The sequence below is a fragment of the Klebsiella sp. SWET4 genome (genome assembly GCF_024296565.1).
Lineage (GTDB): Bacteria > Pseudomonadota > Gammaproteobacteria > Enterobacterales > Enterobacteriaceae > Klebsiella > Klebsiella variicola.
On the sequence record NZ_JANCOB010000001.1, the window covers coordinates 221,859 to 335,482 of the forward strand.

At 58.5% G+C, this 113,624-nt stretch carries 110 protein-coding genes and 1 other annotated feature (1 of these 111 only partly in view); of the genes, 54 read left to right on the plus strand and 56 right to left on the minus strand.

The window, feature by feature from the left end:
• From NKJ21_RS01255 to NKJ21_RS01280, 6 genes are all read left to right on the plus strand, one after another.
• Window positions 1–268: the end of an aspartate aminotransferase family protein gene (locus tag NKJ21_RS01255; protein WP_016160729.1), read on the plus strand. The gene continues 1,061 nt to the left of window position 1, outside the view; only the last 268 of its 1,329 coding nucleotides appear in the window; its start codon lies beyond the left edge, outside the window; it ends in the stop codon at window positions 266–268.
• Window positions 265–819, plus strand: coding sequence for a carboxymuconolactone decarboxylase family protein (locus NKJ21_RS01260; protein ID WP_023297420.1), 555 nt, complete (start codon window positions 265–267; stop codon window positions 817–819). The genes NKJ21_RS01255 and NKJ21_RS01260 overlap by 4 nt, the downstream gene beginning before the upstream one ends.
• A 127-nt stretch (window positions 820–946) precedes the next feature.
• A complete protein-coding gene (gene glnH, locus NKJ21_RS01265) occupies window positions 947–1,699 on the plus strand; it encodes a glutamine ABC transporter substrate-binding protein GlnH (protein ID WP_008807644.1) in 753 nt (250 codons plus the stop codon).
• A 51-nt stretch (window positions 1,700–1,750) separates the two neighbouring features.
• The gene (gene glnP / locus NKJ21_RS01270) at window positions 1,751–2,407 is read left to right on the plus strand and encodes a glutamine ABC transporter permease GlnP (RefSeq protein WP_012542106.1); all 657 of its coding nucleotides are present in this window, start codon (window positions 1,751–1,753) and stop codon (window positions 2,405–2,407) included.
• A gap of 2 nt (window positions 2,408–2,409) precedes the next feature.
• The gene (glnQ, locus tag NKJ21_RS01275) at window positions 2,410–3,132 is read left to right on the plus strand and encodes a glutamine ABC transporter ATP-binding protein GlnQ (RefSeq protein ID WP_012542105.1); all 723 of its coding nucleotides are present in this window, start codon (window positions 2,410–2,412) and stop codon (window positions 3,130–3,132) included.
• Window positions 3,133–3,153: 21 nt separating this feature from the next.
• A complete protein-coding gene (locus NKJ21_RS01280; RefSeq protein WP_239270278.1) occupies window positions 3,154–4,170 on the plus strand; it encodes a C45 family peptidase in 1,017 nt (338 codons plus the stop codon).
• Here NKJ21_RS01280 and NKJ21_RS01285 read toward each other — a convergent pair.
• Complete coding sequence (locus NKJ21_RS01285) at window positions 4,167–5,357, minus strand: MFS transporter (protein ID WP_110233910.1); 1,191 nt, start codon at window positions 5,355–5,357, stop codon at window positions 4,167–4,169. The genes NKJ21_RS01280 and NKJ21_RS01285 overlap by 4 nt on opposite strands.
• Window positions 5,358–5,532: 175 nt before the next feature.
• On the opposite strand from NKJ21_RS01285, the gene NKJ21_RS01290 reads away from it, so the two are divergent.
• Window positions 5,533–6,414 carry a LysR family transcriptional regulator gene (locus tag NKJ21_RS01290; protein WP_022065501.1) on the plus strand — a complete coding sequence of 294 codons (882 nt, stop codon included), beginning with the start codon at window positions 5,533–5,535 and terminating at the stop codon, window positions 6,412–6,414.
• A gap of 9 nt (window positions 6,415–6,423) precedes the next feature.
• Here NKJ21_RS01290 and NKJ21_RS01295 read toward each other — a convergent pair whose 3' ends face one another.
• Window positions 6,424–7,476 carry an SDR family oxidoreductase gene (locus tag NKJ21_RS01295; protein ID WP_060875909.1) on the minus strand — a complete coding sequence of 351 codons (1,053 nt, stop codon included), beginning with the start codon at window positions 7,474–7,476 and terminating at the stop codon, window positions 6,424–6,426.
• A 97-nt stretch (window positions 7,477–7,573) separates the two neighbouring features.
• On the opposite strand from NKJ21_RS01295, the gene NKJ21_RS01300 reads away from it, so the two are divergent.
• Both NKJ21_RS01300 and NKJ21_RS01305 read left to right on the plus strand, forming a co-directional pair.
• Window positions 7,574–8,461: a LysR family transcriptional regulator gene (locus NKJ21_RS01300; protein ID WP_239270282.1), complete on the plus strand. Its 888-nt coding sequence runs from the start codon at window positions 7,574–7,576 to the stop codon at window positions 8,459–8,461.
• A gap of 105 nt (window positions 8,462–8,566) precedes the next feature.
• Window positions 8,567–8,878, plus strand: coding sequence for a hypothetical protein (locus NKJ21_RS01305; RefSeq protein WP_012968478.1), 312 nt, complete (start codon window positions 8,567–8,569; stop codon window positions 8,876–8,878).
• Between the two features lie 121 nt (window positions 8,879–8,999).
• Here the strand turns inward: NKJ21_RS01305 and NKJ21_RS01310 are convergent, their stop codons facing one another.
• The gene (locus tag NKJ21_RS01310) at window positions 9,000–9,482 is read right to left on the minus strand and encodes a glutathione peroxidase (RefSeq protein ID WP_012542099.1); all 483 of its coding nucleotides are present in this window, start codon (window positions 9,480–9,482) and stop codon (window positions 9,000–9,002) included.
• Between the two features lie 158 nt (window positions 9,483–9,640).
• On the opposite strand from NKJ21_RS01310, the gene NKJ21_RS01315 reads away from it, so the two are divergent.
• On the plus strand, window positions 9,641–10,204 hold the full coding sequence (locus NKJ21_RS01315) for a hypothetical protein (protein WP_008807634.1): 564 nt from the start codon (window positions 9,641–9,643) through the stop codon (window positions 10,202–10,204).
• Window positions 10,205–10,249: 45 nt separating this feature from the next.
• Here the strand turns inward: NKJ21_RS01315 and NKJ21_RS01320 are convergent, their stop codons facing one another.
• Together NKJ21_RS01320 and yeaG are read right to left on the minus strand one after the other, a co-directional pair.
• Window positions 10,250–11,533 (minus strand): YeaH/YhbH family protein, encoded by a 1,284-nt coding sequence (locus NKJ21_RS01320; protein WP_012968476.1) that lies wholly within the window; start codon window positions 11,531–11,533, stop codon window positions 10,250–10,252.
• An 85-nt stretch (window positions 11,534–11,618) separates the two neighbouring features.
• Window positions 11,619–13,553: a protein kinase YeaG gene (yeaG, locus tag NKJ21_RS01325; RefSeq protein ID WP_008807632.1), complete on the minus strand. Its 1,935-nt coding sequence runs from the start codon at window positions 13,551–13,553 to the stop codon at window positions 11,619–11,621.
• 416 nt (window positions 13,554–13,969) lie between these two features.
• On the opposite strand from yeaG, the gene NKJ21_RS01330 reads away from it, so the two are divergent.
• Both NKJ21_RS01330 and NKJ21_RS01335 read left to right on the plus strand, forming a co-directional pair.
• Complete coding sequence (locus tag NKJ21_RS01330; RefSeq protein ID WP_008807631.1) at window positions 13,970–14,716, plus strand: MipA/OmpV family protein; 747 nt, start codon at window positions 13,970–13,972, stop codon at window positions 14,714–14,716.
• Window positions 14,717–14,777: 61 nt separating this feature from the next.
• A complete protein-coding gene (locus NKJ21_RS01335) occupies window positions 14,778–15,662 on the plus strand; it encodes an aldo/keto reductase (protein WP_032739614.1) in 885 nt (294 codons plus the stop codon).
• Between the two features lie 55 nt (window positions 15,663–15,717).
• Here NKJ21_RS01335 and NKJ21_RS01340 read toward each other — a convergent pair whose 3' ends face one another.
• Window positions 15,718–16,602, minus strand: coding sequence for a D-hexose-6-phosphate mutarotase (locus tag NKJ21_RS01340; protein ID WP_008807629.1), 885 nt, complete (start codon window positions 16,600–16,602; stop codon window positions 15,718–15,720).
• Window positions 16,603–16,676: 74 nt separating this feature from the next.
• Window positions 16,677–17,672, minus strand: coding sequence for a glyceraldehyde-3-phosphate dehydrogenase (gapA, locus tag NKJ21_RS01345; protein WP_008807628.1), 996 nt, complete (start codon window positions 17,670–17,672; stop codon window positions 16,677–16,679).
• A 337-nt stretch (window positions 17,673–18,009) separates the two neighbouring features.
• Between gapA and msrB the strand changes: the two genes are divergently transcribed.
• Together msrB and NKJ21_RS01355 are read left to right on the plus strand one after the other, a co-directional pair.
• Window positions 18,010–18,423, plus strand: a complete 414-nt coding sequence (msrB, locus tag NKJ21_RS01350) for a peptide-methionine (R)-S-oxide reductase MsrB (RefSeq protein WP_239270284.1) — start codon at window positions 18,010–18,012, stop codon at window positions 18,421–18,423.
• Window positions 18,424–18,466: 43 nt separating this feature from the next.
• Window positions 18,467–18,745, plus strand: a complete 279-nt coding sequence (locus NKJ21_RS01355; RefSeq protein ID WP_012542095.1) for a YeaC family protein — start codon at window positions 18,467–18,469, stop codon at window positions 18,743–18,745.
• 96 nt (window positions 18,746–18,841) lie between these two features.
• Here the strand turns inward: NKJ21_RS01355 and yajD are convergent, their stop codons facing one another.
• From yajD to sppA, 5 genes are all read right to left on the minus strand, one after another.
• The gene (yajD, locus tag NKJ21_RS01360) at window positions 18,842–19,186 is read right to left on the minus strand and encodes an HNH nuclease YajD (protein ID WP_002901254.1); all 345 of its coding nucleotides are present in this window, start codon (window positions 19,184–19,186) and stop codon (window positions 18,842–18,844) included.
• A gap of 147 nt (window positions 19,187–19,333) precedes the next feature.
• A complete protein-coding gene (locus tag NKJ21_RS01365; RefSeq protein WP_111460284.1) occupies window positions 19,334–20,587 on the minus strand; it encodes a glycoside hydrolase family 18 protein in 1,254 nt (417 codons plus the stop codon).
• Between the two features lie 170 nt (window positions 20,588–20,757).
• Window positions 20,758–21,399, minus strand: coding sequence for a bifunctional nicotinamidase/pyrazinamidase (pncA, locus tag NKJ21_RS01370; protein ID WP_012968473.1), 642 nt, complete (start codon window positions 21,397–21,399; stop codon window positions 20,758–20,760).
• Window positions 21,400–21,408: 9 nt separating this feature from the next.
• Entirely contained in the window at window positions 21,409–22,428 is a 1,020-nt protein-coding gene (ansA, locus tag NKJ21_RS01375) for an asparaginase (protein ID WP_008807624.1), read from the minus strand.
• Window positions 22,429–22,566: 138 nt separating this feature from the next.
• Entirely contained in the window at window positions 22,567–24,420 is a 1,854-nt protein-coding gene (gene sppA, locus NKJ21_RS01380; RefSeq protein WP_008807623.1) for a signal peptide peptidase SppA, read from the minus strand.
• A 165-nt stretch (window positions 24,421–24,585) separates the two neighbouring features.
• On the opposite strand from sppA, the gene NKJ21_RS01385 reads away from it, so the two are divergent.
• The gene (locus tag NKJ21_RS01385; RefSeq protein WP_008807622.1) at window positions 24,586–25,137 is read left to right on the plus strand and encodes an NAD(P)H nitroreductase; all 552 of its coding nucleotides are present in this window, start codon (window positions 24,586–24,588) and stop codon (window positions 25,135–25,137) included.
• An 863-nt stretch (window positions 25,138–26,000) separates the two neighbouring features.
• On the opposite strand, the gene phoC is transcribed toward NKJ21_RS01385, so the two are convergent.
• Window positions 26,001–26,747: an acid phosphatase PhoC gene (gene phoC, locus NKJ21_RS01390; protein ID WP_008807621.1), complete on the minus strand. Its 747-nt coding sequence runs from the start codon at window positions 26,745–26,747 to the stop codon at window positions 26,001–26,003.
• A 225-nt stretch (window positions 26,748–26,972) separates the two neighbouring features.
• On the opposite strand from phoC, the gene selD reads away from it, so the two are divergent.
• From selD to NKJ21_RS01405, 3 genes are all read left to right on the plus strand, one after another.
• Window positions 26,973–28,016 (plus strand): selenide, water dikinase SelD, encoded by a 1,044-nt coding sequence (gene selD, locus NKJ21_RS01395; RefSeq protein ID WP_008807620.1) that lies wholly within the window; start codon window positions 26,973–26,975, stop codon window positions 28,014–28,016.
• Window positions 28,017–28,020: 4 nt separating this feature from the next.
• Window positions 28,021–29,967 carry a DNA topoisomerase III gene (locus NKJ21_RS01400; protein WP_070612319.1) on the plus strand — a complete coding sequence of 649 codons (1,947 nt, stop codon included), beginning with the start codon at window positions 28,021–28,023 and terminating at the stop codon, window positions 29,965–29,967.
• A gap of 170 nt (window positions 29,968–30,137) precedes the next feature.
• Window positions 30,138–31,118 (plus strand): NAD(P)H-quinone oxidoreductase, encoded by a 981-nt coding sequence (locus NKJ21_RS01405; RefSeq protein WP_070612320.1) that lies wholly within the window; start codon window positions 30,138–30,140, stop codon window positions 31,116–31,118.
• Window positions 31,119–31,160: 42 nt separating this feature from the next.
• Here NKJ21_RS01405 and gdhA read toward each other — a convergent pair whose 3' ends face one another.
• Window positions 31,161–32,504, minus strand: a complete 1,344-nt coding sequence (gene gdhA / locus NKJ21_RS01410) for an NADP-specific glutamate dehydrogenase (protein ID WP_008807617.1) — start codon at window positions 32,502–32,504, stop codon at window positions 31,161–31,163.
• 182 nt (window positions 32,505–32,686) lie between these two features.
• Window positions 32,687–33,097 (minus strand): pyrimidine (deoxy)nucleoside triphosphate diphosphatase, encoded by a 411-nt coding sequence (locus NKJ21_RS01415; protein WP_038422809.1) that lies wholly within the window; start codon window positions 33,095–33,097, stop codon window positions 32,687–32,689.
• A gap of 86 nt (window positions 33,098–33,183) precedes the next feature.
• Between NKJ21_RS01415 and NKJ21_RS01420 the strand changes: the two genes are divergently transcribed.
• On the plus strand, window positions 33,184–33,798 hold the full coding sequence (locus tag NKJ21_RS01420; RefSeq protein ID WP_049140114.1) for a CDP-alcohol phosphatidyltransferase family protein: 615 nt from the start codon (window positions 33,184–33,186) through the stop codon (window positions 33,796–33,798).
• 49 nt (window positions 33,799–33,847) lie between these two features.
• On the opposite strand, the gene NKJ21_RS01425 is transcribed toward NKJ21_RS01420, so the two are convergent.
• The 8 genes from NKJ21_RS01425 to xthA form a co-directional block, all read right to left on the minus strand.
• Window positions 33,848–35,155: a sulfurtransferase gene (locus NKJ21_RS01425; protein WP_023297431.1), complete on the minus strand. Its 1,308-nt coding sequence runs from the start codon at window positions 35,153–35,155 to the stop codon at window positions 33,848–33,850.
• A 93-nt stretch (window positions 35,156–35,248) separates the two neighbouring features.
• Window positions 35,249–35,881, minus strand: a complete 633-nt coding sequence (locus tag NKJ21_RS01430) for an ATP-binding cassette domain-containing protein (RefSeq protein ID WP_023297432.1) — start codon at window positions 35,879–35,881, stop codon at window positions 35,249–35,251.
• A complete protein-coding gene (locus NKJ21_RS01435) occupies window positions 35,881–37,416 on the minus strand; it encodes an ABC transporter permease subunit (protein WP_012968468.1) in 1,536 nt (511 codons plus the stop codon). Before NKJ21_RS01435 ends, NKJ21_RS01430 begins: the two co-directional genes overlap by 1 nt.
• On the minus strand, window positions 37,389–38,567 hold the full coding sequence (locus NKJ21_RS01440; protein ID WP_016160752.1) for an ABC transporter substrate-binding protein: 1,179 nt from the start codon (window positions 38,565–38,567) through the stop codon (window positions 37,389–37,391). Before NKJ21_RS01440 ends, NKJ21_RS01435 begins: the two co-directional genes overlap by 28 nt.
• 2 nt (window positions 38,568–38,569) lie before the next feature.
• Complete coding sequence (locus NKJ21_RS01445; protein ID WP_012542084.1) at window positions 38,570–39,130, minus strand: carboxymuconolactone decarboxylase family protein; 561 nt, start codon at window positions 39,128–39,130, stop codon at window positions 38,570–38,572.
• A complete protein-coding gene (locus NKJ21_RS01450; RefSeq protein WP_254732659.1) occupies window positions 39,127–39,837 on the minus strand; it encodes a TVP38/TMEM64 family protein in 711 nt (236 codons plus the stop codon). The genes NKJ21_RS01445 and NKJ21_RS01450 overlap by 4 nt, the downstream gene beginning before the upstream one ends.
• Window positions 39,824–40,480, minus strand: coding sequence for a TVP38/TMEM64 family protein (locus NKJ21_RS01455; protein ID WP_012542082.1), 657 nt, complete (start codon window positions 40,478–40,480; stop codon window positions 39,824–39,826). Before NKJ21_RS01455 ends, NKJ21_RS01450 begins: the two co-directional genes overlap by 14 nt.
• A 213-nt stretch (window positions 40,481–40,693) precedes the next feature.
• Window positions 40,694–41,500 (minus strand): exodeoxyribonuclease III, encoded by an 807-nt coding sequence (gene xthA, locus NKJ21_RS01460; protein ID WP_012968464.1) that lies wholly within the window; start codon window positions 41,498–41,500, stop codon window positions 40,694–40,696.
• Between the two features lie 438 nt (window positions 41,501–41,938).
• Here xthA and NKJ21_RS01465 point away from each other — a divergent pair, with 438 nt between their 5' ends.
• From NKJ21_RS01465 to spy, 6 genes are all read left to right on the plus strand, one after another.
• Window positions 41,939–43,159: an aspartate aminotransferase family protein gene (locus tag NKJ21_RS01465; RefSeq protein WP_032754078.1), complete on the plus strand. Its 1,221-nt coding sequence runs from the start codon at window positions 41,939–41,941 to the stop codon at window positions 43,157–43,159.
• Window positions 43,156–44,190 (plus strand): arginine N-succinyltransferase, encoded by a 1,035-nt coding sequence (gene astA, locus NKJ21_RS01470; RefSeq protein ID WP_239270286.1) that lies wholly within the window; start codon window positions 43,156–43,158, stop codon window positions 44,188–44,190. Before NKJ21_RS01465 ends, astA begins: the two co-directional genes overlap by 4 nt.
• The gene (gene astD, locus NKJ21_RS01475; protein WP_032739633.1) at window positions 44,187–45,665 is read left to right on the plus strand and encodes a succinylglutamate-semialdehyde dehydrogenase; all 1,479 of its coding nucleotides are present in this window, start codon (window positions 44,187–44,189) and stop codon (window positions 45,663–45,665) included. The genes astA and astD overlap by 4 nt, the downstream gene beginning before the upstream one ends.
• A complete protein-coding gene (astB, locus tag NKJ21_RS01480; protein WP_117128385.1) occupies window positions 45,662–46,987 on the plus strand; it encodes an N-succinylarginine dihydrolase in 1,326 nt (441 codons plus the stop codon). Before astD ends, astB begins: the two co-directional genes overlap by 4 nt.
• A gap of 9 nt (window positions 46,988–46,996) precedes the next feature.
• Complete coding sequence (gene astE, locus NKJ21_RS01485) at window positions 46,997–47,962, plus strand: succinylglutamate desuccinylase (RefSeq protein WP_022065123.1); 966 nt, start codon at window positions 46,997–46,999, stop codon at window positions 47,960–47,962.
• Window positions 47,963–48,305: 343 nt separating this feature from the next.
• Entirely contained in the window at window positions 48,306–48,791 is a 486-nt protein-coding gene (gene spy, locus NKJ21_RS01490; protein ID WP_008807744.1) for an ATP-independent periplasmic protein-refolding chaperone Spy, read from the plus strand.
• Between the two features lie 88 nt (window positions 48,792–48,879).
• Here spy and cho read toward each other — a convergent pair whose 3' ends face one another.
• Entirely contained in the window at window positions 48,880–49,743 is an 864-nt protein-coding gene (gene cho, locus NKJ21_RS01495) for an excinuclease Cho (protein ID WP_032730128.1), read from the minus strand.
• Between the two features lie 98 nt (window positions 49,744–49,841).
• Window positions 49,842–50,669 (minus strand): ammonia-dependent NAD(+) synthetase, encoded by an 828-nt coding sequence (nadE, locus tag NKJ21_RS01500; protein WP_008807746.1) that lies wholly within the window; start codon window positions 50,667–50,669, stop codon window positions 49,842–49,844.
• Window positions 50,670–50,951: 282 nt separating this feature from the next.
• Between nadE and osmE the strand changes: the two genes are divergently transcribed.
• The 8 genes from osmE to chbG all read left to right on the plus strand — a co-directional run bounded on the left by osmE (window position 50,952) and on the right by chbG (window position 56,876).
• Window positions 50,952–51,290 (plus strand): osmotically-inducible lipoprotein OsmE, encoded by a 339-nt coding sequence (gene osmE, locus NKJ21_RS01505; RefSeq protein ID WP_008807747.1) that lies wholly within the window; start codon window positions 50,952–50,954, stop codon window positions 51,288–51,290.
• A gap of 278 nt (window positions 51,291–51,568) precedes the next feature.
• On the plus strand, window positions 51,569–51,889 hold the full coding sequence (gene chbB / locus NKJ21_RS01510) for a PTS N,N'-diacetylchitobiose transporter subunit IIB (protein WP_002901547.1): 321 nt from the start codon (window positions 51,569–51,571) through the stop codon (window positions 51,887–51,889).
• Window positions 51,890–51,908: 19 nt separating this feature from the next.
• Entirely contained in the window at window positions 51,909–52,025 is a 117-nt protein-coding gene (locus tag NKJ21_RS01515; RefSeq protein WP_012542074.1) for a hypothetical protein, read from the plus strand.
• Between the two features lie 11 nt (window positions 52,026–52,036).
• On the plus strand, window positions 52,037–53,395 hold the full coding sequence (gene chbC, locus NKJ21_RS01520; protein ID WP_008807749.1) for a PTS N,N'-diacetylchitobiose transporter subunit IIC: 1,359 nt from the start codon (window positions 52,037–52,039) through the stop codon (window positions 53,393–53,395).
• A 53-nt stretch (window positions 53,396–53,448) separates the two neighbouring features.
• A complete protein-coding gene (chbA, locus tag NKJ21_RS01525; protein ID WP_004140356.1) occupies window positions 53,449–53,796 on the plus strand; it encodes a PTS N,N'-diacetylchitobiose transporter subunit IIA in 348 nt (115 codons plus the stop codon).
• Between the two features lie 27 nt (window positions 53,797–53,823).
• Complete coding sequence (chbR, locus tag NKJ21_RS01530) at window positions 53,824–54,648, plus strand: transcriptional regulator ChbR (RefSeq protein ID WP_012968458.1); 825 nt, start codon at window positions 53,824–53,826, stop codon at window positions 54,646–54,648.
• Window positions 54,649–54,758: 110 nt separating this feature from the next.
• Complete coding sequence (locus NKJ21_RS01535; RefSeq protein WP_032739635.1) at window positions 54,759–56,105, plus strand: 6-phospho-beta-glucosidase; 1,347 nt, start codon at window positions 54,759–54,761, stop codon at window positions 56,103–56,105.
• Between the two features lie 12 nt (window positions 56,106–56,117).
• Complete coding sequence (gene chbG, locus NKJ21_RS01540; RefSeq protein WP_012542072.1) at window positions 56,118–56,876, plus strand: chitin disaccharide deacetylase; 759 nt, start codon at window positions 56,118–56,120, stop codon at window positions 56,874–56,876.
• A 57-nt stretch (window positions 56,877–56,933) separates the two neighbouring features.
• Here chbG and katE read toward each other — a convergent pair whose 3' ends face one another.
• Window positions 56,934–59,192: a catalase HPII gene (gene katE, locus NKJ21_RS01545; RefSeq protein ID WP_023322420.1), complete on the minus strand. Its 2,259-nt coding sequence runs from the start codon at window positions 59,190–59,192 to the stop codon at window positions 56,934–56,936.
• A gap of 205 nt (window positions 59,193–59,397) precedes the next feature.
• On the opposite strand from katE, the gene cedA reads away from it, so the two are divergent.
• A complete protein-coding gene (gene cedA, locus NKJ21_RS01550; RefSeq protein ID WP_004151919.1) occupies window positions 59,398–59,637 on the plus strand; it encodes a cell division activator CedA in 240 nt (79 codons plus the stop codon).
• A gap of 57 nt (window positions 59,638–59,694) precedes the next feature.
• Here the strand turns inward: cedA and NKJ21_RS01555 are convergent, their stop codons facing one another.
• The 4 genes from NKJ21_RS01555 to hxpB all read right to left on the minus strand — a co-directional run bounded on the left by NKJ21_RS01555 (window position 59,695) and on the right by hxpB (window position 63,483).
• On the minus strand, window positions 59,695–61,086 hold the full coding sequence (locus tag NKJ21_RS01555) for an L-cystine transporter (protein WP_008807755.1): 1,392 nt from the start codon (window positions 61,084–61,086) through the stop codon (window positions 59,695–59,697).
• A gap of 135 nt (window positions 61,087–61,221) precedes the next feature.
• Window positions 61,222–61,812, minus strand: coding sequence for a metal-dependent hydrolase (locus NKJ21_RS01560; protein WP_002901611.1), 591 nt, complete (start codon window positions 61,810–61,812; stop codon window positions 61,222–61,224).
• A gap of 91 nt (window positions 61,813–61,903) precedes the next feature.
• Complete coding sequence (kduD, locus tag NKJ21_RS01565) at window positions 61,904–62,665, minus strand: 2-dehydro-3-deoxy-D-gluconate 5-dehydrogenase KduD (RefSeq protein ID WP_032730134.1); 762 nt, start codon at window positions 62,663–62,665, stop codon at window positions 61,904–61,906.
• 149 nt (window positions 62,666–62,814) lie between these two features.
• A complete protein-coding gene (hxpB, locus tag NKJ21_RS01570) occupies window positions 62,815–63,483 on the minus strand; it encodes a hexitol phosphatase HxpB (protein ID WP_012968454.1) in 669 nt (222 codons plus the stop codon).
• Window positions 63,484–63,671: 188 nt separating this feature from the next.
• Between hxpB and NKJ21_RS01575 the strand changes: the two genes are divergently transcribed.
• On the plus strand, window positions 63,672–64,208 hold the full coding sequence (locus tag NKJ21_RS01575) for a YniB family protein (protein ID WP_008807758.1): 537 nt from the start codon (window positions 63,672–63,674) through the stop codon (window positions 64,206–64,208).
• Between the two features lie 29 nt (window positions 64,209–64,237).
• On the opposite strand, the gene yciA is transcribed toward NKJ21_RS01575, so the two are convergent.
• The 5 genes from yciA to NKJ21_RS01600 all read right to left on the minus strand — a co-directional run bounded on the left by yciA (window position 64,238) and on the right by NKJ21_RS01600 (window position 68,967).
• Window positions 64,238–64,636 (minus strand): acyl-CoA thioester hydrolase YciA, encoded by a 399-nt coding sequence (yciA, locus tag NKJ21_RS01580; RefSeq protein ID WP_008807759.1) that lies wholly within the window; start codon window positions 64,634–64,636, stop codon window positions 64,238–64,240.
• A 99-nt stretch (window positions 64,637–64,735) separates the two neighbouring features.
• Window positions 64,736–66,919: a TonB-dependent siderophore receptor gene (locus tag NKJ21_RS01585; protein WP_032755624.1), complete on the minus strand. Its 2,184-nt coding sequence runs from the start codon at window positions 66,917–66,919 to the stop codon at window positions 64,736–64,738.
• A 271-nt stretch (window positions 66,920–67,190) separates the two neighbouring features.
• On the minus strand, window positions 67,191–67,730 hold the full coding sequence (locus NKJ21_RS01590) for a septation protein A (protein ID WP_008807761.1): 540 nt from the start codon (window positions 67,728–67,730) through the stop codon (window positions 67,191–67,193).
• 54 nt (window positions 67,731–67,784) lie between these two features.
• Window positions 67,785–68,528, minus strand: a complete 744-nt coding sequence (locus NKJ21_RS01595; protein ID WP_032754086.1) for a YciC family protein — start codon at window positions 68,526–68,528, stop codon at window positions 67,785–67,787.
• A gap of 25 nt (window positions 68,529–68,553) precedes the next feature.
• Window positions 68,554–68,967 (minus strand): YkgJ family cysteine cluster protein, encoded by a 414-nt coding sequence (locus NKJ21_RS01600; RefSeq protein ID WP_032754088.1) that lies wholly within the window; start codon window positions 68,965–68,967, stop codon window positions 68,554–68,556.
• Window positions 68,968–69,235: 268 nt separating this feature from the next.
• Between NKJ21_RS01600 and ompW the strand changes: the two genes are divergently transcribed.
• Entirely contained in the window at window positions 69,236–69,874 is a 639-nt protein-coding gene (gene ompW / locus NKJ21_RS01605) for an outer membrane protein OmpW (protein ID WP_012542066.1), read from the plus strand.
• 84 nt (window positions 69,875–69,958) lie between these two features.
• On the opposite strand, the gene ybiX is transcribed toward ompW, so the two are convergent.
• The 3 genes from ybiX to NKJ21_RS01620 all read right to left on the minus strand — a co-directional run bounded on the left by ybiX (window position 69,959) and on the right by NKJ21_RS01620 (window position 74,622).
• Window positions 69,959–70,636, minus strand: a complete 678-nt coding sequence (ybiX, locus tag NKJ21_RS01610) for a PKHD-type hydroxylase YbiX (protein ID WP_008807765.1) — start codon at window positions 70,634–70,636, stop codon at window positions 69,959–69,961.
• Window positions 70,637–70,684: 48 nt separating this feature from the next.
• Entirely contained in the window at window positions 70,685–72,970 is a 2,286-nt protein-coding gene (locus NKJ21_RS01615) for a catecholate siderophore receptor Fiu (protein WP_032754093.1), read from the minus strand.
• Window positions 72,971–73,674: 704 nt separating this feature from the next.
• The gene (locus tag NKJ21_RS01620; protein ID WP_032735352.1) at window positions 73,675–74,622 is read right to left on the minus strand and encodes a zinc-binding alcohol dehydrogenase family protein; all 948 of its coding nucleotides are present in this window, start codon (window positions 74,620–74,622) and stop codon (window positions 73,675–73,677) included.
• A 74-nt stretch (window positions 74,623–74,696) separates the two neighbouring features.
• Between NKJ21_RS01620 and NKJ21_RS01625 the strand changes: the two genes are divergently transcribed.
• Entirely contained in the window at window positions 74,697–75,155 is a 459-nt protein-coding gene (locus NKJ21_RS01625) for a MarR family winged helix-turn-helix transcriptional regulator (RefSeq protein WP_032735353.1), read from the plus strand.
• Between the two features lie 43 nt (window positions 75,156–75,198).
• Here NKJ21_RS01625 and NKJ21_RS01630 read toward each other — a convergent pair whose 3' ends face one another.
• Window positions 75,199–76,107 carry a LysR family transcriptional regulator gene (locus NKJ21_RS01630; RefSeq protein ID WP_008807770.1) on the minus strand — a complete coding sequence of 303 codons (909 nt, stop codon included), beginning with the start codon at window positions 76,105–76,107 and terminating at the stop codon, window positions 75,199–75,201.
• A 128-nt stretch (window positions 76,108–76,235) separates the two neighbouring features.
• Between NKJ21_RS01630 and NKJ21_RS01635 the strand changes: the two genes are divergently transcribed.
• From NKJ21_RS01635 to NKJ21_RS01645, 3 genes are read left to right on the plus strand one after another with little or no spacing between them, the layout of a single operon-like run.
• Window positions 76,236–77,546 (plus strand): MFS transporter, encoded by a 1,311-nt coding sequence (locus tag NKJ21_RS01635; RefSeq protein WP_032735354.1) that lies wholly within the window; start codon window positions 76,236–76,238, stop codon window positions 77,544–77,546.
• A gap of 14 nt (window positions 77,547–77,560) precedes the next feature.
• Entirely contained in the window at window positions 77,561–78,649 is a 1,089-nt protein-coding gene (locus tag NKJ21_RS01640) for a tartrate dehydrogenase (RefSeq protein ID WP_254732661.1), read from the plus strand.
• Window positions 78,650–78,651: 2 nt separating this feature from the next.
• Window positions 78,652–79,911: a glycerate kinase gene (locus NKJ21_RS01645; RefSeq protein ID WP_022065857.1), complete on the plus strand. Its 1,260-nt coding sequence runs from the start codon at window positions 78,652–78,654 to the stop codon at window positions 79,909–79,911.
• A gap of 218 nt (window positions 79,912–80,129) precedes the next feature.
• Here the strand turns inward: NKJ21_RS01645 and trpA are convergent, their stop codons facing one another.
• Genes trpA through NKJ21_RS01670 form a run of 5 tightly spaced genes read right to left on the minus strand, consistent with a single transcriptional unit; the run spans window position 80,130 to window position 86,661 of the window.
• Complete coding sequence (gene trpA, locus NKJ21_RS01650) at window positions 80,130–80,939, minus strand: tryptophan synthase subunit alpha (protein WP_002901728.1); 810 nt, start codon at window positions 80,937–80,939, stop codon at window positions 80,130–80,132.
• Window positions 80,939–82,132 (minus strand): tryptophan synthase subunit beta, encoded by a 1,194-nt coding sequence (gene trpB / locus NKJ21_RS01655; RefSeq protein ID WP_012968449.1) that lies wholly within the window; start codon window positions 82,130–82,132, stop codon window positions 80,939–80,941. Before trpB ends, trpA begins: the two co-directional genes overlap by 1 nt.
• 9 nt (window positions 82,133–82,141) lie before the next feature.
• Complete coding sequence (gene trpCF / locus NKJ21_RS01660; RefSeq protein ID WP_008807775.1) at window positions 82,142–83,500, minus strand: bifunctional indole-3-glycerol-phosphate synthase TrpC/phosphoribosylanthranilate isomerase TrpF; 1,359 nt, start codon at window positions 83,498–83,500, stop codon at window positions 82,142–82,144.
• Between the two features lie 3 nt (window positions 83,501–83,503).
• Complete coding sequence (gene trpD / locus NKJ21_RS01665) at window positions 83,504–85,099, minus strand: bifunctional anthranilate synthase glutamate amidotransferase component TrpG/anthranilate phosphoribosyltransferase TrpD (protein WP_004148109.1); 1,596 nt, start codon at window positions 85,097–85,099, stop codon at window positions 83,504–83,506.
• Window positions 85,099–86,661 (minus strand): anthranilate synthase component 1, encoded by a 1,563-nt coding sequence (locus tag NKJ21_RS01670; RefSeq protein ID WP_012542057.1) that lies wholly within the window; start codon window positions 86,659–86,661, stop codon window positions 85,099–85,101. Before NKJ21_RS01670 ends, trpD begins: the two co-directional genes overlap by 1 nt.
• A gap of 34 nt (window positions 86,662–86,695) precedes the next feature.
• Window positions 86,696–86,791 (minus strand) — a sequence feature (Trp leader region).
• A 159-nt stretch (window positions 86,792–86,950) separates the two neighbouring features.
• Here NKJ21_RS01670 and rnm point away from each other — a divergent pair.
• Window positions 86,951–87,814, plus strand: coding sequence for an RNase AM (rnm, locus tag NKJ21_RS01675; RefSeq protein WP_046881571.1), 864 nt, complete (start codon window positions 86,951–86,953; stop codon window positions 87,812–87,814).
• A gap of 16 nt (window positions 87,815–87,830) precedes the next feature.
• Window positions 87,831–88,451 (plus strand): L-threonylcarbamoyladenylate synthase, encoded by a 621-nt coding sequence (locus tag NKJ21_RS01680; RefSeq protein WP_008807778.1) that lies wholly within the window; start codon window positions 87,831–87,833, stop codon window positions 88,449–88,451.
• A gap of 21 nt (window positions 88,452–88,472) precedes the next feature.
• On the opposite strand, the gene NKJ21_RS01685 is transcribed toward NKJ21_RS01680, so the two are convergent.
• Window positions 88,473–89,381, minus strand: a complete 909-nt coding sequence (locus NKJ21_RS01685) for a DMT family transporter (RefSeq protein ID WP_032739660.1) — start codon at window positions 89,379–89,381, stop codon at window positions 88,473–88,475.
• A 111-nt stretch (window positions 89,382–89,492) separates the two neighbouring features.
• On the opposite strand from NKJ21_RS01685, the gene gcvA reads away from it, so the two are divergent.
• Window positions 89,493–90,392 carry a transcriptional regulator GcvA gene (gcvA, locus tag NKJ21_RS01690; protein WP_032739985.1) on the plus strand — a complete coding sequence of 300 codons (900 nt, stop codon included), beginning with the start codon at window positions 89,493–89,495 and terminating at the stop codon, window positions 90,390–90,392.
• A gap of 280 nt (window positions 90,393–90,672) precedes the next feature.
• Window positions 90,673–91,575: a 23S rRNA pseudouridine(2605) synthase RluB gene (rluB, locus tag NKJ21_RS01695; protein ID WP_008807781.1), complete on the plus strand. Its 903-nt coding sequence runs from the start codon at window positions 90,673–90,675 to the stop codon at window positions 91,573–91,575.
• A gap of 60 nt (window positions 91,576–91,635) precedes the next feature.
• Here the strand turns inward: rluB and cobO are convergent, their stop codons facing one another.
• Window positions 91,636–92,226 carry a cob(I)yrinic acid a,c-diamide adenosyltransferase gene (gene cobO, locus NKJ21_RS01700; RefSeq protein WP_002901749.1) on the minus strand — a complete coding sequence of 197 codons (591 nt, stop codon included), beginning with the start codon at window positions 92,224–92,226 and terminating at the stop codon, window positions 91,636–91,638.
• Window positions 92,223–92,984, minus strand: coding sequence for a YciK family oxidoreductase (locus tag NKJ21_RS01705; protein ID WP_012542052.1), 762 nt, complete (start codon window positions 92,982–92,984; stop codon window positions 92,223–92,225). Before NKJ21_RS01705 ends, cobO begins: the two co-directional genes overlap by 4 nt.
• A 255-nt stretch (window positions 92,985–93,239) precedes the next feature.
• Between NKJ21_RS01705 and sohB the strand changes: the two genes are divergently transcribed.
• Window positions 93,240–94,286, plus strand: coding sequence for a protease SohB (sohB, locus tag NKJ21_RS01710; protein WP_008807783.1), 1,047 nt, complete (start codon window positions 93,240–93,242; stop codon window positions 94,284–94,286).
• Window positions 94,287–94,333: 47 nt separating this feature from the next.
• Here the strand turns inward: sohB and NKJ21_RS01715 are convergent, their stop codons facing one another.
• Window positions 94,334–94,585 (minus strand): YciN family protein, encoded by a 252-nt coding sequence (locus NKJ21_RS01715; protein WP_002901761.1) that lies wholly within the window; start codon window positions 94,583–94,585, stop codon window positions 94,334–94,336.
• A gap of 406 nt (window positions 94,586–94,991) precedes the next feature.
• On the opposite strand from NKJ21_RS01715, the gene topA reads away from it, so the two are divergent.
• The 4 genes from topA (at window position 94,992) to acnA (ending at window position 102,382) form a co-directional block, all read left to right on the plus strand.
• Window positions 94,992–97,589 (plus strand): type I DNA topoisomerase, encoded by a 2,598-nt coding sequence (gene topA, locus NKJ21_RS01720; RefSeq protein ID WP_254732663.1) that lies wholly within the window; start codon window positions 94,992–94,994, stop codon window positions 97,587–97,589.
• A gap of 341 nt (window positions 97,590–97,930) precedes the next feature.
• Window positions 97,931–98,905: an HTH-type transcriptional regulator CysB gene (gene cysB, locus NKJ21_RS01725; RefSeq protein WP_080783007.1), complete on the plus strand. Its 975-nt coding sequence runs from the start codon at window positions 97,931–97,933 to the stop codon at window positions 98,903–98,905.
• A 246-nt stretch (window positions 98,906–99,151) separates the two neighbouring features.
• Complete coding sequence (locus NKJ21_RS01730) at window positions 99,152–99,319, plus strand: YmiA family putative membrane protein (protein ID WP_002901776.1); 168 nt, start codon at window positions 99,152–99,154, stop codon at window positions 99,317–99,319.
• 390 nt (window positions 99,320–99,709) lie between these two features.
• A complete protein-coding gene (acnA, locus tag NKJ21_RS01735) occupies window positions 99,710–102,382 on the plus strand; it encodes an aconitate hydratase AcnA (protein ID WP_032739666.1) in 2,673 nt (890 codons plus the stop codon).
• A 46-nt stretch (window positions 102,383–102,428) separates the two neighbouring features.
• Here the strand turns inward: acnA and ribA are convergent, their stop codons facing one another.
• On the minus strand, window positions 102,429–103,031 hold the full coding sequence (ribA, locus tag NKJ21_RS01740) for a GTP cyclohydrolase II (RefSeq protein WP_008807788.1): 603 nt from the start codon (window positions 103,029–103,031) through the stop codon (window positions 102,429–102,431).
• 163 nt (window positions 103,032–103,194) lie between these two features.
• On the opposite strand from ribA, the gene pgpB reads away from it, so the two are divergent.
• The 5 genes from pgpB (at window position 103,195) to yciH (ending at window position 106,838) form a co-directional block, all read left to right on the plus strand.
• Window positions 103,195–103,962 (plus strand): phosphatidylglycerophosphatase B, encoded by a 768-nt coding sequence (gene pgpB, locus NKJ21_RS01745; protein ID WP_008807789.1) that lies wholly within the window; start codon window positions 103,195–103,197, stop codon window positions 103,960–103,962.
• A 136-nt stretch (window positions 103,963–104,098) separates the two neighbouring features.
• The gene (locus NKJ21_RS01750; RefSeq protein ID WP_012542047.1) at window positions 104,099–104,407 is read left to right on the plus strand and encodes a LapA family protein; all 309 of its coding nucleotides are present in this window, start codon (window positions 104,099–104,101) and stop codon (window positions 104,405–104,407) included.
• A 6-nt stretch (window positions 104,408–104,413) separates the two neighbouring features.
• A complete protein-coding gene (lapB, locus tag NKJ21_RS01755; RefSeq protein ID WP_008807790.1) occupies window positions 104,414–105,583 on the plus strand; it encodes a lipopolysaccharide assembly protein LapB in 1,170 nt (389 codons plus the stop codon).
• Between the two features lie 191 nt (window positions 105,584–105,774).
• Entirely contained in the window at window positions 105,775–106,512 is a 738-nt protein-coding gene (gene pyrF, locus NKJ21_RS01760; protein ID WP_239270289.1) for an orotidine-5'-phosphate decarboxylase, read from the plus strand.
• Window positions 106,512–106,838 carry a stress response translation initiation inhibitor YciH gene (gene yciH / locus NKJ21_RS01765; RefSeq protein ID WP_008807792.1) on the plus strand — a complete coding sequence of 109 codons (327 nt, stop codon included), beginning with the start codon at window positions 106,512–106,514 and terminating at the stop codon, window positions 106,836–106,838. The genes pyrF and yciH overlap by 1 nt, the downstream gene beginning before the upstream one ends.
• 129 nt (window positions 106,839–106,967) lie before the next feature.
• Here the strand turns inward: yciH and osmB are convergent, their stop codons facing one another.
• The 7 genes from osmB to NKJ21_RS01800 form a co-directional block, all read right to left on the minus strand.
• Window positions 106,968–107,186 (minus strand): osmotically-inducible lipoprotein OsmB, encoded by a 219-nt coding sequence (gene osmB / locus NKJ21_RS01770; protein ID WP_002901783.1) that lies wholly within the window; start codon window positions 107,184–107,186, stop codon window positions 106,968–106,970.
• A 273-nt stretch (window positions 107,187–107,459) separates the two neighbouring features.
• Entirely contained in the window at window positions 107,460–108,209 is a 750-nt protein-coding gene (locus tag NKJ21_RS01775; protein ID WP_008807793.1) for a DNA-binding transcriptional regulator YciT, read from the minus strand.
• 71 nt (window positions 108,210–108,280) lie between these two features.
• Entirely contained in the window at window positions 108,281–108,460 is a 180-nt protein-coding gene (locus NKJ21_RS01780; RefSeq protein ID WP_012542045.1) for a hypothetical protein, read from the minus strand.
• A 158-nt stretch (window positions 108,461–108,618) separates the two neighbouring features.
• Window positions 108,619–110,553 (minus strand): exoribonuclease II, encoded by a 1,935-nt coding sequence (locus NKJ21_RS01785; protein ID WP_254732665.1) that lies wholly within the window; start codon window positions 110,551–110,553, stop codon window positions 108,619–108,621.
• A gap of 81 nt (window positions 110,554–110,634) precedes the next feature.
• The gene (locus tag NKJ21_RS01790; RefSeq protein WP_012542042.1) at window positions 110,635–111,792 is read right to left on the minus strand and encodes a carboxymuconolactone decarboxylase family protein; all 1,158 of its coding nucleotides are present in this window, start codon (window positions 111,790–111,792) and stop codon (window positions 110,635–110,637) included.
• Window positions 111,793–111,982: 190 nt separating this feature from the next.
• Window positions 111,983–112,771, minus strand: coding sequence for an enoyl-ACP reductase FabI (gene fabI, locus NKJ21_RS01795; RefSeq protein ID WP_008807797.1), 789 nt, complete (start codon window positions 112,769–112,771; stop codon window positions 111,983–111,985).
• 199 nt (window positions 112,772–112,970) lie between these two features.
• Window positions 112,971–113,513 (minus strand): HutD family protein, encoded by a 543-nt coding sequence (locus tag NKJ21_RS01800; protein ID WP_032754131.1) that lies wholly within the window; start codon window positions 113,511–113,513, stop codon window positions 112,971–112,973.
• Between the last annotated feature and the right edge of the window lie 111 nt (window positions 113,514–113,624).

Here is a 113,624-nt window from a genome sequence, read left to right on the forward strand (position 1 = left end):
GCGCGGACGCGGCCTGTTTGCCGGCGTCGAGCTGGTGCGCGATAAAGACAACAAAACCCCGTTCGATCCTGCCCTGAAGCTGCATGCTGCGATCAAAGCAAATTGTATGGCGCGTGGGTTGATGGTCTACCCCATGGGCGGCACGATCGATGGTCAGTATGGCGATCACATCCTGATCGCGCCGCCGTTTATCATCACCCCGGCGCAGATCGACTTTGTGGTCGATACGCTGAACAGCGTGATCCGCGAAGAGACGGGAAAATTATGATCAATCGTTTACCGCCCCTGGCGGAACAGGAATGGGACGAGCAGCAACGTCAGTTAGCGGAAGAGATCATCAATGGGCCGCGCGGCGCCTTACTGCCGCCTTTTGAGCCGCTGTTACGTAGTCCCGAGCTGATGGCGCATGCCCAGCGTATGGGGGAGTATTTACGTTATCGCAGCGCGCTGGGTCAGCGTCTTTCTGAACTGGCGATTTTGCTGACAGCACGGCACTGGTCACAGCCGGTAGAGTGGGCGATCCATGCGCCAATAGCACGTGAGAAGGGCATCTCTGCCGCGGCGGTGCGGGCGATTAAGCAACGGCGCCCGCCAGACGATCTCCGGCCCGATGAGCAGGTGATCTATGACTTCTGTCAGCAACTGCATCAGCAGCAAAAGGTGAGTGATAGCACCTGGCAACAAGCCGTTGATTTATGGGGTGAGAAGGGCGTGGTGGATCTGATTGGGATAAACGGTTATTACAGTTTTCTCTCCATGGTGATGAACAGCGCCCAGACGCCCGTACCGGATACCACCGACTCTCTATTTTCTGAATAAGTTAGCCTTTTCATTCGGGCGCATAATAATGCGCTCTGCATATCAAGTGTTGTTATTGGTTCTTCCGGCGATATATATCGCAGGCTGATATTCGTTGCATGCCATTTCATTGACGCTGAGGGTAATTATGACTGGACTATTTAATAAATTAAAACTGACGCTGGCTTTGGTTATTTGTTCAGCCAGTTTTGTGACAGCAGCCCAGGACAAAATAACGGTGGGCGTGGATACCGCCTTTGTCCCTTTTGAATTTAAACAAGGTGATAAATATGTCGGCTTTGATATCGATTTGTGGGACGCTATCGCAAAGAAAATGCATATCAGCTACGAATTAAGGCCGATGGATTTCGGCGGCCTCATCCCCGGACTGCAGTCGCGTAATCTGGACGTGGCGATGGCCGGAATAACCATTACCGATGCGCGTAAACAGGTCGTGGATTTCAGTGATGGGTATTATAATGCCGACCTGTTAATAGCCGTGAAAAGTACTGATAATTCCATTGCCAAATTCAGTGATTTGACCGGGAAAAAAGTTGGCCTTAAGCAGGGGACGGCGGCGGCCAGCTTTATGAAAAGCAAATATAAAGCGAATTATATCGAGTTCCCGAACATCGATAACGCCTACCTTGATCTGCAGGCCGGCAATCTCGATGCCGTCGTTCACGATTCGCCAAATGTCCTTTACTACGTGAAGACGGCGGGTAATGGCAAGGTCAAATCCACCGGGGAGACGGACAGCATTCTGCCACAGCAATATGGCTTTGCGATGCAGAAAAACAGCAGCCTGACGCCAAAAGTGAACCAGGCTCTGCAGGCCCTGCGTGCCGATGGCACCTACGACAAGATTTACGTTAAGTGGTTTGCTAAACAGCCGAAATAACCCTGCCAGGTCGGAGCGATCCGACCTCATTTCTTCTTGACGGGTAGAATGATGAATTTTGACAGTCGCTATATTTGGGATGCTTTACCGCTGCTGATGCAGGGCTTGCAGCTGACGCTGATTATCTCTTTGTCCGGTTTGTTAGGTGGGTTAATCATTGGCTTGCTGGCGGGAACCTGCCGCGCATTAGGCGGAACAATATCAAAAACGGTATCGCTGGTGTTTGTGGAATTAATCCGTGGAACGCCGATCATGGTGCAGGTGATGTTTATCTACTTCGCCCTGCCGATGGTGTTGCCAGTGCGTATTGACCCGGTTCCTGCCGCAATTATTACCATTGTGATTAACTCCGGCGCTTATATAGCGGAGATCACCCGGGGCGCGATTCTGTCGATCAATAAAGGTTTTAAAGAAGCCAGCCTGGCGATGGGGTTATCGCCACGCAGCACCCTATTACATGTCATTATGCCGCTGGCTTTTCGGCGAATGATCCCGGCATTAGGCAATCAGTGGATTATCAGTATAAAAGATACCTCGCTCTTTATTGTGATTGGCGTGGCAGAATTAACCCGCCAGGGACAAGAGATTATTGCCGGTAACTTTCGGGCGCTGGAGGTGTGGACGGCGGTGGCGATGATTTATCTGTTTTTGACATTGTGCCTGAGCTTCCTGCTGAAACAACTTGAGAAAAGGATCCATATTTTATGAGCATGGTTGAATTTAGCGCGGTGGCGAAAAACTTCGGCGCCACTCAGGTGCTGCACGATATCAATTTAAAGATTGAAGCGGGCGAGGTGGTGGTGATCATTGGCCCGTCCGGCTCGGGAAAATCGACCCTGTTGCGCTGCATTAACAAGCTGGAGGAGATCTCTTCGGGAACGCTGCTGGTGGCGGGCATGCATATTACGGATCCGCACGCGAATGAGTGTGATATTCGCCGCGAAGCCGGTATGGTGTTTCAACAGTTTCATTTATTTCCGCATCTGACCGCCCTTGAGAATGTCATGTTTGGTCCGGTTCGCGTGCGTAAGCAGAGTAAGGCCGCGGCGCGGGAGCAGGCGCTGGCGTTGCTGGACCGCGTGGGTCTGCGCGAACGCGCTAACCACTATCCGGCAGAGCTCTCGGGGGGACAGCAGCAGCGCGTGGCGATAGCTCGTGCCCTGGCGGTAAAACCCAAAATGATGTTATTTGATGAGCCAACATCCGCCCTCGATCCCGAACTGCGGCATGAGGTGTTAAAGGTCATGCGCTCGCTGGCCGAAGAGGGCATGACGATGGTGATTGTGACCCATGAGATTGGCTTTGCCAGAGAGGTGGCTTCCCGGTTGATCTTTATTGATGGCGGCACCATTGCCGAAGATGGTTCACCTGAGGTGCTGCTCACTGCCAGCAGCAATCCGCGTCTGCAAGAGTTTTTGCAACACGTATCCTGAACATAAGTGAATGATGACAATATGAAAACAATCGCAATCCGTGGTTCCGCCTATGCGGTCGGTCAGCAGCTTGGCGCGTTTGGTCGTGAGGCCTGGCATACTAAAATCAGGCAAACAGCGCTGTGGCAAACTGTAACCGCCATGAAAACGGCGGAACAAACCCAGCGCATGCGCGCAGCCGTCCAGGCTCAGTGGCCGCAGATCTGGCAGGAGCTGGAGGGCATGGCGGAGGGGCTGCAGGCGCCGGTGGATGAGGTGTTTGCCTGGAACTGTCGCGGCGATCTGGTGCGTTCGACGTCGGATGGCTGCACTACCCTGGCGGGGATAAGCGCTGAGGGCGAGTTAATTATTGCGCACAACGAAGACGGTTTCCCGCAGCTGCGCGGTGACTGCGCCATCGTCCACGTGACACCGGATGTGGGCCTCGCCTTCACCAGCTTCGCCTACCCCGGCTCCCTGTGCGGGCACACCTTCGCGGTGAATGAGAAAGGGATAGTCAATACGGTCAACAATATTCGTGCTGTGCATCGTCCGGAGGGGATGCCGCGCCAGATACTGGCCCGCGCATCGCTGAATGCCACCACGTTAGATGAGGCCATTACCCTGCTGACCGCGACACCGCGCGCGGGCGCGTTTCACCACACGCTGGGTCAAATGGGCGATAGCCGTCTGTTTAGCGTGGAAGCTACCGGCTCCGGCAGCTCAGTGCGCGAGCTGACCGCCACCTTTGGGCATGCCAACCATCTGATCCATCCCCAGCTTGCGACCATTGAACAGATCGTGACCGGGAGCTCCGGCTCACGCCAGCAGCGCCTGGACGTGTGGCTGGCGACGAACCCGTCGCTGGATGGGGTAACAGCGAAAGCGATGCTCTCCGACCAGCAGGATCCGCTGTTACCGATTTACCGGCTGTCTGCGGAAGATCCGGATGACGAAAATACGCTGGCGACGGCCATTTTTACCCTGAGCGCGACCCGGGTCGCATGGCAGGTCTTCACCCTGGATCGTGAAAACGCGGTTTTGCAGGGCAGCCTTTAGCCGGCTGAGGGCGTTTTCAGCAGGGCGATCAGCAGCGTACTGCACGCCATGATCCCCGCCGCCAGCCACACCATGCCTGACAAGCCCGCAGTGGCGATCAGCTGGCCGCCGACAAGCGCCCCGGTGCCGATGGCGGCATTAAAAATAGCCACGTAAATGGCTGACGCCGGCTGGGCGACCGCGCCTGCGCTGCGCAGCAGCCAGGTCTGTAAGCCGACGAACACGATCGCGATACCGGCGCCCCACAGGGCTAACAGCAGCCCGCTAAAACAGAAAGGCAGGGGCGCAAGCCGTCCGGTGCCGAGGAGCGCCAGCGCGCCTCCGCTCAGCAGCAGTGAAGCAAAAATCAGCCCCTTCAGATGACGGTCGATAAGCTTACCCGCGATAACGTTACCCACCAGCCCGGAAACCCCTGACAACAGCAGCAGGCCGGAGAGGGCGGTCGCCGGTACTCCCTGAAGTGTTATCAGCAGCGGTTCAACGTAGGTGAAGGCGGCAAAGTGAGCGGTAATGATGCAGGCCGTGGCGCCATACAGGCCGCAGAGCAGCGGATTACGGAAGATATCGCGATAAACACCCAGCCTGACGGGGATGGACGCGGCCAGCGCGGGCAGCGTCGAGCATAGCACTGCCGCTGCGGCCAGTGACAGCAGGGCCACCGCCAAAAACGCGTGTCGCCAGCCCGCCAGGGTGGCGATAAAGCTCGCCAGCGGTACCCCCACTACGCTTGCCGCCGACACGCCGCCAAAAATGATTGCCGTAGCCAGCCCCAGCCGGTGCGGCGGGACCAGCTGCGCGGCGACGATGCCAATTAAGGCCCAGAAGGCGCCATGCGCCAGGGCGCCAATCATGCGGGCGCTCATCAGGGCGAACATGGAATAAGACCGGGTCGCGGCGAGGCAGGAAAGCGCCAGGGTCAGCATCAGCCCGACCAGCAGCGCCTTGCGTGAAATACGCGCCGGCATCGCGCCGGAAAGCAGGGCCACCAGGGCGCCCACCCAGCCGTAGGCGGTGACGGCAAGCCCCATACCGGATTCCGTCTGGTGAAAATCCGCCGCCAGGGCGCTGAGCATGCCCACCGGCGCCAGTTCGCTGGTGACGATCGAAAAGGCGCAGATCCCGAGCGCAATGACGGCTATCCAGACGCGCGCCGGGGTTGGGTTAAGGGGTAAAGCAATCTCTTTCATGTCAGGCGTATCCTAAGAAGAGGGAAGTCGCGCATGGTGCACGGACGTTCAGGTGAGGAGAGAACCGGCGATCGGATAGCCTGTTTGTCTCCGCGAGTGGCGTGCAGTATCATCCCTGCGAAAACGATAAAAAAGAGCAGAAAACGGAGAACCGTTTTCCATAATTGGAAAGTAGATGACAGCAGAGTTTAACTGGGATGATGCGCGCATCTTCCTCGCCATCGCCCGGGCGGGAACGCTAAGCGGCGCCGCCGACAAGATGAACATGGGGATTGCCACGGTGTCCCGCAGGCTGGATCGGCTGGAACAGTCGCTGAAAGTCCCGCTTTTCAGCCGCCATCAGAGCGGCTATCGCCTGACCGACGATGGCGAAGCCCTGCTCGCGCGGGCGGAGGCGCTGGAATACGCAGGCCTGGCGTTCGGCGAGGCGGCGCAACTGCAGGGGCATGTCGCCGGGGTTGTCCGCCTGGCTACCTCGGACAACCTGGCCACGCACTTTATTCTGCCCTCCCTGAAAGGGCTCCTGGACCACTATCCTGACCTGCGGGTGGAGGTGCTGAGCGGCGTGCAGCCGGTGAACCTGCATCGTCGGGATGCCGATCTGGCGATCCGCATGGTCAAGCCTGACGCCGGGCATTTGACCTTAAAGCGGCTGGGGACGGTGGGGTTTGGCGTCTATGGCGCCGCCAGCTATCTGGCCGGCGCGGACGGCCTGTCGCTGAGCGAGTCGGACTTTGTGGGATGGCCGGAGACTCACCAGCACCTGCCGGCCGCCCAATGGATCACGCGCACCCTGCGAGGGCGACCGTGTAAAGTCGAAGCCAATACGCTCGTGGCCCAGGTTTCCGCGGTATCAGCGGGACTTGGGCTGGGCGTCCTGCCGCACTTTATGGCGCGGGCCAACGGGCTGCAGTGCCTGCAGCCGGAGATCGGTGCGGATCAGACACTTTGGCTGGTGATGCATTCCGACCTGGCCGGGTCCAGACGCGTGCGGGTTATCGCCGACCATCTCATCACCCTCTTTGCGGACCATCAAGACCGGCTGGCGTTGCCCTGACGCTAACGCTCAGGGGATCACCCGCGCCGTTCTCAGCTGCGAAAACAGGCTGAAAAACATCTCGTCTGTGGCCTGCATCCGCTGGAAGCCAGCCCGGCGCAGTTTACTGCCATCGCCAAACATATCGTACTGCCAGCCGAACACGAAATCGGCAAACTGACCGTCGCTCAGGCGCAGAATGTCCGTTTCCACCAGCCGCTCTGCGGCCAGCTCGCGCCAGACGGCACGGTAGTCATTGAATAACTGATGAAATGAGAGCCTGACGGGTGGGGCGCATTCCAGTTCAAACCACTGCGCGATGCGCGGCCACAGCTCGCACCAGCGCCAGATATCACCATTATTGACGTTGAAGGCCTCGTTTTCCCCCGCCGGTGAGGTGGCGGCCCACAGCGTGGCCTCCGCCAGCAGATCGGCGTCAGTATGATCGACAATGCTGTGCCAGGTGGTTAACGTGCCGGGAAAGCGCAGCGGTAAACCCAGGGCTTTGCAAAGTGATGCGTACAGCGCGATGCTCAACGCAAGATTCATGGCATTACCCGGCACCGGGCTGCCCACCACGCCGGGCCTGATAGCGCTCCAGTGCCAGGTTTTGCCTTGTTGAAAGTGGCGGAGCCACGCAAGTTGAGCGGCGTTAAATTCAGCCCCGGGTACGCCGGGGTCGCTTTCCCGCGCCGGGGTTTTAAAGGGGCCAAGATGGGCGCCATACACTTTATACCCCTGCATCAGGCTGACCGCCTGCAGCGGGGCGTTTTGTTCGACGTGGCTGACCAGATTACGCAGCATGCTAACGTTCGGCTCCACCATCTCGCTCCAGTTTCCGGCATTCATCCAGGCACTGTAAAAAATGTGGGTCACGGTGGACAGCGGCTGGAGCGCTTGCGCACTGTGCCGGGCATCGCGTAAATCGACGTGAATCATCGGGATCGCCCCCGGTTGCGACAGGGCGCGGTGGCTGAGGCCGATAACCTCCCATCCACGATGTAACAGGGTGTTGACCAGCTGGCGGCCAACGATGCCGCTGCTGCCAGCGACCAGTGCGACCTGAGAGGATGTCTTGTTCATGGTGTTTCTCCTGGGAAGGTGACCGACACAGTGTGCTAGATTATTTTTTTGCCACCTATCCCATGAAACGGATGACACTTATCAGCAGAATCATGAAATGAATAATAAGCTCACCGCCATCGCCACCTTTCTGCGCGTTGCCGAAGCCGGCTCATTTTCCGCAGCCGCCCGGCAGCTCGGGATGAAGCAATCTGCCGTCAGTCAGCAGATCGCCGCGCTCGAACAGGAGCTTGGCGTGGTGTTACTCCATCGTACGACGCGGGCCATGATGCTTACCGAGCAGGGGGAGCATTACCGGCGTGATATGCAGCGGGTGCTGAACGCCATGCAGGAGGCGGAAAGGCGGCTCAACCCGGGGGAGCCTCAGTTTCAGGGACGAGTGCATGTCCAGCTGCCAAGCGGTCTCGGCAGTCTTCTGCTGCCGCATCTGCTGGCGCTGCAGAAACAGTATCCTGAACTGCACCTGATGCTGTCGCTCGACGATCGGATCGCCGATCTGATTACCGAAGGGGTGGATGTGGCGCTGCGTCTCGGCCATGAGCCGCCGCCATCCCATGCTGCGCGGGTTCTGGCGCGGATTGAAACGGCGCTCTTTGCGGCACCAGGTCATTATGCCGTCCAGTCCGTGGACGACCTGGCGGCTTGTCCACACGTTCGGTTTAGCGGCCTCCCGCTTGATGCTCCGCTGCGGATAATTTCCGCAGACGAGACGAGAGACGTGCAGGTGAAGACCGTTTTTCGGGCCAACACCAGCGATGCGCTGTTGCAGGCGCTGGAATCCGGTATCGGCATCGGAGGGATGCAGCGACCGCTGGCGGCCAGGGCCCTCAGGGCTGGAAGGCTGGTGCCGATCCTGGCTGACTGGCGATTACCGGACCGTTTCCTGTATGCCGTCTATCCCGATGCCCGTTTTATTCCGCCGCGGGTCAGAAGCGTGATCGCCTTGATTGAGGCGCGACTGCCTGAGCTCGCTGTGGGGAGCTGAGGGTAAGGCGCTCCCCCATTCAGAACCGTGCGCGGTATCGTGCCGCTCCCCTGCAGGTGGTTTCTGATGTTAAGGTGAGACGTTTATCACCACAGGAGAACGCAAATGATTGTCAGGACCTGGCACGGCTGTGTGCCATTGCAACATGCCGAGGGGTTTGCCCGCCACCTTGAGCAGACCGGCGTGGATCACGCCCGGGGTATCCCCGGTAACAGAGGCGCGCTGGTGCGCCAGGAAAACCAGGGCGAATGGGCGCATTTTTTTCTCGCCACCTACTGGCAGGATCTTGCGGCGGTCAAAGCCTTCGCAGGCGAAGATTATCACGTCGCGGTCACCTATCCGGACGATGACGCATTCGAACTCCTCTCCGACCCCTACGTGTTTCAGCATGAAGTTGAGGCCGTGTCGCCACTGTAGGCTGATGACCGGGCAGGGGGAAGATCGGCCAGCAACAGACGGTTGCTGGCCGCGTGAGAGCGACGTCTACCTTGTATGGGCAGCCAGCCGCCGCTGGGTGAACGTGGCATGACGGCAACACTCAGCGCGTGAGGGCCGCGACAATGGAGGCTTCCATTTTCTCCGGCGTCGTCAACGGCGCAAAACGCGTGAGGGGTGTGCCGTCGCGAGCGATGAGGAACTTGGTGAAATTCCACTTGATCCGTCCGCCGAGCACGCCGGGCAACGCTTGTTTCAGATAACGAAACAGCGGGTGTGCGGCGGGGCCGTTGACGTCCACTTTCTCAAACATCGGGAAGCTCACGCCGTAGTTAACGTGACAGGTCTGCTCGATTTCATCCGCACCACCGGGTTCCTGCTTACCAAACTGGTTGCACGGGAAACCAAGCACTACCAGCCCCTGAGCCGCGTACTTTTTGTAGAGCGCTTCCAGGCCAGCGTATTGCGGTGTGAAGCCACAATGGCTGGCCGTATTCACCACCAGAACCACCTTGCCAGCATAGTCAGACATTGAGAGGGGCTGGCCGCGCAGGCGGGTAGCCGTCAATTGATAAAAAGGGGTCATAGCAGGCTCCTGAGAGTAGAAACAGTTCAACGCTGACGATCGCGCGAATGTTTGAAGCAGATTAGGCAGTTATGATACACAGGGTTAGGGATTTGTACCTGGAGTGTTAAAAAAACGCCAGATGTCATAGAGAAAATCGCGAACAGGAACGGCTGAAAATGATGAAATATGTCTTATCGCTGGTGGTGGTGGCGATACTCGCAGGATGTACCAGCACGCCAAACTTGCCGCCTCGGGATACCATTGTGGCGATGAAACCCACAGAGTCCGGTATTGTCGCCAGCTCAGCGAAATACAGTTACCGCTTTGTCCGTGACGGTGTGCCTCAGGAATATCAGCGTTATAAGACCTTTTATGAACGCTTTCATCAACAGGCTTCCGGCGTGCGGGTTAACTTTGTCGTGGAACAACATGAGGTGACGGCGGAATATCTGGTGGTGATGGATCAGCGCAAACTGGATGCCGGGCAGCATAGCGAGCTGGTGAATCAGTATCATGCGGTGCAAATTGATAACGATCGCCTCGGGGTGTTGTTTAAAGCGACAGGATTTTGGACTGCATCGGACGCGTCAGATCTGGCCGCCGCCTACCAGTTAGCGCACCCCGTTGTGGTATCAATCAATGATAAGACCAAAACGATTAGCTCGCTTGGCGCCGTCGCCATGGCCCCGTTGTTTCCATTTTACATGATGTATGGATGTGCCATCGGGCCTTGTGTCTGAGGAAAACAGCCAGCAAGTCACTCGACTCACTGGCTGAGTATTTAATTAAGCTTCACTTTTAGATGACTGCTTGTGAAACAGTTCGCGGAATACCGGGTAGATATCTTCCTGGTCGCGGATATGCTGCATGGCGAAATTATCAAAGGTCGCCTGCAGATGTTCATACTCGCGCCACAGGGTTTGATGCGCCCGGCGGGTAATTTCGATGTAGCTGTAATAACGCACCACCGGCAGAATTTTCTTCGCCAGCAGTTCGTGGCACAGCGGGGAGTCATCGGCCCAGTTGTCGCCATCCGACGCCTGGGCGGCGTAGATATTCCACTGCGCCGGGTCATAACGGGCCTGCACCACTTCATCCATCAGCTTCAGGGCGCTGGAGACGATGGTGCCGCCGGTTTCCTGAGAATAGAAGAATTCGTGTTCATCCACCTCTTTTGCCTGGGTATGGTGGCGGATATAGACCACATCGACGTTTTTATAGGTCCGGCTGAGGAACAGATACAGCAGGATATAAAAGCGCTTGGCCATGTCTTTGGTGGCCTGGTCCATCGAGCCTGAGACGTCCATCAGGCAGAACATCACTGCCTGGCTGGAGGGCTCCGGCCGTTTTTCGTAATTTTTGTAGCGCAAGTCAAAGGTGTCGATAAACGGCACCCGTTCAATTTTGGCGCGCAGCTCAGCAATCTCTTTGCGCAGGCGCTCCTCCTCCAGCAGCTGCACCGGTTCGCTGCGGCTGATGGTCTCCAGATCCTCCTCCAGGGCGCGCAGTTCACGGCGCTTGCCAGCGGTCATCGCCGTACGGCGGGCCAGCGAGTTCTGCAGCGAACGCACTACGCTGATGTTGGCTGGCACCCCATTCGAGGTAAAGCCCGCGCGATGGGTTTTAAACTCATTCAGCTGCCGGTGCTGATTCTTCTTCAGGTTCGGCAGGGCGAGATCTTCAAATAACAGATCCAGGTACTCATCTTTCGAAATCTGGAAGACAAACTCATCCTTCCCTTCGCCGTCGGCGCTGGCTTGCCCCTGACCGCCGCCACCGCCGCCGCCACCGCCCTGCGGGCGCTCAATCCGGTCGTTTTGCACAAAATGATCGTTGCCCGGGTGGACGCGGTTGCGCAGGCCGCCGCGCCCCTGATGAAACATCGGCTCGTTGATATCGTCCGTCGGGATCGAGACGGATTCTCCGCTCTCAATATCGGTGACCGAGCGCTTGTTGATAGCCTCGGAAATCGACTGTTTAATCTGCGCCTTATAACGGCGCAAAAAGCGCTGGCGATTGACGGCGCTTTTGTTTTTCCCGTTCAGGCGTCGGTCTATGAACCAGGTCATATGCCCTCCTGTACTGCATTAGCCAACTTTGCTTATCATCATTCAGCTGCAGTTGACCCGGCGGCGTGCCGCCGGGCTTGACGCATCAGGACGATTTACGAACCCGCAGGTACCACTCGCAGAGCAGGCGAACCTGTTTGCGGGTGTAGCCTTTTTCCATCATGCGGTCGACAAAGTCGTCGTGTTTTTTCTGCTCATCGGTTGATGTTTTGGCATTAAACGAAATGACCGGCAACAGCTCCTCGGTATTAGAGAACATTTTCTTCTCGATAACCGTGCGCAGTTTCTCGTAGCTGGTCCAGTTCGGATTACGTCCGCTGTTGTTGGCTCTGGCGCGCAGCACAAAGTTGACGATTTCGTTACGGAAGTCTTTCGGGTTGCTGATCCCGGCCGGCTTCTCAATTTTCTCCAGCTCAGCATTCAACGACTCACGGTCAAACAGCTGACCGGTATCCGGATCGCGATACTCCTGATCCTGGATCCAGAAGTCGGCGTAGGTGACATAGCGATCGAAAATGTTCTGCCCGTACTCGGAGTAGGATTCCAGATAAGCGGTCTGGATCTCTTTGCCGATAAACTCGGCGTATTTCGGGATCAGATAGCCTTTGAGGAACTCCAGGTAGCGCTCGGCGTTCTCCTGTGGGAACTGTTCGCGCTCAATCTGCTGCTCCAGGACATAGAACAGATGCACCGGGTTGGCGGCCACCTCGACATGGTCGAAGTTAAACACCCGTGACAGGATCTTAAAGGCAAAACGGGTGGAGAGCCCGTTCATCCCTTCATCCACCCCGGCGTAATCGCGATACTCCTGATAGGATTTCGCTTTCGGGTCGGTATCTTTCAGGCTTTCGCCATCATAGACCCGCATCTTCGAGTAGATGCTTGAGTTTTCCGGCTCTTTCAGACGCGACAGAATCGAGAAGCGCGCCAGCGTTTCCAGGGTGCCCGGGGCGCACGGCGCGTGGGTCAGCTCGCTGCTGTTGAGCAATTTTTCATAGATGCGGATCTCTTCGGAGATACGCAGGCAATAAGGCACCTTGACGATATAGACGCGGTCGAGGAAGGCCTCATTGTTCTTGTTATTACGGAAGGTCACCCATTCCGATTCGTTGGAGTGGGCGAGGATTATCCCGTTAAACGGCAGGGCAGAGATCCCTTCGGTCCCGTTGTAGTTCCCTTCCTGGGTGGCGGTCAGCAGCGGATGTAGCACCTTAATCGGCGCTTTAAACATCTCGACGAATTCCATAATCCCCTGGTTGGCACGGCACAACGCACCGGAGTAGCCATAAGCGTCCGGGTCGTTTTGCGCATAGTGTTCCAGTTTACGGATATCCACTTTACCGACCAGCGCCGAAATATCCTGGTTGTTTTCATCACCGGGTTCGGTTTTGGCGATGGCGACCTGCTCAAGAATCGATGGCCAGACTTTGACCACGCGGAATTTAGTAATATCGCCGCCAAACTCGTGCAGGCGCTTGGCCGCCCACGGCGACATGATGGTGCCGAGGTAGCGGGTGGGCACGCCATACTCTTTCTGAAGGATCTGGGCATCCTCCTGCGGATTAAACAGGCACAGCGGGTGATCGTTGACCGGGCTACGCTCGCCGTTGGCGCTCAGCACATAGATGGGCACGCGCTGCATCAACGCTTTCAGCCGTTCAGCCAGCGACGATTTACCACCGCCCACCGGCCCCAGCAGATAGAGGATCTGTTTCTTCTCTTCCAGCCCCTGGGCGGCATGCTTGAGATAGGAAACGATCTGCTCAATGGCGTCTTCCATACCGTAAAACTCTTCAAAGGCCGGATAGCGTGCGATGACCCGGTTTGAAAAGAGACGGGATAGCCGCGGCTCGAGAGCCGTATCAACCATGACGGGTTCACCAATGGCCATCAACAGACGTTCTGCCGCATTGGCATAGGCACTGCGATCTTGCCGGCAGATGGTAAGAAACTCCTGCAGTGTGAACTCTTCGTCCTTGGCAGCTTCATAGCGCTGGCGATAGTGATCGAATATATTCATGGCATGCCGTCCTTTCGTTTTTTAGCACAGGTTGAGAGCCGTTCATATGAGTAGTGGGGGCCCCCGGAAGACATAAGCTGAACGTCGCTCTCCAGATATCCAGCAACCCTTATGCCAGGTTGCGGGTGGAGTAGCGTGAATGTGCCCTGCAATTACACCTTCTAAATTTAAGCGTAGATGCATTTAGAAATCTTGCATGCCGCAGAAAATCAATTTCAATGACATATCAATAACTCATCCTGAAAATGACGCTTTTTGACACGCCAGGACGCGAAGCTGTCACCGGGCTGTCACCTCATGGTAAGAGAAGGGTGGGAAAGTGAACGATTTGTGTCATGTCGGGTAAAGAATTTGAGGCATGAGGTCTACGACGGTAAACTGCACGGGCTGATAATTTGACAACGGGAATATGGATTGTGACTAAAATCAAACTTCTGGCACTCGGCGTGCTGATTGCGACGTCCGCCAGCGCGGCGCATGCCGACGGGAAGTTCACTCTTGGGGCTGGCGTAGGCATCGTCGAGCATCCGTATAAGCAATATGATGCGGATGTCTACCCGGTGCCGGTCATTAGTTATGAGAGCGATAACTTCTGGTTCCACGGTCTGGGCGGGGGCTACTACCTGTGGAACGACACCAACGATAAGCTGTCAATAACGGCCTACTGGTCGCCGATGTACTTCAAGCCGGGCGACAGCGACAGCGCGCAAATGCGTCAACTGGATAAACGTAAATCGACCGTGATGGCCGGTCTGTCTTATGTCCACAACACGCCCTATGGTTTCCTGCGCACGACGATTGCAGGCGATACGCTGGATAACAGTAATGGTATCAACTGGGATCTCGCCTGGCTGTACCGCTACACCAATGGTAACCTGACGCTGACGCCGGGCATTGGCGTGGAGTGGAACAGCGACAATCAGAACGAATACTACTATGGTGTCTCGCAGCATGAGTCCCGTCGCAGCGGCATGCGCAGCTACGATCCGGACAGCAGCTGGAACCCGTATCTGGAGCTGTCGGCTAACTATCGCTTCCTCGGCGACTGGAGCGTATACGGCATTGCACGCTATACCCGTCTGTCGGATGAAATTACCGACAGCCCGATGGTGGACAAATCCTGGAGCGGCCTGATCTCAACCGGGATTACCTACACCTTCTGATTGTGCATCATTACAGTGCGCTTTATGCATCAAAACAGGGCTTCACGCCCTGTTTTGCTTTATGGTGGTGCAGAAAGCTAAAGAGGAGGAGACGGTGAAAAAAACAGTACGCTTTGGCGAGCAGGCGGCGGTTCCGGCCATCGGGCTGGGCACCTGGTATATGGGCGAAAACAGCGCCCAGCGTCCGCAGGAAGTGGCTGCACTGCGCGCGGGCATCGACCACGGACTGACGGTGATCGATACGGCGGAAATGTATGCCGACGGTGGGGCGGAAGAGGTCGTCGGGCAGGCGATCCGCGGCCTGCGCGATCGCGTGGTGCTGGTGTCCAAAGTCTATCCCTGGCACGCCGGCGGAACGGCGATGCGCCGCGCCTGTGAAAACAGCCTGCGCCGGCTGCAGACCGACTATCTCGATATGTATCTCCTGCACTGGCGCGGGGATATCCCGCTGCAGGAGACGGTCGAGGCGATGGAGAGGCTGGTGGCCGAGGGCAAGATCCGCCGCTGGGGCGTCTCTAATCTGGACACCGACGATATGCAGGCGCTGTGGCGGACGGCGGGTGGCGAACGCTGCGCGACCAACCAGGTGCTCTATCATCTCGCATCGCGGGGCATTGAATACGATCTCCTGCCCTGGTGCCAGCAGCACACTCTGCCGGTGATGGCCTACTGCCCGCTGGCGCAGGCGGGGCGCTTACGCGATGGACTTTTTCAGCATACCGATATCATTAATATGGCTAACGCGCGGGGGGTGACAGTCGCACAACTGCTGCTCGCCTGGGTGATTCGTCATCCGGGAGTGCTGGCGATCCCGAAAGCGGCCAGTATTGAGCATGTGGTGCAGAATGCTGCCGCGCTCGATATCGTCCTCAGTGCGGAAGAGCTCGCGCAGCTGGATCGCCTCTATCCACCACCGCAGCGAAAAACCCGGCTGGATATGGTTTAATCAGCACCTCAGCCAGCGGAGAAAAAAGCCCCGTCGGGAACGGGGCTTTTTGCTGTTAGCGTTTTTTCAGGCTGATGGTCTGCGCCAGGCGAGAGGGGGTCTCTTCGCTGGCTTTCTGCGGCTGGGTCACGCAACAGGTTTCGACGCAAACGAAGGTTTTGTAACCATCGTCCGGCATGTCGCCCATGCTGACGGACAGCGCCGGGCCCGGGTTCCAGGCCACCACGTTGTGCTGATGATGATGCACGACGTCGATAGTGCGGTTAAGCGCATCGTCATGGATCACGCTGCAGCTGTCAGCGTTAAGGTAGACGCGGTCGGTGCGGTCCGGGAAGGTCTGCACGCCGTTGCTCAGGACGCCTTCTTCGGCATTCTTCACTTTATCGATATAGCGCTCGCCAAGACCACTCACTTTCACCGCTGCGATATCGCCGACGTTGAAGTAGGTATGCAGGGCAGAGGTGGTCTCGAATTCACCGTGGGCTTCCAGCTCGATTTCACAGGTCTTGCCCAGCTTAAAGCGGGCATAGAGGGTGAATTCGTGCGGCCAGAGCTTCATGGTTTCGGCGCTGTGCTGGAGCGCAAAGGTCAACATGACGCCGCTGTCGTCTTCGTCATGACCTTCCAGGGTCCATGGCAGATTGCGGGCAAAGCCGTGCGACGGCAGACCCTGTTGCGCGGAAGGGCCAAACCAGGGCCAGCAAATCGGCACGCCGCCGCGCAGGGCGACGCCCTGTTTAAATGGGGTGTTGTTGCTCAGCCACAAGACTTCTTCTTCACCGGCGGGTTTCCAGGAGAGCAGGTGCGCTCCCTGCAGCGCCACAGAGGCTTTCACCTGCGGATGGTCGATGACAATCAGCTCCAGGTCGTCCAGCTGGCGACGGGAGATCACGGGAGAAATGGTTTCATTCACCGGGAGAGCAAAAATTTTATTTATCATTGTGCAATCCTATCTCTGCAGACAAAAAAAAGAGCGACCGAAGTCGCTCTTACAGATTACTTTTTCATCTCAACTTATTTGGAGATGTGAGCAATCAGGTCCAGAACTTTGTTGGAGTAGCCAGTTTCGTTGTCGTACCAGGAAACCAGTTTCACGAAGTTGTCGTTCAGTGCGATACCTGCTTTAGCATCGAACACGGAAGTGCAAACTTCGCCGTTGAAGTCGGTAGAAACAACGTCGTCTTCGGTGTAACCCAGAACGCCTTTCATTGCGCCTTCAGAAGCGGCTTTGATGGCTTTCTTGATTTCTTCGTAGGACGCTGCTTTTTCCAGACGAACGGTCAGGTCAACAACGGATACGTTCGGAGTCGGAACGCGGAACGCCATACCGGTCAGTTTGCCGTTCAGTTCTGGCAGTACTTTACCTACTGCTTTAGCAGCACCGGTAGAGGACGGGATGATGTTCTGAGCTGCGCCGCGGCCGCCGCGCCAGTCTTTGTGAGACGGGCCATCAACGGTTTTCTGAGTCGCGGTGGTCGCGTGGACGGTGGTCATCAGGCCTTCAACGATACCGAAGTTGTCGTTGATAACTTTAGCCAGCGGTGCCAGGCAGTTGGTGGTGCAGGAAGCGTTGGAAACGATGTCCTGGCCAGCGTAAGTTTCGAAGTTAGCGCCGCGAACGAACATCGGGGTGTTGTCTTTGGACGGGCCAGTCAGAACGACTTTTTTCGCGCCAGCGGTGATGTGTTTACGAGCGGTTTCGTCGGTCAGGAAGATACCGGTTGCTTCAGCAACAACGTCAACACCAACTTCGTCCCACTTCAGGTTAGCCGGGTCACGTTCAGCGGTAACACGGATTTTTTTACCGTTAACGACCAGATGACCGTCTTTCACTTCAACGGTACCGTCGAAACGACCGTGAGTGGAGTCATACTTCAGCATGTAAGCCATGTACTCTGCGTCTAACAGGTCGTTGATTGCAACGATCTCGATGTCAGAACGTTTCTGAGCAGCACGGAAAACAATGCGACCGATACGGCCAAAACCGTTGATACCTACTTTGATAGTCATATATTCCACCAGCTATTTGTTAGTGAATAAAAGGTTGCCTGTAAAATTACAAAAACCTTACGCAGCGTCAAGCGGAATCGTGTCAATCATTGCGACAAATCAATCCTGAGCACACCTTGCGCGATTGATTTGCCTCACTCTCCCTTTGAGCCCAATTCCATATGGGGGCTGCGCGCGGAATTTTAAAGGGCATTTAAGATAAAAACGTGATTTAAGTCACAATTATCTGGCTGCCTGTTGGCACCGCATAAGTTTAGAACAAAAGTGCACGCTTCATTGTTAATGTTTTGTTAGAATTGGAGCGAAAGTTGTCCATTGCAAAGCGAGATGTAAGCCCATGGCGAATAAACCCTCCCCGGAAGAGCTGAAAAACGGCTTAAGCGAAATGCAGTTTTACGTGACGCAGCATCACGGCACCGAACCGCCTTTCACCGGACGGCTGCTGCACAACAAGAAAAATGGCGTGTATCACTGCCTGGTGTGCGATGCGCCGCTGTTTTACTCCCAAACCAAATACGACTCCGGTTGCGGCTGGCCGAGCTTCTATGAGCCGGTGAGCGATGAGGCCATTCGCTATCTGACCGACAATTCGCACGGCATGCAGCGCATTGAAATCCGTTGTGGAAATTGTGACGCCCATCTCGGCCACGTGTTTCCGGATGGCCCACAGCCGACCGGCGAGCGCTATTGTGTGAATTCGGCGTCGCTGAGCTTCACTGATGAGCAGAATGGCGAGCAGATTAAGGGTTGAAGAAACGATTCAGCAAATTATTCCAAGCGGAGTGGAGCGGAAGATGGATATTGAGCAAATTATCGACAGTATGACGCCGGAAGTTTACCAGCGTCTGGCGACGGCGGTGGAGCTGGGAAAATGGCCGGATGGCGTGGCGCTGACGCCGGAGCAAAAGGAAAATAGCCTGCAGCTGGTGATGCTGTGGCAGGCCCGGTATAACACCGAAGCCCAGCACATGACCATCGACACTCGCGGGCAGATGGTGATGAAGAGTAAACAGCAGCTGAAGGAAGATTTCGGCATCGTGCCAAAGCCGATCGCCACCGTTAAGCTGCAATAAAGCGCCAGCCGGCGGCGCGTGGTTCCGGCGTCGGGGTCACCCCGCGCCGGACAGCATCAGCGTGAACGACCGCGCGTAGCGGCCAGATCGGCATGCTTACTTTTTGTTCATCATCGCTTTCAGATCGGCAAACGGGTTGTAGGTGGCCTCACCGACGCTCTTTTGCGCATCTTCGCCCGCCACCACCGTGGAGCCATACTGATCGGCTTCGGTGTACTTGGAATGTTCGTGATCGTGACAATACAGGCACAACATCTCCCAGTTACTCCCATCTTCCGGGTTATTGGAGTGGTCGTGATCGATGTGGTGCACCGTCAGTTCGCGCAGATTGGAGTAGACAAACTCCCGTGAGCAGCGTCCGCACACCCAGGGAAAAAGCTTGAGCGCCTTTTCGCGGTAACCCACTTCCAGACGCGCGTAATTTTTGGGGATATAGGCCATGGCCCCCTGCCTCCTGTCAAACGGTTAAGCTGCGCCAGCGCGTGGCGCAGCGGATAACTGGCATCATAACCTATCCCGGGCTGCGCGATATACCTGCATTGCAGGCGATGTTGTCTGCGTCACGCAGCCCGAGGGGAAGGGGCGTGACTAGTGTTTGATCCCCAGCGATTCCGCCAGCTGACGGGCCAGCTGATTCTGGTCATCGGCGCCATATTCCCAGAACATGGCCCCGGCGAGGCCCTTCGCCTTGATATAGTCCGCCTTAATGGCCACCGATCGCGGGTTCTCATACGACAGGGCGAACAGCGGCTTGCCCTCCGCGGACTGCACTGACAGCCACGGAACCTTCGCTTCATCGTCCCAGTGCTCGGTAAAACGTTTTTGCGGATCGTTGAGCAGTTTGCCCACGATATCGTTGTATTTTACGTAGGTGTCTTTGCTCAGGTCATAACCCAGTGAGGCAAACAGCGCGACCTCCTGTGGCCCAAAATAGGGCTGGGTGACCGGATTGTTTTGCGCATCCGCTTTCGTCCAGTCAATCCCCGGTTCAACTGCCCGTTTCGGTACCCGGCCATAAAAACCAATCCCGAGGTTCATCTGGCTGGGTTTAAGCCCGGCGGCCAGGTAATTGTTGACCACAAAATCGGCGCTGTATTTATCCGCCGCGGCGACCGTTGGCCAGTGGCTGGAGTCATACAGGTTCGAGTTGAAGTACTGCGTGCCGTAGGCCATGTCGTAGGTCATCAGGTTGATGTAGTCGAGCGATGGCGCAATCGCTTTAACGTCCACCCAACTTTTCGGACTTTCTGCGTTAGCCCCCACGGCAATAGTCACCAGTTTCCTGGTACCAAACGCTGCGCGCAGCTCTTTTAACAGCGCGGTAAAGTTATCGCGATCGGCCGGTTGACTGGCAACCAGCCCCCAGGCGCCGTTGACCGGAAACTCCCAGTCGAGGTCAATCCCATCCAGACCATATTTTTCAACAATTTCCTGCGCAGACTGAATAAACACCTTACGGGTTTCTTTGCTTGCCGCCGCGCCGGAGAAACCGCGCGCCCCCCAGCCGCCGACCGACAGCAGGACCTTGAGGTCCGGGTTCTGTTTACGCAGGGCCGGGAGCTTTTGCAGATCCGCCTGCACCTTCGGCGACAGCCAGATCTCGTGCAGATGATCGGGATCCTTCAGGGCCGCATTAGTCTCGTCTTTTTCATCGTTATAGATAAGACCAAACGAGTAGTTGAGATGGGTGATCTGCCGGACGTCCAGCTTATCGATATCGCCGCCGGGCCCGGCAGTGACGTCGCCGCCGCCGTTAAAATAGCCGACGGACATCAGAGGTTGGGCAGAGAGCGTGGAAGCGCAAAGCAAGGGCAAGGCTGCCAGCAAGGGCAAACGTTTCATAGTGGTTCCTCTTTGACATAAAAAATAACCACGCCACGGAAATGGCGTGGCGAAAAAACAGCCTTGCCAGACTACCAGCAATAACCTGTTGAAACTGCGAGAGAGTTCAATTTATGGACGATAGCGAGGCGGCTGAAGAAGACCCGGCGCGAGGGCGCCGGGGGGAGGGATCAGGCCTGAGATTCCCGCCAGTCATCGAGGGTATACAGCGTGGCGCCCGCGGCGGCCATCTCCATAAACGCCTGGCTGCTGTCCTGCGGCTGCAGGTTAACGCCGCGACAGCCGTCGATGATGACATTGACCGTATAGCCCAGCGCCAGGGCATCCAGCACGGTGAATTTGACGCAGTAATCGGTGGCGAGGCCGAGGACGGTCAGTTCCACGATGCCCTGGCCGCGCAGCCAGCCGTCCAGTTCAGTTTTCTGCCGGTGACCGTTGTCAAAAAAAGCGCTGTAGCTGTCAATGACCCGGTTTTGCCCCTTATGGAACACGGCGTTGATCGCCTGCTGTTTGAGCAGCGGATGCAGCGCCGCGCCTTCGCTGTGCTGTACGCAGTGATCCGGCCAGAAGGTCTGCGCCAGGCCGTCGAGTTCGCCCTGGGTGTAGGGTGCCACCTGGTGCTGGCTGGCGAAGCTGCCATGATCCGCCGGGTGCCAGTCCTGGCTGGCGACGATGGGCTCGCCGCGCGCCAGGCTCCAGTCGATAAGCGCATTAGCCACCTCGACGGTACTGTCGCCTTCAGGAACCGCCAGCGCGCCGCCGGCGCAAAAGTCGTTCTGCAAATCAACCAGTAACAGCGCTCGATGTGCCATACGTCCTCCTTAAGCCTCGTCGGGGGTGAGTTCGCCACGCAGATTTTGCTGCATCGCCGCGCGAATGGCGTCAACATCCAGCTGCTGGCTAAGCAGATAGTGTAGCTTGGTCAGCGTCGCTTCCACCGTCATATCGAAACCACTGATGACCCCCGCCTGGGCGAGGGCGTTGCCGGTGGCATAGCCGCCCATGTTCACTTTCCCGGACATGCATTGCGTCAGATTGACCACCACAATACCGCGCTGGCTGGCTTCCGCCAGCACCTGAATAAACTCGCCATTCTGTGGGGCATTGCCGACGCCATAGGAGCGGAGGATCAGCGCTTTCACCGGCTGGCGCAGGAAATTGCGTACCACGTCGGCGGAGATGCCGGGGTAAATCGTCACCACGCCAATCGGCTGCGGGGTGATGGGGTGCACGATAAGCTCTCCGCGGCCCTGCGGCGCCGGCGGGGTACCGAGACGGCGAATATGGATCCCGGCTTCCAGCAGCGGCGCGAGGTTTGGCGAGGCGAAAGCGTCGAAGCCGTCGGCGTGGGCTTTAGTGGTGCGGTTGCCGCGAAACAGTCGATTGTTGAAGAACAGCGCCACTTCGTTAATCGGATAGTTGGCGGCGACGTAGAGGGCGTTAAGCAGGTTAATCTGACCATCAGAACGCAGCTCGGCCAGCGGGATTTGTGACCCTGTCACAATGACCGGCTTGCCAAGGTTTTCCAGCATGAACGACAGCGCCGAAGCGGTAAACGCCATGGTGTCGGTACCATGGAGGATCACAAAGCCATCATACTCATCGTAATGGCTGCGGATATCGTCGGCGATGTGCTGCCAGTCCTCGGGGGTCATATCGGATGAATCCATCAGCGGATGGTATTCATGGATCGTGAAGTCCGGCATCTCCGGACGATGGAATTCAGGCATCAGTGCCAGCTGACGCTGCAGATGGCCGGAAACGGGGACATAGCCGTGTTCAGAGCGCTGCATACCGATGGTCCCACCGGTGTAGGCAACGTAAATCGATTTTTTTTGCATAGCATCGCTTAGGTTGGTCGTAGACAGGCGCAGTATAAAGAGACGCGGGAAAAAATACAGTGTTGGCCGCTGGCTTTGTGGCGGCGCTGGCAGGTGCGGGAAAAAGGCTGCCCCGGGAGACGGGGCAGCCGCTGCGTACTAACGGATGTTGGCGCAGGTCAGGCAGAAGGCATAGCGGTTCTGCGGGTCGTTAAACGCCGCCAGCTTGTCGCTCTCCGCTTTCACCGTCTCGGCCGCCGCGGCGACCGGTGCAGGCAGCCAGGCCTGAATGGCCGCCGGCAGCGAGGCGCGTACCGAGCCGGTCAGGCTATCCAGCACCATCGAGAAGAAGGTCGGCTCTTCCTGATAGTAGTTGAGGTGCCAGGTTTTCAGCTTCGCCAGCTCGGCGGCTTTAGCCACCGCATCGTCGAAGTCGCCGAGGCTGTCGACCAGGCCGTTGGCTTTGGCATCTTCCCCGGTCCAGACGTGTCCCTGGGCAATCTGGTCGATTTTCTCCGGCGTGCTCTTACGGGCGTTAGCCACCAGGGTGATAAAGCGCTGATAGCCATTCTCAATGCTCAACTGCATCAGCTGCTGCACTTCCGGCGGCAGCGCTTTGGTGCTGGAGACATCCGCCAGCGGCGACGTGGCGACGCCGTCGGTATGGACGCCAATCGACCCGAGGGTATTTTCCACGGTGTTGATTACGCCAAAGATGCCGATGGAGCCGGTGAGGGTGCTCGGGTTCGCGACGATGTAATCCGCTGGGGTGGAGATCCAGTAGCCGCCAGATGCAGCCATACCGCCCATCGAGACCACTACCGGTTTACCGGCAGCTTTGGCTGCCGCCAGCTCTTCACGGATAATTTCTGAGGCGGTCACGCTACCGCCCGGGCTGTTAACGCGCAGAACGATGGCCTTAATTTTCGGGTCGAGGCGCGCATCGCGAATTTGCGCCGCCGTGGTATCGCCACCAACGTTGCCCGGGGTCTCCTCGCCATCCATGATGGCGCCGTTGGCAAAGATCACCGCAATGGCGGAACCTTCGTCAGACGGTGTCTTCACGTTGTAGTCGTAATAGCTGATCGCCCGGTAATTGTTATCCGTTTTGCTCCAGCCAAACTGTTTGGTCAGCGCCTTTTCCACTTCCGTGGAGGTCGCCAGCTCATCCACCAGCTTATTGTCCAGCGCATATTTTGCCGTATCGCCGCCCACTTTACGCAGGCCATCGATAATGCCCTGGGCGCCCGGGAATAGCTGCTGGGCGGTGATCTGGCGGTTGGCGGCAATGGTGTTGAGGTAGTTCTGCCACAGTTCGCCAATCCAGCGGCTGTCCGCCTCGCGGGCGGCAGGGGACATATCATCGCGAATGAAAGGCTCGACGGCGGATTTATAGGTGCCGACGCGGAAGACATGGGTGGAGACCTTCAGCTTATCCAGCAGTGATTTGTAGTACAGCCCATTGGTGGCGAAGCCGTGCAGGTCAACCTCGCCCTGTGGTGAGAGCCAGATTTTGTTGGCAAAGCTCGCCAGGTAGTACTGGCCCTGGCTGTAGCTGCTGCCGACGGCATAGACCGGTTTGCCGCTGTCGCGGAACTCACGCAGCGCTTTACCGATGTACTGCATGGACGGCTGATCGCCGCCAACGAAGTTTTTCAGATCCAGCACAATACCGGTGATATTGCGGTCATCTTTCGCCTGGCGAATGGTCTGCACGATATCGAACAGAGAGTTCTCCTGCAGACGGTCCGAGCTGGCGCCAAACAGCTGGCGGCCAATTACGCCGAGCTTGCTGCTGGCGGAAGGTTTATCCACCACCACGCCGGTAATATCCAGCAACAGCGCGCCGCGCGCGGCATGTTCGCTGGTAGTGGTGCTGAACTGGCTCCAGATACCGATACACACCAGCACCAGCACCAGGAAGATCGCATTCAGAGCCAGTTTGCGAATAAAGTTGAGTATCCGCCACGTCCATTTAAAAAAGCTGGCAATCAGTCGCCAAAGGGTTCGCATGTCTTCTCCCTAACGTTATCTAAAAAGGGCAGGCCGCAGGGGCCGCCGCGTCTGGCTATCCTAAAGAGTGAGCCGTCGGTTGTCAGCAGGAATCACCGACCACGCTGTAACAAAATCCTTGTGCATGTTAATTTTATGAAAAATGACATCACAGGAGTTATACAGATGGATGCTCTCGATCTACTGCTTAATCGCCGGAGCGCTTCTCGCCTGGCGGAACCTGCCCCGGCTGGCGAACAGCTGGAAAACATTCTGCGCGCCGGGCTGCGCGCCCCGGATCATGGCACCCTGCAGCCGTGGCGCTTTTTTATTATCGCCGATGACGGCCGCGAGCGCTTCAGCCAGCTGCTGGAAAAAGGGGCCACAGAGGCCGGCCAGGATGAGAAGGGAATAGAGAAAGCCCGCAATGCGCCGTTCCGCGCGCCGCTGATCATTACCGTAGTCGCGCGCTGTGAAGACCACCCGAAGGTGCCGCGCTGGGAGCAGGAGATGTCCGCTGGCTGTGCGGTGATGGCGATGCAGATGGCGGCCCTGGCCCAGGGATTCAATGGCATCTGGCGCAGCGGAGCATTGACCGAGAGCCCGGTGGTGCGGGCCGGCTTCGCGTGCCGCGAGCAGGATAAAATTGTCGGCTTCCTCTATCTGGGGACGCCGCAGCTAAAAGCCTCTACCACCATTGCCCTGCCGGATACCGCGCCGTTTGTGACGCGCTTCTGAGTCGGTGCTTGTGATGCCGGGTGGCGGCTGGCGCCTTACCCGGCCAACGCATCCGGCTCTGACTGTCTGTAGGCCCGCGCAAGCGCAGCGCCGCCGGGCAAGGACAGCGGGCACGGAGCCGATTTTGTGCCGGGTGGCGGCTCGCGCCTGACCCGGCCTACGTTCGTACGACCTGTCGTTAATTTATTCACTTTTCTTGCTGAAACTGCCGGTGCTGACGGCCTCAAAATCGCTGAGACGTTCCCGGCAGGCCGGGGCAGCCCGCATGGATGCGGGCTGAGGGCCGTGTTTTGCAGGGACGCTGCCTCGGCCCGACCCGAAGCCTGCAGGGATAAGTCGAAGGCACCGCGCAGCGGCGATGTTGCTGGCCGGAGCCCGGGGGTACAGGGGGCGGCGGCGACTGGCCGCCCCCTGTGCGCTCCCAGCACCATAAGAGACATAACGCAGAAGACTAACCGGGAGCGCAAACTACGCTGAAGCCACAGATAACATAAACAACCACACTGCAGTGCTTCCCCTCACCCTGGCCCTCTCCCGGAGGGAGAGGGAACCGTCCGGCTGGCCGCGCAAGCGCAGCGCCGCCGGGCAAGATATCAGGCATGGTACCCGTGGTGTTGCCGGGTGGCGGCTGCGCCTTACCCGGCCTACATAACCATCCCTATATCAGACGGTTACCCCTCAATGTAGGCCCGCGCAAGCGCAGCGCCGCCGGGCGATGGCAGCAGGATCGGAGCCGCATCTATGCCGGGTGGCAGCTCGCGCCTGACCCGGCCTACAACCCCTACCATTCGAATCAATCGCGGTTTTTGTAGCCCGGACAAGGCGCGCCAGGCGCCGCATCCGGGAGTTCAACGGCGATGACGTTACTTCTGCGTTTTGGCGAATTCGTCTTTGGCTTTCTGCAACTGCTGCTGGAAGGCCGGGTTGGTGTGCAGCGTAGCGACCACCGCGGAGCCGACGATGCGCGCCGCATCGACATCGCTCTGCCAGTGATAGCCGCAGATCACCCGGCTCTCGCCGAGCTCATAGCCGCGCTTCAAAATTTCATTTTGCCGCTGCGGGTTGATCTCCGCCAGCACCAGGGCGGTGGCCCAGCCGATAGAGGTATGCCCGGACGGGTAAGAGCCGTTTTTCGACAGCTTGTCCTGCTCGGTGGTGTTGCAGGTGGAGACGCCATAGAACGCAAACGGGCGAATGCGCATGTATTTCTCTTTCGCGCCGCGGGTCGCCAGATCGCCGGCGTCTTCAATCATATTGGTCAGCAGTTTGTGGAGCTGAGGCGCGTCTTTCTCGGTGATTGGGGAACCAAAGGCGCTGGAGAAGGCATTGGCCACGCCGCCCGCGCTGAGGTTGGCATCTTCTGCCGCCAGCTTCCCGCGCTCGGTATTGCGCAGCAGACGCCCCTGCTCATACATCGCCTGATCGTTTAAGAACGCGATACTGCCCACCGCCGGCGGCGGCGGCAACAGCGCCAGGCTGTCGATGGCCTGGGCATTGGTCAGATAGTAGAGATCGGGCTTGGTGGTGACATCGTTCCCGGGGGGAACCAGAGCAAAGGCGTTAACGGAGAAGAAACTGGCCAGGCAAAGGGCAAGAACACGCTTTTTCATTAGAATTTCCTTACGTCATAATCATTCCAGAGAAGACAGTCCTGTGTTGTCACATTTCTGTCATCTTTAAGTAAAAGTGAAAATGGTCGGGAAAAAATTGCCGTGTCTCGCAAAAACGGCTTTTTGTCTGCTTAATGAGCAACCATACGCGATTTCAGACTGTCGTACTTACCACCCTGGCGTTTGGGCGCTAACATAGCGGGATTGCAATGACAGGAGATGTCCATGAGCGAGCAAGCCATTCGTTTAACGCAATACAGCCACGGAGCCGGTTGTGGTTGTAAAATTTCCCCGAAGGTGCTGGAAACCATCCTGCATAGTGAGCAGGCGAAGTTTGTCGATCCGAACCTGCTTGTCGGCAACGAAACCAGCGACGATGCCGCCGTCTACGATCTTGGTAACGGCACGTCAATCGTTAGCACCACCGATTTCTTTATGCCGATCGTCGATAATCCGTTCGACTTTGGCCGCATCGCCGCCACCAACGCCATCAGCGATATTTTCGCCATGGGCGGGAAACCGATTATGGCGATTGCCATCCTTGGCTGGCCGATCAACACCCTGGCGCCGGAAATTGCCCGTGAAGTGGTGGAGGGCGGGCGCTTTGCCTGCCAGCAGGCCGGGATCGCGCTGGCGGGCGGCCATTCCATTGACGCTCCGGAGCCGATCTTCGGTCTGGCGGTCACCGGCGTGGTGCCCACCGAGCGCATCAAGAAAAACAGCACTGCGCAGGCGGGCTGCAAACTGTATCTCACCAAACCGCTGGGGATCGGTGTGCTGACCACCGCGGAGAAAAAATCGCTGCTCAAGCCAGAGCATCATGGACTGGCGACGGAGACCATGTGCCAGATGAACCTCGCCGGCGCCGCGTTTGCCGCCATCGACGGAGTGAAGGCGATGACCGACGTCACCGGCTTTGGCCTGCTCGGCCATCTCAGCGAGGTGTGCCGCGGGGCCGGCGTGCAGGCGCAGCTGCGCTATGCCGATATCCCAAAACTGCCGGGGGTGGAAGGCTATATTGCCGCCGGCGCGGTGCCGGGCGGCACCGGGCGCAACTTTGCCAGCTACGGCCATCTGATGGGCGAGATGCCGGCGGAGTGGCGGGACCTGCTGTGCGATCCGCAGACCTCCGGTGGCCTGCTGCTGGCGGTGACTCCGGAAGCGGAAGCCGAAGTCCAGGCCGCTGCGGCGGAGTTCGGCATTAAGCTGGCCGCCATCGGCGAGCTGGTCACCGCCCGCGGCGGACGACCCATGATCGAGATCCGTTGATTCGATGCGGTTGTTTATTGCGGAAAAACCGAGTCTCGGTCGGGCTATCGCCGATGTGTTGCCTAAACCGCACCGCAAAGGCGATGGCTATATTGAGTGCGGCAACGGGCAGGTGGTCACCTGGTGTATCGGCCATCTGCTGGAGCAGGCGCAGCCGGACGTCTATGACAGCCGCTATGCCCGCTGGAATCTCACCGACCTGCCGATTGTGCCGGAGAAATGGCAGCTACAACCCAAACCCTCGGTCACCAAACAGCTCAATGTGATCAAGCGTCTGCTTGGCGAGGCGCAGGAAGTGATCCATGCCGGCGACCCCGACCGTGAGGGGCAGCTGCTGGTGGACGAAGTACTCGATTACCTGCAGCTGGCGCCGGAGAAGCGTCAGCAGGTGCAGCGCTGTCTGATTAACGATCTCAACCCGCAGGCGGTGGAGCGGGCGATCAATCGCCTGCGCGCCAACAGCGAGTTCGTGCCGCTCTGCGTGTCGGCGCTGGCGCGGGCGCGTGCCGACTGGCTGTACGGCATCAATATGACCCGCGCCTATACTCTGCTGGGGCGCAACGCCGGCTATCAGGGGGTACTGTCCGTGGGGCGGGTGCAGACCCCGGTACTTGGCCTGGTGGTTCGCCGTGATGAAGAGATTGAAAACTTCGTCGCCAAAGACTTCTTCGACGTGAAGGCGCATATCGTCACGCCGCAGGAGGAACGTTTTGTCGCCACCTGGGTGCCAAGCGAAGCCTGCGAACCTTATCAGGATGAAGAAGGGCGTCTGCTGCATCGTCCACTGGCTGAGCACGTGGTTAAGCGCATCGAAGGCCAGCCGGCGCTGGTGACCGGCTATAACGATAAGCGCGATTCCGAACCCGCGCCGCTGCCATTCTCGCTGTCGGCGCTACAGATTGAGGCGGCCAAACGTTTCGGCTTCAGCGCGCAAAACGTGCTGGATATCTGCCAGAAGCTGTACGAAACCCACAAGCTCATTACCTACCCGCGTTCGGATAGCCGCTACCTGCCGGAAGAGCACTTCGCCGGCCGTCATGCGGTGCTGAATGCGATTGCCGTCCATGCGGCGGACCTGCTGCCGCAGCCGGTGATGGATCCGGAGATCCGCAACCGCTGCTGGGATGATAAAAAGGTCGATGCGCACCATGCGATTATCCCGACCGCCCGCAGCAGCCTGGTCAAGCTCACCGATAACGAAGCGAAGGTCTACCACCTGATCGCCCGGCAGTATCTGATGCAGTTCTGCCCGGACGCGGTGTTCCGCAAATGCCAGATTGACCTCGAGATCGCCAACGGCAAGTTTGTCGCCAAGGCGCGTTTTCTGGCAGAGGCTGGCTGGCGGACGCTGCTGGGCAGCAAAGAGCGCGATGAAGAGAACGACGGCACGCCGCTGCCGGTGGTGGCCAAAGACGATGAACTGCTGTGCGAGAAGGGCGAAGTGGTGGAGCGTCAGACGCAGCCGCCGCGCCACTTCACCGACGCCACGCTGCTGTCGGCGATGACCGGGATTGCCCGTTTCGTGCAGGATAAAGATCTGAAGAAGATCCTCCGCGCCACCGACGGTCTCGGCACAGAAGCGACCCGCGCCGGGATTATCGAGCTGCTGTTCAAGCGCGGTTTCCTGACCAAAAAGGGGCGTTATATCCACTCCTCGGACGCTGGCCGGGCGCTGATTCACTCCCTGCCGGAGATGGCCGCGCGTCCGGATATGACCGCCCACTGGGAATCGGTCCTGACGCAGATCAGCGAAAAGCAGTGCCGCTATCAGGACTTTATGCAGCCGCTGGTGGGGACGCTGTTCCAGCTGATCGATCAGGCACGGAGCACGCCAGTGCGCCAGTTCCGCGGCCTGGCCGCGCCGGGCGGGGTGAAAAAGTCGTTCAGCAAAGGTAAAGGCAAGCCGAAAGGGAAAAAAGCGGCAGACGATGCTGCGCCGCCGCCGCAGTAACCCGCCGGTGATCGCGAGGATGCGAATCCCCGCGGCCACCGCTTCTCCGCCAGCCAGGTCAATGGTCTACACTAAACAGCCGGGCAGGGCTTGACGACTTCCCCCCTGAATGCGTCTTCGCGCTTGCCGATAATGTTGCTCATTTCTCTCACCGGCGATAAGGAGGACCCGTGAAATATATCGCTATTAGCCAACCGGGCGGCCCGGAGGTATTGCAGATCCGCGAAGGAGAAATCCCTGCTATTGAGGAGAATGAGGTGCTCATTGCGGTGAAGGCCGCCGGCGTCAACCGGCCGGATATTCTGCAGCGCCAGGGGCTGTACCCTATGCCCAAGGGCGTCACCCCCGTACCTGGCCTGGAGGTGGCGGGCGTTGTGGTTGAGGTCGGCGCGCAGGTCACAGCGTTTACGCCCGGCGATCGCGTTTGTGCGCTAACCAACGGCGGCGGCTATGCCGAATACTGCGCCGTGCCGGCAGGCCAGACGCTGCCGATCCCGGCGGGCCTCAGCTTTAGCGAAGCGGCCGCCATTCCGGAAACGTTCTTCACCGTCTGGGCGAATGTCTTCCAGCTGGGTAAGCTGCAGCCTGGCGAAAGCATCCTGATCCACGGCGGCGCCAGCGGGATTGGCACCACCGCGGTCCTGCTGTGCCATGCGCTGGGGATGACCGTCTATGCCACCGTTGGCCAGGACGAAAAAATCGCTGCCCTACGTCCCTATGCTACGGCGATTAACTACAAAACCGATGATTTTGCAGAGAAAATCGGCCAGCTGACCCACGATGAAGGCGTGGATGTCATTCTGGATATCGTTGGCGGCCCTTACTTTAACCGCAACCTTGGACTACTGAAAAAGGATGGACGGCTGGTGATCATCGGCTTTATGGGCGGACGAATCGCTCATGAGGTTGATATTCAGACCCTGATGCTCAAGCGAGCCACCGTCACCGGCTCAACCATGCGCGGCCGGACGGCGGCGGAGAAACAGGAGATTGCCGAGGCGCTGCGGCGCCACGTCTGGCCGCTGCTTGAGGCAGGGAAATGCAAGCCGATGATCTACGCCAGCTACCCGATGGCGGAGGTTGCCGAGGCCCATGCTTGTCTGGACAGTGGTCAGCATCTGGGGAAAGTGGTGATCACGATGACGTCGTGAGACGCATCCCGGCGGGCAGCCGCCGGGATGCGTCAGGGGAGGTTAAATCACGCCCTGGGCCAGCATGGCATCCGCGACTTTCACGAAACCGGCGATATTCGCACCGCGCACGTAGTTGGTCTGCTTCGCTTCGCCGCCGTACTGCACGCAAGCGTGGTGGATATCCAGCATGATGTGATGCAGACGGGCATCCACTTTTTCCGCTTTCCAGCCCATGCGCGCGGCGTTCTGCGCCATCTCCAGACCGGAAGTCGCCACGCCGCCGGCGTTGGCCGCTTTGCCCGGGGCAAACAGCACGTCAGCTTCCAGGAACAGGTCGGTTGCGGCGATGGTGGTCGGCATGTTGGCGCCTTCCGCCACGGCCTTCACGCCATTGGCAATCAGCTGGCGGGCGGCATCGACGTCCAGTTCGTTCTGGGTCGCGCAAGGCAGGGCGATATCCACCGGCACTGACCACGGCTGCTGGCCTTCAAGATAGGTGAGGCCAAATTCGCGGGCGTAGTCGGCCACGCGGCCATGGGCACGCTCTTTAATGTCGATCAGGCGGGCCAGTTTTTCTTTGGTGAAGCCCGCTTCGTCAACGACGGTGCCGTTGGAGTCGGAGGCGGTGACCACCCGCGCGCCAAGCTCCATCGCTTTCTCAATGGCGTATTGCGCGACGTTGCCGGAGCCGGAAACCGCCACGCGAGCGCCTTCGAAGCCGAGACCGTGACGTTTGAGCATCGCTTCGGTGAAGTAGATCAGACCGTAACCGGTGGCTTCCGGACGGATCAGGCTGCCGCCAAAGGAGAGGCCTTTACCGGTGAAGACGCAGGCGCTGTTGTTGGAGAGCTTGCGCATCATCCCGGCCATAAAGCCGACTTCGCGGCCGCCGACGCCGATATCGCCCGCCGGTACGTCGGTATCCGGGCCAAGGTGGCGATAGAGCTCGGTCATCAGCGCCTGGCAGAAGCGCATCACTTCGCCATCGCTCTTGCCTTTAGGATCAAAATCGCTGCCGCCTTTCCCGCCGCCCATCGGCAGGGTGGTCAGGGCGTTTTTGAAGGTCTGCTCGAAGCCAAGGAATTTGAGAATCGACAGGTTAACCGACGGGTGGAAACGCATCCCGCCTTTATACGGGCCGATGGCCGAGTTGAACTGCACGCGCCACGCGCGGTTGACCTGGACCTGATTGCGGTCATCCACCCACACCACGCGGAACTGGATCACGCGCTCCGGTTCCACCAGACGTTCCAGCAAAGCAAGCTGACGATAGCGCGGATTTTCCTCAAGGAAAGGCCACAGGGTGGTCATCACCTCCCGGACGGCTTGAGCAAATTCGGTTTGATGAGGATCGCGCTGTTGAACGCGGGTGAGAAAGCCTTCCAGAGTGCACGTCTGATCCATAGATATAAGTTCCCCTTATGGTTGTGGTTGCATGTATTTATTATGATTCGGTCCTTGAAAAAACCGATTTTCCGACTATAACACCGCTAATCCTTAGGCAAGCAAGGAAAAATTAAGCCGACAACAAAATTTATAATTGTCCGCCCGTCATAACTAAAAACGATGACGAGGCGGCGGGCGGATCAGCGGCCGGAAAGGGTCGGGCGCTGGGCGATAAAGGCATGCAGCAGAGGAATATCGGCCGGGGCGAGATCGAGGGTTAAGGCGTCAGCGGGCAGGCACCAGCGCAGCTGAGTGTGATAGTGGGCCAGCGGTATGCCCTGAAAGTGCGGCACCCACCAGGCGTGCAGATGGATCTGGCGGCCGGAGACTTCCCGCTGATGGCTGGCGATATAGCATGCCGGGTGGGCGATGATGCCCATCTCCTCCTGTAGCTCGCGGGCCAGCGCCTGCGGCTGGCTTTCACCAGGCTCCACTTTGCCGCCAGCGAACTCCCACATCCCCGGCTGGTCGGCGTGGGGCGGACGCTGCGCCAGCAGAATCTTGCCATCCTGTTCAATAATGGCTGCGACAACATCAATCATTTTTAGCATAAGCATCAAGGTGAATAAGACGAATCTGGCCTATTATCACCGCCATAGACCTTGACTGACAACCGCCAACCCTGCTGGAGACCTCCGTGCTTGATAGCCACCTGCATCCGCGCCTCAAACCCCTGCTTAATGCTGTCGCCGGCGCGCTTGACCGCCCGGGTATTTCACCGGACGGGCTGACGCTCCTCGGTTTTGCCATCGGCGTGCTGGCTCTACCCTTTCTGGCGCTGGGGTGGTATAGCGCGGCGCTGGTCGCTATTCTCCTCAACCGCCTGCTGGATGGTCTGGATGGCGCCCTGGCGCGGCGGCGCGGGCTCACGGACGCGGGCGGCTTTCTCGATATTGCGCTGGATTTTCTCTTCTACGCCCTGGTGCCGTTCGGCTTTATTCTGGCAGATCCGCTGAACAATGCCCTGGCGGGGGCCTGGCTGCTGTTTGCCTTTATCGGCACCGGCAGCAGCTTTCTCGCTTTTGCCGCACTGGCGGCCAGGCATCAGATCGCCAATCCCGGCTACGCCCATAAATCGCTGTACTATCTTGGGGGCCTGACGGAGGGGACGGAGACCATCCTGTTGTTTGTCCTCTGCTGCCTGTTTCCGGCGCATTTCGCCTGGCTGGCGTGGCTGTTTGGCGCGCTGTGCTGGCTGACGACGGCGACGCGCATCTGCAGTGGCTACCAGACCTTAAAGCGGGTGGTGTGAGCGGGAAAGCGCGCGTCGCTGGCTGGGGGCGACGCGCTGGTGGGGCGTGTTACTGACTGCTTTCCGGGCCGCGTTCGCCGCGGGCGACCGGATTGTGCGGGTTGCTGCTCCATTCGTACCAGCCGCCGTCGTACACCGCGACGTGCGGCCAGCCCATGGCGCGGGCATACATGAAGGTTTCCGAGGCCCGCCAGCCGGTCCCGCAATAGAACGCCACCTGCTGGCTCGGCAGAATGTTCCACTGGCGCCACAGGGTAGCGATATCGTCAGCGCTGCGCATGGTGCCGTCCGGGTTATGGAAGTCTTCCATGTGCGTGGAGTCGCTCCCGGCGTGGCCCCAGCGGGCGCCAGCGATGTCACCCTTCGGCTTGATATAGCTGTAGCCGCTGGTGGTGCCGATAAACTCCGGCCACGAGCGGACGCTGACCAGCGAGGCGTCCTGACGATGCAGCAGCCCGCGGGCTTGTTCGGTATCCAGCATCAGCTGCGGCTGGCCGGGGATCGGCGCGCCGAAGTCCTGCGCCGGCTGCTGCGCCGGCGGCATGCCGCGCTCGACCGGCAGCCCGGCGTCGGACCAGGTCTGCCAGCCGCCGTCAAGCAGGCGCACGTCTTTGACCCCGGCGTACAGCATGATCTGCGCCACCCGCGCTGCGGCGTAGACGTCGCGACCGTAGAGGATCACCGTGGTGTCATGCCGGATGCCGTGCTTCGCCAGCATCGCTTTCAGCTGTGCGTCGGACACTTTATTCCACAGCGGTTCGCTTTCCACCTCATTGGTATCGATATAGCCCGCGCCAGGGATATGGCTCAGCAGATAGAGTTTCGGCGCTCCCCAGGCGGCTTCGAACACTTTCCAGTCGCCGGTCGGGGCGGCGGCTACGCGTTTTCCCTGCTGCAGGTCGTGCAGCCACTGGGGGTAGACCAGCTGTTCAAAGTGCGGCAGCTTTTGCAGGCGGTCGGTCTGGCTCAGCGCATCGCTCAGGGTGCTGAGCCGGGTGAAGCCCGCTTGTTTCAGCCGCGCCGCGACGCTGGCATTATCTTCCGGGTTGCCGTACAGCGCGACGGGGGTATCTGGCTGGATCTGGTGCTGCTTAGCCCAGGCGCGGAGCTGATCGTCGCTCATGGCGCCGAGCCAGCGGGCGGAAAGATTCAGGGCCTGCGGCTCATGACCTTCGGGGCCGTTGGCGCGCTGAGGCCAGCCGTTGTAATAAGCGCTCAGGCGGGTGTCAATGGCCACGCCGTGCTGCTGTTGCAGGTGGGAGAGAGTGAGCGCTGGCATGGTTTCAGCGGCGCAGGTGGTGGAAGCAGCAAGCCCCATAAGCAGGGCGAGTGCGGTCAATTGAGAAACACGTTTCATCGAAATGCCCGACGGTAAAAAGTGGAGGGCGTATTCTCCGCTCGCCAGGCGCCGATTTCTTTGCGGTAACGCAGGTTTGCACGCTATTGCTCTTCATTGCCAGGTCTCCATCGCCAGGCAGCGTCCCGCCGGCGGACCGTCCTCGCGATCGTGGGTCACCAGGATCGCCGGAATGGCCTGGCGGGCCAGTTCCTCAAAAACCCAGCGGCGGAACGCGGCGCGCAGGGTGGCATCCAGACGGCTGAAGGGTTCATCGAGCAGCAGCGCCTCGGGGCGCGCCAGCAGGGCGCGCAGCAGGCTCACCCGCGCCCGCTGCCCGCCGGAGAGCGTGGCCGGGTCGCGTGGGGCGAAGCCATGCAGCCCGGCGCGGCTGAGCGCTTGCTCCACTGCGGCTTTTCGCGCCTCGCCGCGCACACTCTCCGGCAGCGCCAGCTGTAAATTTTGCCCGACGCTGAAATGGTCGAACAGTAACGGGTCCTGAAACAGGATGCCGATGCGTCGATGCTCCGTCGGCAGCGTATCGCAGCGACGTCCATTGAGCCACAGCTCGCCCTCGGCGCGGAAGTCGCCGGCCAGGGCGCCAATCATCCAGGCAAACAGCGTCGATTTTCCGCTACCGGAGGGGCCCATCAGCGTCAGCACTTCTCCAGGCGCCACCGAAAAGGCGACCTCCCGCAGCAGCGGCTGACGTTTCACGCTCAGGGTCAGATGGTTTACGGTTAGCACTAGCGAAGTCCTCGTCGATAGCGGCCCGCCAGCCAGGCGAGAAGGGCCGTCAGGGTAAAGCATACCGCCGGCAGCAGTAATTGCCACAGCGCCTGGGCGGCGAGCGTCTGCACCTCGCCGCCGCTGCTGAGCGCCACCGCCTGACTGGTGAGCGTCGGGATACGGCCTGCCCCCAGCCATAGCGTCGGCAGATACTGCGCGATGCTCACGGAAAAGCCCACCGCAAGCGCGGTCAGCAGCGGGCGGGTCAGCGAGGGCAGGGTCAGCAGCCAGAAAATACGCGTGGGCCCCCAGCCGAGCGTGCGGGCGATAATCGCCATCCGCGGGTCGCGCTGGCGCCAGGCCGGGCGCAAAATAAACAGCATCCATGGCACCACCCACAGCAGATGGCCCCACAGAACGGTCCACCATTCGCCGTCTAGCCAGGCGTACAGCGCCAGCCGGTACTGGCCAGCGGCCAGCGGCAGGGCCGGCAGGACCAGCGGCAGCCAGACCCAGCCATCTCCACGCGTCGGGCCGCAGGCCAGCCACAGCAGGCAGACAGCCGCGCCGAGGGCGCAGGCCGCCAGCGCCAGGCCAAGGCTGTTGCCGAGGGCATCCATCTGCGGTGGCGCCGAGCGCGCCAGCCCCGCCAGCAATAGCGTGCCCAGCAGACCGCTCAGCGGCAGCAGCGCCGCCAGCAGGCGGCCGGGCAGGGCATGAGGATGAGGGTGACGAATACCGCGCAGATTGGGCTGGTACTGGCGCTGTATCCGCCACCCTCCCCAGGCCACCAGCGCCAGCCCGCCGAGGATCGTCATCAGTAACAGGCTGGCCAGCGCCCCTTTGGCCTGCTGCAGGTCATCGCCCTGGCTTAACCACTGCCACGCCAGCACGGCGAGAGTGGGCGGATTGCCGGGCCCCAGCACCAGGGCGACATCGACCGCCGACAGACTCCAGGCGGTGGCGGCCAGCAGCACCATGCCGAGGGCGGGCAGCAGGGCGGGCAGCACCAGCCAGCGCAGGCACTGCCAGCGGCCGTAGCCGAGGCTCTTCAGCGCGGTCGCCTGGTCGGCGAGGCGTTTCTCCCCCAGCAGGCCATAGATCACCCACAGCACAAAGGCGCTCTCTTTCAGGGCCATCGTCAGGCCAAGCCCGATGCCATACCGGTCGACCGGCGGCGTCAGAAGCGGCAGCCACTGCCAGATCCAACCCCCTTCGGCGAACAGCAGCAGCGCCGCCGTCGCCAGGGCAAGATGGGGTACCGCCAGCAGCAGCGGCAGACGGGAAGCCAGTCGCCGCCAGCGGAGCGAGGGCCAGAGGGCAGCGACGACGGTCAGGGCGATCAGCAGCGCGCCGCCGACGGACAGCAGCGTCGAGACGAGCGTGGCGGCCAGCGCCTGGCCCAGCTGCGGGTCGGCGAACAGCGCCCGCCAGTGGGCCGGGGAGCGCGCAGCGCCCACCAGTTCCCCGGCGGCGGGGAGCAACGGCAGATAGATCGCCGCCATCGTCCCCCAGGCCAGCAGGATCAGTGGGTACCGTAGCGGCGCAGCCATTCCTGCTCCAGCGCGTCAACCCATGCCGCGTGCGGCTCGGCAAGCACCGGCGGTAGATCCTGCGGCACGGTAGCCGCCAGCGCCTGACGCTGGCCGTCAGGCAGACGCTGCGGGTCCAGTACGCTCGGATCGCCCCAGACGGCGGCATCGGCCTTGCGCAGCTGCGCTTCAGGCGAGAGCAGGAAATTGGCCACCACTTTGGCTCCAGCGACGGCGCGGGCGTTAGCCGGGATGGTAACGAAATGGACGTTGCCGAGGGTCCCCGCGGTGAAGCCGAAGCTGTAGCTGTCCGTCGGTAATTCGCCGCTGGCGGCTTTCTGCCGGGCGTGCAGCGGGTTAAACGTGAGTGATAAGCGGAGGGTGCCATTGTTGAGCATGGTATCCATCCGTGCCGGCGACGCCGGGAAATCCTTGCCCGCCCGCCACAGGGCCGGGTGCAGCGCATCGAGATAGCGCCACAGCGGGGCCGTGACCGCCGCGAAGGTCGCCGTCTGCGGCGGCTGGCGCAGGGCGGCCGGCTGGTCGGTGAGGGCGATCAGCAGTTGCTCCAGCAGGGCGGTGCCGGTGAAGTCCGGCGGCCGCGGGTAGGTCACGCTGCCGGGATGGGCCCTGGCGAAGGCCAGCAGCGCCTGCGGGCTGGTGGGTGGCTGCGGCGTTTGCCCGCGGCGGGCGATAAACGTCAGCTGGGCGCTGCCCCACGGCGACTCCGTACCGTCGGTGGCGACAGAAAAGTCCTCCCGAACCGGCTTTTGCAGATCGACAAAGCGCCAGTTGGGCAGTGATTCGGCCCAGCCGGTGAGCAGCAGGTTGGCCTGCTTAAGCGTGCGAAAGTTTTCGCCGTTGATCCACAGCAGATCCACCGACCCGCCCCGGCGACGGCCGGCCTGCGCCTCGCTCTGGATGCGTTTCACTGCGTCGGCGGCGTCGGCGATGGGGACAATATGCAGGTCGATCGCGTAGTGGCGTTTGACCTCCTCGCTGACCCACGCCAGATAGCGGTTGACGGCCGGGTCCCCGCCCCAGGCGTTAAACCAGACGGTCTGCCCGCGGGCTTCCGTTTGGATCTGCCGCCAGCTGTCGTTGGCATTAACCGCCAGCGGCCAGAGCAGCAGCAGGCACAGACAGAGGCTGAAATCACGCAAACGGCGCATCGTTACTCCTTATTCTGCGGGGAAGAGGTGGGCATCTGACAGAACCCCTGGGCCGGGATCGCCATCGCGGCATTGAACCGCGCTGATAAATTTTGCAGGCCGATCAGGGCGGTCAGCTCGGTGAGCGCCCTGGCGTCAAAATGCGCGGCCATCGCGCTGCGCAGGGCATCATCCACCTCCGGCGGCGTCTGGGTGGCGGCTTCGGCATAGGCCAGCGCCAGACGCTCTTTTTCGCTGAACAGCGTACTGCTGCGCCAGTCGGCGACCGCCAGCAGCTTGTCCTGGCTGCCGCTCCGCGCCGCGAGGGTCATGCTGGTGATATCGATACAGAATTCACAGTGGCACAGTTGGGCGATGCGGGCGCTGACCAGCGACCGCAGCACCGGATCCAGCGGCGAGCGGCGGCGTTCAATGTAGCCCACGAACAGCGAAACCAGGTAAAACAGCCATGGGATCCGTCCCCACCAGCGAATGGGGCTCAGCACCTGGCCGTAATGCCGGCGGTGCAGCCAGGCCTGCGGACGAAGGATCAGGGGGACAGAATCCAGCGGGGGTAAGCTCATGGCGACGATCTCTTATGACGTTCACGGTAAATATTTTTGGCGATAGAGATGACCACCGCCAGGGTAAAAAGCAGCGAAAGCCCGGTGGCCAGCCAGAAGGTGCCCCCGGTGAGCAGACTCCCGGCCCAGGAATAGACGATAGTCGCCGGCAGCTGGCCCACGCCGGTGGCCAGCATAAAGGGCCAGAAGCGCAGCGAGGTTAGTCCGGCGGCATAGCTGACCGGGTCAAACGGCACAAACGGCAGCAGGCGGCAGACCAGGATCGTCTGCGGGCCAAAGCGAGTGAAATAGCCGTCGACGCTGCGCAGCACCGCGCGGCCGGTGAGTTTTTCCACCACTTCGCGCCCCAGCGCTCTGGCGATGCAGAAGCAGAGCCCGGCCCCGACCATGGCGCTGAACCATGACAGCGCACCGCCCCAGAAGGCGCCGAACAGGGCGGCGTTCGCCAGGGTAATCAGGAAAGCCGGCAGCGGAGCGACGATCGCCTGGAGGATCATCAGCGCAAATGAGACCAGCGCGGCCTGCGGCCCCCAGGCGGCGAGAAACCCTCTGACCTGCTGCGGATCCAGGGAGGCTAACGCCGTCAGACTCTGCTGCAGAAAGGTTCGCCTGCCGGGGAACCACCACCAGGCGGCCAGCCCGGCGACGGCCACCACGGCAAGGGCCAGCCGGGCGCGGCGCAGGTGACGGCGATCAGGTTGGGTCATGGCGCACCTCCTCGCCGGGCGTTGCCATACGGCGGGCGCGGGCAAACCGTTTGCCCATCTGCACCAGGGCAAACAGCAGCCCGCCGGCGAGGCTCAGTTTGAGCGCGAAGGCGAGAGTTACGCCCTCGCGGGCCAGCTCGCTGGCCATTACCGAATAGATGACCAGGCCCGGCAGGGTAGTCACGGCGGAGATCAGGGTAAAGGGCCAGAAAGGGATCGCCGTCAGGCCGTAGGCGTAATTCTGAATGTTGTAGGGAAAGAGCGGCACCAGGCGGGTGAGGATCAGGAAATCGCAGCCGCTGCGGGCGATACCGCGCTCAATCGCCTGAAAGACGGCGGTATGGCCCACATAGCGCTGCAGCAGATCGCGCCCAAGCCAGCGGGCGATTAAAAACGACAGCGAAGAGGCGAGGGTGGCGGCGGCAAACGAGAGCAGGGAGCCTGTCAGCGGGCCGAAGAGCATCCCGCCGGCGATCACCAGCAGGCTGCCGGGGATCAGACACAGGGTGGCAATGATAAACAGCGCGACATAGACCAGATATCCCCAGGCGCCCTGATGGCGCAGGGTGTCCTGAAGCAGATGAAGGTGAGTCAGCAGATCGTGGAGACCGACGCGATGGCTGATAACGGCCAGCGTGGCCACCAGCGCGAGAAGTCCCAGCCCTTTACCAATGGCCGGATGACGGCTTCTTTTGCATGAGGGGTGCTCCTGTACAGTCTGGACGCAGTGGACATCAAAAAGTGCGCGCGACAGTATCCTGTTCCGACGACCGTCACAATGGTTTACCGTCGCTTTGTTGATTTTGCTCAGGAAATTCTGCCCCCCGCACCGCGGGAGGCGAGAGAAGGGCGTAAATTATGGCCGGAAGGTGGCCCACACCGGCGCGTGGTCGGACGGTTTTTCCATTCCGCGGATCTCATAATCGATTCCGGTCTCCACGCAGCGCTGGGCCAGAGGCTGGCTGGCCAGCAGCAGGTCGATGCGCAGCCCGCGGTTATCGTCGAAGCCTTTGGAGCGGTAATCGAACCACGAGAAGTGCTCCTGATTGTCCGGATTAGCCTGACGCCAGGTATCCACCAGGCCCCAGCCCAGCAGGCGATCCATCCACTCCCGCTCTTCCGGCAGGAAGGAACATTTGCCGGTACGCAGCCAGCGTTTGCGGTTCTCTTCACCAATACCGATATCGAGATCGGTGGGACTGATGTTCATATCGCCCATGATCAGCACCGGATTCTCTTTGTTGAGTTCGGTCTCCAGATAGTTCTGCAGATTCTGATAGAACGCCGCTTTGGCCGGGAATTTGGTTTCATGATCGCGGCTTTCACCCTGTGGGAAATAACCGTTAATCACCGTGACGTTGCCGAAAGGCGACGGGATCTCCGCCATGATGATGCGGCGCTGAGCCTCTTCGCCATCGTCCGGGAAACCGCGGCGGACGGCAATCGGCGTGTCTTTGGTCAGCAGCGCGACGCCATAATGGCCTTTTTGTCCATGATAAAAGACGTTATAGCCGAGTTTGGCGACCTCTTCGAGAGGGAACATATCGTCGTGAACTTTGGTTTCCTGCAGGCCAATCACGTCCGGCTGGTGTTTTTCGACGATGGCGGCCAGTTGGTGTGGGCGGGCGCGCAGGCCGTTGATATTAAAAGAGACGAATTTCATAGTCGCTGCCACTGTGCAAGGTGAATAGTGCAGGGATGGTAGCAGAAATTCGCCTGGCTGGCTGCCACCGGATGCGTCATTCTGCCAATCGCTGCGCATGAGCGTGCCGTGGTTGCCCCTTTTACGGGCATGCCGCGCCAAAAAAGGGCAAATATCTACGATAAATTTCGCAGAGGATCACAATTACAGAATTATATCTTACCGTTGCATAACTTATCTTCTTTAATCACTGTTTATCCCCCTTTATCGGATACTTATTCACTAAATATGCATTTTATGTGAATAGCGTTCGGCTGTAACTCCTTGATTCTGCGTTATCTCAACCGGTTTATGCATTTTTATCGCTGGCTGGCACGAACCGTGCAATCTACATTTACAGCGTAATAACTCATATTTATTAACATTATTGCTACTTTTAATTTACCGGAAGAGGTCGATATGTCTCAGTCAATTACGCGTAACCACTTTGATGAATGGATGATGCCGGTCTACGCGCCAGCGGCGTTTATTCCGGTGCGGGGCGCCGGGTCGCGGCTGTGGGATCAGCAGGGCAAAGAGTATATCGATTTTGCCGGCGGCATCGCCGTGAACGCGCTGGGGCACGCCCATCCGCGTCTGGTGCAAGCTCTGACCGACCAGGCCGGCAAATTCTGGCATACCGGCAACGGCTACACCAATGAGCCGATCCTGCGTCTGGCAAAAATGCTTATCGATGCCACCTTCGCCGACCGGGTCTTCTTCTGTAACTCCGGCGCTGAGGCCAATGAGGCGGCGCTCAAGCTGGCGCGTAAATATGCCCACGACCGCTTTGGCAGTGAAAAAAGCGGCATCGTCGCTTTCCAGAACGCCTTCCACGGGCGGACACTGTTCACCGTCTCGGCGGGCGGTCAGCCGGCCTACTCCCGGGATTTTGCCCCGCTGCCGCCGCAGATCCAGCATGCGGTGTTTAACGATCTCGAGTCGGCAAAGGCCTTAATCAATGACCAAACCTGCGCGGTGATCGTCGAGCCGGTGCAGGGCGAAGGGGGCGTGGTGCCGGCCAACGTCGAGTTTTTACGCGGCCTGCGCCAGCTTTGCGACCAGCACAACGCTCTGCTGATTTTCGATGAAGTGCAGACCGGGGTCGGGCGCACCGGCGAGCTGTATGCCTATATGCACTACGGCGTGACGCCCGATGTGCTGACCACCGCCAAAGCGCTGGGCGGCGGTTTCCCTATCGGCGCGCTGCTGGCGACAGAGGCCTGCGCCAGCGTGATGACCGTCGGTACCCACGGCACCACCTACGGCGGCAACCCGCTGGCCGGGGCGGTGGCCGGCGAGCTGCTGTCGATCGTCAACACCCCGGAAGTCCTCTCCGGCGTCAGACAGCGCCACCAGTGGTTTTGCGAGCGTCTGCAGGCGATCAACGCCCGCTATGGTCTGTTCAAGGAGATCCGCGGCCTGGGACTGCTGCTCGGCTGCGTACTGAACGACGCCTGGGCCGGGAAGGCGAAAACGCTCAGCAACCTGGCGGCGGAAGAGGGGGTGATGATCCTGATCGCCGGCGCTAATGTGGTGCGTTTTGCGCCGGCGCTGAACGTCAGTGAAGAAGAGGTGAATAGCGGGCTGGATCGCGTCGAGCGGGCCTGCGCGCGTTTCGTGGCAGGAGTCTCATCATGATGGTTATTCGACCGGTGGAGCCGGGCGATTTGCCCGGGCTGCTGAAGCTGGCAGCGGAGACCGGCGGCGGGCTGACCTCGCTGCCGGTGGATGAAGCGACCCTCGCGGCGCGGATCGCCCGCTCGCAGCAGACCTGGCGCGGCGAGCTACCGAAAAGCGAGCAGGGCTATGTCTTTGTGCTGGAGGAGAGCGAAAGCGGCGCGGTGGTGGGCATCTGCGCGATCGAGGTGGCGGTGGGGCTCAACGATCCCTGGTATAACTACCGGGTCGGCACCCAGGTCCATGCCTCGAAGGAGCTCAACGTCTATCAGGCGTTGCCGACGCTGTTTCTCAGCAACGACCATACCGGCAGCAGTGAGCTGTGTACCCTGTTCCTCGACCCGCAGTGGCGCAAAGAGGGCAATGGCTATCTGCTGTCGAAATCGCGCTTCTTATTTATGGCCGCCTTTCGCGAGCGCTTTAATGAGAAGGTGGTCGCCGAGATGCGCGGGGTGATTGACGAGCAGGGCTACTCGCCGTTCTGGGAGAGCCTGGGCAAACGCTTTTTCGCCATGGAGTTTTCCCGCGCCGACTACCTGTGCGGCACCGGACAGAAGGCTTTCATTGCCGCCCTGATGCCCAAGCATCCGCTGTATATCGATTTCCTTTCCCCTGAGGCGCAGGCGGTGATCGGCAAGGTTCATCCGCAGACCGCCCCGGCCCGGACGGTGCTGGAGAAAGAGGGGTTCCGCTACCTGAACTACATCGATATTTTCGACGGCGGCCCGACTCTGGAGTGCGACATCGACAGGGTGCGGGCGATCCGCAAAAGCCGTCTGGTGACCACCGCGGCCGGTGAAACCCCACCCGGTGACTGGCCGCTGTGCCTGGTGGCGAATGAACAGTATCACCAGTTCCGCGCTCTGCTGGTGCATGCCGACCCGGATGGCGACACCCTGACCCTCAGCGCCCGCGAACTGGATATGCTGAAGTGTCATGCCGGCGACCAGGTACGCATGGTGCGCCTGATCCCTGAGGAGAAAACCGCATGAGTCTGTGGATTAATGGCGAGTGGCGGCCCGGTCGTGGGCCAGGTTTCAGTAAACAGGATCCGGTTAACCTGAAGGTTGTGTGGCAGGGCGAAGCGGGGGATGCCGGGCAGGTTGCTGAGGCGGTGGCGGCTGCCCGCCAGGCGTTCCCGGCCTGGGCGCGGCTGCCGTTTGCCGCCCGTCAGGCGATCGTTGAAAAGTTTGCCGCCCTGCTGGAGGCCAGTAAGGCTGAGCTGACGGCGATGATCGGCGCCGAGACCGGAAAGCCGCGCTGGGAGGCGGCCGGGGAAGTGACGGCGATGATCAACAAGGTGGCGATCTCGGTGAAGGCCTACCACGTCCGCACCGGCGAACAGCACAGCGATCTGCCCGACGGCGCCGCCACGCTGCGTCACCGGCCGCACGGCGTGCTGGCGGTGTTTGGCCCCTATAACTTTCCCGGCCATCTGCCGAACGGGCACATCGTGCCGGCGCTGCTGGCGGGCAATACTGTGGTCTTTAAACCCAGCGAACTCACCCCGTGCAGCGGCGAAGCGGTGGTGAAACTATGGCAGCAGGCCGGCCTGCCCGCCGGGGTGCTCAACCTGGTGCAGGGCGGTCGGGAAACCGGCGAGGCGCTCAGCGGTCAGGCGGATATCGACGGGCTGCTATTTACCGGCAGCTCAACCACCGGTTTTCATCTGCATCGCCAGCTGGCCGGGCAGCCGCAGAAGATCCTCGCGCTGGAGATGGGCGGCAATAACCCGCTGATCGTCGACGATCCGCGGGACGTGGATGCCGCGGTGCATCTGACCATCCAGTCCGCCTTTATTACCGCCGGCCAGCGCTGCACCTGCGCCCGCCGTCTGCTGGTCCGGCGCGGCGAGGCGGGCGATGCCTTCCTCTCCCGGCTGGTGACGGTAAGCCAGCGGCTGATCCCGGCGGCGTGGGACGCCGAGCCGCAGCCGTTTCTCGGCGGGCTTATCTCTGAACCGGCCGCGCAGAAAGTGCATCAGGCATGGCTGCAGCGGGTCGCCGCTGGCGCGGTCACGCTGCTGGAGCCACGTTTATTGCAGGCCGGAACGTCGCTGCTAACGCCGGGGATTGTCGACATGAGCGACGTGGCCAATGTTGAAGATGAAGAGGTGTTTGGCCCGCTGCTTGGCGTCTGGCGCTACGACACGTTCGAGGAGGCGATTGCCTTAGCCAACGCCACCCGCTTCGGCCTCTCCTGTGGGTTAATCTCTCCGGAACGGGAGAAGTTTGATCGACTGCTGCTCGAGGCGCGGGCAGGGATAGTTAACTGGAACAAACCGCTGACCGGGGCGGCGAGTACCGCGCCGTTCGGCGGCACCGGGGCGTCCGGTAACCATCGTCCGGGGGCCTGGTATGCCGCCGATTATTGCGCCTGGCCGATGGCCAGCCTTGAATCGCCGACCCTGACGCTGCCCGCCAGCCTGAACCCGGGGCTCGACTTTCTGGTCGGGGAGGCGTCATGACCGCCCGCGAAGTCAACTTTGACGGTCTGCCCGGGCTGACCCATCACTACGCCGGGCTCTCCTTTGGCAATGAGGCTTCCACCCGGCACCGCCACCGGGTGTCGAACCCGCAGCTGGCGGCAAAGCAAGGGCTGAAAAAAATGAAAGCCCTCGCCGACGCCGGCTACCCGCAGGCAGTGATCCCGCCGCACGAGCGACCGAACGTGCCGCTCCTGCGCCAGCTGGGCTTTAGCGGCAGCGATGAGCAGGTGGTGGCCCGGGCGGCGCAGCAGGATCCGGATCTGCTGTCGGCGGTAAGTTCGGCCTCGGCGATGTGGGTGGCGAACGCGGCGACGGTCTGTCCCTCCGCCGATTCGCTGGATGGCCTGGTGCACCTGACGGTGGCAAATCTGCAGGATAAATTCCACCGCGCCAGCGAAGCACCGACCACAGAGGCGCTGCTGCAGGCGATATTCCCCGACCGCACGCGATTTGCCATCCATCCGTCGCTGCCCGCCTCGGCCTGGTTTGGCGACGAAGGGGCGGCGAACCATAACCGTCTCGGCGGCGAGTATGGCGCCCCCGGCGTCCAGCTCTTTGTCTATGGCCGCCGCCGGGGGAGCGAGGAGGCGCCGCGTCGCTATCCGGCGCGGCAAACCCTTGAGGCCAGCCAGGCGGTAGCGCGCCTCAATCAGGTCAATCCTCGCCAGCTGATCTTCGCCCGCCAGCATCCGGCGGCGATCGACACGGGGGTTTTTCATAATGATGTTATCGCGGTGAGCAACCGTCATGTCCTGTTCTGCCATGAGCAGGCCTTTGCCGACCAGACCGCGCTTCTCCAGCAGCTGGCGCAGCGGGTGCCGGGTTTTACGCCGCTGGTGGTCCCCGCCAGTCGGGTCACGGTGGCAGAGGCGGTTGCCACCTATCTGTTCAACAGCCAGCTGCTGAGCAGGGCGGATGGCAGCATGGCGCTGATCCTGCCCCACGAAGCGCAGGAGCATGCCGGCGTCTGGGAATACCTCAATGAGCTGCTGGCCGGGGACAACCCCATCGCCGCGCTACAGGTGTTCGATCTGCGCGAGAGTATGGCCAACGGTGGCGGTCCGGCGTGCCTGCGCCTGCGGGTGGTGTTGACGGCCGAGGAGTATCAGGCGGTCAATCCGCACGTCCTGATGAACGATACGCTGTTTGCCACCCTCAATGACTGGGTGGATCGCTACTATCGCGATCGCCTTACCCAGGCCGACCTCGCCGACCCGCAACTGCTGCGGGAAGGGCGTGACGCGCTGGATCGGTTGACCCAGATCCTGCAGCTCGGTTCGGTTTATCCATTTCAGCAATAAGGGGGCGCGGTGGAACATTTTCTGGCATTAACCCTGGCGGGGCGTTTGCCCCACCATTTTCACGGCGAGACAGCGCACTTTCGCTGGCACTGGTTGGGAGAGGGGATCCTCGAGCTGACGCCGCATGCGCGCTGCGAGCGCGGGCTGGTACTCTCCTGCGCCATTCATGGCAACGAAACGGCACCGGTGGAGATAGTCGACCACCTGGTGCAGCGACTGGTCCGGGAGGCACTCCCGCTGCGCTGGCGGTTGCTGGTGATCGTTGGCAACCCACCGGCGCTGCGGGCGAATAAGCGCTATCTGCACAGCGATATGAACCGGATGTTTGGCGAGCGCTGGCGGCAGTTTCCGCTCAGTGAGGAGACGCAGCGGGCGCAGCGGCTGGAGCAGGCGGTGGCCCGCTTCTATCGCGACCACGATGGTCCTCGTTGGCACCTCGATCTGCATACCGCGATCCGCGGGTCGCTACATCCGCGCTTCGGCGTGCTCCCGGCCCGCGATACGCCGTGGGAGGAGGATTTTCTTCACTGGCTGGGCGGCGCCGGGCTGGAGGCGCTGGTGTTTCATCGTCAGCCAGGCGGGACCTTTACCCACTTCAGCTGCGAACGGTTCGCGGCGCTGGCCTGCACCCTTGAGCTGGGCAAAGCGCTGCCGTTGGGTGAAAACGATCTGACGCAGTTTGCCGCCGCCGAAGGCGCGCTTTCCCGGCTGCTGGTGGGGGATCTGGCCATTGCCGACGCCCCGGCGCCGCTGCGCTACCGGGTGGTACAGCAGATCACCCGCCATAGCGATGATTTCCACTTGCATATGGCGGATCAGACGCTGAACTTCACCCCCTTCGAACCCGGCACGCTGCTGGCGGAGGAGGGCGAGACGCGGTATGTGGTGGGGCCTGAGCCGGAGTATGTCCTGTTTCCCAATCCGACGGTGGCGAAGGGACTGCGCGCCGGCCTGATGCTGGAGAAATTATCCTGAGGGCAAGCCGTCCGCCGGGCGGCCTGCTTTATTTCGCGCGTCTTTTTTCACCATCTTATTTTTTCGTGCGCCAGTGTAAATTTGCAGATTATTCCTGGTAAAATGCTTTGTTTTTAATCTCCCCTCCTTTATACTCTCCATAATTTCTCTGCAAAACAGTGGGTTATTTATTTTTTATTGCAATTCTTCGGCTAAATTCCTTATTTTCTCCATAATTGGCGAGAAACTGTTTTTTACACTTTCATTGTTTTACTCTTGCTCTGACTAATTGACGATTAACGTCGTAAAGTTAATCTCGTCAACACGGCAACGCGCCGTAAGAATAACGTAAAGTAAGGATTGAATGATGAAGAAACTCACTGCACTGTTTGTTGCCTCTACTCTGGCTCTGGGCGCGGCTAACCTGGCACACGCCGCCGATACCACCACCGCGCCGAGCGACAGCAAGCCGATGATGATGCATCATAAAGGCGGCCCGGGTCAGCATGACATGATGTTTAAAGGCCTGAACCTGACCGATGCGCAGAAGCAACAGATCCGCGACATCATGAAGAGCCAGCGTGAGAACATGAAGCGTCCGTCCCTCGACGAACGCCGCGCGATGCACGATTTGATCGCCAGCGACACCTTCGATAAGGCGAAAGCGGAAGCGCAGATCGATAAGATGGAAGCGCAGCATAAAGCGATGGCGCTGTCCCGCCTGGAAACGCAGAACAAGATCTACAACATTCTGACTCCAGAGCAGAAAAAACAGTTCAATGCTAATTTTGAGAAGCATCTGACAGAACGCAACGCGCCGGCAGGTAAAATGCCTGCACCTGCTGAATAATGTAGCGAACTGAATCAAGACCGCCGGTCTTGCCCAATAATGCCATCAGGCGTTGGGCAGGGCCGGCGGTTTTTTTATTGGTGGTTTCTCAGCCAAGCGGGTGCAGCGGATAGTGACCGCTGAGCAAAGGCTTACAGAGGATCTTGTAACCATCCTGGTCGAATCCGGCGGGCAGACGGGTCAACTCCGCGGCCTGGTCGAGCGAGTCGACGGCGCCCAGCCACAGCCAGTTATGAATGACGTGATACTGCGTCATATCCGGGCCGCGCTCCTCCAGCGCCACCGGTCCCGCCCACGGCCAGCACACCAGCTGCAGTTTACTCATCTGCGCCAGCAGGCGATCTCTGTGCGCCTCCACGCTCTCCTTTCCACAGCAGGCGCCGGCGCAGCGGCCCAGCGCGGAGCGAAAGCAGGCGCGGCCGCGGCTGAGCGGTTCCAGACCAAGCAGGCCATAACAGAGGCGCTGTTCGTCGGCAAGGCTCTGCAGCATCTGCAGCGCCGCCCGCCGGTTGGCGAACAGGCCATAGAGATGCTGCTGGTGCGAGAAATCAACCTCGCGGGCATAGACAATTTGCGGCCGGTGGTCCGCAAGTCGCCAGGCGCAGAGCTGCTTGTTACGCCGTAGCCGCTTGTTAAACAGCGGCTGCTGCTCTTTAATCAGCCGCGCCTCCAGCAGCAGCGCTCCCAGCTCGCCTGCGGTGCGCTGCCAGGTGATACGCCGCGACTGACGCAGCATCGCGGCCTCTTCGGGCGTGCGCAGGTGAGATAACACACGGCTGCGAAGGTTGACGCTCTTACCGATATAGAGCGGCATTGTGTCGCTGTCGCCGTGAAACTGATAGACGCCCGGCAGCTTTGGCAGCGCCTCCAGCCACGGGCGAAGATGTTCGGGATATTCATAGATCGCCGCCGCTTCAAACTCCAGACGCGGGGCAGATTGCTTTCTGGCCACAATAACTCCTGATACTGTCTATCTATCCAGTATAGCAGGCGGTTTTTGCGGCGAAAAGCGCAAAAAATAACCCCGGCGCGGGCCGGGGCGGGGAGGGACTATTTTTTCCAGAAATCGTCAAAGACGGTGATCGGTGGCCGACGCTTGTGTTCGGTTTTCAGATACCAGCCTTCGATCGTTTTGGCGATACTGGGATCCAGCGTTTTGCCTTCCAGATAATCGTCGATGTTCTCGTAGGTGACACCCAGGGCCACTTCATCCGGCAGGGAGGGGCGATCGTCTTCCAGGTCGGCGGTCGGCAGCTTCTTATACAGATGTTCCGGGCAGCCGAGATGGGCCAGCAGCTGTTTGCCCTGACGTTTGTTCAGGCGGAAAATTGGGTTGATGTCGGTGCCGCCGTCGCCATATTTGGTGAAGAAGCCGGTAATCGCTTCCGCCGCATGGTCGGTGCCGACCACCACCCCTTTGGTCATTCCGGCGATGCTGTACTGGGCCTTCATCCGCTCACGGGCTTTTTCGTTACCGCGAACAAAGTCGCTCAGTTCGATCCCCGCTTCGCGGAGCGCCTGTTCACTGGCCAGTACCGAGGCTTTGATATTCACCGTCAGCACCCGGTCAGGCTGGATAAAGGCGATGGCGTCCTGGCAGTCCTGCTCATCCGCCTGCACGCCATAGGGCAACCGAACGGCAATAAACTGCAGGCTGCTGTCGCCCGTTTCGGCACGCAGTTCATTAATCGCCATCTGGCACAGTTTCCCCGTCAGGGTGGAGTCCTGGCCGCCGCTGATACCCAGCACCAGCGATTTAATAAACGGGTAGGTCTGCAGGTAGGACTTCAGGAAATCGACGCTGCGGCGGATCTCGCCGGCGACATCAATCTGCGGCTTTGCGCCCAGCGCCTGAATAATCTCTTGTTGTAGCGTCATCGCGCCCTCCGAAAGTGAATCTGTTTGGCAAGCTGTTGGCTTAAAGCTACCTCTTTGCCGCTGAAACGACAAGGACCGGGGTTTTGACTGCCGGAAAAGAAGGCAATCAATGACATAGGATTTCATTATAGATGCCACTGCGCGGGAGAAACCGCCGGTCGGCAGCGGCGCGTCAATCCTGTTTACGCAATAACACAATCAGACATGATTTCGCTGTTCGGCTTGAAAAATAACACTATTTATTCCAGGCTTATCGTTACACAGTAGAAGAGAGGAACCAAAATGAACAAAAGCTTAGCAGGAATACTGGGCGTCACCGTCGCGTTAACCTTACTGGCGGGCTGTACCGCTTACGATCGTACCAAAGACCAGTTTACCCAGCCGGTGGTGAAAGATGTGAAGAAAGGGATGTCGCGTCAGCAGGTGATGCAGATCGCTGGCAAACCTTCAACGGAAGTGACCATGGTTCATGCCCGCGGCACCTGCCAGACCTACATCCTCGGTCAACGGGATGGTAAAGTAGAGACCTACTTTGTGGCCCTCGACGACACTGGCCATGTGATTAACTCCGGCTACCAGACCTGCGCCGAGTATGATACTGACCCGCGCAACGCCAAGTAAGCTTCCTACTGTTTACTGAGCCCTACGTAAGCCCGACCACTGGTCGGGCTTTTTTGTGAGTACTGATGCTTATTTAATTGCGCGAATTATTTGGGTGAAAATGTGAGGGTAGTCAAAACCAGAGGTCAATGAGAGACAATTCTGTTCAACAGCGAATTATCCTGGCGGCTCAGCTTGCCGTATACTCAACCCATAAACAGAATTAACCGGATGTTACCAGTCTTACCGGCTCTCAGCGGTTGCTGAAGGCCCTGGTCTCACACATTGAGGAAGCGTTCATGGAAAAGAAACACATTTATCTCTTCTGCTCGGCAGGCATGTCTACATCACTGCTGGTCTCCAAAATGCGCGCGCAGGCAGAAAAATACGAAGTCCCGGTCATTATTGAAGCCTATCCCGAAACCCTGGCAGGTGAAAAGGGACCGGAAGCCGACGTGGTATTATTAGGACCACAAATTGCGTATATGTTACCGGAAATTCAGCGCCTGCTGCCGAATAAACCGGTAGAAGTCATCGATTCTCTTCTGTATGGCAAGGTGGATGGTTTAGGTGTATTGAAAGCCGCCGTCGCGGCCATTAAGAAAGCTGCAGCACAATAATTTTAACTTTTAAAACTCGATGTATTTTGACGCCTGGCGGCACCCTGTTGCCGGACGTCAAAAAATAAAGAGTTTATTTTCCCGTCAAAGAGTAATTTCATACATCATCGCCGTAATAGTTTATTGCGGCTTTTAAGGGTATTGACTATGAGTAAAGTGATCGACTCGCTTGAAAAGGTACTCCTTCCTTTTGCAGTGAAAATAGGAAAGCAGCCGCATATTAATGCGATTAAAAACGGATTTATTAAGTTAATGCCGTTGACCCTCGCCGGGGCCATGTTTGTATTAATTAACAACGTTTTTCTGAGCTTCGGCGAAGGCTCTTTCTTTTATTCTATGGGCATTCGACTGGATGCCTCCACCATTGAAACCTTAAACGGCTTTAAGGCTATCGGCGGGAACGTCTATAACGGTACCCTCGGCATTATGTCGCTGATGGCGCCGTTCTTTATCGGCTCCGCGCTGGCGGAAGAGCGCAAAGTCGACCCGATGGCCGCGGGCCTGCTGGCTGTGGCGGCCTTCATGACCGTGACCCCTTATAGCGTGGGCGAAGCCTATGCGGTGGGCGCCAACTGGCTGGGCGGGCAGAACATCATCTCCGGGATGATTATCGGTCTGGTGGTCGCGGAACTGTTCACCTTCGTGATCCGTCGTAACTGGGTGATCAGACTGCCGGACAGCGTGCCAGGGTCAGTATCGCGCTCTTTCTCCGCGCTGATCCCGGGCTTCTTGATCCTCTCTATCTTCGGCATTATCTCGTGGGCCCTGTCGAGCTACGGCAGCAACTTCCACCAGATCATCATGGACTCGATCTCCACGCCGCTGGCGGCGATGGGCAGCGTGGTCGGCTGGGCATACGTTATCTTTAACTCCCTGCTGTGGTTCTTCGGTGTGCACGGTTCCCTGGCGCTGACGGCGCTGGATAACGGCATCATGACCCCGTGGGCGCTGGAAAACATCGCGCTGTACAACCAGTACGGCTCGGTTGATGCGGCTATCGAAGCAGGCAAACAGTTCCACTTCTGGGCCAAGCCGATGCTCGACTCCTATATCCTGCTGGGTGGCTCCGGGGCAACGTTGGGTCTGATTATCGCCATCTTTATCGCTTCCCGTCGCGCTGACCATCGTCAGGTGGCGAAGCTGGCACTGCCGTCAGGCATCTTCCAGATTAACGAACCGATTCTGTTTGGTCTGCCGATCATTATGAACCCGGTGATGTTTATCCCCTTCGTGCTGGTCCAGCCGATTCTGGCAGCCATTACGCTGGCGGCTTATAGCCTGGGGATTATCCCTCCGGTGACCAACCTGGCGCCGTGGACCATGCCGACCGGTCTGGGAGCGTTCTTTAACAGTAACGGCAGCGTGGCCGCCCTGCTGGTAGCCCTGTTCAACCTTGGCGTCGCGACTCTGGTCTACCTGCCGTTTGTGGTGCTGTCGAATAAAGCGCAGACCGTCATCGAGCAGGAAGAGAGCGAAGAAGACATCGCTAACGCACTGAAATTCTGATACCGCGCGGTACGGGCAGTGCCCCGTACCGCCTGATAAATGAGGGAAATATTATGTTTGATCTGGACAACATCGACGCGGTAGAAACCCCAGAAAATGACCTCGAAGAGGTGGTGATGGGGTTGATTATCAACTCCGGACAGGCCCGCAGCCTGGCCTATGGCGCGCTGAAGCAGGCGAAGCAGGGCGATTTTGCCGCGGCGAAAGCGATGATGGAGCAGTCGCGCCAGGCGCTGAGCGAGGCGCATCGCGTGCAGACCCAGCTTATCGAAAGCGATGAAGGCGAAGGAAAAATGAAGGTCAGCCTGGTGCTGGTGCATGCTCAGGACCATCTGATGACCTCGATGCTGGCCCGTGAGCTGGTCGCCGAATTGATTGAGCTGCACGAGAAGGTACAATAGGCCATCGCGACGATGAGGCAGCCCAGGATGATGACCACCGAGATCAGTACCGCCAGAGAACAACAGCTGTTCAACGGGAAGAACTTTCATGTGGTCATCTATAACAAAACGGAAAGCGTGAGCGGGCTTCACCAGCATGATTACTACGAATTTACCGTGGTATTAACCGGGCGCTATTACCAGGAGATCAATGGCAAACGGGTGCTGCTGGAGCGCGGGGATTTCGTCTTTATCCCGATGGGGTCGCACCACCAGAGCTTTTACGAATTTGGGGCGACGCGCATCCTTAACGTCGGCATCAGCAGACGCTTCTTTGAGAAACATTATCTGCCGCTGCTGCCGTTTGGCCTGGTGGCCTCCCAGGTTTACGCCGTGCAGAGCGCTTTTCTCGGCTACGTTGAGTCGGTCATCGCCTCACTCAATTTTCGCGAAACGGAATTTGACGAATTTATCGAGCTGGTTTCCTTTTATGTCATTAACCGTTTACGCCACTATCGCGAAGAGCCGGTTGCCGATGTTATTCCGCAATGGCTAAAAAATACCGTTGAGGCCATGCACGATAAGCTGAAATTCGGTGAGGGCGCGCTCGAGAATATGGTTCGTCTCTCGGGAAAAACGCAGGAATATTTAACCCGGGCGACCCAGCGCTATTATGGTAAAACGCCGATGCAGATAATTAATGATATCCGTATTAACTTTGCCAAAAAGCAGCTGGAAATTACCAACTATTCGGTGACGGATATTGCGTATGAATCCGGGTACAGTAGTCCGAGCCTGTTTATTAAAACCTTTAAAAAACTGACGTCGTTTACGCCGAGCAGTTATCGCAAACATTTGACCAGTATTAATTAAACCCGCGCGGTTTTAGCCGCCAGGTTTATACCGTAAATCATTCAAATTAACTGTCCGCATTGTTGCGGAGAGCGGCCTGCGTCCAGGCGTAGCGCCCAAGGGAGAAAAAGATGAGCCAGAAATTAAAAGTAGTCACTATTGGCGGCGGCAGCAGCTATACCCCGGAATTACTGGAAGGCTTTCTGAAACGTTACCATGAACTGCCGGTCACTGAACTGTGGCTGGTGGATGTGGAAGAGGGCCAGGAGAAGCTCGATATTATCCATGCGCTGTGCGAGCGGATGGTGGAAAAAGCCGGCGTGCCGATGAAGGTCTATAAAACGCTGGATCGCCGTGCGGCGCTGCAGGGCGCGGATTTTGTCACCACCCAGCTGCGCGTGGGCCAGCTGAAGGCGCGTGAAAAAGATGAGCGTATTCCGCTGAGCCACGGCTACCTGGGCCAGGAGACCAACGGGGCGGGTGGGCTGTTTAAAGGGCTGCGCACCATCCCGGTGATTTTCGATATCGTAAAAGATGTGCAGGAGATTTGCCCGGACGCGTGGATCATCAACTTCACCAACCCGGCGGGCATGGTCACCGAGGCGGTCTATCGCCACACCAGTTTCAAACGCTTTATCGGCGTGTGCAACATTCCTATCGGCATGAAGATGTTCATCACCGACGTGCTGCAGCTCAGCCCGAGCGATGAGCTGAATATCGACCTGTTCGGTCTGAATCATCTGGTGTTCGTCCACGACGTGCTGGTTAACGGCGTCTCGCGCTTCGATGAACTGCTGGACGGCGTGGCCTCTGGCCGTCTGACCGCGAACTCGGTGAAAAATATTTTCGACCTGCCGTTTAGCGAGGGGCTGATCCGCTCCCTGCGCCTGATCCCATGCTCCTATCTGCTCTACTACTTTAAGCCAAAAGAGATGCTGGCGATTGAGATGGGCGAGTACTATAAGGGCGGCGCGCGCGCCCAGGTGGTGCAGAAGGTGGAGAAACAGCTGTTCGAGCTATATAAAAATCCAGATCTCAAGGTTAAGCCGAAGGAGCTGGAGCAGCGCGGCGGCGCCTATTACTCCGATGCCGCTTGCGAAGTGATCAATGCTATCTATAACGACAAGCAGACTGAGCACTATGTGAATATCCCGCATCATGGCCACGTGGATAATATCCCGGCGGACTGGGCGGTCGAGATGAGCTGCACCTTAGGTCGCGACGGCGCGAAGCCGACGCCGCGCATCACCCATTTCGATGAGAAGGTACTGGGGCTTATCTACACCATCAAGGGGTTCGAAGTGGCGGCCAGCCAGGCGGCGATCAGCGGCGAGTTGAATGACGTGCTGCTGGCGCTGAACTTAAGCCCGCTGATCCATTCCGATCGTGACGCCGAGCAGCTGGCGCGGGAGATGATTCTGGCCCATGAGAAATGGCTGCCGAACTTTGCGGCGACTATCGAAAAACTGAAATCTTAACAGGAGCGGCCAATGGAACGCGTATTGATCGTCAATGCCGACGACTTCGGCCTCAGTAAAGGGCAGAACTACGGCATTATCGAGGCCTGCCGCAACGGCGTGGTGACATCGACCACGGCGCTGGTCAACGGCGCGGCCATTGACCACGCCGCCCAGCTAAGCCGCAGTACCCCGGAGCTGGCGGTCGGCATGCACTTTGTGCTTACGCTGGGCGAGCCGCTGTCGGCCATGCCGGGATTAACCCGCGAAGGCCGGCTGGGCAAATGGATCTGGCAGCAGGCAGAAGAAGGTCGCCTGCCGCTGGAGGAGATCGCCCACGAGCTGGCGTGTCAGTACCGTCGTTTTGTCGATCTCTTCGGTCATGAGCCGACGCATCTCGACAGCCACCACCATGTGCATATGATCGCCCCGATCTATCCCATCGTGGCGGCCTTTGCCCGCGAGAAGGGTATCGCGTTACGTATTGACCGCCAGGTGGCGGCGCAGAGTGGGCTCGATCAACAGGCGGCGCGCAGCAGCGCAGGCTTCAGCAGCGAGTTTTACGGCGAAGCTGTCTCTGAGGAACTGTTTCTGCAGACGCTGGATGCCTCAATCGCCCGCGGGGAGCGTTCCCTGGAGGTGATGTGTCATCCGGCTTTTGTCGATCAGACCATTATGGGCAGCGCCTACTGCTACCCGCGGCTGGGTGAGCTTGATGTGCTGACGTCTGCCGCGCTGAAAGCGGCGGTAGCCGACCGGGGTTATCGTCTGGGAACCTACCGCGACGTGTAAGCCCGATGGGGGAAAGGGAAAGTGAATCAAGCCCGGCACCGTGTGCCGGGCTTTTTACTACGCCGGAATAGCGGCGATTTTTGGACTTCTCGACCACACGCGATGCGCCGTCATCAGGGCGAGCAGTGTGTCCGCCGCTGGCGTGTCGAGAGCATCGGTGACGATGACCCCCTCTTCACCCTGGGCTGGGACCTGCAGAACGGACGTCAGCTGTCGCGCATCCCCTGCCAGCAGGATCGGCTTCAGATGCTTATAGGCTTCCAGCAGGTAATAGCGCGCGTCGCCGCTCTGGCTCAGGGCGCTGAGGTCGCCGCCAGGCACCACTACCGCATCCACCGTCAGCGATGGGGAACCGGCGAAGGTGCCGGCGATCGGCAGGGGAGAGCCATCGTCGGCGATGACTTCGCCCATCCGCGAGTAGAGCAGCTTGCTGTGCACGCCCTGGGCCTGCAGTGCCTGCAGGAGATGGACCAGATCCTGCGCCGAGGTGCGTTCGTTGAGCAGGACGGCCACTACACGGCCTTTCACATCCCCTTCGGCGTCGGCGTAGAGGCTGAGGCTGGGGTCTTTCTCCACGCCGTTGACCGGGGAAGGCAGGGTAATGTTACGCTGATCGTCGCTCAGTTCGATACCTAAGTTCGCCCCGACCGCTTCCGCCAGCTTAGTATCAATGTGGGCCAGATGATCGACCACCCGCTCGCGGATCCAGGTGCGGACCACTTTGCTGAGTTCAAAGCTGAAACCATCGATAATATGCTGCTGCTCAATCGGCGTCTGGCTCAGCCAGAACAGACGCGGCTGGGCGTAATATTCGCCGAACGAAGGGCTGCGCTGGCGGATTTTTTCGCCGTCGACGCGCTCGGCGAGGGACTCAAAGCCGCCGCGTTTGGCCGCTGGCGGCGTCTCGCGCGGCCAGTTGTCGTTAATGGAGTTGGGCTCATAGTTGGCCGGATTGGTGTCAATGTCCATCCGGTGCATCCCGTCGCGCTGGAAATTGTGATACGGGCAGGTTGGACGGTTGATGGGGATTTCATGGAAGTTCGGCCCACCCAGGCGGCTAATTTGCGTGTCGGTGTAAGAGAAGAGGCGCCCCTGCAGCAGCGGATCGTTGCTGAAATCAATGCCCGGTACGATATGCCCGGGATGAAAGGCCGCCTGTTCGTTTTCGGCAAAGAAGTTGTCCGGATTGCGGTTGAGGACCATCTTGCCAACCCGTAAGACCGGCACCAGCGCCTCGGGGATCAGCTTGGTGGGATCGAGCAGATCGAAGTCAAAATCAAACTCGTTCTCCTCGGGGATGAGCTGCAGGCCAAGCTCAAATTCCGGGTAGTCCCCGGCTTCGATGGCCTCCCACAGGTCGCGGCGATGAAAATCGGGGTCGCGACCGGTCAGCTTCTGCGCTTCATCCCACACCAGCGACGCCTTGCCGGCGACGGGTTTCCAGTGGAAGCGAACGAAGGTGGCTTTGCCCTCGGCGTTGATCAGACGGAAAGTGTGGATCCCAAAGCCTTCCATGGTGCGATAGCTGCGCGGGATGCCGCGATCCGACATCGCCCACATCACATTGTGCAGCGTTTCCGGTTGCAGGGAGACATAGTCCCAGAAAGTATCGTGGGCGCTCTGTCCCTGCGGGATGGCCCAGTGAGGCTCAGGCTTCACGGCGTGGACAAAGTCGGGGAACTTCATCGCGTCCTGGATGAAGAAGACCGGTGTGTTGTTGCCGACCAGGTCAAAAATCCCTTCGTCAGTGTAAAACTTGGTAGCGAAGCCGCGAATATCGCGGACGGTGTCCGCCGACCCCGCGCCGCCCTGCACGGTGGAGAAGCGCACAAAGACCGGGGTGATCTTATCGGCTGCCGAGAGAAAATCGGCTTTGGTCAACGCTGTCAGGCTTTTGTAGGGCTGGAAGTAACCGTGGGCGGCAGAGCCGCGGGCATGAACGATACGCTCCGGAATTCGCTCATGGTCAAAGTGGGTAATCTTCTCCCGCAGAATAAAATCTTCCAGCAGCGTTGGGCCGCGGGCGCCGGCGCGCAGCGAATTCTGATCGTCGGCAATACGTACGCCCTGGTTGGTGGTCAGCGGATAGTCTTCTCCGCCTTTACGCTGCGGCTCCAGGGCGTCAAGTTTGCTGCTGTGGGTTTCCGGTGCTTTCAGGCTACCAGGGGCGGTCGGTTCGGCGCCTGGGGCGGTGGGTTTCGGCGTGGGGCGCCACTCCTGGTCATCCGGCGCCAGCGAGTCGAGCCCCGGTTTCGCTTCCTCGCTGTCGTGGACCGGTGCCTGCTGGTGGTGAGGGTTTGGGTGCTTATCAGACATTACTCGTCTCCTGCTTTCATTGCTAAAAGTGGTCGTTGATAAACCAAAACCCTTCTAACTATAGAACATTACGCTGCCTGCGCTCGGCGCAGGGGCAGGGAGTTATCCTAAAATGCGCATCGGCGGCAGGGGGGCGACGAACGGGCCCACAATCGGCTATGATAGAGGTTTCTGTTTCCCGCTCTGTTTAGTGAATCCATTTGTTATGAAACCATTGCGCCAACAAAATCGCCCTGTCATTAGCTACGTGCCGCGCGTGGAGCCTGCGCCTCCGGAACATGCCGTGAAAATGGACCATTTTCGCGATGTCTGGATTTTGCGCGGGAAGTATGTCGCCTTTCTGCTGATGGGGGAGCATTTTCGCCGCTCGCCAGCGTTCAGCGTGCCGGAGTCGGCCCAGCGCTGGGCTAACCAGGTGCGTCAGGAAGGTGAGATTGAAGCCTGAGTCTGCTGCAGAAATAAAAAAACCGCTGATAATCAGCGGTTTTTTTGTGCTTACCGTTTAGCGATGCGCCAGCTCGGCCTCTTCTTCGCTATCGAAAATCGACTTGTCGGTCTGGCGCAGCCACTGGCTGGTCAGGGTCCCGGCGGTCATTGAGCCGTTAACGTTCAGTGCGGTACGCCCCATGTCGATCAGCGGTTCGACGGAGATCAGCAGCGCTACCAGGGTCACCGGCAGGCCCATCGCCGGCAGAACGATTAGCGCGGCGAAGGTGGCCCCGCCGCCCACCCCGGCGACGCCCGCCGAGCTGACGGTGACGATGCCCACGAGGGTGGCAATCCACATCGGATCCAGCGGGTTAATGCCCACGGTCGGCGCGACCATGACTGCCAGCATGGCCGGGTAGATGCCGGCGCAGCCGTTCTGGCCGATGGTGGCGCCAAAGGAGGCGGAGAAGCTGGCAATCGACTCCGGTACGCCGAGACGACGGGTCTGCGCTTCCACGTTCAGCGGAATCGACGCGGCGCTGGAGCGGCTGGTGAAGGCGAAGGTGATCACCGGCCAGACTTTACGGAAGTACTTCAGCGGGCTGATGCCGTTAATCGCCAGCAGCAGGCCGTGGACGACAAACATAATGCCCAGCGCAATGTACGAAGCTACCACGAAGCCGCCAAGTTTGATGATGTCCTGCAGATTCGACCCGGCAACCACTTTGGTCATCAGGGCCAGTACGCCGTAAGGGGTCAGCTGCATCACCAGACGAACCAGCTTCATCACCCAGCCCTGCAGGGTATCGATGGCCGTCAGCACGCGCTGGCCTTTTTCCACATCCTCTTTCAGCAGCTTAAGCGCTGCCACGCCGAGGAATGCCGAGAAAATGACGATACTGATGATGGAGGTCGGGTTAGCCCCGGTCAGGTCAGCAAACGGGTTCTTCGGCACAAAGGAAAGGATCAGCTGCGGTACGCTGAGATCGGCCACTTTTCCCACATAGTTGCTCTGGATGGCGTTCAGACGGGCTGTTTCTGCGCTGCCCTGAACCAGACCCTCGGCGGTGAGGCCGAACATATTGGTCACCAGCACGCCAACCAGCGCAGCGATAAGCGTGGTGAACAGCAGAGTGCCGATGCTCAGGAAGCTGATTTTTCCCAGCTGAGAGGCATTATGCAGCCTGGCCACCGCGCTCAGGATCGAGGCGAAGACCAGCGGCATCACAATCATTTGCAGCAGCTGGACATAGCCATTACCGACGATATTGAACCACTGGATGGAATCCTTCAGCACCTGGCTGTCAGAACCGTAGATCAGCTGCAGCGCCAGACCAAAGACCACACCAATGGCCAGACCAACCAGCACTTTCCTGGCCAGGCTCCACTGTTTATGGCGAGTTTGCCCCAGCGCAAACAGTAATACGGCGAACACGACTACGTTCGCTATTAATGGAAAGTTCATCCCCGTTCTCCTGATATTTTTATAACCTGGGCTGGTGGATAACCAGCTCTTATGACGGCAAGGTTAGCAGAAGGCGTTATCAAGGACTTATATTCAAATGGAATGGGTTATAACCAAATGGTGTTTTCCGGCGGTTTATCGGCCACTCTGATGACTAATGAAGCGATTGAAGGTGATTTGCAGGGAATTGATCACTCCGGAAGACCAGCGTATTGCGCTGTTGTCCGCCAGCGTCTGCGGCATCCAGACGGCATAGACGAACAGCGCCATGCATAAAGCGCGCTCCAGTTGGTTACCCTTGCGCGGCGCGAGGATCGGCAGCCGGAAGCGCCAGCGGCAGGGCCACAGCAGCGGCACCCCGGCGGGGGTGAGCATATCGGCGAGGATGTGGCTGAGATAGCCCAGCACCAGCCCCTGGAGGGCGTCCGCCGGGACAATCCAGCTGTCAGGCACTTTCAGATAGAACAGCGTCAGCGCGCCAAAGACGGCCAGCAGGCTGTGGGTAAAGCCGCGGTGGCCAAAGGCCCGCGCCACGGGCTTTGAGATCCAGCTCAGCCGCTGGCCGAGAAACGACTTAGGGTGATCGATATCCGGCAGCAGGCAGGTCAATACCGCAGAGGGCACAATATGCCACCAGTCGCCCTGCGCCAGCACCGGCGTTAACTCTGCGTTTTTGGCAAATACTGCGCAGGCGATTGAAAAGAAGAGATGGCCTTCCGCCGTCATGATAACACACCCTAAACTGTCGATTCATACAGTATAGGGTTTTTATACAGTGTACGGAAGAGGTGACGGTGTAACTCTTTGTCACAAATTCTCAGCGTGCCAGCCACCCGCCATCGACGGCCAGGGTATAGCCGTTAATATAGTCGGCGGCGGCCGAGGCGAGAAACACCACCGGCCCCTGCAGGTCTTTGGGTTCTCCCCAGCGACCGGCGGGAATGCGCTCGAGGATCGCCTGGTTACGTTCTTCATCTTCGCGCAGCGCCTGGGTGTTATTGGTGGCCATATATCCTGGCGCAATGGCGTTGACGTTGATGCGTTGGCCGGCCCATTCGTTGGCCAGCAGACGGGTCAAACCCAGCACGCCGCTTTTCGAGGCGGTGTAGGAGGGGACGCGGATCCCACCCTGAAACGAGAGCATCGAGGCGATGTTAATGATTTTGCCGCCATCGCCCTGGCGAATGAACTGCCTGGCGACCGCCTGGCTGAGAAAGAAAACCGCTTTTAGATTCAGATCGATCACCGCGTCCCAGTCGCTTTCCGTGAAGGTCAGGGCATCATGGCGGCGGATAATCCCGGCGTTATTGACCAGAATATCGACCCGACCCATCGCCGCGACCGCCTGGTCGACCAGCACGCTCATCTCATCCTGAAGGCTAAGATCCGCCTGAATGGCATGAAAGCGGCGACCCAGCGCCTGAACCTGTGCTGCCGTGTCATGGGGAATTTTACGGTTGATGCCGACGATATCGCACCCGGCCTGCGCCAGGCCCAGCGTCATTCCCTGTCCCAGTCCGGTATCGCAACCGGTCACGATGGCGACCTTACCCGTCAGGTCGAAGGCGTTCAGTACCATATTCACCTCTGTCAGCTGATCTTCAGGCGTACGATGACGCCACCTGTGACCAGCATAGAGGCAGGAAAACAAAATTACAATTAAAATGAAACAGTGTTTTGGTTTTATTGCCGGCGGCGTGACAGCGATCGCGTCACCCGCCAGCGGCCTTACCCGAGCAGGGCTTCGGCGGTCAGGGCCTGCAGTGACGGGAGCTTGACGTCCGCCAGCACGAAGCGCGGGTCGCGGCTGTTCTCCGCTTCCGGTACCACGATAGCGCGCATGCGCGCGGCTTTGCTGGCGATCATGCCGTTGACCGAATCCTCCAGCGCGACGCAGCGCTGCGGGTCGACTCCCAGGGCAGCGGCGCAGTTGAGGTATACCTGCGGGTGCGGTTTGCTCCAGGGCAGATGTTCCGCGGAGGCGAGCGCATCAAACTGGTCACGCAGTTCGAACATGTTGAGCACTTTCTCCAGCATCACCAGCGGCGAGGCCGAGGCCAGGCCCACCTTCAAGCCCTGCGCTTTACACAGGGCCACCGCCTCGCGTACGCCCGGTAGCAGCGGGCGTGAGGCTTCCACCAGCTCGATGGCCCGGCGGATAATGCGCGCGGTGGCTTCTGCGCGATCGACGCCGTGCCACGGCTGCTGGGCATACCACAGATCCACCACAAGGTCGATTCGCAGACCAAGCAGGTCGGGCAGTTCATCGCGGCGGCGGGTATCCACCCCCAGGCTTTCCATGACCTCGACCTCCGCCTGATCCCAGAGCGGCTCAGAGTCAATCAGCAACCCGTCCATATCAAAAATCGCGGCCTCAATGCGGCGCTTCGCTGACATATGTCCTTCTCCTGTTGCGTAATCAGATAAACGAATCGGCATTCATGGTATATCATACCGCGCGTTATTGGGCGAAATTCGCCGTGGAAGATAGACTTATACCCGACACATTCGGGTCAGCGAGGAGCGCCTGCGCCACGCAACAGGCGGCAGGCGAATCACCAACGCGTCTTTAACAAGGGGAACTCATGACGTACCAACAAGCTGGACGCATAGCGGTTATCAAACGCATTTTGGGATGGGTCATCTTTATTCCCGCCGTGCTGTCGACGCTGATTTCTGTCCTCAAATTTATGTATGAGCACAGTGAAAAGAAACCCGGCATTGACGCGGTAATGATGGATTTTGCGCATGTCATGATTGAGATGATGCGCTTTAACACGCCGTTCCTGAACTTTTTCTGGTACAACTCGCCGCTGCCGGATTTCCACCACAGCCTGAACATCGGCTTCTGGATCATCTTCATTCTGGTTTTTGTCGGCATGGCGCTGCAGGCCTCCGGCGCGCGGATGGCGAGGCAGGCGAAATTTCTTCGCGAGGGGATTGAGGATCAGCTGATCCTCGAGCAGGCCAAAGGCGCAGAAGGGTTATCCCGTGAGCAGCTCGCTGAGCGGATCGTGGTACCGCGCCATACCATCCTGGTGCAATATTTCCCGCTGTATGTGCTGCCGGTGATCGTGATTATTATCGGCTACTTCTTCTTCTCGCTGCTGGGCTTTCTGTAAGCCAGGTGCCCGGTTAGCCGGGCACCATATTATTCTGCCGGCAGAGCCCGCGGTTTACCCTGATTATCGACGGCAACGTAGATAAACAGCGCTTCCGTCGCCTTATAGCGCTGGCCAATCGGTTCAGAAGAGACTTTTTTCACCCACACTTCGATGTTAATCGTCACTGAGGTGTTGCCGCGCTTCACGCAGCGGGCGTAGCAGCACACCACGTCGCCGACGGCCACCGGGCGTAAAAAGGTCATCCCATCCACGCGCACGGTCACCACGCGACCCTGAGCGATCTCTTTGGCCATGATGGCGCCCCCGATATCCATCTGCGACATCAGCCAGCCGCCAAAAATATCCCCGTTGGCATTGGTATCCGCCGGCATCGCCAGGGTGCGTAAAACCATTTCGCCCTTCGGGGCAAGATCTGTAGTTGTCATGCTCTACTCTGTTGTGGTCAAAGACGATCAGCGGGATGCTACTATGAAAACGGGGCGGAGAGAATAGGGGAAAGCGCCCGCAGAGGCGGGCGCGGCACTTCAGAAGGAGAGGGTAACGCCGGCATAATACGCGCGGCCAGGCTCATTGTAGGTCGAGGCGCCGGCGTTTTCGCGATACAGTTGTTTATCAAATAGATTACTTATTCCGGCATTCAGGCGAATATCCCGGTTTAGCTGATACTGAGTACCAATACCCACGATGGAATAGGCGCCAACCTCGGTGGTGGCAAGGGTCCCGGTTTCGTTGCGGATCTCCGCATACTGACGCGGCTTCTGACGGCCATAAAGCGTCCAGTTCACATTCGCAGACAGGGCGTCGTTTACCTGCCAGTCGAGCATCGTGTTAACGGTATATTTCGGGATAACCGACAGCGGGTTGCCAGTCTCTTTACTTTCAGATTTGAGCATCCAGGTGGCATTGGTCCGCCAGCTGAGGACATCTCTCAGCACCGGGATCAGCAGATTTCCTTCCAGCCCCTCGACCACGGCTTTGCCGCCGTTCTGCCACTGCAAAATATTATTGCCGCTGGAGGTATAGCCCAGTACCTCTGTTCCGGAGACGATTTTGTTTTTGTAATCGTTGCGAAACCAGGTGACTCCGGCAGCGTAACCATTAAGGTTGAATTCGATACCGATCTCTTTGTTAATACTGATCTCCGGATCGAGGTCAGGGTTGCCCAGCAGATAGCAGCTGCCTTCAGCGATAGTGTTCGGACAACCGTTGCCGCGGGTGGAGAGCAAATAGCCTTCACTGGATTGATAGAGGTTAGGCGCTTTAAACACGCGCGCGATACCGGCCTTCAGCGTGAACATATCGCTCAGCGCCTGAGACAGATTGAGGCTTGGGCTCCAGTTGCTGCCAAACTGATTATGATAATCGAAGCGGATGCCGGGGATCAGGTTGGTGCCAGGCACGGCTTCGATATTATCTTCCAGATAGATACCGGTGAGGGTGGCGCTGTTTTTGGTACTACGTTGCGTAGGGTCGCCCGAGGTCCCAGGGATAGTCTCGCCGTTGCTGTTAGTGGCCTGCATTGATGCCGGGTCGTCGAGCTGATCATGGTTCCATTCCATTCCCAGCGTCAGCGTCTGGTCCGCCAGCCAGAAGAAAGGCACATTGAATTCCGAGGTAGTACGCCAGGATTCCAGACGGCTGGTGGCATAATCCTCACTGTTGATCATGCCCTCGACGCGGCCGGTGGAGCCTTCCTGCAGGCGGGTATTGTTGGTTTTCTCGTAGTAAACACCGGCTTTGGACTGGCCCCAATCCCATAGACCGTTGTAGGTCAGTCCCCAGGACTGGCGATAGAGGCGATTAGTTTCGTGGCCGTACAGGGAGTCCACCAGCCCGTTCGGGCTAAGATTGCCGTTGCTGTACTGGGTATCACCAGCATAGATATTCCCCTGGCGACTATAGGCGTAGCTGAAATCGAGGATCTGTTGCGGGGTCATTTTCCATGACAGCAAGGCGTTAATATCTTTATTGCGTACCCCTTCGCGCCCCGCAGCGTAAGAGCCGTTTTGCGCATGGTTAATATCCCAGGCGTCGGGTTCCGTTTTATTGATATTGCCATACAGGCGCATCGTCAGCGCTTCCCCGGCCAGTGGGCCGCTGAGATTGAAGTTAGCGCGATTGGTCGTGCCTTCCTTGTTGTTTTCCGGCTGGTTGGTAAAGAAAGACAGCGAACCGTGCCAGTTGTTGGTCGGGCGTTTGGTAATGATATTGACCACTCCGCCCGCCGCGCCGGAACCATAGCGCGCGGCTGCCGGACCGCGGAGAACTTCAATCCGTTCGACCATCTCTGCAGGTACCCAGTTGCTGTCGCCCCGGGTATCGCGTTCACCGCGCCAGCTATAGCGAACCGCGTTACGTGACGTGACCGGTACCCCATCTATCAGGATCAGGGTGTTCTCCGGCCCCATGCCGCGGATATCAATCTGGCGGTTGTTGCCCCGACTGCCGCTGGCGCTGTTGCCGATCAAGTTCACCCCGGGCATTTTACGGATGATGTCTGAGAGATCGTTGACCGGCGGCTGCTTAGCAATATCATCTGCCGTGATAATCGACACCCCGGGCTGTTGCTTAAGCACCTCTTCCGCCGTACTGCGCACAATCATCGTTTCGGTATCTTGTTCTGATTCTTCAGCAAAGGCGTTAGGAGCGAGGAGACTGGATATGACCAGCGCCAGGGTCGTGGGGACAGAATATTGCGGCGATCTCATGTAAATATCCTTTTTAAAGCAATGCAAAATGAGATCGAGAATATTAATGATAACCATTATCATTACAATGTAATGAGATGAATCTCCATAAAATCCTCACAATTACCGCAACTTTTTATGCAGTTGAGAGAAATCGTGAAGAGAGCCTGCACAGTGTGGCCAGGAAGCTGTCAGCGTATGCGCTGAGGTTGTGTGGTTGCAGGGAATGTTTGCCAGCGCAGTGAGATTATAGGGGGCGCGCGCGGCGCGCGATAGCGCGCCGGTGGAGGAGTTAGTGGTGGTCGTCCTGCGGCATATGGCGGTAGATGTAGATCCCGCTCAGCAGGGTAAAGACCAGCGTGAGGGCGGTTAAGCCAAAGACCTTGAAGTTCACCCAGATATTCTGCGGCAGCCAGAAGGCGATATAGATATTGGCCAGCCCGCAAAGGATAAAGAACACCGCCCAGGCCAGGTTAAGCCGCGACCAGACCTGCTGAGGCAGGGCCAGCTCTTTGCCCAGCATGCGCTGGATCAACGGCTTTTTCATCACCCACTGGCTGAACAGCAGCGCGCCAGCGAACAGGGCATAGATCACCGTCACCTTCCATTTAATAAACTCATCATTGTGGAAGAAGAGAGTTAACCCGCCGAAGACGGCCACCAGCACAAAGGTGATCAGCGCCATTTTTTCGACTTTACGGTAGCGTACCCAGCTGTAGATCAGCACGATAGCGGTCGCGACGATCAGCGCGGTGGTGGCGGCGTAGATATCGTAAAGCTTATAGAAGGCAAAGAAGACCACCAGCGGTAAAAAATCCAGAAACTGCTTCATACATCGATCCCGTCTTTCAGGACGGACCGGGGAAGACCCCGATCCTGGTTAAGATTAGTTGCGGATAAGCATATACACGCGGAATAAATAGATCAGCAACAGGGCGGATATCAGGTTGCTGATGGTATTGATGACCACCGCGCCGACGTTTGGCGTCAGGACAGCAAAGCTGGAAGCGAACAGTAACAGCAGGGTTTTTGCCACCAGCCAGCCAATGATAGCCGGCGCCACCAGCCGCAGATTGGCCCACGCCAGACGCATGCTGCTGCGCATGGCGCTGAGGATACCCATTTTGTCCTGCACCAGCATGATCGGCGCAAAGGCCAGCACGATGGCCAGCAGCACGCCGGGCACCAGGACCAGCATCATCCCCATCTGCACCAGGAAGGTAGTGAAGAGGATCAACAGCAGCAGCTTCGGCAGCACCGAGGCTGAGGCGCCGATGGCACGCAGGGCGCTAACGCGATGACCGGCGGAGACCAGCTGGATCAGCAGCAGAACGCCGCCGGCGAGGATCGCATTGCCCACCAGACCCGAGAAGGTTGATGCCGCCGAGGCGCGCAGCAGAACCTGCTGCTGCTCCGGCGTCATGTTCTGCACCAGCTCAAACAGCCCGGCGCTACCGGCGAGGTTATCGCCTTCGCTGAGTATCGACAGCTGCTCGTCACTGGGTGAAAAGGCATGGCCAAGTACTACCGTAATAAACGCGCACAACAGCGCAATCAGCAAAATGGTAATGAACTGATTACGAAAAAAATTCCCGGTGTCACGGTAGACGGACTTCGCCGTGATAGACATGCATTCTCCTTGAGTGTCGCAGGTGTTAACTAGCCGGCGATTGTACCGCAAATCGTTCCGTCGTAGCACTCTCTGCACCATTCAGGGCAGGTATATCTTTGTAAAGAGGCCGCAATGGCGGTAGGCCATAGCGCGCCCGCGCCCGGTTGCAGGCGTCATTTTCCTCACCATTCTCACCGGACATGGCGAATTCGCGGCACGGTGAGGGACGGTTTTCATAAATAGTGCAGTGGACGGCGTCACCGATGTCGCCTGACAGCGCCGCGCAGCGGCTCTGGCGCTGGTTGGTGCCGCTCATGCAGCGCAGGAAAGGGGTCAGCGGCTCGGTCAGCGCGGAAGGCACCAGGCCACCCGCGTCGTCGGCTTCCGCCCAGTAGAAAGAGACACGAAAATACGCACAACAGGCACCGCACGTCATGCACGGGTTGATTTCACTCATAATTACACCTGAAAAAAACGCATCAACACAGATTGTCGGCAGTTAACTTATCCAGCCGCTTTTGCGGCGGCAAGAGGGGGAGAAATATTTTTTTCACGGAAAGTGAAAATTGATGTGAGAAGGATTCAGGGTGTTTCGATCGGTAGCAAAAATTAATCTGGATCAATAAATGTTAAATCTAAGGTTTTAGTGTGATCTAAAACAGATCAAACGTAACTCGTTATAGGTATATTTGGCCGCGCTGAAAAACCATAATGAGGAAGTGGATATGAAGAAGTTAGCAGCGGCGGCATTAATTCTTAGCACGCTTTCCACCGGCAGCGTCTGGGCGCATGAAGCGGGTGAATTTTTCATTCGTGCCGGGACCGCCACCGTCCGACCGACGGAGGGCTCTGACAATGTGTTAGGCAGCCTTGGCAGTTTCAACGTCAGTAACAACACCCAACTGGGTTTAACCTTTACCTATATGGCCACCGATAACATCGGCGTGGAGCTGCTGGCGGCAACGCCGTTCCGCCATAAGGTCGGCACCGGGCCAACCGGGACTATCGCCACCGTCCATCAGTTGCCACCCACCCTGATGGCGCAGTGGTACTTTGGCGATGCGCAAAGCAAGGTGCGCCCGTACGTGGGGGCGGGTATTAACTACACCACCTTCTTTAATGAAGACTTTAACGATACCGGCAAGGCGGCCGGGCTTTCCGATCTGAGCCTGAAGGACTCCTGGGGCGCGGCGGGGCAGGTCGGCCTCGATTATCTGATTAACCGTGACTGGCTGCTGAATATGTCGGTGTGGTACATGGATATCGATACCGATGTGAAATTCAAAGCCGGCGGCGTGGACCAGAAAGTCAGCACCCGTCTGGATCCGTGGGTGTTTATGTTCTCCGCGGGTTATCGATTTTAAATCCTGCTGAAAACTGGCCAACGGATGGCCAGTTCATTGTCACGTCACACCTGTCTGCCGCAAGCCTTCGCCATCGATAGCGGATCACACTTCCGTCCACTGGCGCAGCAGGTTGTGATACATGTTGAGCAGGGAGAGGACCTCTTCTCCGTCGCCAAAGCGGGCCTTCAGAGACTGGATGGTACGGTCCAGGTCGTAAAGCATTGCGCGCTGCTTATCGTCGCGGACCATCGACTGGATCCACAGGAAAGAGGCCTGACGTACGCCGCGGGTGACCGGGGTGACGCAGTGCAGGCTGCTGGCGGGATAGAGCACCAGATGCCCGGCCGGGAGCTTCACCCGGTGCTGGCCATAGGTGTCTTCAATCACCAGTTCACCGCCCTCATAGCTCTCCGGCTCGCAAAGAAACAGCGTCGCTGACAGGTCAGTGCGCATCCAGCCCGCCTCGCCGTTCTGGCGAACGGCGCCATCGACATGAAAACCGTAGGTCTCCCCTGGCCCATAGCGGTTAAACAACGGTGCGGAAATCGTCCGCGGCAGCGCGGCGGAAAAAAACTGCGGGTGGCCGCGCAGCGCGTCGAGCACGGCGGCTTGCAGGCGGGCATACAGCGGCGTACGGGTATCGATCTGCTGGTTCTGTTTGACGGCCGCCCCCTGGCTGCCCACCGTAACCCGTCCGTCGACCCACTCGGCCTGCGCCAGCTGCCGGGTAAATTCCGCCACCTGGTCTGCCGATAGCACGTCAGGAATGTGATACATCATCGCGGTGTTCTCTCTAAAAGGTGGGGCGCAACGGCCCCACGCACAGACTCAGAAGTGGACGTTCGCCGTCAGCATAAAGGTACGGGGTTCGCCCGGATGATAGCGATAGCCGCTCTTGTTGATGGAGGCCACGTAATCGGTATCAAACAGGTTGTACATATTGAGCTGCAGATCGAGGTTGCTGTTGACCCGATAGCCCAGTTTGGCGTCGGCGACCCAGTAGCCCTCGGTGTGATCCGGGGTACCGACCGCGCCATCGCTGCCCCGGCGCAGGCTTCCGACATAGCGCACACCGCCGCCGACGGACAGATCGCTGGTGGCCTGATACTGCGTCCACAGCGTAAAGGCATGTTTCGGGGTGTAGGCCAGGGCGGAAGATCCATCCTGCGCTACGTTCTGTCCCTCCGTCACTGTCGCATGCTGCTGCGTGTAGCCGGCGATGATCGTCCAGTCCGGGGTCAGGTTTCCGGTTGCGGAGAGTTCATACCCCTCCACGCGCTTTTTGCCGTACTGCGACCAGGTTCCGTCATCGTTGGCGGCCACTTCGTTTTCAATATCGGTACGGAATAACGCCGCGTTGAGCAGCAGACGGTTGTCGAAGATTTGCCACTTGGTGCCCAGCTCGCTGGATTTCGCCTTCTGTGGCTTAAAGTCGGTTCGGTTGGCGCTGTTGCCGCTACCGCTGGCGGCCAGGGCGAAACTGCTGCCCCCCGGCGGCTGCTGTGAGATGGCGTAGTTGACGTAGACATTGCCCTGCTCGGTTAAGCGGTACAGTGCCCCGGCTTTCCAGTTAACCAGATTGCCGGATTTGGCGGTATCCACGGTGGTGACCGGGCTGCCCGTCGACTGGCCGGGCGGGCAGGCGATAGCCCCGCGTCCGCTGCCGCCGCAGGCGGTGGCGCTGTCATATTTAGTATGATAATTGTCGAGACGTAGCCCGCCGTTGACCTCAATCCGTTCGGTCAGCGTCAGCGTATCGAAGGCATAAATCCCGAAGGTATCAGTCTGGCCGTTGGCATTCGCTCCGTTTCTGTCCAGCCCGCCAATCGACAGGTTGCTCACCGGATGGTAGAGATTCACCGCCGGCGCGGTCATGGCGTTAACGCCATAGTTGGTCTGGTTTTCCCGGGTAAACTCCACGCCGGCGCTGACGTCATGGCCTATCGAGCCGGTATTGAAGGTCGAGGTGATATTGGTCTGGTTGGTCAGAATGCGGTTGCTGACATCTTTGGTATTAACCAGACGCGACCAGCTCCAGGTGTTGACGTCATTGATATCGGGGGCGGTGATATTGCTCGCGCCCCCCATCACCGCGGTCAAAAGATACTCCTGTTTCACCCGCGACCAACGGGTGGTATTGCGCACGGTGGTATTGTCCGTCAGATCGTGTTCGAAGCGCAGGGTGCCGCTGTCGGTGGTGGATTTATCATAATCGGAGTCGGTGCCATAGAAATTGTTGGTATCCACCTTCCCGGCGGAATTGAGCGCGGCATATTTCGGCGAAGGTGCCGAATAGCCCGGCAGGCCGACGGTGGGGATCCCGCCATCCGGGGTGTTGTTCTGCCGGACATGCAGATAGTTCAGATACAGACGAGTTGGGGTATCGAGTCCGAAGGCCAGCGATGGCGCGATGCCATAGCGTTCGTTTTCAATGTGGTCCCGACCGGCGTCATGAGTTTTTTCCCCCATCAGGTTCAGACGGAACGCGGCGTTGTCGCTAAACGCCTGGTTCAGGTCGAGCGTTCCCCGACGCGACCAGGCGCTGCCGATGCTGGCCGAACCGTCGATCCCGGAGTCAAGGCGCGGCTGCTTGCTGATCATATTGATCGATCCGGAGGGCGCGCTGCGGCCATAGTCCGTGCCGGCGGGTCCTTTGATGACTTCCACCTGCTGGGTATTGAAGGTATCGCGCGTCACACTGCCGATGTCGCGGATGCCGTCCACATAGATGCTGTTAGAGGTATCCACGCCGCGCATGTAGATGGCATCCCCGGTGGTTGAACTGCCATTCTCGCCGGCATAAAACGCCCCGACGCCGGGGACGTTTTTGAGGGCGTCAGTCAGGTTGGTGACGCCCTGATCTTTAATCACCTGTTCCGGGATCACGGTGATGGTGCGGGTGGTATCGACCAGCGGTTTATTGAACTTGGGATCGGCGGAGGCGCCGGGAGAGTAGAGTGAGGGCGGAGTGGCTTCCACCACCAGCGTCTCTTCACTATTTTTGACTGATTTTTCCGCTGCGATGCCCGTTGCCGGTGAGGCCCCCAGACACAGACCCGTAAACAATGCCAATGAGTTGAAACTGCCAAACGGCAGAGAAGCGTTTTTTTCCATGATAAATGCAGGCTTATTTTTTGTTATGAGCACATACCACACCGCGCAAAAGCGACGTTTTTCGTCGTCTGGCTTGCGCTGACCCGGTGTGATTCTATAAATGATAAAAAGAATAGTTATCATTCGCCTTAATATTTACATAGAAATGTTGACGTTTAAACATATTTCTTCATCGCGATTTACATAGTTCATAAATTTTGAACGAAAAGGGCGGGGATGAAGCAAAAGAGCGGCTGGAAGAGGCCGGTGACAGGCCGCGCCGCGAGGTGACAGGCGCCAGGGCTAACCCGGCGCTTCGTGGTTTTTGGCATAAAAGATGCCCTCCTTCTGCGCGAGGAGAACGCCGTTCTGGAAATTGGTGTAATGAAAAATAGCGGCCCACCGATCCCTCTGCAGGCACTGTTCCGCGACCGCGTTATTGGGGGGACGACCAGCGAGCGTTCTCCCGCCGCGTGACGGAGAACAATGCCGCGCCGTATGTCGCCTGGAGCAAGCGCCGGGCCACTGCTGGCTGCGGCAACTGGTGCGTGAGGTGTGTGTCGCCAGTAAAAAAAAAGCCCGCACAAGTGCGGGCAAAAATACTGGAAGCAATGTGAGCAATGTCGTACTGAATACCTGAGTTATTTACTCAACCATTCAGTAATGAGAAAGATAATATTTCTCATTTAAGATATCAACCCCATCTTTTGTGCGGAAGCGATTTTTTATCCGAGGGTGAAAACCGTACGCTTCTGACTGTCGTCCCGCGGCCAGGCCGCCGCGATCTCCTGCAGCGGCCGCGGGGTGGTGGCGATGGTGAATTTACCCGGCACCGCCGCCTGCAGCATTTCACCTGTCGCCGCCAGCAGCTGCGGCATCGACAGGCTACCGATACCGCTGCCCATCAGCACGAGCGGTGCGGAACGCAGAACTGCGCCATTTAACGCGATATCGGCGCCAGCCAGGGACCCCACCTGCACATAGCGCACCGGTCTGCCGGCTGGGGTATATTTCGCCAGGGCCGGCAATAACACTTCCGCGCTGTGTCCCCACAGGTAATCGATGACCACGTCAATCTGCGCGGCGCTGGTCGCTGAAAATTGCCCGCTCAATGTTTTATCATCAGCGGTTAACTGAATACACTCATCGGCGTCCAGCGCCGCCAGCGTCTGCGCATTCCGTCCGGTTGCAATGATTTTTTTCGCCCCCAGATAGCGGGCAATCTGCACCGCCAGCTGACCGGCGCTGCCGGTGGCGCCGTTAATCAGCACCGTTTCACCGGCCTGGAGCTGGGCGCGAGTCACCAGAGACGCCCACGCGGACATGCCGGGATTGGCCATCGCCGCGGCGCTAACATCATCGAGCGCATCCGGCACCGGCAGGCAACTCTGCAGGGCAACCGGCGCCTGCTGCGCCATACTGCCGAAGGGGGCGGTGGGGAAGGCGAAATAGACGCGCTGGCCCTGAGGTGTGGTGCCGACGCCATCGATACCGGGCACAAAGGGCAGATTGCCGTCGAAGCTGTAATGGCGTCCGGATGCGCGGGCCTTAACCACATGGCTCAGCGCGGCGGCGCGGACGTCAATGAGCGTCTGGCCGGGCGCGGGCTGCGGGTCGATAAAATCGGCCCAAACCGGGCCTTCTGCGAGGTCAAAAACCACGGCTGCTTTCATAAATTATCTCCTGTCGGGAATTATGTGTAAAATACACATATTGTTTTGCAGCACTATACGCGGAAAATTAATATATGCAAGATGCACATAATGACTACGACATTACCGACTTTCACGGCGCGCTACTGGATATCATCAGCGTGATGAACCAGCCGCTGCGCGACGAGCAGATCCTCCAGGCGGCTGGCGTCCAGCTGGAACAGATGCTGTTTCCGCTGCTGGTGGCGGTAGGGCGCCATGGCCCGGTGGGGGTTGTTGAGCTGGCGGATCATTTAGGGCGCGATTACACCACCGTCAGCCGCCAGGTAAAAAAACTGGAAGCCCAGGGGCTCGCCTGTAAGCAACCTAACCATCATGACCGACGGATCAGCGAAGTGACGCTTAGCGCCAGCGGAAAACAGATGATCAACAGTATTGCGGTAGCGCGGCGGCGGTTAATGAATCAGGTGCTGGCGCAGTGGCCGGAAGATGAAGTGCAGGCGCTGTTTCGCTTAACGCGCAAATACGCCGACAGTTTGCAGCAACCGAGCTAAATTCTCGCGTGCTGCCGCCCTGGCGCAACAATCATCTTGTTCGTCACAAATCACGGGTCAGCTCGTCGATGTTGTCGGAAAGTATCTCCAGCAGGGATCGTACATAGATATTGTTATTTCCCTGATGCCACATCGCGCTGAGGGGAAGGCCTTCGATATGTTTTTTGGGCGTGAGCGCAAGGTATTTCACGCCGTCCGCATTCATGTCTTTATAGGATGCAGGCACCAGAGCAATGCCGAGTCCTGCGGCAACAAAACTCAGGATAGTCTGCTTCTCTTCAGCATACTGCGCGATAACAGGCATGCTGCCACCTTCCTTGAAAATATTCATTGTCAGGTCATGGCTGTGACGCCGGGTGCGTCTTTCCGGCAAGATAACAGGCTCGTACCGAAAGTCATCGATACTGACTTCATCATAACTGACCAGCCGGTGGTTAGTGGGCACGGCGAGCACGCAAGTTTCATTGGCGATAAATCGCGTAGTCAGCATGGCATCAATGTGTTCCGGCGGGCGCACAAAAACCACATCCAGCCACCCTGAAATGAGTCGGGGGATAAGTTTGTGAGATTTATCTTCTGTAAGATGAATATCTGCTTCAGGAAAACGCCTGACGAAAAGATTAAGCAATTCAGGAAGTAATCCTTTGGCTGCGCTGTCGATAGCCCCGATCCGCAACGTTCTTTTCTGCAACAGGCTATTTTTCCGGAATCGCTGCCGTAGCGCATCGAAATCAGCAATGACCGTTTTGGCCTCATTTAAAAAGGCGGCGCCTTCAGGTGTTAGCGACACGTTGCGGGTCGATCGATTCAGTAGCCTGATCCCCAAATCATCTTCCAGTAGCTTAATAAAGCGACTCAGTGACGCAGGCATCATTTCGAGTTTACGGGCAGCCCGGCCAAAGTGAAGCTCATCACCTAATACCACAAAGCAACGTAGCTGATTTATATCCATTTTTTCACCAAAACCTGATTATACAAATTATTTATATAAAGCCGTGCCGATGATAAAGCGGTTCAAAACTTCATACTGGGATTATTACAAAACGATAACAACCCTACATCACTATGGAGCATCCCGTCATGAAAAACGACCTCGAAAAGAAGGTGATGCGTAAGGTTACCCTGCGCATTATTCCTTTCATCATGCTGCTGTACTTCATTGCCTTCCTTGACCGCGTCAACATTGGCTTTGCCGCCCTGACCATGAATCAGGATCTGGGATTTTCACCCACCGTTTTTGGTCTGGGCGCTGGCATTTTCTTCCTGGGTTATTTTCTGTTTGAGGTACCGTCAAACTTAATTCTTCATAAAGTGGGCGCCCGCATCTGGATCGCCCGCGTCATGATCACCTGGGGGTTCGTCTCTGGCTGCATGGCTTTTGTGCAGGGCACGACGAGCTTCTACATTCTGCGTTTTCTGCTCGGCGTGGCGGAAGCCGGTTTCTTCCCGGGTATCATTCTCTATCTCAGCTACTGGTTTCCTGCCGCCAGGCGTGCGCAGGTCACTGCCATCTTTATGGCCGCAGCCCCCCTGTCGACAGCACTGGGATCGCCGGTTTCGGCCGCTTTGCTCGAGATGCATGGCTTCCTCGGCTACGCCGGCTGGCAGTGGATGTTTGTACTGGAAGCTTTCCCGGCGCTGGTGCTCGGTGTTGTGGTTTTGTTCTTCCTGACGGATCGTCCGGCCAAGGCCAAATGGCTGACTGATCAAGAGCGTGCCTGGCTGGAAAACGCCATGCAAGACGAGGAGCGGGCGCGGGCGGCAAAACAGAGCCATTCCAGCGCATGGCGGGGACTGGCGGATATACGCGTCCTGGCGCTGGCGCTGGTCTATTTCGGTACCTCAGCCGGGCTGTATACGCTTGGCATCTGGTCCCCGCAAATCATTCGCAGTTTCGGTGCTTCCTCGCTGGAGATTGGTTTCCTGAACGCCTTTCCGGCGGTGATCGGCGTCATCGCCATGATCCTCTGGGCGCGTCATTCCGATCGAACCAAAGAGCGCAGCTGGCACGTCATTGGCGCCTGTCTGCTGGCGGTTGGCGGGCTGATATACGCCGGTAATGTCAGCACATTGTTTACCGTGATGCTTGCCTTAACGCTGGTCACTGTGGGGATTAGCGCATCAAAACCCCCTCTGTGGAGCATGCCAACCCTGTTCCTCAGCGGCCCGGCTGCGGCCGCTGGCATTGCCGCTATCAACTCCATCGGCAACCTCGGTGGTTTCGTCGGCCCGATGATGATTGGCGTGATCCGCGAGCAAACCGGTAGCTACAGCTGGGGCCTGTATTTTGTCGCCGGATTGCTGGCGCTCTCGGCCCTCGTGGTCGTGATTCTTTCTGCCAGAGCGAACAAATCGCCGACGGCAGAGCTTCCACATCCTCATACTCATTAACTGGAGAAGTAACGATGCGTCACTACAAAATTGCTGCCATCCCTGCGGACGGTATCGGACCGGAAGTCATTTCGGCAGGTATTGAAGTCTTGCACGCGCTGACGCGCCACGATCCGCAACTGAAATTTGATATAGAGACCTTTGACTGGGGGTCAGACTATTACAAAAAACATGGCGTGATGATGCCGGAAGAAGGGCTGAACATGCTGAAAGCATTCGATGCCATTTACTTCGGCGCGGTGGGGGCACCGGATGTCCCTGACCACATCACACTCTGGGGCCTGCGGCTGCCTATTTGCCAGGGCTTTGACCAGTACGCCAATGTGCGACCCACCAAAATTCTGCCGGGCGTCACCTCACCGCTGCGCAACCGCGGGCCTGGCGATCTTGACTGGGTCATCGTGCGCGAAAACTCCGAAGGTGAATATTCTGGTAACGGCGGCCGTACGCACCGTGGTTTACCTGAAGAAGTCGGTACCGAAGTGGCAATCTTTACCCGTGTTGGGGTGACACGCATTATGCGCTATGCCTTCAGACTGGCGCAGTCCCGTCCACGTAAGCTGCTGACCGTGGTGACCAAATCCAACGCCCAGCGCCATGGTATGGTGATGTGGGATGAGATTGCCGCTGAAGTGGCGCAGGAATTCCCGGATGTGCAGTGGGACAAAATGTTGGTCGATGCCATGACGCACCGTATGACGTTGCATCCCCAGACCCTGGATACCATCGTTGCCACCAATCTGCACGCCGATATCCTTTCCGATCTGGCTGGCGCGCTGGCGGGTAGTCTGGGCGTAGCGCCGACCGCGAATATTGATCCTGAACGCCGCTTCCCTTCCATGTTCGAACCGATCCATGGTTCCGCATTCGATATCACCGGCAAAGGGATTGCGAACCCCATTGCCACTTTCTGGACCGCGGTACAGATGCTTGAACATCTGGGCGAACGCCATGCCGCTGCGCTGATTATGGAAAGCATTGAGTATGTGTGTGAAAAAGTCATTCTGACGCCAGATGTCGGTGGCTCAGCCAATACCGCGGAGGTGACACGCGCCGTGGTGCACTACATTGACGCTAAAGCTGACATTGCCGAGACCGCATAACCATGAATAACGAACAGGCTGCAGAGATCCTGCAGGATATCTTTCAACATGCGGTCAACAGTGCCCGCGCCGGGCCGGTGACCCTGGCTAACCTGCCGGAAAAACCTCGCGGCCGTTGTGTGGTGATCGGTGCGGGTAAAGCGTCCGCGGCAATGGCGGCTGCCGTGGATGCGGCCTGGCCGGATGTGGCGGTGTCGGGCGTGGTGGTGACGCGTTACGGTTACGCGGTTCCTGCGGGCCGCATCCGCATTATTGAGGCGGCTCATCCCGTATCAGATGCCATGAGCGAGGTTGCCGCAATGCTGATTGTGGAGACGCTGCGCGGTTTAACTGCCGATGATCTGGTGCTGGCATTGATTTCAGGGGGAGGATCGGCGCTGATGGCGCTGCCCGCCCCGGGGTTAACGCTGGCAGATAAGCAGACCATCACCCGGGCCCTGCTCCATAGCGGGGCCAGCATCAAAGAGATGAATCTGGTACGTCGTCATCTCTCAGCGGTGAAAGGCGGAAAGCTGGCGACCATGGCGCAACCAGCGCGCATCGTATCACTGATTATCAGCGATGTGCCTGGCGATGATCCGACGGACGTAGCGTCTGGCCCCACCGTTGCCGATAACAGCGCACCACGTGATGCGCTCCGGGTACTGCAGCGGTATGGCATTGCGATCCCGAAGCCCGTTAGCGAACGGCTAAACCAGCCGGCCGGCCCGGTGGAAAACGCCGCGACAGGCGAGGTCAGGCTTATCGCAACGCCGGCGATGGCGTTAGCGGCGGCGGGGCTGGCCGCACGACAACATGGGCTCACCCCCCTTATTTTGGGGGATGCGATAGAAGGTGAAAGCAGGGAAGTGGCGGTGGTCATGGCCGGTATGGCGAAATCGGCGAAGCAGTATGGTCACCCGATTTCAGGGCCTGCTGTACTGTTGTCAGGTGGCGAAACCACGGTGACAGTAAACAACACTCCGCCTGGAAAAGGGGGCCGCAATACCGAGTTTTTACTCAGTCTGGCCTGTGCGCTCCAGGGGGAACACGGTATCTGGGCCATGGCGGGAGATAGCGATGGTATTGATGGCACAGAAGATGCCGCAGGTGCGATCGTCTTCCCGGATACGCTTGCGCGCGGCAAGCTGAGCGGTCTTAATGCAGTGCAATATCTGGATGGCCATGATAGTTACTGCTATTTTCACGCGCTTAATGATTTGCTGATCACCGGCCCGACGTTAACCAACGTCAATGATATTCGGGCAATATTGATTGCCTGACTGTATCGCTCTCCTGTGCCAGGGAGAGCGATATTTTTTCCTTTCAACATAGTTCAAATCTTCGGCATCCGCCCGCCATCCATTTCCACGTTAAAGCGCATCGCCTGGCGCCAAGGTGTCGATCATCGTTCCGTCTGATGTGTTGGCGTGCAAGATGACATGGAGGGGAAGGTAACGCGAGGAAATCGCCGCCTGGCGCAATACCAGGCGGCTAACGGTCAGGCGGTTTTGGTCGCCGCCTTCAGGCTCTGGACGAAGGCTTTCAGTTCGTCGAGCATGGTCTGCGGCTCATCGAGGTGGCGTTCGATGATTTTGACGATGGCGGAACCGGAGATAGCCCCGGCGGCCCCGGCGTCAATGGCGGCGCTCACCTGCTCCGGCGCGGAGATACCAAAGCCCTGCAGCGGCGGCGCGGCGTGATATTCCGCCAGCTTCTCCACCAGGTGGTGCAGCGGCAGTGCGGCGCGATTTTCCGCACCCGTCACTCCGGCGCGCGACAGCAGATAGGTGTAGCCGCGGCCATAAGAAGCAATCTGGCGCAGTAAATCGTCATCCGCATTGGGCGGGCAGATGAAAATCGGCGCGATGTTATGGCGCATCGCCGCCTGGCGGAACGGGGCGGACTCTTCCACCGGCACGTCGGCCACCAGCACCGAGTCGACGCCAACGCGGGCGCACTGGGCATAGAACGCATCGATGCCCGGGCTGAAGACGAGGTTGGCGTACATCAGCAGGCCGATTGGGATGGTCGGATGCTTCTGGCGGATCGCCGCCAGCATCTCAAAGCACTGCGCCGGGGTCACTCCCGCGGCGAAGGCGCGCAGGGCCGCGCCCTGGATGGTCGGGCCGTCCGCCAGCGGGTCGGAGAAAGGGATCCCCAGCTCAAGGGCATCGGCGCCGCCTTCGATCAGCGCATCGATAATTTTGAGCGACTGCTCCGGTCCCGGATCGCCAAGGGTGACAAAGGGAACGAAGGCGCCTTCCTGGCGATTTTTCAGTTGGGCAAACAGCGTCTCATAGCGTTCCATCAGATTTCCCCTCGCGCTTTCAGGATGTCATGTACGGTGAAAATGTCTTTGTCGCCGCGACCGGAGAGGTTAACCACCAGCAGCTGCTCTTTTTCCGGGTTCTCGCGCATCATCTTCAGCGCGTGGGCCAGGGCGTGAGAGGACTCCAGCGCCGGGATAATCCCTTCGTGGCGGGAGAGCGCTTTAAACGCATCCAGCGCTTCGTTGTCGGTGATCGACACATAGTCAGCGCGACCGGTGCTGTTCAGAAACGCGTGCTGCGGCCCAACGGACGGGAAGTCCAGCCCGGCGGAAATGGAGTAAGACTCTTCGATCTGGCCGTCGGCGGTTTGCATCATCGGCGACTTCATACCAAAGTAGATCCCCACGCGGCCATGCTTCAGCGGCGCGCCGTGCTCGCCGCTTTCGATACCGTGCCCGGCCGGTTCCACGCCGATCAGGCCGACGTTGGTTTCATCAATAAAGTCGGCAAACATGCCGATGGCGTTTGACCCACCACCAACGCAGGCGATCACCGCGTCCGGCAGACGTCCCTCTTTTTCGAGGATCTGCGCTTTAGTCTCTTCGCCAATCATGCGCTGGAATTCACGTACAATGGTCGGGAACGGATGCGGACCGGCGGCGGTGCCCAGCATATAGTGCGCCTTCTCGTAGCTACCAGACCAGTCGCGCAGCGCCTCATTACAGGCATCTTTCAGCGTGGCGGAGCCGCTGTGCACCGGGATCACCTCGGCACCCATCAGGCGCATACGGAAGACGTTCGGCGACTGGCGCTCGACGTCCTTGGCGCCCATGTAGATACGGCATTTCAGGCCGAGCAGGGCGCTGGCCAGCGCTGAGGCGACCCCGTGCTGACCGGCGCCGGTCTCGGCGATAATTTCGGTTTTACCCATCCGTTTGGCCAGCAGGGCCTGGCCCAGCACCTGGTTGGTTTTGTGCGCGCCGCCGTGCAGCAGATCTTCGCGTTTCAGGTACAGGGTGGTGCGAGTACCTTCGGTCAGATTCCGGCATTTGGTCAGGGCCGTCGGACGTCCGGCGTAGTTTTTCAGCAGGTCAGTGAATTCCGCCTGAAAGGCCGGGTCCTTCTGCGCGCTGACAAAGGCTTCTTCCAGCTGGCGCAGGGCGGGCATCAGGATCTGCGGCACATACATGCCGCCGAATTCGCCGAAGTAGGGGTTCAGTAAAGTGCTCATTATTGCTCCTTAATATGCGCGCAGCGTCTGGAATACGGAGGCCAGTTTGCTGGCGTCTTTAATCCCGGGTTGCGACTCTACGCCTGAATTGAAATCGAGTCCGGCACAGCCGCTTTTGGCCGCTTCCACACAGTTATCGGCACCCAGGCCACCCGCCAGCATGACGTTGCGCAGATCCTGGCCCTGCAGCAGGCTCCAGTCAAAGCGCTGGCCGCTGCCGCCCTGGCCGTTGTCGAACAGGTACTTGTCGACATGGCGGAGCGTACGGGCCGGGAGGGTTTCACCAACGCTCAGCGCTTTCCAGATACGGACGTTGTCCGCGAGGGCGTCGCGCAGCGCGTCGATATAGGCCTGGTCCTCATCACCGTGCAGCTGCACGGCGGCCAGCCCCAGAGCCTGCGCGCGGGCGACCACCTCGTCCAGCGGCGCATTGCGAAACACGCCGACGTACTGCAGCGGCGCAGCGGCGATCACCGCTTTGGCCTGGGCGTCATTCACCGCCCGCGGCGAAGTCGGGACGAAAATCAGGCCACCGTAGATGGCGCCGGACTCCCAGGCCACCTGGGCATCCTGCGGGCGCGTCAGGCCGCACACTTTATTCTCGCCGAGCAGCACGCGTTTAACCGCCGCTTCCAGATCCGCCTGTTCCATCAGGGCGGAGCCGATCAGGAAGCCGTTGGCGAAGTGGCTCAGCTCGCGCACTTCAGCATAGGTATGGATGCCGGATTCGCTGATCACCGTGACATCCGGGCCGAGACGCGCCGCCAGCTGACGGGTGCGGTTAAGGTCAATCGACATATCGCGCAGGTCGCGGTTGTTAATGCCCACCACCTTCGCCTTCAGGGCGATGGCGCGCTCCAGCTCCTCTTCATTGCTGACTTCGGTCAGCACACCCATATTCAGGCTGTGCGCCACCGCGGAGAGCTGGCGGTACTGCTCATCGTCGAGCACCGAGAGCATCAGCAGGCAGGCATCGGCCTGATAGTAGCGCGCCAGGTAGATCTGGTAAGGGTCGATGGTGAAGTCCTTACACAGGATCGGCTGCGGCGCGACCTTGCTGACGATCGGCAGAAAATCGAAACTGCCCTGGAAATATTTCTCATCACACAGCACTGAGATCGCCGAGGCGTAGTGTTTGTAGATGCTGGCGATCGCCGCCGGATCGAAATCTTCGCGAATCAACCCCTTCGACGGCGAGGCCTTTTTGCACTCGAGAATAAACGCGGTGCGGGTGCCGGCCAGCGCGTCATAGAAATTGCGCTGCGTCGGAACGACCTCATTCTGAAAACTGGCTAATGGTTGTTGTTGTTTGCGGGCTTCTACCCAAATCGCTTTGTCGGCAACGATTTTTGCTAAAACGGTCTGCATTCTTTACCCTCTTGCCGCTAAGGCGGTCACTCTGTCATAGGCCGCGCCGCTGTGCAGCACATCCAGTACCTGCTGAGCGTTAGCTTTCAGATCTTCATGCCCGTGTAAACGCATCAACATGGCGACGTTGGCGGCGACGGCGGCTTCGTGAGCGGCTTCACCTTTACCTTGTAGCAAGCGCGTCAGAATGTCACGATTTTCTTCCGGCGTGCCGCCCGCCAGCTGCGCCTGATGGTAAGGCGTCAGGCCGAAGTCGTCAGCGGTCAGCTGATAGCTTTTGATTTCCCCGTTATGCAGTTCGGCCACCACCGTGGGCGCATGCAGCGAGACTTCATCCATCCCACCGCTGTGCACCACCGCCGCGCGCTGATAGCCCAGCACGCGCAGGGTCTCGGCGATCGGCAACACCAGTTCCGGGCTGTAGACGCCAATCAGCGCCAGCGGCGGATGCGCCGGGTTGATCAGCGGCCCCAGCACGTTAAACAGGGTGCGGGTCTTCAACTGCTGACGGACCGGCATCGCATGGCGGAAACCGGTGTGGTATTTCGGCGCGAACAGGAAGCAAACCCCCAGCTCATCGAGCGCCGCGCGGGATTTATCGGCGTTCATATCGAGATTGATGCCGAAGGCCGCCAGCAGGTCAGAAGAGCCTGATTTACTGGAGACGCTGCGGTTACCGTGTTTCGCCACTTTCAATCCACAGGCCGCAGCGACAAAGGCGCTGGCGGTGGAGATATTGATGCTGTTGCTGCCGTCGCCACCGGTGCCGACGATGTCGGCAAACAGGTAGTCCGGGCGCGGGAACGGCGCGGCGTTTTCCAGCAGCGCGGTGGCGGCGCCGGCAATTTCCTGCGGCTGCTCGCCGCGCACTTTCATACTGACCAGCGCGGCGGCCAGTTGCTCAGGCTTCACTTCACCGCGCACGACGGCGGAGAACAGCTGGTGGCTCTCCTGCTGGCTCAGGGTTTCCGCCTGATAGAGCTTCTCAAGGATCGGCTGGAGGGTGTTAGTGTGCTCCAGCTTCTGCAGCGCCCAGGCCAGGGTCTGCTCCAGCAGCCGTGCGCCCTGAGTGGTAAGGATCGATTCCGGATGGAACTGGAAGCCGCACACCCGGTCCGCATCGTGACGCACCGCCATCACCATACCGTTGAAATTGGCGTTAATCGTCAGCCCGGCGGGAATATTGCTGCCAACCAGCGAGTGGTAACGCGCCACCGGCAGTGGGTTAGCCAGACCGGCAAACATGGCCTGGCCGTCGTGCTCAATGCTGGATGCTTTGCCATGGAGGATCTCGCCCGCCTGGCCGACATAGCCGCCGTAGGCTTCGACAATAGCCTGATGACCGAGGCAGATGCCGATGATCGGCAGCTTGCCACGCATACGGGTCAGCAGTTCCGGCATGCAGCCAGCTTCGCTCGGCGTACCCGGGCCCGGGGAGAGCATCAGCACCGGGTTGTCCATGGTGCCCAGACGCTCAATCAGCGCCTGCGCCGGGACGGAGTTACGGTAAATCACCACGTTATGACCATTGGCCCGCAGCTGGTCTGCCAGGTTATAGGTGAAAGAATCGATATTATCGAGCAGCAGAATGTCAGCCATCAGAAAATCTCCTTCGCGTGATGGGCCTGGGCAATGGCGCGCAGCACCGCGCGGGCTTTATTTCGGGTCTCATCCGCTTCCGACTGGGGAACCGAGTCGAGCACAATGCCGGCTCCGGCCTGGACGGTAGCGATACCCTCCTGCACGTAGGCGGAACGGATGACGATGCAGGTGTCGAGGTCGCCGTGGGCGGTGAAATAGCCCACCGCGCCGCCGTAGCTGCCGCGGCGTTTACCTTCGGCGGCGGCAATCAGCTGCATGGCGCGGACCTTCGGTGCGCCGCTGAGGGTGCCCATGTTCATGCAGGCGCGGTAGGCGTGCAGCACATCGAGGTCCTGACGCAGTTCGCCGACCACGCGGGAGACCAGATGCATCACGAAGGAGTAACGGTCAACCTTCGTTAAATCGGCGACATAGCGGCTGCCCGGGGTACAGATGCGGGCCAGGTCATTACGCGCCAGATCCACCAGCATCAGGTGTTCGGAAAGCTCTTTATGGTCGGTGCGCATTTCCAGTTCGATGCGGCTGTCAAGATCGCGATCCAGCGAACCGTCGGCGCGGCGGCCGCGTGGCCGGGTGCCGGCGATCGGGTAGATCTCAATCTGACGGCTGACGGCGTCATATTTCAGCGAACTCTCCGGCGAGGCGCCGAACAGGGTGAAATCGTTGTCCTGCATAAAGAACATGTACGGGCTGGGGTTGCTCTTCTTCAGCACATCATAAGCGGCCAGCGGCGACGGGCAGGGCAGCGAGAAGCGACGGGAAGGAACCACCTGGAAGATTTCCCCGGCGCGGATCGCGCGCTGCATTTTGCGCACCACCGCACCGTACTCTTCATCGCTCTGGTCAACGTCGCACTGCATTTCGGCCACAGTGGTAACCGGCAGCGGCGCCGGCGGCTCGTTCAGTTGCTGACGCAGCTGGCTCAGGCGCTGCTCCAGGCGCTGTTTTTCACTCTCCAGCGGGGTGAACAGGCTGGCCTGAATGCGGGTATGCTTGGTCTGATGATCGATGACCAGCAGAGTTTCAGCCAGATAGAAGCAGTAGTCCGGGCAGGCGGTGTCGCTCTGCAGCGGTGGAAGATCTTCAAAGCCGGCGACCAGGTCATAGGCGAACAGGCCGCCGAAGAACATCGCTTCACGCTCGTTGGCCGGGACGGTCACCAGCTCCTGCAGGAGACGGAAGGCGTCAAACACCGACAGTGAGCAGAGGCGGGCGTCTTCATCGAGCAGGGTGCTGACCGCGGGGAAGGTCAGGATGCGGCCGTTGGGCTGGCGCTGATTGGCGATCCCGGAGGGCAGCGCGCCGTCCAGCAGTTCCAGCAGCGCGGCGCCGTTAGCGGAAAGTGCCTGAATAGTGACAGTGTCACCAAGAGCGGTGATGCGCAGCGCGCTGTCGACCAGCAGCAGGCTTTTTAAGTCATCTTTGCTGTCGATATCAGCGGATTCCAGCAGCAGCGTGGCCGGACGGGCGCCACACAGTTGGTGGAATAACGCCGTCGGGTTCTCCCGGTAGATGGCGTCGCTGGTGAGAAGCTCGAGTGCCGGTTTGGATGTTTGCATTATTGTTCTCGCCTGTTCGTATTATTTTTTGTCCAATAAAAAGCCCGCTCATTGGCGGGCCGGGTATCTGTATGCTGAATGCAAAACGCGATCACGCCGCCCGAAGTCAGGAGGTGCGCCACCAGCTGTGCAGAGTGATAAAGTGCATTTTCATCGTGATACCCCTTCATGTGAACTTGCGTACTAGTTAACTAGTTCAATGGAATAAAGTCAACCCTTGTTTGCAGATTTTCTCTGCCTGTCGGTATGATAATGCGCTTATTTACGTTGATGTCCAGCAGGAGTCCTTTTGAGCGACAGCCAATACGCAGTGATTTACGATCTGCACAGCCATACCACCGCCTCTGACGGGCGGTTGACTCCGCAGGAACTGGTCCATCGCGCCCATGAGATGCGCGTAGGCACCCTGGCGATCACCGACCATGACAGCGTGGCGGCGATCCCGGCCGCCCGGGAAGAGATCGCCTGTGCCGGATTACCCTTAACGCTGGTAAACGGCGTCGAGATTTCGACGCTCTGGGAGAATCACGAAATACATATCGTGGGTCTGAATATTGATATTGCGCACCCGACGATGACCGCGCTGCTGGAGGAGCAGAAAGCGCGACGCCAGCTGCGGGGCCAGATGATTGCCGAGCGTCTGGAGAAGGCGCGGATCCCTGGCGCCTGGGAAGGGGCGCTGCGGCTGGCGGACGGTGGCGCCGTCACCCGCGGCCATTTTGCCCGTTTTCTGGTGGAGGCCGGCCATGCGAAAAACATGGCGGAGGTCTTCAAAAAATACCTTGCCCGCGGGAAAACCGGTTACGTGCCACCGCAGTGGTGTACAATAAAACAAGCGATTGATGTCATTCATCATTCTGGCGGCAAGGCGGTGATAGCCCATCCCGGGCGCTACGATCTCTCCGCCAAGTGGTTGAAGCGGCTGTTGGCCCACTTTAGCGAGCAGGGCGGTGATGCCATGGAAGTGGCCCAGTGTCAGCAGGCGCCCCATGAACGCGCCCAGCTGGCCACCCTGGCCGTGCAGTTTGGTCTGCTGGCGTCACAGGGCTCCGATTTTCATCAGCCCTGTGCGTGGATCGAGCTTGGCCGTAAGCTCTGGCTTCCTGCCGGCGTGGAAGGCGTCTGGCACAGCTGGGAAGCGGCCGCCAAATAAAAATTGAGAGGGAAGTATGAGCCAGTTTTTTTATATCCATCCGGATAACCCGCAGGCGCGGTTGATTAACCAGGCGGTGGAGATTGTGCGTAAGGGCGGGGTGATCGTTTATCCGACCGACTCCGGCTACGCCCTGGGCTGCAAAATTGAAGACAAGGGCGCGATGGAGCGGATCTGCCGTATCCGTCAGTTGCCGGACGGCCACAACTTTACCCTGATGTGCCGCGATCTGTCCGAGCTGTCAACCTACGCTTTTGTCGACAACGTGGCGTTTCGTCTGATGAAAAACAACACGCCGGGCAACTACACCTTTATCCTCAAGGGGACCAAAGAAGTACCGCGCCGGCTGCTGCAGGAGAAACGTAAAACCATCGGCATGCGCGTCCCGTCTAACCCTATTGCTCAGGCGTTGCTCGAGACTTTAGGCGAACCGATGCTGTCCACGTCGCTGATGCTGCCTGGCAGCGACTTTACCGAGTCCGACCCGGAAGAGATCAAAGATCGTCTGGAGAAAGTGGTGGACCTCATCATTCACGGCGGTTTCCTCGGGCAGCAGCCGACCACGGTTATCGACCTGACGGAAGATACCCCGGTTGTGCTGCGCGAAGGCGTCGGCGACGTGAAGCCTTTCCTCTGATCGTCATCGTCGGGCGGTGGTTCATGCTCCGCCCGGCACCCCGCGTTTCCTTCCTGACGGCACGACAATCAACCACAGCGCCAGACCGATCAGCAGTGCGCCGAGAATCAGCCCTTTTTGTATGGTTTCTCCGAGGCACAAATAGCCCCACAGCGCCGCAAAAGGTGGGATCAAAAAGGTCACGGACAGCGAACGCAGCGGTCCTATATCAGCAATCAGGCGAAAATAGAGAATATACCCTGCTGCTGTACAGACCACGCCCAGCATGGCTATCGCTATCCACGGCAGGCTCTGTCGCCAGTCTATGACCGGACCATACCAGCCTGACCAGAGAAAGAAAGGCAACAGAAACAGCGTGGCGCCGACCTGGCTGCCCAACGCGACGCGCTCAGCCTCAAGGCCGCCCCGCTGCTGGATCCAGCGACGGGTCAGAAAGCCAGCCAGGCCGTAACAGGCGGTCGCGATCAGGCAGGCCCCGATCCCCGGCAGCAGGAGGGCGGCGCTGAGGCTGGAGGTTGGGCGCGCAATGACTGCCACGCCAATAGCGCCCAGTAACGCGCCGCCGCCTTTGCGCAGGGTTAACGGTTCTGCAAAGCATAACGCGCCGATAAGCATTCCCATCATCGGCGCCGTGGCGTTGAGCGTGGCGGAGTACCCTGCCGGCAGCCACTGTGCGGCAAGGCAGTACATCAGAAAAGGAAGGCCTGAATTAATGACCCCCAGCTTCAGAGTGGATATGAATTTTCCCTGATACCCGCTCCATTTACCCTGCACGCCGAGTAACAGCCCGAGCACGGTAGCGGCGAACAGTACGCGAAGAAAAGCGCTGTTCATCGCCCCGAAGGCCGGGGTGGTGATGCGCATAAACAAAAAGCTGGCGCCCCAGAGAGCGGCGAGCAGCAGCAGGCGGCCATAGTCGATAACACGCATGATTGACTCCTTGTATTCACGAAGGAAGTCAACTGTAGAACTCACGTGCAGCGTCCGACAAACGCGTTATGCTTACATGATTAAGTTATTCTTAACTGAGATGCCATGTCGATGAAACTTCCACCGCTGAATGCGCTGCGCTGCTTTGAAGCGGCGGCACGGCTGCTTAGTCTGAAGCAGGCCGCCAGTGAGCTTTGCGTTACGGCAAGCGCCGTCAGCCAGCAAATTGCCCGCCTCGAGGAAGCGCTGAATACCCCGCTTTTTATTCGTACTCCCCGACAGTTACAGTTAACGGAGGTGGGGGAGATCTACCTGCGGGCCGTTCAGCCCGCCTTTCTCCAGATAGCCGCCGCCACCCAGCGCCTGCAGGTGCCCGCGGGGCCAGAAAAGGTGACGCTCAGCTGTACCAGCGGCTTCGCCATTCAGTGGCTGCTGCCGCGGCTGGCTGATTTTGAACGACGTTATCCAAAGATTGAGATCCAGATCGGCACCACCAACCGGCGAGTAGATTTGCTGAGTGAAGGGATCGATTTTGCCGTGCGTCATGGTGTCGGCGGCTGGCCGGAACTGCAGGCTTACCGCCTGCTGGATGACGACCTTATCCCGGTCTGCAGTCCGCAACTGATTGCTCCGCGCCGGTCCCTCGCCGGTGCGGACGATCTGCTGCAGTATCCGCTGCTGCACGATGAGCATCGTGAAGACTGGGCGCTGTGGTGTGAGGCTGTGGGGCTGGAGCCGGACCGCGCGCGCCGCGGTCCGGTGTTCACTGATTCCAACGGCGTGACGGAGGCGGCGTTCGCTGGTATGGGGATGGCATTACTGCGACGTTCATTCATAGCGTCTGCGCTGACGCAGGGGCGGCTGGTTAATCCTCTGGCGCAGCCCATCGCCTGTCCGCTGGCCTATCATCTGGTTTACCACGAGACCGCGCTGCTGGCGCCTGCCAACCGCTGTTTTCGCGACTGGCTGCTCGGCCAGCGCCCGGCTGTTGTTGAGGAGGGCGCGCAGTGAGGAGGATCACTGTCCGGTAAAGATCTCTATGTGTGAAGGCGCACAGGAGAATGAGGAAAATCTGTTCCATACTCAAGGTGCGATACGGCGAACAGAAGCTTTCCCGACGAAGTTAGTGTAGTATGTTCGGCCACGATTACGGGCTCGCGGTGAATGTTTTGCGCATGCCAGCGAGACTTTACGTAAAAAGTATATACGTAACAATGAGTTGTTCATACAGGCCTCATTGTTTCATAAAGCATACCAGACGCCTGGGAAGGCGACACCTTAAGGAAGCTCAATGAGCGAGAAACTGCAAAAAGTGCTGGCCCGCGCCGGCCACGGCTCCCGCCGTGAAATTGAAGCGAAAATCGAAGCTGGCCGCGTCAGCGTCGACGGAAAAATCGCCACCCTCGGCGATCGTGTGGAAATCGTCCCCGGTTTAAAAATTCGTATCGATGGTCATCTGATCTCGGTGAAAGAGTCTGCTGAGCAGATCTGTCGCGTGCTGGCTTACTATAAGCCGGAAGGCGAGCTGTGCACCCGTAACGATCCCGAAGGGCGCCCGACGGTGTTTGATCGCCTGCCAAAACTGCGCGGCGCGCGCTGGATTGCCGTTGGCCGTCTGGACGTGAACACCTGTGGCCTGCTGCTGTTCACCACCGATGGCGAACTGGCAAACCGCCTGATGCATCCGAGCCGTGAAGTCGAGCGTGAGTACGCCGTTCGCGTTTTCGGTCAGGTGGATGATGATAAGCTGCGTCAGCTGTCTCGCGGCGTGCAGTTAGAAGATGGTCCGGCAGCATTTAAAACCATCAAATTCACCGGCGGTGAAGGGATTAACCAGTGGTACAACGTCACCCTGACCGAAGGGCGTAACCGCGAAGTGCGTCGCCTGTGGGAAGCGGTCGGCGTGCAGGTCAGCCGTCTGATCCGCGTGCGCTATGGCGATATTCTGCTGCCGAAAGGCCTGCCGCGCGGCGGCTATACCGAACTGGACCTGGCGCAGACCAACTACCTGCGCGAGCTGGTGGAGCTGACGCCGGAAACCAGTTCTAAAGTTGCTGTCGAGAAAGACCGTCGCCGGATGAAAGCCAATCAGATCCGTCGGGCGGTGAAGCGTCACAGCCAGACCAGCGCTAACCCGCGCCAGGGTAACAACAGCAATCGTCGTTCCAGTACTCGCAATAAGACCAACGGTTAATGTTGTGCGTTCCGGTGGATTGCCGCCGGAACGCGTCCTGCCTTTCGCCGTATCAGGCCCTCAGTAGTCAATTCCCATCTGCGCTTTGATCCCGGCATCAAACGCATGCTTGACCGGACGCAGTTCGCTGACGGTATCCGCCAGTTCAATAATATCGCGATGGCAGCCGCGGCCGGTAATGATCACCGACTGATGGGCAGGACGCTCACGCAGGGCGCTTAGCACCGACTCCAGCGGCAGGTAATCGTACGCCACCATGTAAGTCAGCTCATCCAGCAGCACCAGATCGAGCTGGTCGTCAGCCAGCATACGGCGGGCATGCTCCCAGACCGCCAGACAGGCGGCGGTGTCGCTGTCGCGATCCTGGGTGTTCCAGGTGAAGCCTGTCGCCATCACCTGAAATTCGACGCCGTGGGGTTCCAGCAGGTTACGCTCACCGTTAGGCCAGGTCCCCTTAATAAACTGGATCACGCCGACTTTTTTGCCGTGGCCGACGGCGCGGGTCGCGGTGCCAAAGGCGGCGGTGGTTTTGCCTTTGCCGTTGCCGGTAAAGACCATCACAATGCCGCGTTCGTCCTGGGCTGCCGCCACCCGGGCGTCAACTTTATCTTTCAGCCGCTGCTGGCGTTCGCGGTAGCGTTCATCACTCATTGGGCAATTCCTGGCTTACGGCCCGGTTGGGCGTCAAAGGTCATTCCCGTCTTGCGGCGACTGTCGTCACCCATCAGCCATAGATAGACGGGCATAATGTCAGCGGGGGTCTTCAGTTTTAGCGGATCTTCCGTCGGGAACGCGCTGGCGCGCATCCCGGTGCGGGTGCCGCCGGGGTTGATGCAGTTCACCCGCAGATGACGGCTTTGGTACTCGTCGGCCAGCACCTGCATCATCCCTTCGGTGGCGAATTTGGAGACCGCATAGGCGCCCCAGTTGGCGCGGCCCTGACGGCCAACGCTGGACGAGGTGAAGACCAGCGAGCCCGCATCCGAACGGAGTAATAAAGGAAGAAGCGCCTGGGTCAGCATAAAAGTGCCATTGACGTTCACCTGCATCACCTGCTGCCAGACCTCCGGCTTCTGCTCGTCCATGGGGCAGATGTCGCCGAGCAGGCCGGCGTTGTGCAGCACGCCGTCAAGACGGGGATAGTGCATACTTATCTGCTGCGCCAGCTGCTGGCACGCCTGCGGCGTGCAGGTTAGCAGGTCGAGGGTAAACCAGCGGGCGGGAATGCCGCCCTCGCGTTCAATCTCCTGGGCGACGGCGCGCAGTTTTTCGTCGTTGCGGCCAAGCAGAATCACGCTGGCGCTATAGCGCGCGTAGGTCAGGGCCGCTTCACGACCAATCCCGTCGCTGGCGCCGGTGACCAGGATGATGCGATCTTTCAGCAAGTGGCGTTGCGGTTGATAATGCACGGCGACTCCTTGGGCGATCGGTTCCCGATCGCGCTTCATCTTTGGTATCTCACTTTTGCGCTGTTATGCCTGAAAGTGCTCGCCATTGCAATCGGCGAAGCGGAAAGTATTCAGAAAATTAATATCTTGCAACGATTTCAGCCTCGCTGAAAAAAAACGGAATCCGCTGCGCACAAGACACAAAGCACAAAGACTTCTCGTCAGGGGCTGATGTACACTGTGCAGCAACGTCAGTGCTTTACACAAGGTGAAAACGTGGAATTACTTGCTCAGTACGGCTTATTTTTAGCCAAGATCGCGACGGTTGTCGTCGCTATCGCGGTGATTGCCGCTATTATCGTCAACCTGGCCCAGCGTAAGAAGCAGCGCGGCGAACTGCGGGTGACCAATCTTAGCGAGCATTACAAAGAGATGAAGGAATCGCTGGCGGTGGCGCTGCTTGACGGCCCGCAGCAGAAACAGTGGCATAAGGCGCAGAAAAAAAAGCAAAAACAAGAGGCGAAGGCCGCGAAAGCGCGGGCGAAGCTGGGTAACGTGGAGCCGGAAGGCAAGCCGCGCGCCTGGGTGCTGGATTTCAAAGGCAGTATGGATGCCCATGAGGTCAACAGCCTGCGGGAAGAGATCACGGCGGTACTGGCGGCGGCGAAAGCGCGTGACCAGGTGGTGATTCGTCTGGAAAGCCCCGGCGGGGTGGTGCACGGTTACGGGCTGGCAGCCTCTCAGCTGCAGCGGTTGCGCGACAAACAGATCCCGCTGACGGTGGCGGTTGACAAAGTGGCGGCCAGCGGCGGCTATATGATGGCTTGCGTGGCCAACAAAATTGTGTCGGCGCCGTTTGCGATCCTTGGCTCCATTGGCGTGGTGGCGCAGATCCCTAACCTCCATCGCTTCCTTAAGAACAAAGATATTGATATCGAACTGCATACCGCCGGGCAGTACAAACGGACGCTTACTATGCTGGGCGAAAATACCGAAGAAGGGCGGCGCAAGTTCCGTGAGGATCTCAATGAGACGCACCATCTGTTCAAGGATTTCGTCCATCGGATGCGTCCGGGACTTGATATTGAGCAGGTAGCTACCGGCGAGCACTGGTACGGGGTGCAGGCGCTGGAAAAAGGGCTGGTGGATGCGGTTGAAACCAGCGATGAGCTGTTGCTGGGGCTCATGGAGAGCCACGAGGTGATCGGGGTGCGTTATCAACAGCGTAAGAAAATGCTCGACCGCTTCACCGGTAGCGCCGCGGAGAGCGCCGATCGACTTCTGCTGCGCTGGTGGCAGCGCGGTCAGAAACCGCTGATGTAAACAACATAACGCGAGGCCAGGGCCTCGCGTTATCGTTTCCACCGGCCTTAATCGACCAGGTGATACTTGTCCGACAGCTCGTGGGCGAGGTACTTAAACATGTTAAATACCGCCGTACTCTTCGGCGTCGGTAAACCCTGCTCGTCAAGATAAAACTCACCGCTAAACACCAGGACATTGTTGCGCTGAACGACGTCGGTGGCTTCGATACCGGCTAACGTATCCTCATGTTCGCGAATAAGTTTGTTGGCTTTTTCGAGCAGCGTCTGGCGATCGATAGGTTGGGTTGTACCTTGCATAACGGACTCCTCTTTTTCTCCGCGCGTAGTTTACGCCGCGCGGCGGCGTGGGGCAAATTTTCCATGGACAAAACAGGGGTAATCGTAACCAGTGGAGAAACAGCCGTTTACTGGCGGGTTTCGCTTTTGCATGCTAATAAAGTTGCGTAACGAATTTTATCAGGTACAGTGTGACGCTTTCGGCGATCTGGCAACAGATTTGCTTGACATTCGGCCAAAAATTCTTCGTGCTATGTCACCTGACGCAAAAAAGTCAGCAAACTCAAACGCCTGGTTTTACGGAGATGAAGCGGGTGTTCAGGGTTGATATTCACCGACGGTGCCGCAACATATGAGGCAGTCGCCAGTGGAGGGTGTATGAATGTGCGATGTATTCCTGGATGAATCAAATTAGGTAAAGGTGAATATGGGTAAAGCTCTCGTTATCGTTGAGTCCCCGGCAAAAGCCAAAACGATCAATAAGTATCTGGGTAATGACTACGTGGTGAAATCCAGCGTCGGTCATATCCGCGATTTGCCGACCAGTGGATCAGCTTCCAAAAAGAGCACCGACTCTACCGCCACCAAAGGGGCTAAAAAGCCTAAAAAGGACGAACGTGGTGCTCTGGTTAACCGCATGGGCGTGGACCCATGGCATGACTGGAATGCGCACTATGAAGTACTTCCGGGTAAAGAAAAGGTAGTTTCAGAACTCAAACAGTTGGCGGAAAAAGCTGACCACATCTATCTCGCAACCGACCTTGACCGCGAAGGGGAAGCCATTGCCTGGCACCTGCGGGAAGTGATCGGCGGCGATGAACAGCGTTACAGCCGCGTGGTGTTCAATGAGATCACCAAAAACGCTATTCGTCAGGCCTTCGAAAAGCCGGGCGAACTGAATATCGATCGGGTTAACGCCCAGCAGGCGCGCCGCTTTATGGACCGCGTGGTGGGCTATATGGTCTCGCCGCTGCTGTGGAAGAAAATTGCCCGTGGTCTTTCTGCCGGGCGCGTGCAGTCCGTTGCGGTCCGCCTGGTGGTGGAACGTGAGCGTGAAATCAAAGCCTTCGTCCCGGAAGAGTACTGGGAAGTTGATGCCAGCACCACCACGCCGGGCGGCGACGCGCTGCCTCTGCAGGTGACTCACAAAGACGATAAGCCGTTCCGTCCGGTCAGCCGTGATGAGACCATGGCGGCGGTATCGCTGCTGGAAAAAGCCAGCTACAGCGTGCTGGAGCGAGAAGACAAGCCGACCAGCAGCAAGCCGGGCGCGCCGTTCATCACCTCCACGCTGCAGCAGGCGGCCAGCACCCGTCTCGGCTTCGGCGTGAAAAAGACCATGATGATGGCTCAACGTCTCTATGAGGCGGGGCACATCACCTATATGCGTACCGACTCCACCAACCTGAGTCAGGACGCGCTGAACATGGTTCGCGGTTATATCAGCGACAACTTTGGCAAAAAATATCTGCCGGAGAGCGCTAACCAGTACGCCAGCAAAGAAAACTCGCAGGAAGCGCACGAAGCGATTCGTCCTTCTGATGTGAGCGTGCTGGCGGAAACGCTGAAAGATATGGAAGCCGATGCGCAGAAGCTCTATCAGCTGATCTGGCGCCAGTTTGTCGCCTGTCAGATGACGCCGGCGCAATACGATTCCACCACGTTGACCGTGGCGGCGGGCGATTTCAAACTGAAAGCGCGCGGTCGTACCTTACGTTTCGACGGCTGGACCAAAGTCATGCCGGCGCTGCGCAAGGGCGATGAAGACCGGACGCTACCGGTGGTCAAACAGGGCGACCGCCTGAGCCTGGTGGAGCTGACGCCTGCGCAGCACTTTACCAAGCCGCCGGCGCGCTTCAGCGAAGCTTCGCTGGTCAAAGAGCTGGAAAAACGCGGTATCGGCCGTCCTTCCACCTACGCTTCGATCATCTCGACCATTCAGGATCGCGGCTACGTGCGGGTGGAAAACCGTCGTTTCTATGCGGAGAAAATGGGCGAAATCGTCACCGATCGGCTGGAAGAAAACTTCCGCGATCTGATGAACTACGACTTCACCGCGCAGATGGAAGATCGTCTCGACCAGGTAGCCAACCACCAGGCCGAATGGAAAGAGGTGCTGAACCACTTCTTCGGCGATTTTACCACTCAGCTGGAGACCGCAGAGAAAGATCCGGAAGAGGGCGGCATGCAGCCGAACCCGATGGTGCTTACCAGCATCGACTGCCCGACCTGTGGACGTAAAATGGGCATCCGTACCGCCAGCACCGGTGTTTTCCTCGGCTGTTCGGGCTATGCTCTGCCGCCGAAAGAGCGTTGCAAAACCACCATCAACCTGGTGCCGGAAAACGAAGTCCTCAACGTGCTGGAAGGCGATGACGCGGAAACCAACGCGCTGCGTGCCAAACGTCGCTGTCAGAAGTGCGGGACCGCAATGGACAGCTACCTTATCGATCCTAAGCGTAAACTGCACGTGTGTGGTAATAACCCGACCTGTGACGGCTATGAGATTGAAGAAGGCGAGTTCCGCATCAAGGGCTATGACGGTCCGGTAGTCGAGTGCGAGAAGTGCGGTTCTGAAATGCACCTGAAAATGGGGCGTTTCGGCAAGTACATGGCCTGTACCAACGACGAGTGTAAGAATACGCGTAAGATCCTGCGCAACGGCGAAGTGGCTCCGCCGAAGGAAGATCCGGTGCCGCTGCCGGAGCTGCCGTGCGAGAAGTCTGACGCGTACTTTGTGTTGCGCGACGGGGCGGCGGGTGTCTTCCTGGCGGCCAACACCTTCCCGAAATCACGGGAAACGCGTGCGCCGCTGGTGGAAGAGCTGTACCGCTTCCGCGATCGTCTGCCGGAAAAACTGCGCTATCTCGCCGATGCGTCGCAGCAGGATCCGGAAGGTAATAAAACGCTGGTGCGCTTTAGCCGTAAAACGAAACAGCAGTATGTGGCTTCCGAAAAAGAGGGTAAAGCGACCGGCTGGTCAGCCTTCTTTATTGACGGTAAATGGACTGAAGCCAAAAAGTAATCGTGCAGTATCAGGCAGGAAAAGCGCGCTTTTCCTGCACTAACGGCCGGCAGAGGCAGTGGATGCCTCCGCCGCGTTGTTTCCCCTTCTGGATGGTCTTTTCTTCCCCTTATAACCACCTATATTATTTTTCGTTAGTATCTATACACTGTTGATATAAATGATATAGTGGTTATAGCTAATCCCTTTTTTATTATTAAAACGTCTTATACATCATCGCTTTCAGGATGCGTTGCGGCTCCTCTACGGCCAACTGCCGGGAGGCTGGCCTCACGGTCGACAAGTTGCCTGAACGTAAAGTGTATTAAGCGGCTTCATTTTACGCGCAAACGGATATCAGCATGAAACTACAACAGCTTCGCTACATCGTAGAGGTGGTGAACCATAACCTGAATGTTTCATCCACCGCCGAAGGGCTTTATACCTCCCAGCCGGGCATCAGTAAGCAGGTCCGCATGCTGGAAGATGAGCTGGGCATCCAGATTTTCGCCCGCAGCGGCAAACATTTAACTCAGGTGACACCTGCCGGGCAGGAGATCATCCGTATCGCCCGCGAGGTATTATCGAAAGTCGATGCGATCAAATCTGTCGCCGGGGAGCATACCTGGCCTGATAAAGGGTCGTTATATGTGGCGACGACCCATACTCAGGCCCGCTATGCGTTACCGGGGGTGATCAAGGGCTTTATTGAACGCTACCCGCGCGTGTCGCTGCATATGCATCAGGGCTCGCCAACCCAGATTGCAGAAGCCGTATCGAAAGGCAACGCCGACTTCGCCATCGCCACCGAGGCGCTGCATCTGTATGACGATCTGGTGATGTTGCCATGCTATCACTGGAACCGGTCGATTGTGGTGACGCCTGAGCATCCTCTGGCCGCGAAGAGCTCGGTTTCCATTGAAGAGCTGGCGCAGTACCCGCTGGTGACTTATACCTTTGGCTTTACCGGCCGTTCGGAACTGGATACCGCGTTTAACCGTGCGGGTCTGACGCCGCGCATTGTCTTTACCGCCACTGACGCCGACGTGATCAAAACCTATGTTCGCCTGGGGCTTGGGGTCGGGGTGATAGCCAGCATGGCAGTCGATCCGGTCTCTGACCCGGACCTGGTGAAGCTGGATGCGAACGGCATATTCAGCCACAGCACCACCAAAATTGGTTTCCGCCGTAGCACCTTCTTACGAAGCTACATGTATGATTTTATTCAACGTTTTGCACCCCATCTGACCCGGGATGTCGTGGATACCGCGGTGGCTTTGCGGTCGAATGAAGATATTGAAGCGATGTTTAAAGATATAAAACTTCCGGAAAAATAACCCTTAAAAAAAATAATGGCATTCCCTGTGGGGAGTGCCATTGACTATCATGGTCCTAATTTAACATCTTAAACCTCGAACCAATCACAAAATTAATAATTTCTGGCAACACGTTTGTCATTATGCCCGCCGCGATCAAATAACCGGTTAAATATATTCCATCAGGCCTAAATTCACTGGATTAATCTTTTATCCATAATTAAGATTTATCTGTACCTGATGATTTGAGCAATTGGTGGTGACAATATGATAAGTAATATCGATTACATGAAACTGGCGATGTCATACGAGAATGACAAAACCGAAATCGATCCCGTTCTGCGTAGTCGCGTATGGGGCGTAGTGTTGGTAGGGCTGGCGATGTTCTGGAGCATCATCGCGCTTACCATCTGCAACATCTGGATTGTCAGCTAAAGCTGTAGGTCATCGTTGTAGATACATGTCATTTTTATGACAGTGAAAGGAAACTGTAATATAAAATCAGTGACCGGCAATACAGGGAGAATATATTTTGCCGCTGGATTCATCCAATCTGAAATCACTCACAAGAGCTAATCATAGCCAGCTGGCCGATTAGCTCTTTTTTTGTCCTCGTGTACTAATACAATATCGTCTTAATCATCGCTTCTGCACTATTTTGGTGCTATTTCTCCGATTCCAGGATAATTCCCGATTAATCACTGTCGACCTCGGCGCATTTAGCAATTTGGGTTGTTATCAAAGTGTTATGCTCGGTATGTGTTATCTTTAATGGAGACCCTGAGGAGAATCAGGGTATGCCATCCCTGAGATAAAGGAGGAGCTATGTCGTCAACCCTACGAGAAGCCAGTAAGGACACGCTGCTGGTCAACGAGAAAACCTGGCATTACTACAGTCTGCCGCTGGCAGAGAAACAGCTGGGCGATCTCAGTCGACTGCCTAAGTCGCTGAAGGTGCTGATGGAGAACCTGCTGCGCTGGCAGGACGGTGACTCGGTGACAGAAGAAGATATTCGTGCCCTGGCCGGCTGGCTGCAACAGGCCCATGCCGACCGGGAGATAGCCTACCGTCCGGCCCGCGTCCTGATGCAGGACTTTACCGGCGTGCCGGCAGTCGTGGATCTGGCCGCCATGCGCGAGGCGGTGAAGCGCCTGGGCGGCGACACCGCGAAAGTGAATCCGCTGTCGCCCGTCGATCTGGTGATCGACCACTCGGTCACCGTCGACCGTTTCGGCGATGACGAGGCCTTCGAAGATAACGTCCGTCTGGAAATGGAGCGTAACCACGAACGTTACGCTTTTCTGCGCTGGGGACAACAGGCCTTCAGCCGCTTCAGCGTAGTGCCGCCGGGCACCGGTATTTGTCACCAGGTCAACCTGGAATACCTCGGTCGGGCCGTCTGGAGCGAAGAGGTGAATGGGAAGTGGATGGCGTGGCCGGATACCCTGGTGGGCACCGACTCTCATACCACCATGATTAACGGTCTCGGCGTACTGGGCTGGGGCGTGGGCGGGATTGAAGCGGAAGCCGCCATGTTGGGTCAGCCGGTGTCGATGCTGATCCCGGATGTCGTGGGCTTTAAGCTCAGCGGCAAACTGCGCGAAGGCATCACCGCCACCGATCTGGTGCTGACGGTCACCCAGATGCTGCGCCAGCACGGTGTCGTCGGCAAGTTTGTTGAATTCTACGGCGATGGCCTGGATACCTTACCCCTGGCCGATCGCGCCACTATCGCCAATATGGCCCCGGAATATGGCGCCACCTGTGGTTTCTTCCCGATCGATGATGTGACGCTTAGCTATATGCGTCTGAGCGGCCGTAGCGAAGAACAGGTCGCCCTGGTGGAAGCCTATGCCAAAGCGCAGGGCATGTGGCGCCAGCCGGGCGATGAGCCGGTCTTTACCAGCACCCTGGCGCTGGACATGGGCAGCGTTGAGGCAAGCCTTGCCGGGCCGAAACGGCCGCAGGATCGCGTGGCGCTCGGCGATGTGCCGAAAGCCTTTGCTGCCAGCGGCGAGCTGGAAGTTAACCATCCTCAGCGTCAGCGCCAGCCGGTGGATTATACGCTGAACGGGCATCACTATTCGCTACCGGACGGCGCCGTGGCCATTGCGGCTATTACTTCCTGTACCAATACCTCCAACCCCAGCGTGCTGATGGCCGCCGGTCTGCTGGCGAAAAAAGCCGTCGAGCGTGGCCTGCAGCCGCAGCCGTGGGTAAAAGCTTCCCTGGCGCCAGGCTCGAAAGTGGTGTCGGATTATCTGGCTCATGCCGGCCTGACGCCTTACCTCGACCAGCTCGGCTTCAATCTGGTGGGATATGGCTGTACCACCTGTATCGGTAACTCCGGTCCGTTGCCGGAACCTATTGAAGAGGCGATCAAAAAGGGCGATCTGACCGTCGGGGCGGTGCTTTCCGGTAACCGTAACTTCGAAGGGCGTATCCATCCGCTGGTGAAAACCAACTGGCTGGCCTCGCCGCCGCTGGTCGTCGCTTACGCCCTGGCGGGGAACATGAATATCGATCTTACCCGCGAGCCGTTGGGGCAGGGCAGCGATGGCGAACCGGTTTATCTGAAAGATATCTGGCCGAGCGGGGAGGAGATTGCCCGTGCGGTGGAACAGGTCTCCACTGAGATGTTCCGCAAAGAGTACGCGGAAGTGTTTTCCGGTACCGAGGAGTGGAAAGCAATCAAGGTGGAGGCGTCAGATACCTATGACTGGCAGGAGGACTCGACTTATATTCGCCTGTCGCCGTTCTTTGACGAGATGGGCGTCGAACCGCTGCCGGTAGAGGATATTCATGGCGCGCGGATCCTCGCCATGCTGGGCGATTCAGTGACCACTGACCACATTTCGCCGGCGGGGAGCATCAAAGCCGATAGCCCGGCAGGCCGCTATCTGCAGGAGCATGGGGTTGCCCGGCGCGACTTTAACTCCTATGGTTCCCGTCGCGGTAACCATGAGGTGATGATGCGCGGCACCTTCGCCAATATTCGTATTCGTAACGAAATGGTACCGGGAGTGGAAGGCGGTATGACCCGACATCTGCCGGACCGCGAACCGGTGGCGATCTATGATGCGGCGATGCAGTATAAAGCGGAAGGCATACCGCTGGCGGTGATTGCCGGTAAGGAGTATGGGTCTGGTTCCAGCCGCGACTGGGCGGCGAAGGGGCCGCGCCTGCTGGGGATCCGGGTGGTGATCGCCGAGTCCTTCGAACGTATCCACCGTTCCAACCTGATCGGGATGGGGATTTTGCCGCTGGAGTTCCCGCAGGGCGTCACCCGTAAAACGCTGCAGTTGACCGGGGAAGAGCGGATTGATATCAGCAATCTGCAGTCGCTTCAGCCTGGCGCTACGGTGCCGGTGACCCTGACTCGCGCTGACGGCTCGCAGGAAGTGATCCCTTGTCGGTGCCGTATCGACACCGCGACCGAGCTCACCTACTACCGCAACGACGGCATCCTGCACTACGTTATCCGCAATATGCTGTAAAACAAAGGGCCAGCATCGCTGGCCCTTTCTCTTTTATTCAATCGGTTTATTCCGCCGGCTTGCTGTTCAGCAAATGGCCCATTTTGGCGGCTTTAGTATCCAGGTAGTGAGCATTTTTCGGGTTACGCCCGACGATCAGCGGTACCCGCTCCACAATGTTGATCCCGGCTTCGGTAAGAATTTCCACTTTTTTCGGGTTATTGGTTAATAACCGAACCTGCTCAACGTTGAGCAGTTTGAACATATCGGCGCACAGGGTGAAGTCGCGCTCATCGGCGGCGAAGCCCAGCTGATGGTTCGCCTCAACGGTGTCGTAGCCCTGATCCTGCAGCGCGTAGGCGCGGATTTTATTCAATAAACCAATGTTGCGTCCTTCCTGGCGGTGATAGAGCAGGATCCCCCGACCTTCTTCGGCGATATGCGACAGGGCCGCTTCCAGCTGAAAGCCGCAATCACAGCGCAGGCTAAACAGGGCATCGCCCGTCAAACACTCTGAATGGACGCGGGCCAGGACCGGCGACTGCCCCGAGATATCGCCATACACCAGCGCGACATGATCTTGTCCGGTTGCCAGTTCTTCAAAACCCACCATCAGGAAATCGCCCCATGGGGTTGGCAGTTTGGCTTCTGCCACACGTTTAAGCTGCATGTGATTCTCCAGATTCTGTCAGCACCTGAATGTGCTTTCTGTTTGCCGCTATTTTGCCACAAGGCCGGGACGTTCTCCTAATCGCGAACGGTTAGCCGCGTGGAAAGCGCACAAACGAACTACTTTCCGCTATGATGTTCATCTACAAGGAGAAGGAGAGAAAATGCTGTTGATTGCCCGACGAACCGCTCTCGCGGCGGCGCTGCTGCTTGTTATGCCTGTTACGGTCTGGCTGTCTGGTTGGCTGTGGCAGCCAGGACTGCCGGTTGCTATGTTGAAAACCCTCTGGTGGGTGACGGAAACGGTGACGCAGCCGTGGGGAATTATCACGCATGTTGCTCTGTGCGGCTGGTTTCTCTGGTGTCTTCGCTACCGGCTGCGCGCGGCACTGATCCTGTTCCTGATTCTTGCCGCCGCCATCCTGGTGGGACAGGGGGTTAAATCCTGGGTCAAAGCGCGGGTTCAGGAGCCGAGACCCTTTGTCATCTGGCTGGAAAACTCAAGACAGGTGCCGGTGACGCAATTCTATGCGTTGAAGCGTAAAGAACGCGCTAAACTGGTGCATGCCCAGCTGGCGCAGGCGCAGGACATTCCGCCGTTTTTACGCAAGCACTGGCAGAAAGAGACAGGCTTTGCTTTCCCGTCGGGTCACACGATGTTCGCCGCCAGCTGGGCGCTGCTGGCCGCCGGGCTGCTGTGGCCGCGTCGGCGTTGGGGCACGGTCGCCGTGCTGCTGGTATGGGCGACGGCGGTGATGGGCAGTCGCCTGGCGCTGGGCATGCACTGGCCGCTGGATCTCATTGTCGCCACGCTGATCTCCTGGCTGTTGGTCACGGTGGCCTGCTGGTTGACGCAGCGCCTGTGCGGGCCGCTCTCGCCGCCGGGAGAAGAGGCGCAGGATATTAAAAAACGGATGCCCGAAGCAGAATAATGTTGATTTTAGCGGCATCCGACCGCATATCCTGTACAGTTGCCATGCTTTTTCATTCCACCGCTGCGGCGAAAATGATACTTTATAGGGCTGAAAGCGGGCTTTTTTTCGCGCAACCCACATAACGGGAAGTCATGTGAAATATTTACTCATTTTCTTACTGGTGCTAGCAATCTTCGTCATTTCAGTGACGCTGGGGGCGCAGAATGACCAACAGGTCACGTTCAACTATTTACTCGCGCAGGGTGAATTCCGCATTTCGACGCTGCTGGCGGTGCTGTTCGCCGCAGGCTTTGCCATTGGCTGGCTGATCTGCGGATTGTTCTGGCTGCGGGTGCGTGTCTCGCTGGCGCGCGCGGAGCGAAAAATTAAGCGCCTTGAGCACCAGATTGCCCCCGTCAGCCCGGTCGCTGTCGACGCAGGCGTGCCTGCCGTGAAGGAATAACCTCTTATGCTGGAGTTGTTGTTTCTGCTTTTACCCGTTGCCGCCGCCTACGGCTGGTACATGGGGCGCAGAAGTGCACAACAGTCCAAACAGGACGATGCCAACCGCCTGTCACGGGATTACGTGGCGGGGGTTAACTTCCTGCTCAGCAACCAGCAGGATAAAGCCGTCGATCTGTTCCTTGATATGTTGAAAGAGGATACCGGCACCGTTGAGGCCCACCTGACGCTCGGTAACCTGTTCCGCTCGCGCGGCGAGGTTGACCGCGCGATCCGTATTCATCAGAGCCTGATGGAAAGCGCATCGTTAACCTACGATCAGCGCCTGCTGGCCGTCCAGCAGTTGGGGCGCGACTATATGGCCGCCGGGTTGTACGATCGTGCGGAAGATATGTTCAAACAGCTGGTGGATGAGACCGATTTCCGACTGAGCGCTCTGCAGCAGCTGCTGCAGATCTACCAGGCGACCAGCGACTGGCAGTCAGCGATCGAAGTCGCTGAACGGCTGGTGAAGCTGGGTAAAGAGAAACATCGTGGCGAAATCGCCAATTTCTGGTGTGAACTGGCCCTGCAGCAGATGGCGGCCAACGATCTGGATAAAGCGATGGCGCTGCTGAAGAAAGGCGCCGCAGCAGACCGCAACAGCGCCCGGGTCTCAATAATGATGGGCCGGGTGTGGATGGAAAAGGGTGATTACGCCAAAGCGGTAGAGAGCCTTGAGCGGGTTATCGATCAGGATAAAGAGCTGGTCGGTGAGACGCTGGAGATGCTGCAGACCTGCTACCAGCAACTGGGTAAAGCCGAAGAGTGGGAGGTTTTCCTGCGCCGTTGTGTGGATGAGAACACCGGGGCCACCGCTGAACTGATGCTGGCGCAGATCCTCGAGCAACGGGAAGGGGTCGAAGCCGCGCAAAACTACGTTACCCGGCAGCTGGAACGTCACCCGACCATGCGCGTCTTCCATAAGCTGATGGACTACCATCTCAACGAAGCGGAAGAAGGGCGCGCGAAAGAAAGCCTCGGGGTGCTAAGAAACATGGTCGGCGAGCAGGTGCGCAGCAAACCGCGCTATCGCTGCCAGAAATGCGGCTTTACTGCTCATACGCTCTACTGGCACTGCCCATCCTGCCGCTCGTGGGCCACCATCAAACCCATTCGCGGTCTCGACGGCCAATAAAGTCAAAAAAAATCCCTCCATTAGTTACAACATACTCATCGTTTTTCTCCTCTCCAGACGCGGCCCCGGCAGCGCCATCGTCCGGCCAGCGCTACTACAGCAGTCTGTTATTTTGTTAGCATCACAGGTAGAATGCTGCCCGTTTACCTTTTTTGCGCCGCCCTGGCGCCCATCAACACTAAGGTCTGGTCATGACGTCTACAGCTATCACATCTTCCCGCGCTGTCACATCCTCTCCCGTTGTGGTTGCGCTCGACTATGATAATCGCGATAAAGCGCTGGCATTTGTCGACCGCATCGACCCGCGAGACTGCCGCCTGAAGGTGGGCAAAGAGATGTTCACCCTGTTGGGCCCGCAGTTTGTTCGCGATCTGCACCAGCGCGGGTTTGAGGTGTTCCTTGACCTTAAGTTTCACGATATCCCCAATACCACGGCCCGCGCGGTGGCGGCGGCGGCCGAACTCGGCGTATGGATGGTGAATGTCCATGCCTCCGGCGGCGCGCGGATGATGACCGCCGCGCGTGAAGCGCTGCTGCCGTTTGGTAAAGAGGCTCCGCTGCTGATCGCTGTCACCGTACTCACCAGCATGGAGGCCAGCGACCTGCAGGAACTGGGCATTACCTTATCCCCGGCTGATTACGCGGCGAAGCTGGCAGCGCTGACCCAACGCTGTGGTCTTGACGGGGTCGTGTGCTCAGCTCAGGAGGCGGTGCGCTTCAAACAGGAGCTGGGGCAGGCGTTTAAGCTGGTGACCCCGGGGATCCGTCCGCAGGGGAGCGAGGCCGGGGATCAGCGGCGGATTATGACCCCCGAGCAGGCCCAGGCGGCGGGGGTGGATTATATGGTTATTGGTCGCCCGGTCACTCAGTCGGCCGATCCTGCCGCAACGCTGCGGGCAATCAACGTCTCGTTGTCAAAGGAGGCATAATGAGCGATTCCAATAGCCGCCTGGTCTACTCCACGGAAACCGGGCGTATCGACGAAGCGAAACCGGCGCCGGTGCGGCCTAAAGGCGATGGTATTGTTCGTATTCAGCGCCAGACCAGCGGTCGCAAGGGCAAAGGCGTGTGCCTGATTAGCGGCATCGATGCTGACGATGCCGCGCTGAACGCCCTGGCTGCAGAGCTGAAAAAGAAATGTGGCTGCGGCGGCGCGGTGAAAGATGGCGTGATCGAGATCCAGGGTGACAAACGGGATTTGCTCAAATCGCTGCTCGAGGCGAAAGGAATGAAGGTTAAGTTAGCCGGTGGCTGAGTGCTATTTCGGCAATAATTAAAGTAATGCTGAAATAACAAGGCCGCGGTGAATGCCGCGGCCTTGAATGATTTAACGTGCGTAAGTCAATTCGTGTGAATTATTCTTTTATTTCGTCAGGTAATTATATTATTTGCCAACCTGGTGACCAATAATACCACCGACCGCCGCGCCACCCAGGGTTCCGAGTGCGCTACCGTCAGTTAACACCGCACCACCGATGGCGCCGGCGCCAGCACCGATAGCGGTGTTACGGTCGCGTTTAGACATGTTAGAACAAGCGCTCAGAGACATTGCTACAGTGACAGCCAGAACGACGGCAGCCATTTTTTTGCTCGTTGAAGTCATCATTTTTTTCTCCTGAATAATCTATTCATGGATACTACGCTCCTTTAAGCATAGCCTGAAATAGCAGCTTTAGGGCAATTCCATGAAGTTAGGGTGCGCAGGTGTCACGAAAATCACGCAGGTGATAGTCACTTCCTGTTATATCGCTAATAATAATTTTACTTTTTTTTAAATGTATCGTCAGGTAAAAAATCTTAATTAGCGGCTCGGAATACTCTCAGAGCGTAATATCGCCCCGAATGGCGCATTGGCATGGCTCGGGGCGGGTAAAGATCAGACGTATGGCACGATATCGACGGTCAGGCCGCTGTGCAGTAACTGGTCGCGGCAGGCGGCCGGCAGGCGATCGTCGGTAATAACGCGGTTAAAGCGCCCGGCGGGACCGAGGGGATAGGGATGAACCGCGCTGAATTTCGAGCTGTCGCTGAGAATAATCGCTTCACAGTGCTTTTCCAGCACGGCGTTAACCACATCCGCACGCATCATATCGCGACCGGTAAAGCCGGTTTCTGCCTGCCAGCCATCGATCCCGATGAAGGCTTTGCTGAAATGCACCTGCTGGATGAACTGGCGGGTCAGCGGGCCCACCATGCTTTCACTGCGTTTCTGGTAAATCCCGCCCAGCAGGATCACCTCTCCCGGCGTCTCTTTCAGCAGATGGGCGATATAGCTGCTGACGGTTATGATGGTGATATCGCCGCGTTCGGCGAGGGTGCGCGCCAGCAGGGCGTTGCTGCTGCCGTTTTCGATGAATACCGTTTCGCCGGCGCTCACCAGCGCCGCCGCCCGGCTGGCCAGTTCACGTTTAATGGCGAAATGGGTCATCATGCGGGTTTCAACATCTTCACTGTCTAGTGGGACTGCATAGCCATGGGTGCGGCGCAAATAGCTCTGCTTTTCCAGCAGATTCAGATCCTGGCGAATGGTGACCTCTGAGACACCGGTCATCTTCGCCAGATCGGCAACGCTCATCCGGCCTTTATCAATGACCACTTGCAAAATACTTTGTTGTCGGGCGTTCATAGCAACATCACTGTTAGGGGGCTATATGGCGAGCAACCGGTATGAGTCACCGGTTGCGGCATGGGCGATAATCAGATTTCCCAGGGAGCCTTGGGCTGGTTTTTTTGCTCAGCGTCGTCCGCCGCCAGTGCCAGCAGCTCCGCTTTGAGGATTTCCAGATTATGGATCGCAGAGTGGTAATCACCGGCAACCAGAATATCCAGCACGGTATCGATACGTTGGGCGAGCAGGTGGGCATTCACATCTGACATGGCATTATCCTGGTAACAAAAACGAATGAAATCAATGATGCTAAAAATGGATGAAAAAGAGAAGCGAAAAAAACGCACAACCTTAATCGGTGCGACGGAAATAGCAGGATGGAGAGGAAAGAAGCAGCGGTTCCCGGAGGAACCGCTGTGAAGAGGCGTCAGACTGCCGGACGCGCAATAATGCTGCGGGTTTCCATGCGGACTTCGGCGATGGTGACATCGATAACGTCAGTCACTTTGTAGACCACCTCGCCCTTGATCTGCACGGTGCCGTTCTCCTGGCTGCACACCAGTTCGTCGCGAACGGCGTGGAGGAAGGGGGCCGGAATAAAGGCGACCGCGCCATTGTCCACCAGGCGCACGCGCATCCCGCCGCGGCTGATGTCGATGATCTCCGCCGCAAAACGGGTATCGGTCCCGGCTTTATCGTTGAGGAAACGGGCATACAGCCAGTCGGCGACGTCGCGCTCTGCCATCCGGTTAAGACGACGGCGCTCCGCCATCTGTACGGTGGCATCATCCTGCGGGCGCGCAATGGTCTCGCCTTTGATGATGGCCTTCAGCAGACGGTGGTTGATCATGTCGCCATATTTACGGATCGGCGAGGTCCAGGTGGCATAGGCCTCAAGGCCGAGGCCAAAGTGCGGGCCCGGCTCGGTGCTGATTTCCGCAAACGACTGGAAGCGGCGGATGCGGCTGTCGAGGAATCCGGTCGGCTGGGCGTCCAGTTCCCGGCGCAGCTTGCAGAACCCTTCCAGCGTCAGCACCTCCGTCGGGTCGACGTGCACGTCGTGGGTTTTCAGCAGCGCCGCCAGCTGTTCGGTATTCGCCGGGTCGAAGCCGGTATGGACGTTATAAACGCCGAAGCCGAGCTTGTCGCGCAGAACGCGGGCGGCACAGATGTTGGCGGCGATCATCGACTCTTCGACAATACGGTTGGCAATGCGACGTGGTTCCGCGACGATATCCAGCACTTCGCCTTTTTCGCCAAGAACGAAACGGTAGTCCGGACGGTCTTTGAACACCAGCGCATGGGTCTGACGCCATTCGCTACGACGCTGGCACACGTCCTTCAACAGTGTAATTTGCTGCGCGATCGCGTCGCTGCCCGGCTGCCAGCTGCCGCGGCCTTCCAGCCAGTCAGAGACATCGTCATAGGCCAGCTTGGCTTTCGACTCGATGGTGGCGGCAAAGAACTCGATGTTGTCTTCGATGGTGCCATCGGCCGCCAGAGTCATCTGGCAGGCCAGCACCGGGCGCACTTCGTCAGCGCGCAGGGAGCACAGGTCGTCTGACAGCTCGCGGGGCAGCATCGGAATATTGAAGCCCGGCAGATAGTTGGTAAAGGCGCGCACTTTTGCGGCCTTATCCAGCTTGCTACCTTCGGCAATCCAGGCGGTCGGGTCAGCAATGGCGACCGTCAGCAGCAGTTTGCCATCAGCAGTGGATTCGACGTACAACGCATCGTCCATATCTTCGGTGCTGGCGCTGTCGATAGTGACGAAGTCGAGAGCGGTTAAATCGCGGCGCGTCAGCCCTTCATCGAGCATTTCCGTGGCCACGCCGTCCGGCGCTTCTTTTTCGAGGTTATGGCGCGCCAGGGTTACCCACCAGGGGACGAAGTGATCGTCGCTGAAGGTGATGAACTGGGTCAGCTCCGCGTAAAACCCGCGGTCGCCTTTTAACGGATGACGGCGCATCTCGGCGACGGCCCAGTCACCCTGTTTGAAATCATGCTCAACGCCACGGGCGGCGCGGCAGGGAATGGCATCTTTCAGCAGCGGATGGTCAGGAACGATAGCGAGGCGATCGTCTTTCTTCTGGACTTTACCGACGAAACGGGTCAGGAACGGCTCAACCAGGGTTTCTGGTTCGGCGCTTTCGCGATCTTTTTCAGAATGGATCACCGCGACGATACGGTCGCCATGCATCACTTTTTTCATCTGCGGCGGCGGAATGAAGTAGCTCTTCTGAGCGTCCACTTCGAGGAAGCCAAAGCCCTTTTCCGTGCCCTTAACGACCCCTTCCGCGCGCGGCGTCTGGGAATGCAGTTGCTGTTTAAGCTGCGCTAGCAGCGGGTTATCCTGAAACATAATTAGGTATTTTCGTGGCTAAAAGAGCGGCTGACATTTTTACGCGAATATGCCTGCCGCAGCAAGCGCTGTTTCAGCAATTTACGTCTGCTGACGCACATTGCCGAGGGCGATTTTCAGACGATTCATCCATCCGCACAGCCCGCTCCAGGTCAACAGATCGATCGCTTGTTCCGCAGAGAGTCCATATTCCGCGAGGGGCGTTAACTGGGCGGCGCTAAACCGGTCCGGCGAGCGGGTTAACAGCTGCACCGCGGTCACGAGAGACCGGGACTGAGGATGCTGCTGGAGCCAGTGATGGAGGGCCTGGTCGCCCTCCCGCAGATGACTGGCGAACTCCTCTTCACCCTGCCAGTGGGGGAGCCAGGCGTCAAAACAGGTGGGGCTGCCATTGGTGCGCGCCGCGAGTAAGGCGACCTGCGGGCCAAAGGTATCATCCGTGCTGAGCTGGCGGATCAAGGTCTCCAGAGGCGTGAACAACGGTGGGTCGCAGGCCAGCAGTGGGGCCAGCTCACCCAGACCGGGCAGCGACTGCCAGCCGGCGATGCGCCGCTGGCGCTCATCATCGGCATACTGCAGATCGGGATCCTCAAGGTCGCTCTGCCACTCTCCTGGTGGCGCGGTGAACAGTTCGGCAGGGGCCTCCTCTTGCTGAGGCATGCCGGGGATCCAGCGCACCGGATAGCCCAGCGCCGCCTGCAGGACGGCAATCGCCCGGGCCTGGAAGCCCACGAAACCGATAATCTGGTTGATCAGGATAATATCCCGGCTGGTTAAACCCACTTCGTCCAGCTGGCTGCGCGAGAGGGCGTTAATGACGGAGGGCGAACTGGCGAGCTGACGAGCATACTGAGTGATCTGCGCCAGGCGACGGTTGCTCTCGCGCGAAGAGTCAGGGCCAGGGAGGGGAGCCAGGCGGGCGGCATAGTGGTTACACAACCGCTGGACACCATAAACCTGGGCGACAGTCAGCGCGGTGCTCAGGCGATCGTAGGCGGTAAAGGTCTGCAGGCGACTCACCGCCACCTGGTCGGGAAACAACCGCTCTGCCAGCTGGCGAGCGGGGTGCAGCCAGCCTGCGTGGATGTGTAGCCAGGCTTCCGGCAGCGTCAGGTCCAGCAAAAAGCGGTCTTCAACATGGGCGGCTTCAGGGACAAGCGGTAGAACATCCACCGGGCAGATTGTTGACTGGGTTTCGTGATACCAGTGGTTTTTGCCATTCACGCGGCGTGGCTCCATGGGCTTTCCTTGTTCGGTATGTGGCGAACCGCCGTTCCGCGGATCGTTTATGCAGAACTATCCTGGCGTAACCCGGAAGCAGGAGAAAATATTGATACGTGCTAACAAATAGCCGATTGGAATAACAGGGGGAGCGTAAGGGATGGGGGGAAGGAAGAACCCTCCTCACCGGGGTGAGGAGGGAAAGAACTTACTTCAGTTCCAGCTCGTTCATGGCGGCGATATTGAACCCGCCGTCAACGTGAACGACTTCACCGGAGATACCCGCGGACAGGTTAGAGCACAGGAAGGCTGCGCTGTTGCCCACATCTTCAATGGTGACGGTGCGACGGATCGGGGTGACCGCTTCGCAGTGCGCCAGCATTTTACGGAAATCTTTAATGCCAGAAGCAGCCAGCGTACGGATCGGACCGGCAGAGATGGCGTTAACGCGAACGCCTTCCGGACCCATGGCGTTAGCCATATAGCGGACGTTAGCTTCCAGAGAGGCTTTGGCCAGACCCATTACGTTGTAGTTCGGGATCGCGCGCTCTGCGCCCAGGTAGGAGAGCGTCAGCAGAGCAGAGCCCGGGTTCAGCATGCTGCGGCAGGCTTTGGCCATCGCCACGAAGCTGTAGGCGCTGATGTCGTGCGCGATTTTAAAACCGTCGCGGGTGACAACGTCAACGTAGTCGCCGTCTAACTGGTCAGCCGGGGCAAAACCGATAGAGTGGACGAAACCATCGAATTTCGGCCAGACTTTTTCCAGCTCGGTGAACAGCGCGGTGATGCTCTCATCTTCAGCAACGTCGCACGGCAGCACAATGTCAGAACCCAGCGCGGCAGCAAATTCTTCTACGCGACCTTTCAGTTTTTCATTCTGATAGGTGAATGCCAGTTCCGCGCCTTCGCGGTGCATTGCTTGCGCAATACCGTAGGCGATGGACAGTTTGCTGGCGACGCCAGTGATCAAAATGCGCTTACCGGAAAGAAAACCCATAGCTTTAATCCTTATCGTTATTGCTTATTTTTACTTTAACAATCATAACGTTAACATTGTTATTTCAAAATAACTCAAATTTAGCCGGGAATTATATCCCACTGACGACCCCTTGTGTCACGATATTTTTCAGCCGCGCCCGCGGCGTGCGGAGCAAAAGCGTATCGCGATAGCTCCAGTATACTCTCTCTTCTGATGATTATTTGAGCGCGATCTCCGCCAGCAGCAGACACCCGTTGGCACTGAGGGGCTGCAGCTCGCCAGGGGATTCACCGCGCCAGCAGAGACCGCTGCCGGCCGCACTTCGCTGCCCGGCCAGATCCCACTCGCCCTGAAGAACATAAGCGACTCCCTCAGTAGCAGGGCGTTGCTGGTCGTTTATCACCTTTACTCTCGCCGAGGCACGTCCGCGCTGGGTCATGATATTGAAGTCCAGCCCTGGCTCAACGATCCCGACGCTGGACAGCGCCCATTCGCCGGGGAACGCCCACGGCTGCCAGAGCGTCAGCGGATGGTCGATGTCCCCGCCGCACAGTCGTAGCGGTTGTCCCGCCAGCAGGGTGATCACCCGGTCGACGCCGGGGAAGGGGGAAAAAGGACCATCCGCCTGCAAAGTGGCGATGCTGGCTCGCCAGAGAAAGGGGGCGTCTGTGGAAGGAACGGCGATAATTTCCCGGGTGGCACCGGCACCGTTCTTCCACGGCGTGATGGGTAAGGTGGCGATATCAAAAAAAAAGATCATGGTCTGCTCGGCGGAATTCAGAGGGTGGATGGTTTTTGTTACAAGCGTGTCGCAACATGCTTACAAATTATTTACAACAGGGCTCACAAATCCATCATCGAGCGCGTGTGT

Coding starts and splice junctions, on each gene's coding strand:
- NKJ21_RS01260 (WP_023297420.1), top strand. CDS start 265: ATGATCAATCGTTTACCGCCCCTGGCGGAACAGGAATGGGACGAGCAG.
- glnH (WP_008807644.1), top strand. CDS start 947: ATGACTGGACTATTTAATAAATTAAAACTGACGCTGGCTTTGGTTATT.
- glnP (WP_012542106.1), top strand. CDS start 1,751: ATGAATTTTGACAGTCGCTATATTTGGGATGCTTTACCGCTGCTGATG.
- glnQ (WP_012542105.1), top strand. CDS start 2,410: ATGGTTGAATTTAGCGCGGTGGCGAAAAACTTCGGCGCCACTCAGGTG.
- NKJ21_RS01280 (WP_239270278.1), top strand. CDS start 3,154: ATGAAAACAATCGCAATCCGTGGTTCCGCCTATGCGGTCGGTCAGCAG.
- NKJ21_RS01285 (WP_110233910.1), bottom strand. CDS start 5,357: ATGAAAGAGATTGCTTTACCCCTTAACCCAACCCCGGCGCGCGTCTGG.
- NKJ21_RS01290 (WP_022065501.1), top strand. CDS start 5,533: ATGACAGCAGAGTTTAACTGGGATGATGCGCGCATCTTCCTCGCCATC.
- NKJ21_RS01295 (WP_060875909.1), bottom strand. CDS start 7,476: ATGAACAAGACATCCTCTCAGGTCGCACTGGTCGCTGGCAGCAGCGGC.
- NKJ21_RS01300 (WP_239270282.1), top strand. CDS start 7,574: ATGAATAATAAGCTCACCGCCATCGCCACCTTTCTGCGCGTTGCCGAA.
- NKJ21_RS01305 (WP_012968478.1), top strand. CDS start 8,567: ATGATTGTCAGGACCTGGCACGGCTGTGTGCCATTGCAACATGCCGAG.
- NKJ21_RS01310 (WP_012542099.1), bottom strand. CDS start 9,482: ATGACCCCTTTTTATCAATTGACGGCTACCCGCCTGCGCGGCCAGCCC.
- NKJ21_RS01315 (WP_008807634.1), top strand. CDS start 9,641: ATGATGAAATATGTCTTATCGCTGGTGGTGGTGGCGATACTCGCAGGA.
- NKJ21_RS01320 (WP_012968476.1), bottom strand. CDS start 11,533: ATGACCTGGTTCATAGACCGACGCCTGAACGGGAAAAACAAAAGCGCC.
- yeaG (WP_008807632.1), bottom strand. CDS start 13,553: ATGAATATATTCGATCACTATCGCCAGCGCTATGAAGCTGCCAAGGAC.
- NKJ21_RS01335 (WP_032739614.1), top strand. CDS start 14,778: ATGGTGGTGCAGAAAGCTAAAGAGGAGGAGACGGTGAAAAAAACAGTA.
- NKJ21_RS01340 (WP_008807629.1), bottom strand. CDS start 16,602: ATGATAAATAAAATTTTTGCTCTCCCGGTGAATGAAACCATTTCTCCC.
- gapA (WP_008807628.1), bottom strand. CDS start 17,672: ATGACTATCAAAGTAGGTATCAACGGTTTTGGCCGTATCGGTCGCATT.
- msrB (WP_239270284.1), top strand. CDS start 18,010: ATGGCGAATAAACCCTCCCCGGAAGAGCTGAAAAACGGCTTAAGCGAA.
- NKJ21_RS01355 (WP_012542095.1), top strand. CDS start 18,467: ATGGATATTGAGCAAATTATCGACAGTATGACGCCGGAAGTTTACCAG.
- yajD (WP_002901254.1), bottom strand. CDS start 19,186: ATGGCCTATATCCCCAAAAATTACGCGCGTCTGGAAGTGGGTTACCGC.
- NKJ21_RS01365 (WP_111460284.1), bottom strand. CDS start 20,587: ATGAAACGTTTGCCCTTGCTGGCAGCCTTGCCCTTGCTTTGCGCTTCC.
- pncA (WP_012968473.1), bottom strand. CDS start 21,399: ATGGCACATCGAGCGCTGTTACTGGTTGATTTGCAGAACGACTTTTGC.
- ansA (WP_008807624.1), bottom strand. CDS start 22,428: ATGCAAAAAAAATCGATTTACGTTGCCTACACCGGTGGGACCATCGGT.
- sppA (WP_008807623.1), bottom strand. CDS start 24,420: ATGCGAACCCTTTGGCGACTGATTGCCAGCTTTTTTAAATGGACGTGG.
- NKJ21_RS01385 (WP_008807622.1), top strand. CDS start 24,586: ATGGATGCTCTCGATCTACTGCTTAATCGCCGGAGCGCTTCTCGCCTG.
- phoC (WP_008807621.1), bottom strand. CDS start 26,747: ATGAAAAAGCGTGTTCTTGCCCTTTGCCTGGCCAGTTTCTTCTCCGTT.
- selD (WP_008807620.1), top strand. CDS start 26,973: ATGAGCGAGCAAGCCATTCGTTTAACGCAATACAGCCACGGAGCCGGT.
- NKJ21_RS01400 (WP_070612319.1), top strand. CDS start 28,021: ATGCGGTTGTTTATTGCGGAAAAACCGAGTCTCGGTCGGGCTATCGCC.
- gdhA (WP_008807617.1), bottom strand. CDS start 32,504: ATGGATCAGACGTGCACTCTGGAAGGCTTTCTCACCCGCGTTCAACAG.
- NKJ21_RS01415 (WP_038422809.1), bottom strand. CDS start 33,097: ATGCTAAAAATGATTGATGTTGTCGCAGCCATTATTGAACAGGATGGC.
- NKJ21_RS01425 (WP_023297431.1), bottom strand. CDS start 35,155: ATGAAACGTGTTTCTCAATTGACCGCACTCGCCCTGCTTATGGGGCTT.
- NKJ21_RS01435 (WP_012968468.1), bottom strand. CDS start 37,416: ATGGCTGCGCCGCTACGGTACCCACTGATCCTGCTGGCCTGGGGGACG.
- NKJ21_RS01440 (WP_016160752.1), bottom strand. CDS start 38,567: ATGCGCCGTTTGCGTGATTTCAGCCTCTGTCTGTGCCTGCTGCTGCTC.
- NKJ21_RS01445 (WP_012542084.1), bottom strand. CDS start 39,130: ATGAGCTTACCCCCGCTGGATTCTGTCCCCCTGATCCTTCGTCCGCAG.
- NKJ21_RS01450 (WP_254732659.1), bottom strand. CDS start 39,837: ATGACCCAACCTGATCGCCGTCACCTGCGCCGCGCCCGGCTGGCCCTT.
- xthA (WP_012968464.1), bottom strand. CDS start 41,500: ATGAAATTCGTCTCTTTTAATATCAACGGCCTGCGCGCCCGCCCACAC.
- NKJ21_RS01465 (WP_032754078.1), top strand. CDS start 41,939: ATGTCTCAGTCAATTACGCGTAACCACTTTGATGAATGGATGATGCCG.
- astA (WP_239270286.1), top strand. CDS start 43,156: ATGATGGTTATTCGACCGGTGGAGCCGGGCGATTTGCCCGGGCTGCTG.
- astD (WP_032739633.1), top strand. CDS start 44,187: ATGAGTCTGTGGATTAATGGCGAGTGGCGGCCCGGTCGTGGGCCAGGT.
- astB (WP_117128385.1), top strand. CDS start 45,662: ATGACCGCCCGCGAAGTCAACTTTGACGGTCTGCCCGGGCTGACCCAT.
- spy (WP_008807744.1), top strand. CDS start 48,306: ATGATGAAGAAACTCACTGCACTGTTTGTTGCCTCTACTCTGGCTCTG.
- nadE (WP_008807746.1), bottom strand. CDS start 50,669: ATGACGCTACAACAAGAGATTATTCAGGCGCTGGGCGCAAAGCCGCAG.
- osmE (WP_008807747.1), top strand. CDS start 50,952: ATGAACAAAAGCTTAGCAGGAATACTGGGCGTCACCGTCGCGTTAACC.
- chbB (WP_002901547.1), top strand. CDS start 51,569: ATGGAAAAGAAACACATTTATCTCTTCTGCTCGGCAGGCATGTCTACA.
- NKJ21_RS01515 (WP_012542074.1), top strand. CDS start 51,909: ATGTATTTTGACGCCTGGCGGCACCCTGTTGCCGGACGTCAAAAAATA.
- chbC (WP_008807749.1), top strand. CDS start 52,037: ATGAGTAAAGTGATCGACTCGCTTGAAAAGGTACTCCTTCCTTTTGCA.
- chbA (WP_004140356.1), top strand. CDS start 53,449: ATGTTTGATCTGGACAACATCGACGCGGTAGAAACCCCAGAAAATGAC.
- chbR (WP_012968458.1), top strand. CDS start 53,824: ATGATGACCACCGAGATCAGTACCGCCAGAGAACAACAGCTGTTCAAC.
- NKJ21_RS01535 (WP_032739635.1), top strand. CDS start 54,759: ATGAGCCAGAAATTAAAAGTAGTCACTATTGGCGGCGGCAGCAGCTAT.
- chbG (WP_012542072.1), top strand. CDS start 56,118: ATGGAACGCGTATTGATCGTCAATGCCGACGACTTCGGCCTCAGTAAA.
- katE (WP_023322420.1), bottom strand. CDS start 59,192: ATGTCTGATAAGCACCCAAACCCTCACCACCAGCAGGCACCGGTCCAC.
- cedA (WP_004151919.1), top strand. CDS start 59,398: ATGAAACCATTGCGCCAACAAAATCGCCCTGTCATTAGCTACGTGCCG.
- NKJ21_RS01555 (WP_008807755.1), bottom strand. CDS start 61,086: ATGAACTTTCCATTAATAGCGAACGTAGTCGTGTTCGCCGTATTACTG.
- NKJ21_RS01560 (WP_002901611.1), bottom strand. CDS start 61,812: ATGACGGCGGAAGGCCATCTCTTCTTTTCAATCGCCTGCGCAGTATTT.
- kduD (WP_032730134.1), bottom strand. CDS start 62,665: ATGGTACTGAACGCCTTCGACCTGACGGGTAAGGTCGCCATCGTGACC.
- hxpB (WP_012968454.1), bottom strand. CDS start 63,483: ATGTCAGCGAAGCGCCGCATTGAGGCCGCGATTTTTGATATGGACGGG.
- NKJ21_RS01575 (WP_008807758.1), top strand. CDS start 63,672: ATGACGTACCAACAAGCTGGACGCATAGCGGTTATCAAACGCATTTTG.
- yciA (WP_008807759.1), bottom strand. CDS start 64,636: ATGACAACTACAGATCTTGCCCCGAAGGGCGAAATGGTTTTACGCACC.
- NKJ21_RS01585 (WP_032755624.1), bottom strand. CDS start 66,919: ATGAGATCGCCGCAATATTCTGTCCCCACGACCCTGGCGCTGGTCATA.
- NKJ21_RS01590 (WP_008807761.1), bottom strand. CDS start 67,730: ATGAAGCAGTTTCTGGATTTTTTACCGCTGGTGGTCTTCTTTGCCTTC.
- NKJ21_RS01595 (WP_032754086.1), bottom strand. CDS start 68,528: ATGTCTATCACGGCGAAGTCCGTCTACCGTGACACCGGGAATTTTTTT.
- NKJ21_RS01600 (WP_032754088.1), bottom strand. CDS start 68,967: ATGAGTGAAATCAACCCGTGCATGACGTGCGGTGCCTGTTGTGCGTAT.
- ompW (WP_012542066.1), top strand. CDS start 69,236: ATGAAGAAGTTAGCAGCGGCGGCATTAATTCTTAGCACGCTTTCCACC.
- ybiX (WP_008807765.1), bottom strand. CDS start 70,636: ATGATGTATCACATTCCTGACGTGCTATCGGCAGACCAGGTGGCGGAA.
- NKJ21_RS01615 (WP_032754093.1), bottom strand. CDS start 72,970: ATGGAAAAAAACGCTTCTCTGCCGTTTGGCAGTTTCAACTCATTGGCA.
- NKJ21_RS01620 (WP_032735352.1), bottom strand. CDS start 74,622: ATGAAAGCAGCCGTGGTTTTTGACCTCGCAGAAGGCCCGGTTTGGGCC.
- NKJ21_RS01625 (WP_032735353.1), top strand. CDS start 74,697: ATGCAAGATGCACATAATGACTACGACATTACCGACTTTCACGGCGCG.
- NKJ21_RS01630 (WP_008807770.1), bottom strand. CDS start 76,107: ATGGATATAAATCAGCTACGTTGCTTTGTGGTATTAGGTGATGAGCTT.
- NKJ21_RS01635 (WP_032735354.1), top strand. CDS start 76,236: ATGAAAAACGACCTCGAAAAGAAGGTGATGCGTAAGGTTACCCTGCGC.
- NKJ21_RS01640 (WP_254732661.1), top strand. CDS start 77,561: ATGCGTCACTACAAAATTGCTGCCATCCCTGCGGACGGTATCGGACCG.
- NKJ21_RS01645 (WP_022065857.1), top strand. CDS start 78,652: ATGAATAACGAACAGGCTGCAGAGATCCTGCAGGATATCTTTCAACAT.
- trpA (WP_002901728.1), bottom strand. CDS start 80,939: ATGGAACGCTATGAGACGCTGTTTGCCCAACTGAAAAATCGCCAGGAA.
- trpB (WP_012968449.1), bottom strand. CDS start 82,132: ATGAGCACTTTACTGAACCCCTACTTCGGCGAATTCGGCGGCATGTAT.
- trpCF (WP_008807775.1), bottom strand. CDS start 83,500: ATGCAGACCGTTTTAGCAAAAATCGTTGCCGACAAAGCGATTTGGGTA.
- trpD (WP_004148109.1), bottom strand. CDS start 85,099: ATGGCTGACATTCTGCTGCTCGATAATATCGATTCTTTCACCTATAAC.
- NKJ21_RS01670 (WP_012542057.1), bottom strand. CDS start 86,661: ATGCAAACATCCAAACCGGCACTCGAGCTTCTCACCAGCGACGCCATC.
- NKJ21_RS01680 (WP_008807778.1), top strand. CDS start 87,831: ATGAGCCAGTTTTTTTATATCCATCCGGATAACCCGCAGGCGCGGTTG.
- NKJ21_RS01685 (WP_032739660.1), bottom strand. CDS start 89,381: ATGCGTGTTATCGACTATGGCCGCCTGCTGCTGCTCGCCGCTCTCTGG.
- gcvA (WP_032739985.1), top strand. CDS start 89,493: ATGAAACTTCCACCGCTGAATGCGCTGCGCTGCTTTGAAGCGGCGGCA.
- rluB (WP_008807781.1), top strand. CDS start 90,673: ATGAGCGAGAAACTGCAAAAAGTGCTGGCCCGCGCCGGCCACGGCTCC.
- cobO (WP_002901749.1), bottom strand. CDS start 92,226: ATGAGTGATGAACGCTACCGCGAACGCCAGCAGCGGCTGAAAGATAAA.
- NKJ21_RS01715 (WP_002901761.1), bottom strand. CDS start 94,585: ATGCAAGGTACAACCCAACCTATCGATCGCCAGACGCTGCTCGAAAAA.
- topA (WP_254732663.1), top strand. CDS start 94,992: ATGGGTAAAGCTCTCGTTATCGTTGAGTCCCCGGCAAAAGCCAAAACG.
- cysB (WP_080783007.1), top strand. CDS start 97,931: ATGAAACTACAACAGCTTCGCTACATCGTAGAGGTGGTGAACCATAAC.
- NKJ21_RS01730 (WP_002901776.1), top strand. CDS start 99,152: ATGATAAGTAATATCGATTACATGAAACTGGCGATGTCATACGAGAAT.
- acnA (WP_032739666.1), top strand. CDS start 99,710: ATGTCGTCAACCCTACGAGAAGCCAGTAAGGACACGCTGCTGGTCAAC.
- ribA (WP_008807788.1), bottom strand. CDS start 103,031: ATGCAGCTTAAACGTGTGGCAGAAGCCAAACTGCCAACCCCATGGGGC.
- pgpB (WP_008807789.1), top strand. CDS start 103,195: ATGCTGTTGATTGCCCGACGAACCGCTCTCGCGGCGGCGCTGCTGCTT.
- lapB (WP_008807790.1), top strand. CDS start 104,414: ATGCTGGAGTTGTTGTTTCTGCTTTTACCCGTTGCCGCCGCCTACGGC.
- pyrF (WP_239270289.1), top strand. CDS start 105,775: ATGACGTCTACAGCTATCACATCTTCCCGCGCTGTCACATCCTCTCCC.
- yciH (WP_008807792.1), top strand. CDS start 106,512: ATGAGCGATTCCAATAGCCGCCTGGTCTACTCCACGGAAACCGGGCGT.
- osmB (WP_002901783.1), bottom strand. CDS start 107,186: ATGACTTCAACGAGCAAAAAAATGGCTGCCGTCGTTCTGGCTGTCACT.
- NKJ21_RS01775 (WP_008807793.1), bottom strand. CDS start 108,209: ATGAACGCCCGACAACAAAGTATTTTGCAAGTGGTCATTGATAAAGGC.
- NKJ21_RS01780 (WP_012542045.1), bottom strand. CDS start 108,460: ATGTCAGATGTGAATGCCCACCTGCTCGCCCAACGTATCGATACCGTG.
- NKJ21_RS01785 (WP_254732665.1), bottom strand. CDS start 110,553: ATGTTTCAGGATAACCCGCTGCTAGCGCAGCTTAAACAGCAACTGCAT.
- NKJ21_RS01790 (WP_012542042.1), bottom strand. CDS start 111,792: ATGGAGCCACGCCGCGTGAATGGCAAAAACCACTGGTATCACGAAACC.
- fabI (WP_008807797.1), bottom strand. CDS start 112,771: ATGGGTTTTCTTTCCGGTAAGCGCATTTTGATCACTGGCGTCGCCAGC.
- NKJ21_RS01800 (WP_032754131.1), bottom strand. CDS start 113,513: ATGATCTTTTTTTTTGATATCGCCACCTTACCCATCACGCCGTGGAAG.